The sequence below is a fragment of the Nocardia sp. NPDC050378 genome (assembly GCF_040655675.1).
GTDB classification, from domain to species: Bacteria; Actinomycetota; Actinomycetes; order Mycobacteriales; family Mycobacteriaceae; genus Nocardia; species Nocardia coubleae.
Genome location: NZ_JBFAKI010000007.1, coordinates 167,868 through 283,210, shown reverse-complemented (window position 1 = coordinate 283,210; position 115,343 = coordinate 167,868). Strand labels below are relative to the sequence as shown.

Genomic DNA, 115,343 nt, shown 5'->3' with positions numbered 1-115,343 from the left:
CGTCGGAGGCGACGGGTACCGGCTCGGCGAACGGGTCGCCCGAGAGCGAGACGAAGACCTCGCTGGTCACCCGCTCCCGTGGACGATCCGCCAGTGCTTCGGTCACCGCGGCCATGAACGGGGCAGGACCACACAGGTACGAGTGGAAATCGGGATACGGGGCGGCGAAGCCGGCCAGCGAACCGGCATCCGGCAGACCGCGTTCGGACTGCAGCCAATGGGTCACCGTGAGCCGGTCCGGGTATCGCCGCGCGAGTTCGGTGAGCGCCCGATCGAAGATCACCGAGTCCCGATCACGGTTGGCGTAGAACAACACCACCTTGCCCCGCCCACCGACCAGCGCCGAGACCAGGATCGACAGCACCGGTGTGATCCCACTGCCCCCGGCCCACAACAGCAGATCCTCGTCGAGCGAGGCAGGCGTGAACGTGCCGGTCGGCGGCAACACGTCGATACTGTCGCCGGGGGATACGTTGTCGCACAACCAGTTCGAGCCGTACCCACCCTCGGTGCGCTTGACCGTCACCTTGGGCGGTTCCCCCGTGAGCGGCGAACTCGCCAGCGAATAACACCGCGCCACCGGCCGCTCCCCGGGTATCCGCAGTGTGAGGAACTGACCGGGCCGATACCCGAACCGCTCCTTCGCATCCTCGGGAACCTCGAACACGAACGAACGCGCCTCGGCAGTCTCCTCGACCACCGCCGCGACCCGCAGCGTCACCACCCGCGCACCAAGCGCCACGCCGACACTCGCCCTCGTCACCGATGTCCTCCTACGCTCGCGAACACGTCGCCACGACGGTCCCAGTCCCGTGCCGCCCTGGCAGCCCCGGCTCCCGGTGGTCGGGAGACCGCGTCGCGGTGCCCGCTCACCGGGAGATGCGGATTCGCTCAGGAGGTGACGGGCTAGCGCGGTGGATGGTTACGAACGCTATGAACGCCGGCTCGGCTATCCCCGGCCGCCGGCGGACGACGTCGTAGCGGTCGAGCAGCGCCTCGGTCTGCGGTTACCGCCAATCCGGGATGGCCGAATGAACTCGAACCCACTCTGGGAGTCGTGGGCTGACCTGATCACCGAGACCGGCCGACTTCCTTCCCTGTCCGCCTAGCTGGACACCAACGCCACAATGTCCTCGATCCGTACGATTTCGCCGGCGGCACCCCAATTGCCTTCCGGAATCTCGTTGATGTGCACCCACGCGGTGGCGGCGTCGGCGAAACGTGCAGGGTCCTCGTCGGCCTCCGCCAGCACCCGGTTGACGCGCCGCACGATGTCGCGGCGCTTTTCGTCGTTCATCGAGCCGGCTGGAACTCCCACTCGCACCATGTATTTCGGACTGCTACCGGCCGGGAGTTGCCGACCACCCACGAACCAGGCGTCGATCTCGTTCACCACCAGCCACGAGATGGAACGAGCCGCGGCGGTGTCGGGCGCACCCTCGGCGAGCATCACCTCCGAGACCAGCTGTCCGCCGATCTTCTCCCGGCTCTCCTGGCCGAGTGAACCTTTGGGAACGAACAATTCCACGAACGGCATCAGTCAGTCCTTTCATTGAACTCTATGACTCCATCACCGTACGCGTGGTGAGTTCAATGAATCAACTCTCTACACTGAGGGCATGCACAGGACCAGCTTCGCGGAGATGCACTGCTCGATCGGGCAATCCCTGGAGCGGGTCGGGCAATGGTGGTCGCCGCTGATCGTGCGTGACCTCTACCTCGGCCTGCGCCGTTTCGACGACATCGCCGAGAACCTCGGAATTTCCCGCAATCTGCTCACTCGACGACTCGAAGCGCTGATGGCAGACGGCATCGTGGAGCGCCGGGCGTACCAGCAACGACCGCTGCGGCACGAATACCACCTCACCGAGGCGGGACGCGAACTCGTCCCTGTGCTGATGGCGCTGATGGCCTGGGGTGACAAATGGGCCACCCCGCCGGGTGGTCCGCCGGTCCGATTGGTGCACGACGCATGCGGGCACCAGTTCACGCCGCAGGTCTGCTGCTCGGAGTGTGCGAAACCGATAACCGCGCAGAGTGTGACCGCCCTACCCGGCCCGGGTGCGGCCTCGGGGCCGGGGACCACAGTGCTCGCCCGCCGCAGCGAACTGTCGGCACAGCCTGATGCCAAGTCCTGAACCGGAGAAAAGGAAACTCCGATCTCGCTCCAACCGGTCGCTGACGCGCCTCCCGAGTGCCGCACATCGGGTCGCGGTCAGCCTCGGACGCCACCATGATCATCAGCCCGAACAATCGGGTTCCGCGATGATCTGATGGACGTCCTCGTAGAGGATGCGGCCCGGGTTTCCGGAGTGCACCCGAGCCCATCCGATTCCGTGTGCGTCCAGGATCCTCGTGTAACCGTCTACACGAGAGATCATCTCAGTGGCCCACGGCTTGAACCAGGCCGCGGCGCCGGGATGCAACTGCCGGTCGTAAACAGACGGGTCCACAACGCTCGGATCGACGAGATTACTGTGGTACCAAGCGTTTTCACGCTGGCGGAAAAGCTCTTCAGCGGTAGTCAGGCGACCCGCCCGGGATAACCCGTTCACCAAAGCGAATACTCCTGGAAACCAACCAGATCGACTCTGTACTGCGGCTTGGAAGCGCACGAACAGCCACTCGCTGCCACGATCTCCTATCGGCTCGTGGAAATCGGATTCAAAACCGGTGCGGCCGTTTGCCCAGCCTCCGACCACCCGACCCGATATTTCTTCGGATGTCACAACAAACAGGTTCTCCCACTGCTTCAGATCGCGTCCGACCACCCGCTGGACGGTTTCCACACGTCACCGTCGGTCACCATGGGAGATCATTCGTTCGGATGCCGAGGCCTTCGCATCCTGGGACAACCAACTCGACTGGTGGCCGAGGTTGGAAGCCCAGGTACAGGAACCGCTCGGCAAGGGCCGTCCCGCACGGTACCAGCGGTATGACTGGACTTCGCGGGCCTTATCTGAATGGCACGAGCTGGCGAGCCCGGATGTGCTGATCCTGGAAGGGGTCTCGTCCGCGCGCGCAGCGGTCCGTGACCGCCTGTCGCTGTCGATCTGGGTGGAAACCCCGCGCGATACGCGGCTCAGACGTGGGCTGGACCGCGACGGGGCCGAAGCGCTGCCGTTGTGGCAGCGCTGGATGACTGCCGAGGATGCCCACTTCGCTGCCGTCCGGACGCCAGACCACGCGGACGTGATAGTCGACGGCTGGCACCCACAGGAATGAACGCTCATCGGCACGGACGGATGTTTCAGTGGCCGCGGGAGACGACTGTGGAGCTCACAGTGGATGGCGGGTAACACACTGTGCGCAGCGTTCCCACCAATCGGGAATAGGACGTGACCAGGAAAATCCGTGCGGTAGTACCTGCACATCTGTACCGCATCCGGGTTCACTGCTGCCTGCGACCACCGCATGAGCGATAGGTGGTCCGTCGCGCACGATCTTGACGTTCGTGTAGTCCCTGGCCCTCAAGGGGTCAGCGGCGTATGCCCGCACGTTCCCGTGGAACCAGGTTTCGATTTCCATGATCGGATCGTAGCGACGCAATAGGATTGGCTCGAGTAGCCCAAGAGAACGCTCGAGAATGCCTCGGCCCAGTTCGGTCACCGACCCGGTCGGCGGGGTTTTGCGTAGGCGGCATGAGTGTAAGAGCTGACAGCGAATCGCAGGCTCCGGGTATTGCCGGTCAGTACGCTGGGTTGTCAGTTCTCTTGTGCCGGAGCACTTCCGCGGGAACTGCTCGGACTCTTCGCGGATGCCGTGTGGAGTGGGCTCGGTGTTCGACCGAACATCGTGGCGGTAGGGTTCGGTGATCATTCCGGGGAGGGCAACCGCGTGGCACAGCTTCAGCATCGAATCGACGAGATGACCGATGACTCGGGATTCCTCGGCCTTGTCGACCCCCATGCGTACACGTCGTTCGTGGGTGAAGACTGGACCTTGGAAATGTTGTTCGAGCGCTTCGAATCCGAGATACGGCAGCGGACGATGTTGTTCTGGGGAACCGGCGGCGAGGAGCAGTGGCGGATCGACCTTTCGGATTCTCCGGTGGATCCGCGGCTGCCGGTCATCAGGCAGATCACCGGCCCCATCACCGTGACCCGTGGTGAGCTGATCGTGGTCAATCTGGAGACGGTCACCATGGCTGCCCAGTACGCGGAATCCGCCGTGGACGACGACAAGGACATATACGGGTCCGGCATCGAACTCCCCAACGGCGACTACATCTGCACCGTCAGCCAACTCACCGATCCCGAGGATGGTCGGACACACGAAGGTCCCGACTTCCATCTCCAGTTGATTGCCGGACGAGCATCTCCATGGTCCGGGGTCGCTTGGTCCGAACTGTGACGAGGCTACTTCTGCTGACGTCGGGTCGTCTGGTTCCTCGTGCGTGCCTCATCAGTTAGTTGTCATCCTGTGTCGCTGTCTCGTGTTGCACAGTGCCCTGGTGAAAGTAGAGGTTCCAGCTGCCGTCGCGAAGCAGCCAAATCGAGCTGCGAACAGCGGTGCGTTCCTGGCTACGTGTCCGGTAGGTCACGTGAATCACGGTCGGCGCCAGACGTGCGGCTGTGACGTGGTCGATCGTGGGCACCGAGGAAATGTCGTCGCTCATCATGTCGAGAATCGACTCTCGGTCCCACACCCTGCCGGATGCGCCGAACTCGCGAAAGTCCGCGTCCAGTAGCGCAGCGGAATCGGCTCTGGAGTTTCGAATCCTGCGGTCGGCCAACCGCAGCTCAGCTGAAACCACGTACTCGATCTCGGAATCGTCGTTCATGAGGGCCACGCGGACAGTTTGGGCACCCGAGCACGGAGCGGCAACAGATTTCGTGTGCGGTCCCGACGTCAACCTGGGATCCGCCTCTTCGCCGGTCGAGTGCGTTCAAGCGCATCGGCTTTCATACGGGTTTTCCGAGCTGATCGGTAGCGTCGCAGGACGGGATCAGCGAGAAGGAATTGAGCGAGACACGCTGGGCGCAGTTGGCGGATCGAATGAGTGTTCCTGTCGCCCGGCTCGTTTGAGTGATGTCAGGGTTGGAAGGTGACTCCGGCGAGTCGTTCACTGTCGGCCCACAATCGCGCGCCCAGTTCGCTGTCGGCGGCGCCTTTCGGGAGTTTCGCAGGTCTCGGAGTGCCGGAGGTCTGGTCGCGTCCGGCCGGACCGATGAATTCGCCGCTGGTGATGTCGGGACTGGTGGCGGCGTACAGCGAGGGCCACGTGGCGCCGGCGGGTGAACCCATCAGCACGCGGGCTGCAAGAGGAGTGAGAAGGCGCGTCAGCGCTCCTGTGCCGTGTCGTTGGAGACTGGTCATCGCCGAACCGGGGTGGACGACGATGGCTTCGATCGGCGTGCGGGCGGTACGGCGCGCGAGTTCGAGGGTGTAGACGATATTGGCGCGCTTGGACTTCGCGTACGCGGCCATGCCGCTGTAGCTGTTGTCGCTCATCAGGTCGTCGAGCTTGCCGAGGGGCCAGCGTGCGGCGATCGCGCTGACGGTGACGACGCGAGCCGCGGTCGAGCGGCGGACGGCGGGCCAGAGTAGGGCATCGAGGGCGAAGTGGCCGAGATGGTTTGTACCCATGGTCATCTCGAATCCGTCCCGGGTGGTCAGGCGAGTGGGCAGATTCATCACCCCGGCGTTGTTGAACAGCAGGTCGATGGTTTCGGTCGCCGCGATCCGCTGGGCCGCGCGGCGCACCGAGGCGAGGTCGGACAGATCCACGACCAGGGTGGTGGCCTCGGCCCGAGGCGCGGCGGCGTGTACGGCCTCGACCGCTTCGTCGAGCTTGTTCTGATCGCGTCCGGCCAGGATGACTCGTGCGCCGCGCGCGGCCAGTTCACGAGCAGTCTCCAATCCGATTCCGCTGTTGGCACCGGTGATCAGCGCGGTGCGGCCGGTTTGGTCGGGGATGTCTGTTGGAGTCCAGTGCGTCATGCGGATTACGCCTTCGTTGTTGAATGAATGTTCATTAGCAACTGTGCGGTGAGGTGGTCTCGTTGTCAAATGAACGTTCAATAACTATGTTGGGGAGGTGCGCACCAGGGACCCCGAAGCTAAACGGCAGTTGCTGTTCGATGCCGCGCTGGCGGAGTTCGCCGAGTTCGGCTTGGGCGGAGCGCGTATCGATCGGCTGGCCAAACGCGCGGGAGTCAGTGCGGGCCTTGTGTATTCGTTCTACAAGGGCAAAGACGAACTGTTCGACGCGGTCTTCGACATGATCGTGGACACGACCGTGGCGACGGTGCCGTTCGACGCCGACCGGCTGCCGGAATACGCGGCGCAGCTCTACGATGCCGGCCTGGCGAACCCCGAGGTGATGCGGTTCCTGATGTGGTATCACCTGCTGCGTGGCGAGTCCGCCCAGCGTGCCTCGGTGGCCGAGTCGATGCGCGCGAAGGTCGAGGCGATCGAACAGGCCCAGCGACGCGGGACGGTGACCACTACGCAGCCGGCCACGCACATTCTGGCCTTGGTACTGACTGTCGCGAACATGTGGCATCAACCGGCCGAAGACATCGTGCGCCTGGTGCCACGAACCGAACGCCGTCGTCTTGTGTTGGACGCGGTCGCAACTCTGATCTCACCCACCGATACCTGAAGTGTCCGCCCCCCCGCTCGCCCGGTATGGGCTTTGAGGGGCGGAGTTCCCGGATCAATGCTGGATCAGGCCGCCGACCGGAGTTGACGTGACGTGGCCGGTCGGCGGAAGAGTCTGTGCCAGGGCCAGACCCGAATCGACGAGCGACGATCGTCGCAGGTGTGTCACTTCGGAAATCGGAGTCCAGGTCGGCTCAACGGTCGCCCCGTTAGGTTCGGCTCTGAGACCGCCACCGATGACGCGGACGAGATAGTAGATCCCGATGTTCTGGTGCACTACGCCCGCGTGGGCGACATGTGCCGGAATCACCCTCGAATCCACCCCGAGCAGGCGTTCGACGATGCCCTCTAGTCCGGTCTCCTCCGCGAGCTCGCGGGTCACCGTATCGAAGGGGTCCTCGGCGTGCTCGACCCCGCCGCCCGGCAGCGTCCAGTTGGTTTCGCCGCTGTGCGCTACATGTCGAACAAGCAGTATCCGATCGTGTTCGAGGCAGACCCCGTATGCCGCGATTCTCGAAGTCACCGCTGAACTCTATCTCCGGCGCTCGTATCGACGTTCGGAAAGTGTTCCGTGGGTGGGCGATTCGATCCGGCATATGCGGGCGTCAGGACCGCACGCACTGCGGCACGCGGATTTTCATGCGATGGTTTCACGTTCGGTGAGGAATTGATCGAGCAGGTCGAACAACCTCTCGAGGATGCGGGTTTCCTGCACGGGAGTGAGATCTGTGCCAAGGTCCCGCTCGGGCAGTGCAATCTGTACGACCACACTCGGCCAGGCGAGACTGCTCTCGCGACGAAGGTGGTTGGTGATGAGCCACTCGCGGAAACCATCTAGCCCTCGACCTCCGGATCGGCATGCGGCGTAGTCGTAACCGTCCAGAAAGCAAGTCACACCACGAACGCTGGTGAAGCCGATGAACATGCCTGGGCGAGCTGCAAACTGCAGTAGGTACTCGCGTTCGGTGAGATGGTTCGGGTCCGACGGCTTCCACCCTTTGGAACGCCCCCACCCGGCGAAGTAGGTATCGAGGTTCATTGGTTTCTCCACTTCGCTATCTCACCATCTCGACGGCGGTACGCAGATGAAGGCAACTGCGGTCACCGAATCTGCGGCCCTCCCGCGCGCTTTCAGAGAAGCGGAATGGTGGCGGTGGCCCATTCAGGTAGTGGTTTGCAGCGCGCGAGCCAGTCGGGTGGTACGACGTCGATACCGGGGCCTGCACCGACGATCCCGCCGATGATCGCGCAGGTGGTGTCACTGTCACCTCCTGCCGAGGCGGCTGTCCAGCACGAGTCTGCGAAATCGCGGCCGTGGTTGGCCACGACCCAGAGGCAGAACGGGACGGTGTCGAGGTGTCAGGCTTGCCGAGTAGCGGGGATGCACAAGTCGGATCCGCGAAGTCGAAGAGACCGTGGCTGCGACCGAGTTCCTGTACCTCGGTTCGGTAGTCCCGAGGCCAGCTCAGCACGCGAATAACCGTCGGCGGCCCATCTCCTGCCCTCGACAGACGGCGGACGAGTTCCTCGAGGACACGGTCACGGACGGCAACAACGGCTGCCGGTATCGGATAGGGAGGGATTTGCGCCGCTTCTCGCTCGAGTCGGTAATCGGGGCGGTGAGACCTTTGACGAGCTCGTCTCGCAGGCTCGGGAGATTCCCTGACATGCCGATATCGTGCCCTGCGGCACCGACAAGTCGTCTCCCCTCATGGTCTTGCCTACCGCTGACGCACTCGCATCGGTGTAGTGCAATCCGCCCGCTCGACGCGAACCTGGCGAATACACGAAACCGGCGGAAGCGTGTGTTCGAGATCGGCGAGGGTTCGGCGTCTGTGTCGAGTGACGAGATGGATTGTGCTCGAGCCGGGCGGATTATCGGTGCTTGACCCAGTACATTCCCCGTCCAGACTCCGCAGGTGCGTGTTTCGCTCGGGGCTCTACACGATCGAGGTGATAGCCGAGTCGTCGGGCGACGGCGGCACTGCGGAGATTGGCTTCATCACAGTGGATTTCCACACTGTCGACGCCAGGCAGTTCCAGGGCGATTCGAGTCAGTTCGGCAACGCTGCGAGTCACGATCCCGCGACCGGTGTGTGCGACGTGGCACCAATAGCCGACTTCCAAGCTCGCGGGGCCGAGACTGTCGTGCAGGCTGATCGCGCCGAGCAGCGTGCCGTCCGCGTCGAAAATTCCGTAATCGAAGCTGTGGTCGGCGGTGGGCCAACTCGCGGCGCACATTCGGCTGCGTGCACGTTGCTTCTCCAATGTCGGTGGTTCGGCGAGCCAATCCATCCAAGGACCGAGGTGGTCGTAGGACGCTGTGATCGCCTGGAAGCGGGCCATCAGATCGACCGGCTGCCAGCGGCGTATCAGGAGGCCTTCCAGGGTGATTCGTTGCGGAGGGCCGACACCCGGTGCTAGAGCGCGGGAAGCTGCAACTGCCACAGGGGAGATATTGCCGGTCCACTCCGCTGCACCGCAACCCGATATCCGCCGTCGCGTGTGGTCCGCGGCGCCGGATCGCTCACCCCGATACTCGACTTGAGTGGACCGTTTGGACGCGCGATGGGACGCCGGTGCCATCGTTGCTCCGACAGGGCTCACCCGTGGTCAGCGCCGTCACCCGGCTGGTCAGGCGGTGCGAAGCAGGACCCGGTGGGACTCATCGAGATGTCGGTCGACAACGAATCGGGCACTGGTTCCAACTATGGGAGGCATGCCTGTCCACGGCAGTGCGGACCACACACCGTCGAATACGACTATGCATTCCCGGTTCGATGAAATGACATCAGTGATGTCGGCGGTTACTTCCGAACCCAGAGGATGGCGGCGCTTCACCGCAAGCCATTCTTGCTCGCTCATGGTCCAGGTCGCTGTGCTCGACCGGAAAGTGGCGTCGAGCGGCCAGAGCCTGACTTGTCGGTGCCTGTGCTGGAGGACCTCGAATTCGGTGACAGTCCCGACGGTCGGCCAGCGATCGACAGCTTCCGGAAGGTTGAGGACGTCGACGAATCCTGTTGGCGGCCTGCCCAAATCGACAAACAACCCGATGGCACCGGGGCGCGGGATCAGCGTGACAACCCCGGCCACATGATCGCCGACGGGATACAGTCTGCGGGCCTCGTCGAGGTCGGGTTCGTTCGGGTCGGGTTCGGTCATCGCGTGACCACCCGGCGACGAGCTTCCCGAACCAGCGGGCTCACGCGGAACATCTCATCGGGATCAGAGGTCTCCAGGGCCGCCCAGTACTCGAGCCTTTCGGCGATTGCTGGTGCTTGGGTGGCCTCGTACACCGCAGCCAGAGTGTCGATCAACTGCTCGGTTCGTTCCGGCGACGCTGTGGTGGCCAAATGACTCTCGGCCGAATCGAGGACCAGATCCAGCAGCCAGTAACTCAGTTCCCAGTCTGATTTGTGCGCGAGTAGCAGACGGGTGAAGTCATCGAGTCGCTCCGGATCGGACACCTCGACAGGCCAGTCCTGCATCCAGTTTTCGTGCGGGATGTTCGCCAGTCGCGCTACTCGGGTCGCCGAGTTCTCGCTTAGATAGATCACGCAGGGAAGGTAACCAACTCAGCGGAGTCGCGCGATTCCGCGAGAGCCCGGCAATTTCTACTGGCATCGGCAGGGCACGTGACCGGCGGGTCGGTGGCGGGATCGGGCTCGACCAGGGGCGCTCCCGGTGGGTGGGAAGTCTCGCCGTGTCGTCCGCTCACCGGGAGGGACGGGGGATGTGGGGGAGTTGCGACTTTAGCGTCGGCCGGGTGGACACTCGATTTGGTAGGGGCGCCCGATGAATCGCATGCAGGACAGGGTCGCGCTGGTCACCGGTGCGGCGAGGGGTATGGGTCGTGCGCACTGCGTGCGGCTCGCCGAGGAGGGCGCCGATATCATTGCGCTCGATATAGACGCCGCCGCAACGGAATTGGCTACGACGAAGCAGACCGTCGAGGCGCTGGGACGGCGGTGCGTCACCGCTACTGCCGATGTGCGTGAGGCGGACGTGCTCGATGCGGCCGTTGCGGGTGGGGTGCGTGAGCTCGGCAGGCTCGACGTGATCGTGGCCAACGCGGGCATCTACACCGACCTCGCGCCGTCGTGGGAGCTCACCGACCAGGCCTGGCAGCGCACCATCGACATCAACTTGACCGGCGCGTGGCACACGGTGCGTGCCGGTGCGCAGGCTCTGGCCGACGGTGGATCGATCGTGATCGTCAGCTCCGTCAACGGCATCGTCGGCGGCGCCATGGCGGCGCATTATTCGGCGAGCAAGCATGCCGTGGTCGGGTTGGCACGCACGCTCGCCAACGAGCTCGGCCCGCGTGGCATCCGGGTGAACACCGTGCACCCGGGGTCGGTGGCGACGCCGATGATTCTCAACGACGAGGTCTACGCGAAACTGCGTCCGGACCTGCCGAATCCGACGCGCCAGGACGCGGCCGAGGCCCTGGCCCGGCGCACCCTGCTGCCGGTTCCGTGGGTGGAACCGGTCGACGTCAGCAATGCCGTGCTCTTCCTCGCATCCGACGAGTCCCGTTATGTGACGGGAACCCAGCTCGTGGTGGATGCCGGACTGACTCAGAAGGTGTGACATGGGACGGGTTTCGGGCAAAGTAGCGGTCGTCACCGGCGCCGCGCGCGGTATCGGGCGCGCGCAGGCGATCCGGCTGGCCGAGGAGGGTGCCGACATCATCGCGGTCGACCTCTGCGGACCGGTCGACACCGTGGTGACGCCACCGGCGAGCCGTGACGATCTCGACGAGACCGTCCGTGCCGTCGAGGCGACGGGTGTGCGGATCGTCGCCACGGTCGTGGACGTGCGCGACGGGTCGGCGTTGCGGGCGGCTGTCGACGCCGGGGTCGCCGAGCTGGGCGGCATCGACATCGTGTGTGCCACAGCCGGAATCAGTTCGAGCGCGTTCGCTCTCGAGCTGACCGAGCAGCAGTGGCAGACCATGATCGACATCAATCTCACCGGTGTGTGGCAGACCTGCAAGGCGGCCACACCCCACCTCATCGCCCGGGACGGGGGAGCGATGATTCTGACCAGTTCCATCGCCGGCTTGCGCGGGCTGGTGGGCGTCGCCCACTATGTCGCGGCCAAGCACGGTGTCGTCGGCTTGATGCGTTCGCTGGCGAAGGAACTCGCGCCCCACCATGTCCGGGTGAACACCGTGCATCCGACAAACGTGGACACGCCGATGATCCAGAACGACATGGTGCGCAAGGTCTTCCGGCCGGACCGGGAGAATCCGACCCGCGAGGAATTCGCCGAGGCCGCCACGTCGATGAACATGCTGCCCATCCCGTGGGTCGACCCCGTCGACATCGCCAACGCCACCCTGTTCCTGGCCTCCGACGAGGCCCGCTACATCACCGCCGTCACCCTCCCGGTGGACGCTGGCAGCACCCAGCGGTAGTTGTCCGCGCGGGCGGCATTGCCCACCCGCGCGGGCCCCTGCTAGGCGACCCGTCCCAGGGGCAGCGCGGGCCGGGCCGGGAGTGCTCTTGGGGCCGGCGCCTGCCGTCGGACGGCGTCGATGTCGTCCGACGGTGCCGGGCGAGTACCGCTACCGCGCGCGGCCGCCGCTGCGCGCGGTGAACCGCGGGAGCGTCAGCGGGCCGGATGGGGAGTCGGCGCCTCGGCGAGCCCGGTGAGCGCCGTCGGGAGGGGGTCGTGGTGGACGACGCCGAGGCGCTGGGTGGCGCGGGTGAGTGCGACATACAGCTCCGCCGCACCGCGTGGTCCCTCGGCGAGAATCCGCCCCGGCTCGACCACGAGCACGGCATCGAACTCCAGTCCCTTGGTCTCCGACGCGGGCACCGTGCCGGGCATCCCGGCCGGTCCGATCACCACACTCGTGCCTTCCCGGTCGGCTTCGGCACGCACGAATTCCTCGATGACCGTACCGAATTCGTTCGACGGCAGCCGACGAGACCACGGCTGCACTCCGCACGCGCGCACCGAATCCGGTGGCCGCACATCCGGTGCGAACTCGGCGAGCAGAGCGGCGGCGACCGCCATGATCTCGGCGGGCGTGCGGTAATTCACGGTGAGGGAGCGATACACCCAGCGGCCAGGGACATACGGTTCGAGCACCGTCGCCCACGATGTCGCACCTGCCGGTGACCGGCGCTGCGCGAGATCGCCGACGATGGTGAACGAGCGGCTCGGGCAGCGGCGCATCAACACGCGCCAGTCCATGTCCGACAGCTCCTGCGCCTCGTCGACGACGACGTGCCCGTAGGTCCAATCCCGGTCGGCGGCAGCGCGTTCGGCGAGTTCGCGGGTGTCGCGTTCGAGGAAACGGTCGGCCAGGTCCTCACCGTAGAGCAGGTCCGTGGCGAAGAGGTGATCCTCGTCGTCCATGTGGTCCTCGCGGGCGACCAGGGTGTCTTCCAGTACGCGTGCGGCGTAGGCGGTCTCGGCTCTGCGCTCGCGTTCGGCGGTGTCGTCGGCAGGTTTGTCGCGGCCGAGCAGGTCGACCAGTTCGTCGAGCAGCGGCACATCCGACACTGTCCACACGGCACCGTCGGCCCGCCACAGCGACTCTTGGGCCTTCGCGGCGCGAAGCCGCTCCGGAGACGAATACAGTTCGCCGAGAAGACCTTCCGGGGTGAGGATCGGCCAGCACTCGTCGAGCACCGCGACGAAATCGGCGTTCTCGGCGAGTTCGGCGGTCAGGTCCGCGCGCAGCTGCTCCCACGCCTCGCTGTCCTCGCGCGTCAACCAGCCCTTCCCGATGCGGGCGATCGCCCGTTCGGTGAGCACATAGGTGACGATCTCGGCGAACACCGCCCGCGCCTCGTTGTGTGGGCGCCCGCTCGCCCGTGCCTCCTCGCGCGCCCACTCGGCGACGGCCGCGTCGACGCGCACCGACGCATCGGCCAGCTCGATCTCCCGCGGTGCCGCGGGCAACCGTTGCCGGTCGGCGATCGCGGCACCGAGTACGTCCAGAATGCGCAGCGAGCCTTTGACGCGCGCCGCTTCCGGTGTGTCCTCCGCCGTGGCGTGCAGCCCCGGCACCAGATCCGCGGTGGTGGCGAAGACGACATTCGTCTCACCGAGCGCGGGCAGCACGTGCGCGATGTGGTTCAGGAACGCCGGATTCGGGCCGACCACCAGCACACCTTGACGTTCCATCCGCTTGCGCTGGGTGTAGAGCAGATAGGCCACCCGATGCAGCGCCACGACGGTCTTGCCGGTACCGGGGCCACCCTCGATCACGGTGACGCCCGGGTGCTCGAGGCGGATGATCTCGTCCTGTTCGGCCTGGATGGTCGCCACGATGTCGCGCATGCCGTCACCACGCGGTGCGTTCACCGCGGCCAGCAGCGCCGCGTCGCCGCCCTCGCCCGGGTCGGGCCTGCCGAGGATCTCGTCGGTGAAGTCGAGCACCCGGCGATCGCGGGTATGGAACTGCCGTCGCCTGCGCATGCCCTCCGGGTTGGCGGCAGTGGCCACATAGAACGCGCGGGCGGCGGGCGCGCGCCAGTCGAGCAGCAGTGGTTCGAAGTCGTCGCCGGCATCGAACAGGCCGATGCGGCCGATATAGGACGGTTCCCCCGACACCGCGTCCAGCCTGCCGAAACACAGACCGTTGTCGGCGACGTTCAGGCGCGCGATCTCCTTCCCGAGTGCGCGCACCTCGTTGTCGCGTTCCATCGGGGAATCACCGGTGCCGCGCAGTGCGGCGCTGTAGCGGCCCTTCACCTGTGCGCGCTCGGCGTCGAGCCGCGCGTACAGGCGCGCCACGTACTCGCGTTCCGACCGCAATTCCTCGTCGTGACCGTGTTCCGGCACAAGCCCTCACTTTCGGTGTTTCCGCAGGTGAAATGCTGCGGCCGACGATTATGCGCCATAAAGGGGGCCTTGTGGCAAGGCCCCCTTTACGGTATACAGTGAAAGTGGAAGGAGACGCTGTCAGCGCGTGAGGAACGCCAGCACCGTCGATTCGAACTCTTCCTTCCGCTCGATCATCGCCCAGTGCCCGCAATTCGGGAACACGTGCAATTCGGCGCGCGGAATCGTGCGCATCGGGATCAGAGCCATGTCGAGGGGGCTCACCCGGTCGTCGCGGCCCCAGGTGACCAGCGTCGGCGCGGCCACCTTGTGCAGCATGGCCCAGGGCGGGGGAGCGTCGGAGGCTTCCATCGCCCGCACCATCGCCGTGAACGCCGCCTTGCTGTACATGCGCCGGGCGCTGTCGAGGGTCGCGGGATCGGTGGCCTGGGTCCAGCGCTCCTCGATGAGTTCCTCGGTCACCATCGCCGGATCGAACACCATCGAATGCAACCACTGCACGAGACGTTCCCGCGTGGGTTCCTCGGTGAACTCCTGCAGCAGCTTGATGCCCTCGCCGGGGCCGGGGCTGAACAGATTGCGGCCGATCCCGCCGATGGTCACCAGCTTGCCCACCCGATCCGGTTGCGCGATGGCGTAATTCAGCGCCACGCCACCGCCCATCGAGTTGCCGATGATATCGACCCGCTCCAGACCGAGTCCGTCGACGAAGCGTGCCACCGCGTCCAAGGCGGTCACCATCGGGTGTCCGCCGAAGTCGTCGCTCACCCCGAAACCGGGGAACTCGAGAACCAGGCAGCGGAACCGCTCGGCGAAGGTGGCCAGATTGCCACGGAAGTTGCGCCACCCGGTCACCCCGGGGCCGGAGCCGTGCAGTAACAGCAGGGGCGGGCCGTCGCCGGCCTCGTGGTAGCGCAGAACTCCTGCGTCGGTGGGCAATTCGCGCAACGTGCCGTCATAGGTGATGCTCATCAGGCGTGGGTTCCCCCGTCGATTCGGATCTCGGTGCCGGTGATGAACGCGCCGTCCTCGGACACCAGCATGGCGATCACGCCCGCCACCGCGTCCGGGTCGCCCATACCCGCGCCACCGGACTCCAGTTCGGTCGGCAACACGGGAGACAGCTTGGCGAACAGCGACCAGTCGGCGTCGGCGGGCACGTAACCACCGGTGGCATCGGTGATTCCGGATTTGATGCTGCCCGGTGCCACCGACACCGCACGCACACCCTTGCCGCCGTACTCGAGGGCGATGGCATGGGTGAAGGACTGGATGCCGCCCTTGCTCGCCGCGTAGGCCGCCATGTAGGGGTGCGCGAAGGCCGCCGAGGTGGAGCTGAAGTTCACGATGGTCGAGCGCGGATTGGCCAGCAGCGCGGGCAGTGCCTCGCGGACCACGAGGAACGTGCCGGTGAGATTCACCCCGATGATCTGGTTCCACAACTCGAGGGAGGTCTGCTCGGTGTGCGAGGCACGCAGGATGCCCGCCGCGTTCACCACCGAATCCAGACCGCCCAGGGTGGCGTTGGCCGATCGGACCCCCTCGACCACCGATTCCTCGCTGCCGATATCGAGGGTGAGGACGCTGAAACGCTCACCCGTGCCGCGTTCCTTCGCCTGCGTGGCGGTGGCCGCGAGGCCCTCGGCCGACACGTCGGCGCCGACCACCGTGGCGCCCTCGTCGAGCAGGCGCAGCGCCGTCGCGCGGCCGATACCGGATCCGGCGCCGGTGACCAGCGTCCGATGACCGTCGAGTCTGTGCATGATGTTCTCCTGGTTCTCCTCGCCTCAGCCGAGGCGGCCGGGGACCGGTTCGTGGCGGAGCTGATCGGTCGCCAATTCACCTGCGGCGACAGCTCGTTCGATGGAATCGCGCAGCGCCGGGCAGGTCGGGATCCAGCTGCTCGGCTCGCCGAGAGCCGCCCGGCGAGCGAACTCCGGGCAGGCGGACTCGGCGTCGTCGAGCCACTGCACGCTGGTGTGACTCGGGCTGAACTTCTCGGCGAGCACCCGGTTTCCGCAGGTGGCGCACTGAATGGGTTGCATGATCGGTCCCCGGTCAGCGCGCGGTCGCGGCGTGGTCGGCGGCGACGTAACCGAACACCATGGCCGGACCGATGGTCGCGCCCGCGCCCGCGTAGTCGTTGCCCATCACCGCGGCCGAGGTGTTGCCCGCCGCGTAGAGCCCACCGATGACGGAACCGTCGGCGCGCAGCACCTGGGCGTTCTCGTTGTAGACCAGCCCGCCTTTGGTGCCGAGATCACCGATGCGAATCCGCAGCGCGTAGTACGGGCCACGATCGAGCGGGTCGAGGGTCGGCTGGGGCAGGGTCGGGTCGCCGTAGTAGTTGTCGTACGCGCTGTCACCGCGCCCGAAGTCGTCGTCGTGGCCGTCGCGGGCGAACCCGTTGAACCGCTCGACGGTCGCGCGCAAGCCGAGTGCGGGCACACCGATGGCCGTCGCCAGCTCGTCCACCGTCGCGCCGGTGCGCAGAAGACCGCTCTCGAGCCAGGACGCCGGGAACTTCTGGCCCGGCACGATGCCGCCGATGGGGTAGCGGCTCTTGGCTTTCGCGTCGAAGATCAGCCAGGCCGGGTCGTGCGATCCGGCCAGCTGGGCGTGCACGAAGGTCACATAGGGGGCGGCCTCGTTGGTGAAGCGGGTGCCCGAGCTGTCGACGATGATCGAGCACGGGATCGACCGCTCCGACACCAGCACCTGGTTGACACCCTCCGGGCGCTGGAACGACGGCATCCACCAGGCGTCGTCCATCAGATCCACCGCGGCGCCGACCTGCTCGCCGGCCACGATGCCGTCGCCGGTGTTGTCCGCCGAGGCCGCGCTGAAATTGTCGCGGCCGCCGTCGGGCAGGTACTGCTTGCGCATGGCCTGGTTGTGCTCGAACCCGCCGGTGGCCAGCAGGACGCCGTCGCGGGCGCGGATGCGGATCTCGCGGCCGTCGCGCTCGGCGAGCACCCCGATCACCGCGCCGGTGTCGTCGGTGATCAGCGACCGCAGCGGGGTGTTCAGCCACAACGGCACCCCCGCGTCGCGCAGGGCGAGGCGCAGCCGGGCGATCAGTGCGCGGCCGAGTGTGTCCATGTGCCTGCGCAACACGATGGCCTTGATCGCGCGCAACCCGGTGAGCAGCGCGGTCCAGCGCGCCTTCCAGGTGCGGGTCACCATATTGAGCTGGACGAAGTCCTTGGAGGTGATGAACAGACCCGGTGGGGTGGCGAGGGCGGCCGGGCGCAGCAGATCCTCGTCGGGACCGAGCTGTTTGAGATCGACGGGCAGCGGTTCGATCGACCGACCCGCCGGCCTGCCACCCGGTGCCTCGGGGTGATAGTCGGAATAGCCTGTGCACCACTGGAACCGCAGGTGCGGGCTCGTCTCGAGGAACTCGAGCATGCGCGGACCCTCATCGATGAAACGGTCGAGATTGCGGGTGGGAACCCGGTCGCCGACCACCGCGTCGAGATAGGCACGCACGTCGGCGCGGTCGTCCCGCAGACCCTCGCGCAGCAGGGCCGGATTGTTCGGCACCCAGATACCGCCACCCGAGAGCGCGGTGCTTCCACCGTAGTAGGCGGCCTTCTCGATGACGAGAGTGTCGAGGCCGCGTTCGGCGGCGGCGAGTGCGCCGGTGAGCCCGCCCGCACCGCTGCCGACGACGAGGAAGCCGACCTCGTGATCCCACTGATGCTGGTTCACAGTCATTTCGGGTTCCTCAGCTCACTACCATGTCGTCCTGCGACCAGAACGCGCGCATGCTGGTGATGCGCCCGTCCTCGTCGAAGGTCATCACATCGATCGGTTCGAGCGTGAACGTCTGCTCGCCGAAGCGGGTGACCACCCGGAAGTTGAACGCGGCGCTGTTGCCCGCGACCCGGATGCCGAGCAGTTCGGTCGACCGGTCGAGGGGTTCGAGCGCCGCGTAGAACTCGGTGAGCGCGGCGTGGCCGACGCGCACCTCGCTGCCGACCGGGTCTTCCACCGTCGCGTCCTCGCGGTAGAGGGCGACCACGTCGGCGGCCGTGCCCGCGCCGACCGTCTCCACGTATTTGCGCACCGTCGCGCGGATGTCGTCTGCCGAAGCCATGGTTGTCTCCTGAGAAGTGGTGGAAGGGTTGGTCATTCGCCGAGCATGTGGCGTACGGCGAGGTGGCTGAACAGCATCGACGCACCGATCGGGTTGCCGCCGCCGGGGTACACCTCGCCGCTGACCGCGGCCATGGTGTTGCCCGCGGCGTACAGGCCGGGAATCGGTTGTCCGTCGCGGTCGAGGACGCGCGCGGCGCTGTCGGTGCGCAGGCCGCCCTTGGTGCCGAGATCGGAGATGCCGAAGACGGCGGCGTGGAACGGGCCCTTGGCGATGCGGACCAGCGGTGGTTCGCCGTTGGAGAAGGCGCGGTCGTAGGCCTCGTCGCCGCGGCCGAAGTCCGGGTCGACGCCGGTGGCGACCATGCTGTTGAACCGTTCGACGGTGGCCTCGAGCTTGTCGGCGGGCACTCCGATCTTCGCGGCCAGCTCGGCGAGCGTGTCGGCGGTGTGCCACAGGCCCGCGGCGACGTACTTCTCGGTCTCGACCATGGATACGTTGGTGGCTTTGATCGGCGGCACCTCGCCTTCGGAGTCGTCGTAGATCATCCAGAACGGCAACGTCATCTCGCCTGCCTCGAGCCGCCGGATCACCTCGCGGCCGAGCCGGTCGTAGGGGGCGGACTCGTTGACGAACCGTTCGCCGTTCCGATCGACGAAGATGCCGCCGGTGAACCACAGCGCGAACGCCGAACGCCCGTCGGGATGGGTCAGACCCGGCGACCACCAGGCCTGGTCCATCAGGTCGGTGTCGGCGCCCGCGGCGATCCCCGCCTGGTGCGCCAGTCCCTGATTTCCCCAGGGCCCCATGGTGTCCCGGGCCTGGCCGGGCACCCCGTACTGCTCGCGCAACTGCTGGTTCTGCTCGAAACCGCCCGCGGCTAGCACCACGCCCCGGCGGGCGCGGATCGCGTGGCGCTGCCCGTCGCGTTCGACGATCGCACCGGTCACCACCCCGTCCTCGACCACCAGCTCGACCAGCGGCGCGGACAGGTGCAACGTGACGTTCGGATAACCCGCCAGCGCCCGCAGGAACCGCCCGATCAGTGCCTGCCCGCCGATCAGCAGGTCGGGCAGGGGTGCCCCGAGCCGGTCGGTGTCGAGCGGACCGCGCAGGGATTCCCGCAGATCGCCCAGCTCGGCGGCGGGCAACGGTGTCGGCATGATGTGGCGCTGACCGTCGAGCCGTGCCTTGGGCGCCTTGCCGAAATAGTCGGGCCAGGGCAACATCTGGAACGCGAAACGCTCGTCGGCTTCCAGGTATTCGATGAGGTCGCGACCGCGCCGCACATACGTCTGCTGCAGGTCCTCGGGAGTGCGGTCACCGACGACGGCACGGTAGTAGGTGAGCGCGTCGTCGAGGGTGTCGTCGGTGCCCGCCCGCTCGAGGACGGGGTTGCAGGGGTACCAGACGCCGCCGCCACCGGAATACGCGGTCGTGCCGCCGAACTTGTCGGTCGCCTCGACCACCGCGACGGTGAGCCCCTCGCGGGCCGCGGTGTACGCACCCGCGAGGCCGCCGCCGGAGCCCGCGACCAGCACGTCCACCTCGTCGTTCCAGTCCACCACTGTTCCTCCTGATACCACCTCGAGTTGTCCCGACGGTATGCCCGGGCCCGGCCGGTGTGATGCGGGTCATCCCGATCACCGGGAGACGACAACGATCCGGCGAACGTGCCGGTCAGCGGGAAGGTCACCTGCTCGGAGGCCGACCGGATCCCTACCGTCGCGGCGGAGAACCGGTCTCCATCGAAAGGCAGGCACAGTGAAGACCCCATCGTCACCAGGGAAGGGTCCGGCCGAGGTCGACGTGGTCGTCGTCGGCGCGGGCATCGCCGGGCTCTACGCCCTGCACAAGTTCCGCGAGCAAGGGCTCACCGTGCGGGTGTTCGAGGCCGCCGACGGCGTGGGCGGCGTCTGGTACTGGAACCGCTATCCGGGTGCCCGCTGCGATGTCGAGAGCGTGGATTACTCGTACTCCTTCGACGAGGACCTGCAGCAGGAATGGAACTGGAGCGAGAAGTACGCCACCCAGCCCGAGATCCTGGCCTACCTCGAACACGTCGCCGACCGCTTCGACCTGCGCCGCGACATCGAATTCGGCACGCGCGTCACCGATATCGTGCTCGACGAGCCGACGCTGCGCTGGCGGGTCGGCACCGACACCGGGCGCGCGGTGTCGGCCCGCTTCGTGGTGCTGGCCACCGGTCCGCTGTCGAACGCCAACACCCCGGCCATTCCGGGCCTCGACACCTTCGCGGGTCGGGTACTGCACACCTCGCACTGGCCGCACGACGGTGTCGATCTGGTCGGGCAGCGGGTGGGCGTGATCGGCACGGGTTCGTCCGGGATCCAGACGATTCCGTGCCTGGCCGAGGAGGTCGCGCGCCTGCACGTTTTCCAGCGCACGCCCAATTACAGTGTCCCGGCCGGCAATACGCCGCTCACCGAGGAACAGCGGCAGGCGCAGAAGGCGAACTACGCCGAGCGCAGGCGGCTGTCGATGGCCAGCGGCGGCGGCTCGCCGCATCAGCCGCACCCGAAGCTCGCGGTCGAGGCGACCGACGAGGAACGCCGCGAGGCCTATCAGCGCCGGTGGGAGCTGGGTGGGGTGCTGTTCTCCAAGACCTTCCCCGATCAGCTCCTCACCCGCGAGGCCAACGACACCGCCCGGCTGTTCTGGGAGGAGAAGGTGCGCGCGGTCATCGACGACCCACGCGTGGCCGACGTTCTGATCCCGCGCGACCACCCGATCGGCACCAAGAGGATCTGCACCGATACGAACTACTACCAGACCTTCAACCGCGACAATGTCGAGCTCGTCGACCTGCGCGCCACCCCGATCACCGCCATCGATGCCGAGGGTGTGCACACGACCGAGACGCACTACCGTCTCGACACCCTCGTGCTCGCCACGGGGTTCGACGCGATGACCGGGTCGGTCTCGCGGATGAACATCGTCGGACGGGGCGGTGTCACCCTCGACGAAACCTGGGCGGAAGGCCCGAAAACCTATCTGGGCCTGGGTATCTCAGGCTTTCCGAACCTGTTCAACCTCACCGGCCCGGGCAGTCCGTCGGTGCTGGCGAACATGGTTTTGCACTCGGAACTGCACGTCGACTGGGTGGCCGAGGCGATCGGGTTCCTCGACGACCGGGGCGCGGTGGCGCTGGAAGCCCGGCCCGACGCGGTCGCGGCGTGGGTGCGCGAATGTGCCGATCGGGCAGCGGGAACCCTGATGCTCGAAGCGAATTCGTGGTACCTGGGCGCCAATATCGAGGGCAAGCCGAGGGTGTTCATGCCGTTCGTCGGCGGGTTCGGCGTCTACGGGCAGATCATCGCCGAGGTGGCGGCCGCGGGCTACAAGGGTTTCGACGTGCTCGAGGCGTGAAGCGCCGGTAACGGGGTGGTTCGTCTTCGGACGACCACCCCGTTTGCCGTGTCAGCCGGCGAACCCGCCGAAACCGCCCCGGTAGTACAGCAGCGGTCGCGCGCCCTCGGTGGCTCGCAGACCGCTGATCCGGGCCAGCACAACGGTGTGGTCGCCCGCGTCGTGCTCGAGTTCCACCGACGCCTCGATATGGGCGAGCGCCCCGTGCAGGGCGGGTGCGCCGTTGCCCGCGGGACTCCACTCCACACCGGCGAACTTGTCGCCGCCGCTCGCCGCGAACCGGCCGCACACCGCACGCTGATCCTCGGCCAGGATGTTGATGCACAGCGTCCCGGTGCCGCGCAGCAGCGGCCAGCTCGTCGAACTCTTGGCCGGACAGAACGACACATACGGCGGATCCAGCGACACCGACACCACCGACTGACAGGTGAAACCGATCGGCCGGGTCCCGTCGTGCGCGGCGATCACCGCCACCCCGGTCGCGAAATGCCCGAGCACCGCGCGCAGCTCGGCCGGGCTGGGAACACCTGCGTCGACGACGACATTGTCTGCATTCATACCCCCAGAATCGGTGGCGGACGGTGCGGCTCTCAAGATGGTCTCCCGGTGAGCGGTTGCCGACACAGCCGAGGTGACCGGGCCGGTTGCTACCATGCACCGGTGCCGAACACCGACCCCGACCCCGGCGTGCCCAACCTGCCGCCGACCAGTTGGGCGGTCCTGGCGATGCTCTCGTTCGAAGAGGAGATCTCCGGCTACGACCTGAAGAAGTGGGCCGACTGGAGTCTGCGCTACTTCTATTGGACCCCGTCCTACAGCCAGATCTACGCGGAACTGAAGAAGCTCGAACAGCACGGCTTCGCCTCCTCCCGGCTCGACAGCGACAACGCCATGCGCGGGCGCAGGCTGTACCAGATCACCGACGCGGGCCGTGCCGCCGTCACCACCTGGTGGAACGAGGCCCCCGTCGATCCTTCGGTGCTCAAACACCATGTGCTGCTGCGCGTCATGTTCGGCCACCTCGGCTCACCCGAGCGGCTCAAGCAGATCCTGCGTGACCACATCGCCGACGTCGACCAGCTCGAGCAGCGCGCCGCCGTCGACGCCGAAGCCGCCAAATCCGAACCGGGCTGGGCCTATTCGCAGATCGTGCTGCAGTGGGCACAGCGCCACTACGCCGCCGAACGCGAACTCGCCCAGCAGCTGATCGATGAGATCGACCAGGCCGCGACGATCCTGGCAGGCGCCGAACACGACGATCGCGCCGAGTACCCGCATCCCACGCCCGGACGCTGGCGTGAGATCGAGCAGCGTGTGCAGGCGGCGGGCGGGCACCCGGACGCGCCCGAGTAGGCATCGCCGGGTGGCCTGCCATCGGGTCTAGTCGAGGCCGAGAGTTGCGCGGATCATCGCCCAGATCTCGGTGCGGGCCGACCGGGTCGCGGCCAGCGAGGGAATGGTCAGGAAGCCGTGGAACAGGCCGTCGTAGCGGCGGTGGCGCACCGGCACGCCGTCGGCTTCCAGGCGTGCGGCGTAGGCATCGCCCGCCGAGCACGGCGGGTCGAGTTCGGCGGTGACCACGACGGCTGGTGCCACGCCCGCGAGGGTGTCGGCGCGGGTGGGGACCAGGCGCACGTCGTCGGTGCCGAGCGGGGCGTACTGCTGCCAATACCAGCGCATCGCCCGGGTGGTGTTGTAGTGGCCGGTGCCGAAGCGGCGGTAGGACTCGGTGTCGAAATCGTCGTCGATCACCGGGTAGAGCAGAATCTGGGCGGTCAGCGGGGGAGCGGCGACGGGAGAACGGCGCTCACCGGACCCCTCCGTGCGAGCGTCGCGCAACGCGAGGGCCACCGTGGCGGCGAGGTTGCCGCCCGCGCTGTCGCCCGCCACCGCGAGGCGCGCCGGGTCGCCACCGTGGTCGCCGATGTGTTCGGCGGCCCAGCCGACGGCGGCGAGCAGGTCGTCGTGCGCGGCCGGCCCGGGGTGTTCCGGGGCCAGGCGGTAGTCGACCGCGACGACAACGGCCCCCACACCGACGGCCATCGACCGGCAGAACTCGTCGTGGCTGTCGAGATCGCAGAAGACGAAACCGCCACCGTGTGCGAACACGATCACCGGCCGGGACACCTCGTCGTCGTGGGGCCGGTACACGCGCACCGTCAACGCACCGCCCGGTCCGTCGATGACCACGTCGCGGACCGAGGCGAGATCGGGAAGTCGCTGTGGCGCAGCACGTCTCGATCGGATCACGGCCCGCACTTCGGCGGCCGACAGCGCGGCCACATCGGGAAATCCCGCGTCGAGGGCGGAAAGCATCGCCGCCACCTCGGGGTCCGGCACCGCACCCGGCCCCGTGGTCGGGTAGTCGCGGATTGTCACTGATCCTCCTGTGGATGTGCCGACACAACTCGCTGGTCGGATGCGTCGTGGCCTCACGCTAAGGCGCCGGGCGTGCGGGCCGGACCCCGTTCTCCCGCTGGGCGGAAACAACCCGCCGACCTGCCGCGACGCCTGCCTATCGTCGGCCGATGGACACCCCGCACGTCTATGTGATCGACACCGTCGTGACGAAACCCGGCCGGGCAAGGGAATTCGTCGACATCTACCTGAACGGGTACGCGCCGGGTGCGCGAGCCCGGGGCATGACCCTGGAACGGCTCGTCGTGAGCCCGCCCGTCTGGTTCCCGGACGAATCGAACACGGTGACCGCCACCTGGGTCCTCGACGGTGCGGCCGGATGGTGGGCGATGACGTGGCAGGGCCGCCCCGACGAAGCCGTGCGGCACTGGTGGGAGGGTGTCGGCGATCTCGTCCTCGAACGCACGAGGACCACCGGCGCCGCGCCCGCCGACATCGAAAGGCTCGGCGATGTTTGACGTCATCCGCCTCGTCCACCTGACACCCACCGCCGACGCCGACCGGGTACTCACCGACCTGCGTGCGAGAGCGCTCGCATCACCGGCGCGCCGGGTGCTCGTCCAGCCCACCCTGCCCGGCGTACGCAACGGTGGGGACATCCTGGTGCACCTGCGTTTCGGCGACGTCGCCGCGTGGCGTGCGTGCGCGCCGGCGTGGGAATCAGCGGTCGACGGAGTCGGCCACGTCGACGGCGCCGAGTACGGCGCCGGTGTCGGCGGCACCGCCGAACCGCCCACCGGGTCGGTGTATCGCGTTCTGCTACTTCGTGTCGCACCGGATACGCCGTCGGAGGTGGTCGACCGGTTCGAGGCCGATCTGCTGCGCATGCCCCGCTACATCTCGACGATCCGCTCCTGGCAGCTGAGCCGGGTGACGCGGGCGAGCGGCTCGGCGCCGTGGACCCATGTCTGGGAGCAGGAGTTCACCGATCTCGCCGGACTGGACGGCGCGTATCTCATGCACCCCGTCCACTGGGCTCACGTGGACCGTTGGTTCGACCCCGAGCATCCGGAAGTCGTTGTGCGCGACCGGATCTGCCACAGCTTTTGTGTGAACGAGCCGGTGCGAGGGTAGCGCAGCTCCGGCGTCGGGGTCGGTGCGAATCGCACCGACCCCAGGCCTCGGTGGGGAGGCGACGTGTTGTCGGCGGGGGCGGCCTGTGTCTGTCTGCGTCGTGCTACCGCCTGTTCAGACGAAGTCGCGTGCTCGTCGCTCTGCGGGCGCGAGGGGCCGCGGGCCGACATTGAGCGGCCGCGAGTGCTGCTGCAAGGTCGGGCGCACCCGCACCTGCCCATCGTCGACGTGCCGCCAGATGTTGAGCGCCGTCGTGCGCACCGGGGCGCTGAGCCGGTGGTCGAACAGCATGCGGTCCAGCGGCCCGCACACCGACACGGCCGCGACGGCGGCCTGCCCGAGATCGCCGATCGGTGCGGCGATACAGCCGAAGCCGGGCAGTGATTCCTCGCGTTCCACCGCGACGCCGTGCGCGCGCACCTTGGCCAGGTCCGCGTCGAGCTGGGCCTTCGTGCTGATCGAGTAGCGGGTGCGTGAGCCGGCCTGGGCGGTGAGGACTTCGGCGAGGCGCCGTTCGTCGGCGGAGGCGAGGATCGCCTTGCCGACCGCGGTACAGTGCGCGGGCCGTCGCCCACCGACCCGGGTGGGCACGGCCGCGGCCAGATCGCCGCCGACCTTGTCCAGATACACGACGTCCGCTCCGTCGAGTACCGCCAGGTGGACGACGAACCCGGTGGCGCGGTGCAGTTCGTGCAGGAACGGCATGGCGGCGCGATGCAGCCGATCCTGGTGCACCGCGAGCGAGCCCAGCTCCATCAACCGGATGCCGAGCTCGTAGTCGCGACCTTCCCGGCGTAGCCAGCGCAACTGGACCAGTCGCTCCAGCATGCGGTGCGCCGAGGACCTGGGTAGGCCGGTGCGGCGCACGATCTGGGCGAGGGTGAGTCTGCCCGGGCCGTCGAAGGCGTCGAGCAGCAGGGACGCGCGATCGAGGATCGCGCTCGGGGTGGTGGCCTCGGCCTGGATGACCATGAGCTCTCCATTCGGATCTACGAGCTGATGCCCACTCGCATATTTCGATTAGGCATATGCCTATTTATATCATCTGCTGTGGTCGCTGTCACAAGAAATCCGTGATTACATCGTGAAACGCCGAAGCCCCCGGTTCCGAGCATGGCTCGGGCCGGGGGCTGTGTGGCGTCTGCGCTGGGTTACATCGCCGCGAGCGGCTCGCTGCCGGACCAGTCGTGGCCCCAGTAGCTGTCGGCGGTGATCTCCTCGGCGGTGTAGTACCGCTCGTCGACCCGCATGCCTTCGGTGCCGAACTCGATGTCCCACCCGCCGGGGGCGCGCACGTAGAACGAGACCATCTTGTCGTTGGTGTGCCTGCCGAGCGTCGAGGACACCGAGAAGCCGTCGCGGCTCACCCGATCGAGCGCCTGGCCGACCGCGTCGAGGCTGTCGACCTCGACCATGATGTGGATCAGACCCGGTGCGCCGCCGTGCGGCGCGGGGCACAGCGCCAGGCTGTGGTGGCGTTCGTTGACGCCGAGGAACCGGATGCGCACCGGCCCGTATTCCGGCGGCGCCGGGATGCGGAACGCGCCGCGCGGCAGGAAGCCGAGCACCTCGGTGTAGAACTCGAACGCACCGCCGAGCTCCATCGTCGGCAGCACCACGTGGCCGAGTCCCTGCGCGCCGGTGACGAACCTCGCCCCGAACGGGGTCACCACGGGGCTGTGGTCGAGCAGCGCGCCGTGGAAAACCTCGACGGTGGTGCCGGTGGGATCCTGGAAGGTGATGACCTCCTCCACCCGCCGCGCGTCGGCCTCTTCGACCGACAGTGGCTTCACCGCGACACCCGCCGCCGTCACGGCTTCCTGTACCCGGACGAGCGCCGCGTGGTCGCGCACCTCCCAGCCGACGGTCACCACGGCGTCGGACTCGCCGGGCACGATCACCATCCGGGCGGCGCGCTCGTCCATGCGCAGGTACAGCGCGTTCTCGTCGGGGCCGCTGCCCTGCGCGAAGCCGAGGACATCGAAGGCGAAGGTGCGCCAGCGGTCCATGTCGGCTGTCTGGATCTTGACGTAGCCCAGGCTCTTGATATCTGTCATTTGCGTTGTCCTTCTTCGGTATTCGCTCAGATCATCGAGCGCAGGTTCGGGGCGGGGTCGATGCCGAGCGAACTCAGCGCCGAGGCGTGGTAGACCGTGCTCGGCACATGGATGGCGTGATTGAGGCCGGCGTGCGCGTCGCGCCAGAAGCGCTGCAGTGGCTTGTCCATGCGCAGCGCGTTGCCGCCGGACCGGGCGAAGATCTGGTCCACCGCCATCACCGCCCGCCACGCCGCACGCACCTGGGTGCGTCTGCCCGCCGCGCGGTCGGCGAAGCCGACCTCCTTCCCGGCGTCGACCAGGTCCCACACGCGATCCACATTGGCCAGCAGCTCCTGGCGAGCCGCGTTGATATCGGCCGCCGCCTCGCCGATCGCGAACAGCACGTACGGGTCGTCCTTGACGGCGGTGCCCTGGGCGCCGACCCGTTCGCGCTGGTAATCCAGGTGCGCGGCGAGCGCACCCTCGGCGATGCCGACCACGGCGGCGCTGATACCGAGCGGGAACATCGTCGACCACGGCATCTTGTAGAGCGTGTCGGTGACGCCGTATTCACGCTGCGCACTCCCGTCGATCACGTGATCGCCGTTCATCACCCGGTAGGACGGCACGAAGGCGTCCTTTACGATGATGTCCTTGGAGCCGGTGCCCTTGAGCCCCACCACATTCCAGGAGTCCTCGACGATGGTGTAGTCGGCGCGCGGCAGGATCATGTGCAGCATCGTCGGTGGCATCGCCATCTTGCCCTCGGCGTCACCGAGCATGGCGCCGAGGAAGATCCAGTCGCAGTGATCGGTGCCGGAGCTGAACTGCCAGCGGCCGTTGAAGATGTAGCCGCCCTCCACCGGGCGCGCGATGCCGGTCGGCGCGTAGGGCGAGGCCATCCAGGTGTCACTGTCGGAGCCCCACACCTCCTCCTGCACCTTCGGATCGGCGAAGGCCAGCTGCCACGGGTGCACGCCGACGATGCCGCAGATCCAGCCGGTGGCCGGGTCGAGCGAGGCGGCGGCCATCACCGTCTCGGCGAACTCGCGCGGATGGGCCTCGAACCCGCCGTACTTCTTGGGCTGCAGCAACCGGATCGGGCCGGCCGCCTTCAGCATCTTCGCGGTCGCGTCGGGCAGCTGACCGAGGCGTTCGGCCTCGGGGCTCTGCTCGCGCAGGCGGTCGGCGATCGCCATGATGTTGTCGAGCACGTTGGTCATGGGTGGTGCTTTCTCTCGGGTGGGGGTGCGGATCAGGCGGTGGTGTCGACGACCCGGCCGCGGGCGATGTTGTCGGCCACCTCGGCCTCCCAGCTGGTGACGGCCCGCTCGGTGTCGATCTCGAATTCGAAGCGCTTGGTCATGTCCTCGGTGACCTCGTCGACATCGACGTAGAACTGCTTGTACCAGCGGCGCAGCTGGTAGACCGGCCCGTCCTCCTCCGAGAGCAGCGGGTTGTCGATCGGTGCCTTGTTCTTCCAGATCTCGACGTCCTGCTCGAAGCCGACCTCCACACCGCGCGCGAACTGCGCGGCCATCGCCTCGGCGTCGGCATCGGACATGCCCTGCGGCTTCTTCACCATCGCGCCGTACTGCAGCACGAAGGAGTTCTCGCTGACGGGGTAGTGGCAGTTGATGAGGACCGTCTCGATCGTCATGCCGTTGGCCTCGCTCCACAGCCAATCGATCATGTAGGAAGGGCCGAAATACGAAGCGTCCGAACGCAACGTCGAGTTCGGATCGTCGTAACTGGTGCCGACCTCGATGTCGTGGCGCGGCGTCGAGCGCATGTACTGGGTGGCGACATGGCCCTCGAAGACATTCTTGAAATAGCGCGGGAACGCGTAGTGCACGTAGAAGAAGTGCGCCATGTCGACGACGTTGTCGACGATCTCACGACAGTGTGAGCCTTCGATGAGCATCGAGTTCCACGTCCAGTCGGTCCATTCCGGACTGCCATAGCCCTCGATCTCGGGAATGGTCACCGCGTCGGTGGGCTTGCTGCCCTGCGGGTCGTGCCAGACGTAGAGCTGGCCGTTGCGTTCCAACGTCGGCCAGGAGCGGGTCTTGGCCAGCGGGGGAACCCGGCGCGCGTACGGGATCGCCGTGCACTTGCCGTTGCCGCCCCAGCGCCAATCGTGGAAGGGGCAGGCGATCGAGTCGCCCTTGATGGTGCCGTGGGCGAGGTTGCCGCCCATGTGCCTGCAGAAACCGTCGAGCACGTGCAGTGCGCCGTCGGTCTCGGACTGGAACACCACCAGGGTGGTGCCGAAAGCCTTGACCTCGTGGGGCACACCGTCGCGGAACGACGAGAGCAGACCGAGGCAGTGCCAGCCGCGGGCGAAGCGGGTGGGTGCGGCAGCGGCCTCGATCTCCCGGAATTCGGGTGTGGCGGACTGGGTTCGGCCGTTCGGCGGGTTCTCCGGCATCGAAACCTCCATGTTCGGGCGGAGTGGGGATGAGCTGCGCCGATGGTCTGCCCGCGCGGGCCTGACGGTGATGGGGTCGTCCCGGTCAGTGGACATGTTTTCCCGGCCGCGTCGCGATGTCCCGGTCAGCGGGAGAGGAACAGGTCACAACACCGTCGGCCGCCTAGCGTGGCGGCCGAGCAGGACGAGAGGAGTGATCGTGAGCGTGCATGCGGGTAGGGCGGTGGCCGTCGATCTGGACACCGAGGACATCCGGTTGTTCGCGGCCCGGGCGTTGTCGCGGGATCCGGCCTACCGGCTCGCCGAACGACCCGTGGTCCCGCCGACGTTCCTGCCCGCGGGTGGGCGCGTCACCGGTGGACGGACCGAGACCGACCACCGGTTCTTCGGGCCGCCGCCGCGCGCCGGTGATCGGCTGACCGCCGTCCGCGCGATCGACCGGCACGATCCGGACGGCTCCGAATCTCTCGTCCAGTACTTCGACCGCACCGGCGGGCTCGTCGCCGAGTCGTGGGCCTCGGTCACCGAATCCGTTGTCGCCGAGGACAGCACACCGCACTCGGCCGAACTGCTCGCCACCTACGCCACCGACTGGCTCGGCGCCGAGAACATCCGCCGCTTCCGCACCCGCGTGCTGCGCGCCCTGCCGCCCGGCGACACCGTGACCTGCTCCGGCCACATCACCCAGCACTACGTCCAGGACGGCGAGCCGCGCGTCGATGTCACCCTCACCGGTGTCGACGCCTCGGGGGAGATCGTCGTCCGGGCGTGGGCGAGCTTCGCCGACGATCCTGCCGCCGGATAGGGCCCGACGCCGGCGGGAATCCGGTTTCGTACCGCACGGCCCGTTCCGTGGTGGTGAAGTGTTCATGAAGGACGACGAGGTTCGGAGGTAGGAACGTGGCACGACGGTTCGAGGACAAGGTGGTCTTCGTGACGGGCGCGGCGCGCGGACAGGGCAGGGCCGAGGCGGTGCGCTTCGCCGAGGAAGGCGCCGATGTGATCGCCGTCGACGCCTGCGCGGAATTCGGCAGCACGGGGTACGCGGGGGCGACGGAAGACGACCTGGCCGAGACGGTGAAGCTCGTCGAGGCCGCCGGTGGCCGGATCGTCGCGAGCAAGGTCGACGTGCGCGATTTCGACGCGCTCTCGGCCGCGCTGGCCGCGGGTATCGAGCAGTTCGGCAGGCTCGACGTGGTGGTCGCCAACGCGGGCATCTGCTCGGCGGCGCTGTCGTGGGAGATCACGCCCGAACAGTGGCGCGAGACCATCGATGTGAACCTGACCGGTGTGTGGCATACCGCGAAAGCCGCTGTGCCACACCTGATCGCGCAGGGCAGCGGCGGTGCCATGGTATTCACCAGTTCGGTGGCCGGGCTCAAGGGCATGCCGTTCGTCGCCCACTACGTCGCCAGCAAACACGCCATCACCGGCCTGGCCAAGACCATGGCCAACGAGCTCGGCGGGTACGGCATCCGGGTGAACACCGTGCATCCGGCGGGCGTGGCGACCGGGATGCAGATGGGCGAGATGGGCCCGCTGCTCGAGGAGCACGCGAGCACCCTCGGGCCCATCTTCATGAACGCGCTGCCCAGCTACATCTGTCAGCCGGAGGAGATCGCGGCGGCGGTGGCGTGGCTGTGTTCGGACGAGGCGGGCCAGGTGACGGGCGCGCAGATCCCGGTCGACATGGGTAACCTCAACCGCTGAGCTTGGTATTTTTATACCGGCACGGCTAGTGTCGGTATGAAAATACCGAGTGGAGGCGTGATGGTGGAGCTGAAGACTCCCGAGGAGATCGAACGAATGCGGGTGACCGGCCGGTTCGTCGCGGACGTACTGGCCGGCGTGCGCGAACGAGCGCTGGTCGGGGTGAACCTACTCGAGCTGGAATCCTATGTGCGCGAACGGATTCGCGAGCGTGGCGCGGTGTCGTGCTACTGGGACTACTCGCCCTCGTTCGGGCGTGGACCGTTCCGCAATACGGTGTGCTTGGCCGTCAACGATGCTGTCCTGCACGGGCTTCCACATGACTACGTGCTGCGCGACGGTGATCTGCTCACCGCCGACCTGGCCGTCACCATCGACGGCTGGAGCGCGGACTCGGCGATCTCGTTCATCGTCGGCACCGGCTCGGCCGACGATCAGCGGCTGGTGCGGGCCACCGAGGAGGCGCTGGCCGCCGGGATCGCGGCCGCGCGGCCCGGCAACCGGCTGGGCGACATCTCGGCCGCGATCGCGAACGTCGCACGCGGATACGGGTATCCGATCAACACCGAATACGGCGGGCACGGCATCGGGCGGACCATGCACGAGGATCCGCACGTGGCCAACAACGGCCGGGCCGGGCGCGGTTTCCTGCTGCGGCCGGGGCTCACCATCGCCATCGAGCCCTGGTTCGCGGCGGGCACCGACAAGGTCTACACCGACGCCGACGGGTGGACCATCCGCTCGGCCGATGGATCGCGCTGCGCCCACAGTGAGCACACGATCGCCGTCACCGTCGACGGGCCGAGCGTGCTGACCTCGCGAAACTGATCGGTATCCTCTGCCGAATCGGACTTATAGCTCATAGCAATGGCGCATCATAGGTGGTGTCGAGCTGGTCCCGGGGTAGTCGGATCAGCGCATCGGAGGGACATCCCATGAAATTCACGCAGTTGCTGGCCGCCGGTCTGTTCACCGTCGCCGCGACCGGTATCACCGCCGCCACCGCCCACGGCGCTCCCGTGGCGGGTCCGTCGCTCGCCGGTGCCGACGGCGCCCTCGCCTACACCGCCGCTCTCGCCTCGGACGGGTCGGAGGCGACGGTCGAATTGACCTCGGGCACTTTCGAACTCACCCCTGACGCGGGTGTGGCGGTGCTCTCGCCGGACGGCGCGAGGGTCGGGTTCATCCCCACCGCGGTGGCCATGGTAGCTGGTCCCGCCGTGCAGGTGATTCCCGAAATCGACTCTACGGCAACGTCGCTCACGCTCACGCCCGTCAACGCACCCGCCCCGAACCCGGCGGCTCTGCAGCACATCGATCAGACCGGCAATATCGTCGCAGGCGTCGCCATCGGCTGCGTCGTCGGCGCACTCATCGGCCTGATCTTCCTGTTGGTCAGTGCCATTCCTGGTTGCATCATCGGTGCGGTGATCGGCGGAGTGATCGGCGCGAATCAGTAGAACCGGGGCGGTGGGTCAGCGGCCGCGACTCACCGCCCACCGGCCGGCGGGGCGGGCGGCTCAGGGCTGTGATCGGTGAACGCCCCGTCGGCGAGGACCGGAACGACGGTGTCCGCATTGATCTGTGCCGCGATGTCGACATCGTCCCCGAACCCGCCCGATCGAAGTTCTCGGCCCGACGCACACTCGTCCAGCTCCGTGCCGATGTTCGTCACCGAGAGGAAAGCGGCTGCGGCGCAACGTGCTTCGGGCGAGGGGCGACCACAACCTCGGTCGATCAGCGTGGCTACGAGGGCTCCGGCGCCGAGGAGGTCCTCGACAGCGGGCCGAAGTGTCGCGTCGTCCGCCCAGCGCTCACCCGCGGGAACGATCGCGATCGGCTGCTCGGGCGTGCCCCACCGCCGCTCGGCGATCCACGTGGCGACCGCATCGGCATTGCGAAAACAGGCCGCGACGACGGGCGCACCCACCACAGCCGAGGCGATGGTGGAACCGTTGGGGGAGGGCAGGACAAGGCGATCGGTGAACGGTGCGCGGCGGATCGCCGCCGGGGACAGCGACCACGGATGGGCGGCATCGACAGCACGCCGTCCGACGGCGAGCTCGGCACCCTTCCGCGCGGCGAACACCTGCGCGGAATCGTCACGCCACCGATAGGGGTAGACCGCTGTGCCCGCCGAAACGGCAACAGACACAGCGGTAGTGAACGACAACACATCGACCACCACCACACCCGCCGCACCCGCGCCGATCACTGCCGCCCCCGTCGGCCCCCAATCGAGCCGAATCCCGAACCCTTCCTGCTGGGCCCACCTCGGGCTCATGATTTCGCTCCGATCTCCGCACCGAAACGGATAGTCCGGTCAGTGTTTTCGTCTGTTCGGTGTGATACGAAACCAGCCGGAATGTAGGGCGGACAGCCTTCTGCTCACCAGGAGCGGAAGACCTGCGGTGGTGTCCGGCTAGCGGTCGAGTTGGTCGATCGGTGGGGTGAGGTCGAGGGTCGGGGGTGGGCGGAGGCGACGGAGAGTGCCGTCGATGCTGGTGACGTAGAGGGACCAGGAGGGGCCGTCCGGGGCGAGACGAGCCGAGGTGGGGCCGATCGGCGGTGGGGACGGCAGCGGGGTGGGTGGGGTGGTCCAGCCGGTGGCGATGGTGCACCAGCCGCCGGTGGTGTCGACGCGGTAGACGTTGCCCGAGTAGTCGCCGGTGACGTAGGCGGTGCCGTCGGCGGCCACGTCGATGTCGTCGAGGACGGGGAGGAAGCCGTCGGTGATGGTGGCGACGACCTCGGGTTCGTCCGGTGCGTCCAGCGGGATGCGCAGGACCTGGGACAGGGCGATGTCGTCGGTGTAGATCGAGCGGCCGTCGGGGGAGAGGGCCAGGCCGTTCGGGCGGTGCACGGGGGACCAGGCGAGGGTGAACTCGCCGGTCGACGGGCGGTAGCGGCTGATGCCGACCGGCGGCCACGGGACCGACAGTTGGGAGATCAGCAGGTCGTCGTCGGGCAGCAGGAGTAGGCCGTTGGGCTGGACCAGATCGGGGAGCAGGATGGTGACAGTGCCGGTCGGCAGGTCCAATGCGCGCAGCGTGCCGCCACCGTTCGGGGTGCTGCCGTCGCCGGTGACGAAATACAGTGTGTCGCCGGACAATCGCAGGCCCGCCGGATGGTCGAGGCCGGACAGGACGAGTGTGACGGTGCCCGCCGCGTCGACGTGCAGGATTTCACCGCGCAGGAGGCCGCTGAGGTAGAAACCGCCCGCTCCGTCGTACTCGAGATTTTCCAGAGCGCCCAGATCCGCGGCGAGCACGTCGGCCTGCCAGCCGTCGGCACAGGAGCGGGATTGCCCCTGGGCGGCGGTCACCGGAATCGCCCCGACCACGGCGACGGCCGCGAATATTGTTGCTGCGCAACGCCTGATGGATTGCCTACTGCTCCGCCCCTGCACGGTGGCAGCTTACTGTTCCGCAAGGTACGGCGCCGGTCGAAATCTACGATGCGGTGACGATCGACCTCCCGATCTGTTGCCGACCGATCCGGCCGGTAGCCGAATCCTCCGGTTTCGCGATCAACCCGATGGCGGCCCACCCGTTCGGCGAGCGACCCGGAGCGGGTCGATCAGTCGGTGGTCGCGAGCCATGCGGCCAGCTGGTCCGATGCCGCGGCGTCGGCAGACAGGGCGGCGCGCTCCTCGGCGGTGAGGGAGAGGGTGTTCAACTCGGATTTCCAGTGTGTGAGGCGCTCGGAATCACCGGCGGCGACGGCGAGTTCGGCCAGGGCGGCGTAGGCGCGGGCCAAGTCGGTCGAGGCCGCGGTGGCGCCGAAACGGCGCAGACCCGTTTCCAGGGCGCGGGTGGCGGCGCGGTCGTCGTTCTTGAAATCGCGGAGGATGCGGGCATTGTCGAGCACTCTCGGCAGGTCGTCGAGATCGCGGGAACCGCCGTATTCGAGGGACTCCGGTTCGTCGCGCTGGATCACCAACACCGTATTGCCGACCGGGTCGACCAGCGTGAATCGCGACTGCCCGGGCCGGAAACGGGTGATCCGCGGGCAACCCTGCACGGGGATCCTGCCGTATTCGGCGCGCAGCGCGGCGGTGAACTTCGCGTGCCGGTCGGCGACGTCGTCGACCAGCAGCAGCGCCGCGACATGTTCGAGGGGAAGCTCGACCCCGCCGGGGGCAGGCGAGAAATGCAACGCGGTCCCGTGACCCTCGACCACCCCGTACGCATACGGCCGTGTCTGCTCGTGGGTCACCGTCCACCCCAGCGTCCGATAGAACGCCAACGTGGCCCCGAGATCACCACTCCACAACATCGGCACTGCGGCATCGCTCATGGATCCGAGCCTACGAACCTTTTCGCTGCCCCGCCCGTATCAGTTTTCGCACCGCTAGGCTCGAAGAATGACGAACCGCCTGGGCGAGGTTGCGACCGCGAACTATGTTCTGCTCACCACTTTCCGAAAGGACGGCACGCCCGTCGGTACCCCGGTGTGGGCCGTGTCGCGCGAGGACAAGCTGTATGTCTGGACGGTGACCGACAGCTGGAAGGTCAAGCGCATCCGCCGCAACCCCGAGGTGACCGTGCAGCCGTGCGATGCGCGCGGTAAGGCGCACGGTGCGGTGGTGTCGGGTACCGCGCGCGTACTCGACGGGGCCGAGACCGAGCAGGTCCGCTCGTTGCTGCGCCGCAAGTACCGGCTCACCGGCCCGCTGGTGATCTTCTTCAGCAACCTGCGCCGGGGCAAGGACGGCACCATCGGTCTCGAGATCACGCCCGCCTGACCGAAATGGTACCCAGTACCGCTGGTATCGGATACCGTGGGGGTTCAGACGAAAGGACTCCCATGGCCGAGAACCGCCGCCGCGCCGTCGTGATCGCGGGTGCCCGCACCCCGTTCGTCCGCGCGTTCACCGACCTGACCCGGCTCGACAGCATCGCCCTGGCCGGTGCGGCGGTGCGCGGTCTGCTCGCGCGCACCGGCATCGCGCCCGCCGAGATCCAGTCCATCGTGTGGGGCGGGGTGATCCTGCCCAGCCACGCGCCGAACATCGCGCGCGAAGTGGCTCTGGACCTGAACCTGGATTTCGGGTGCGAGGGATACACGGTCACCCGGGCGTGTGCGTCGGGGCTGCAGGCCGTCACCTCGGCGGCCGCGGCGATCGAACGCGGCGAATACGACATCATGATCGCGGGCGGCAGCGACTCCACCAGCAATGCCGAGATCAAACTGCCGCAGAAAGTGGTGCACGCGGTCGCACCCGTCGCGCTCGGGAAACCGTCGGCCAAGGACTACCTCGACGTCGTGCGTCAGCTCGCACCGTTCACCGACATCCTGCCGCGTCAACCCAAGATCTCCGAGCGGACCACCGGTGAGGTGATGGGCGAGTCGGCCGAGAAGATGGCCAGGATCAACGGTATCTCCCGCGCCGACCAGGACGCTTTCGCCGCCCGCTCCCACCAGCGCGCGGCCGCCGCTATCGCCTCGGGTCGATTCGATGACGAGGTGGTGCCGATCGAGACGCCGTCCGGCAAACGGATCGAGACCGACGGGCTGGTCCGGGCGAATACGAGCGTGGCGAAGCTGGCCGCGCTGAAGCCGGTCTTCGCCGAGAACGGCACTGTCACCGCGGGTAACGCGAGTCCGCTCACCGATGGTGCGTCGGCGGTGTTGTTGATGAGCGAGGAGAAGGCTCGGGCACTGGGTCTCACGCCGCTGGCCGCATTCCGGTCGTGGAGTTATGTGAGCGTCGACCCGGCGGACCAGGTGCTCATCGGCCCGGCGATCTCGATGCCGCGTGCGCTCGACAAGGCGGGGATGTCGCTGGGTGATATCGACCTCGTCGATATCCATGAAGCCTTCGCGGCGCAGACTCTTTCGGTGCTTCGTATGTTGGAGAGCGCGGAGTGGGCCAAGAACCGGCTCGATCGCGATGAAGCGGTGGGGTCCGTCGATATCGACTCCTTGAACGTGCATGGCGGTTCCATCTCGCTCGGGCACCCGTTCGGTGCTACCGGGGCTCGGATGGTGACGACGATGGCGAACGAGCTGGCTCGGAGTGGGAAAGAGACTGCGCTGTTGGGGATTTGCGCGGCGGGCGGGATCGGGGCTTCAGCGGTGCTCGAGAGGGTGTGAGGCGGGGTTTCACGATGCGAAAGCTTCGCCTGATACCGCCGGCAAGCGGTGTGCCACACGCGAATTCCCTTCCAGAAGAAGCACTTACGCGCGGAGCTCGGCTACATAACCACGAAACACCGCCCCGGCATCGAGCATCGCAAGACCCTGCTCGGTCAGTTCGACCTGCCGAGCGGTCAGAGCGGCGGTAACGGCCTCGGTGCTCCCTGCGGCACGGATCTGGGCTATGACAATCGCGATGTGATCGAGACGGTAACCACCGCGACGGAGGATCGTCGTCAGGTGAGCGTCGCGGCGGTCGGTGGAGGTGTAGAGCCGGTAGCCGGTGGCGGAATCGCGGGCAGGGGAGAGGATGCCCGCTGCTTCCCATGCTCGCAGGGTGGCGGGGGTGAGCCGCAGGTGGTCGGCTAGTTCGCCGATGGTGTAGTCGATCTCGGGATGCGTTGTGGGGGGTGGCGATTCGTTCGCCAGGTGGTCTACCGCGCGGCGGATAGAGGTGAGGGTCTCGCGGTCGTCGAGTAGTCGGGCATGGGCACGGTCGATCTCGGTGAGTGCGGTGTCCAGGTCGTCCTCGTGCAGCGCCCGCATGATGCGACTCGCGACGGCGTGCCCGAAGGCCGGAATGAGGGTGAGGTAGGTGCGCAAGGCGACGACGTGGAGATCGGTGTAGACGCGGTATCCGGTGGGGGTGCGGTCGGCGGGCGGGAGACACCCGTCCTGCTCGTAGTTGCGCACCGCCTGGGTGGAGATGCCGTGCTCATGGGCCAGGTCCGTCGGCCGCAGGTTCCTCACGATTTGAGACTTTACCCGTCATCTATCGTGAATACTCGGGTGAGGTTTACACCGTTTCTTCAACGATACGATGTATCCACATGAGTCAGAAGATCTGTGACTTCATCCCTTCCACCTGTGAGCTCCTCGCCTTCGGCGAACCCACGCACAAGGAGCCGGGCTTCGCCGCCCTGCGCAACGAACTGTTCGGCGACCTGGTCGAGCGCGGGTTCCGCTCGATCGCCTTGGAAACCTGCCGGGCAGCCGCACTCACCATCGACGACTATGTCCGCCACGGTGTCGGCACCCTCGACGAGGTGATGCGCACCGGCTTCACCCACGGCTTCGGCGCCTTCGACGCCAACCGGGAGCTGGTGGTCCGGCTGCGCGCCCACAACGCCGAACTGGCACCCGAGGACCGCGTGCGCATCCACGGATTCGACGGCGCGATGGAAACCATGTACGCACCGAGTCCGCGCCCCTACCTCGAATATGCCTGCGACTACCTGCAACTCGACCTCGGCATCCGCGAGGTGGCAGGCGAGGACGACCGGTGGAACCGCACGGAGGCGATCATGGACCCGACGGTCTCGGTCGGCGCCGGTACCGAGGCCGCGCGCCTGCGCGTCATCGCCGACGACCTGCTCGTCCGCCTCCGTACCCGGGCACCGGAACGAATCGCCGCCACCTCGCTCGATGAATGGCGCAGGGCCGCAGTCCATCTCACCACCGGACTCGGCCTGCTGCGCTACCACGCACGAGCCGCCGACCCGCTCCCCGACGACGATCGCTGGTCGGCCCTGTCCGCCACCCGCGACGCCCTCATGGCCGAGAACCTGCTCGACATCCGCGCCGTCGAGAGCTCACGCGGCCCGACCCTGATCTGTGCCCACAACCTGCACCTGCGCCGGACCTCGAGCATCATGCGAATGGGTCCGATGAACCTCACCTGGTCGGGAGCGGGCGCGATCGTCGCGGCCCTGATGGGGGAGCGATACCAGGCGATCCTCGGCAGCCTGGGCCGCAGCACCGGCCTGGAACTCGGCGACCCCGACCCCGGTACCTACGAGGGCATCCTTCAGAAGTCCACGTCCACCTGGGGACTGGTGGACGCCGGCACCCTCGATACTGCCGAAATCCGCATCGATACAACACCTGAGCAGGGCTACTTCCCCCTGGACCCCGACACGATCGAGGGAGCGGACGTGATCCTGCACCTGCCCGAGGGAAGCGCCACCAGTCTCGCCGATTGGGGCTAGTCCCGGTCCGGTCGCGGTGACGAGTCCCGGGGCGGCGGTGCAGACGTGCACCGCCGCACCCGCGAACTCAAGTCGCCTGGCTCACCGACGACATGTGGAAGTCCGGAATCCGCAACGGCGGCATAGCCGTTCGACTGAACCAGTCCTTCCACTCGCGAGGAAGGGTGATCTCGGTCGCGCCTGCCTCCGAGACGCGCCGCAACAGGTCGAGGGGGCTCTCGTTGAAGCGGAAATTGTTCACCGCGCCGGTGACTTTCCCATCTTCGACGAGGTACACCCCGTCGCGGGTGAGGCCGGTGAGCAGCAGGGTCGCCGGATCGACCTCGCGGATGTACCACAGGCAGGTCAGCAGCAGACCGCGTTCGGTGCGGGCGATCATGTCGTCCAGGGTGGCGTCGCTGCCTCCGGTGAGCAGCAGATTCTCGCCGGGAACCGTTGCGGTGGTATCGAATTCGGCGGCGGTGGCGCGCGGGTAGATCAGTGATTCGACGGCGCCGCCGGAGATCCAGTCGACACGCCGCGCGGACAGACCGTTGTCGAACACCGACAGCGACTCCGACGACGAGGGCGTCGCGACGAACGGCCGGTACTCCAGGCCGCTCGCCTTCGGGTCGGAGTACAGGGTGAGCGGGAGGTCGGTGAGCCGCTCACCGACCCGCGTGCCGCCCGCACGGGCGAACGCGTTGTGCCCTTCCTCGGCGCCGCGACCCTCCATGCTCCACGCCATGTAGATCATCAGATCCGCGACCGCCGAGGGCGGCAACAAGGTTTCGTAGCGGCCCGCGGGCAGGTCGACCCGGCGGGCGGCCCAGTCGAGCCGCCGCGCGAGCTCCGACAGCAGCCCGGGTGTGTCCACATCGACGAAATCGGGTGTTCCGACGCCGACCCAGGCGCTGGCGAGATCGCTGCCCTCCCCGCGCTTTCCATTGATCTCGACCGACCCCGTCGGCTGGGTGAACCGACGGCGGATACCCGTGGAGGTGCCGAGCCAGGTGGTGTGTACCTGGTGGTGGGCGAAACCGTAGAGCCGGTCGGTACCGTCGAACCCGGCCGACAGATCGCGGGCGAGCCCGGCGAACACCTCGATCCCGGTGCTACCGGGCGCCTGCTCCCAGGTGGCCGAATCGTCCTCGGTCGGCTCGAGCAGCGGCATGGCGTCCTGTGCCGGTTCGGCCGTGCGCGCGGCCTCCTCACTGGCCCGCACCACGGCCCCGATGTCGGCCGGATCGACGCTGGTCGACGAGATCGAGCCCACGCGAGCCGAGTTCGGTCCGTCGCGGAAGATCGAGATCACCGCCCACGACCGTGACACCGACGAACCGTTGGTGGTCATCGAATTACCGGCCCACCGCAGCGACGCCTCGTGCGCGTCGGTGACGAGCACGATCGCCTCGTCGGCCGTCGACGCGGCAAGCGCCCGCTCGACCACCGCGCCCGCCGGGAACACACTCGCGCTCACTGGCCGCCCTCCGTCCGGGTGTTGAGAATATTGACCCCGCGCACCAGCACCGACGGGCAACCGTGACTCACCGCCGCCACCTGACCCGGCTGGGCCTTACCGCAATTGAACGCCCCACCCAGTTGCCATGTGCTCGGCCCGCCGACCGCCTCCATCGATCCCCAGAAATCGGTTGTCGTGGCCTGGTAGGCGACATCACGCACCTGACCGGCCAGCTCCCCGTTGCGGATCCGGAAGAACCGCTGTCCGGTGAACTGGAAGTTGTAGCGCTGCATATCGATCGACCAGGATTTGTCGCCTACGACGTAGAGACCGTCCTCGACCCGCGAGATCAGCTCGGCAGTGCTCGTGTCGCTGTCGGGATCCGGTTGCAGCGACACATTGGCCATCCGCTGGATCGGCACATGGTGCGGCGAATCGGCATAGGAGCAGCCGTTGGAGCGGTCCAGGCCGAGGCGCGGGGCGAACACGCGGTCGAGTTGATAGCCGACGAGGACACCGTCACGCACCAGATCCCACCGCTGGCCCGCCACACCCTCGTCGTCGTAGCCCACGGTGGCCAGCCCGTTCACCTGTGTGCGGTCACCGGTGACGTGCATGATCGGCGTGCCGTAGCGCAAGGTGCCCAGCTTGTCGGGAGTGGCGAACGATGTACCCGCATAAGCGGATTCGTAGCCGATCGCGCGGTCGTACTCGGTGGCGTGCCCGATGGATTCGTGGATGGTGAGCCACAGGTTGGTCGGGTCGATCACCAGATCGGTCGGCCCGGCCACGACCGAAGGCGCCTTCACCTTCTCGGCCAGCCAGCCGGGGATCCGCGCGAGTTCATCTGCCCAGTCCCAGGTTCCGTCGGCGCCGGTGACGTACTCCCACCCGCGACCCGCGGGCGCGGCCAGGGTGCGCATGGTCTCGAACACCCCGGACGCGGCATCGACGGTCACCGCCTCGAGCTGTGGGTGCAACCGCACCCGCTGCTGGGTGATCGACGATCCCGCGGTGTCGGCATAGAAGCTCTGTTCCTTGACCTGCAGCACCGAGGCGGTGACGTGGTCGACACCGTCGGCCGAGGACAACCGCTCCGAATAGTCCTGCAGCAGCGCCACTTTGTCGGCCGTCGGCACCGCGAACGGATCGAGATCGTAGGCCGACACCCAGGACACATCGTCGTAGACCGGTTCGTCGGCCAGTTCCACCCGTTCCCGGTTCAACGAACGCAGCGCTCGCGCGACGATCACCGCGCGACGCCCCACCTCCGCGGCGGTGTCGGGGGTGAGGGCGGCGTGGGACGCGAAACCCCAGGTGCCCTCGACGATCACACGCACGGCCAATCCGAGTTCGGTGGCATCGGTGACCGCCTCGACCCGGCCGTCGCGCAACCGGATCGACTGGGTCACCAACCGTTGCACCCGTAGATCGGCATGTTCGGCGCCCGCCGCGTGGGCCGCCGACAACGCGGCCTCGGCCAGCGCGGCGAGCCCGAGCGCACGGAACTCTTCGTCCACCTCGTGTGAAGTCGTGGTACTCACCGCGCCTACGCTAGCGGCTCCCACCGACACATGCCGAGGCCTGCGTGAAAACCGGGCCGTGGCAGCGACAACCGTGACGCGCGGGCCCCGATCCTCCCGCCGGGTAACCCGCGGATGCCGTAGGGTGCCCGCCGTGCCGCCATCTGCCCTCCGCGATCGAAAAAGGGAACGAACCCGTCGTGCGATTCTGCTGGCCGCCGTCGAAATGTTCGAGGCAACAGGCTATGAGGAGACCACCGTCGCCGAAATCGCGGCCGCGGCCGAGGTCGGCACCCGGACCTTCTTCAACTACTTCGCCAGCAAGGAAGAACTGCTCTTCCCCGAACCCGACGACCGCGTGCGCGCGGCGGTCGCGGCCATCGCCACCCGCAGGCCGGGGGAACGACCCGTCGAGGTGTTGCTGCGTGCTCTGCGCGCCGCGGGCGACAACCCCGGCGAACATCTCGTCGACGACCTGGGCGCCCGCATCGCCGCCCTGCGCGCCCGCGTGTCACGCACCGTTCCGTCGGTGAGCGGTCGAGCCGCGCATGCCCAGCTCGTCGCCCAGCGCGAGATCGCCAGGCAACTGCACCTGGCGTTTCCCCACGAACTAGACGAGGTCGGCGCCGCCGCCCTGGTCGGTGCCGTGGTCGGCGCGGTCTCGGGCGCGTTGACGGTGCTGTTCCAGCAACCGCAGCACAGCATCGACGACGGCGAACGCCTGCACCGCAAGATCCACGAAACCACCTCGCGGGTACTGCAACCGTGGCTGGCCGCCCAGCCCGACGCGGTGCGCTAGGCGAACTGCTGCCAGCCCAGCCGCACCACCATCACCACGACGACGACCAGCAGCACCACCCGGACGAAGCCCGCGCCCTTGGCCAGCGCCATCCGCGAACCCACAACGGCACCGGCGATATTCGCCACCGCCATGCCCGCGCCGAGCCCCCACAGCACGTGCCCGGTGGCGCCGAGATACAGCAGCGCGCCCACGTTCGACCCGCAATTGACGACCTTCGCCATCGCCGCGGCACGCACGAACTCGGTGCCGAGCAGGGTGGCGAAGGTGATGATCAGGAAGGTTCCGGTGCCGGGACCGAGCAAGCCGTCGTAGAGGCCGATCAGACCCGAGGCGAGCGCGACGACCAGGATCACCTTGCGCCGCGTCGGCGGGTGCGTCGCCATCGTCAACCCGACCTTCGGGCGCAATGTCACGAAGATCGCCACGCCGACGAGCACGACCATCACCATCGGGATGAACAGCTCCCGGTCGATGAGCGAGACGGCCGCCGCACCGCACGCGGCGGTGATCGCGGCGATCACGCCACCGGGCACCAGCACCTTCCACTGCATCGGCACCTTGCGCGCGAAGGTCAGTACCGCCGTTGCCGTTCCCGCCAACGCGGCCATCTTGTTCGTGCCGAGCGCCGTCTGCGGTGCGATGCCGGGGGCGACCAGCAACAGGGTGGGCAGGATGATCAGCCCGCCGCCGCCGACCACCGCGTCGACCCAGCCCGCCGCCGCCGCGGCCACCAGTAGCACCGCCCAGTCTCCGAGTAGCACGCGTCAAGGCAATCAAGATCACGGCCGGAAAGCCAGCGGGCGCCTAGGCTTGGCCGGTGCGCCGGTTCAGTCTGTGGCTTCGTGGCCGACCCATCGTCGCCGACTCCCTCCTCGCGGCGATGCTGCTGTGCTTCGATGTCCTCGGCGTGGGCGAGTCCAGGAACAAGGTCGTCTACCTCGTGCTGTCGGTGCTGCTGCCGATGCCGGTGGCCCTGCGGCGGCTGTACCCACGCGCCATGGCCGCGGCCCTGCTCGTGCTGTCGCTGCTGTGCACGTTCACCGCCTACCTGCTGGACGAGAGCACCGCACCGCACGTGGCGCTGATCGGGCTCGGGGTGATGCTCTACACGCTGGTGGCTTATGTCGGACGCCGTGACGGACTGATCTACGTGGGCTTCCTCGCCCTCGACCTGGGTCTGTCGGTGCTGCTGGTGCGGGAGCCGAAGGGCGGCGACCTGATCCTCGTCGGCGCCATCTACGCGCTGTGCTGGACGCTGGCGGAGTTCAACGGCGCCCGGCACGCCTACGACGCCGAGGTCGCCGCGCGACTGGCCGTCGCCGACTACGACAAGGAACGCCGCGCCCACGAGGCCGTCGCCGCCGAACGCACCCGCATCGCCCGCGAACTCCACGACGTGGTCGCGCATGCGGTGAGCGTCGTCATCGTGCAGGCCGACGGCGCGAAATACGCCCTGCGCACCGATCCGGACGCCGCCGAACGCGCGCTGTCGACGATCGCGGGTACCGGCCGCGAGGCCCTGCGCGAACTGCGCCGCACCGTCGCCCTGTTGCGCACCGAGCACGCACCCGAACTCCTGCCCCAGCACGGCAGCGCGGGCATCGCGCAACTGGCGCAGATGATGCGCGAGGCGGGCCTGGCCGTCGACCTCGAGCTCACCGGCGAGCTCGACGACATCGCACCCGAGGTGAGCCTCGGCGTGCACCGCATCGTGCAGGAGTCGCTCACCAACACCCTCCGGCACGCCGGTGTGAGCGCCAAGGCCGTGGTGCGGGTGCAGCGCGGCGCCGAGGAGATCCTGGTGGAGATCACCGACAGCGGCGGAGTCCCCGTGCGGGAGAGCGCGATTCACGGTGGCGGTATGGGCCTGGTCGGCATGCGCGAACGGGTCGCGGTGCTCGGCGGCACTCTGCACGCGGGCAGGCTGTCCGACGGGCGCTGGCAGGTGAGCGCCCGCCTCCCGCTGCGCGCCGAAACCGACTGAATCGGCCGCTAGGGTGAGGGAATGCCGATCAGTGTGCTCGTGGTGGACGATCAGGAACTCATGCGGATGGGCCTGAAAATGGTCCTCGGCGCCCACCCCGACATCGAGGTCGTCGGCGAAGCGGCCAACGGCGAGGAGGCCGTGCGCCGCGCCGGGGAGCTGCGCCCCGACGTCGTGCTGATGGACGTGCGCATGCCGGTGGTCGACGGCGTCACCGCCACCGGCCGCATCGTCGCCGCCGGTGACGGCGTGCGCGTGCTCGTGATGACCACCTTCGACCTCGACGAACACGCCCTCGGCGCGCTGCGCGCGGGGGCGAGCGGCTTCCTGCTCAAGGACACCCCGCCGGAAGATCTCGTCTCGGCGATCCGCAGCGTCGCCGCCGGTGACGCCGTGGTGTCACCCAAAGTGACCAAACGCCTGCTGGACCGCCTCGTCGCCGACGACCCGGCCGGGCTGCGCGACCCCTCGGTGCTCGACGTGCTCACCGTCCGCGAACGCGAGGTGCTCGAGCAGATCGCCGCCGGGCAGAGCAACGCCGAGATCGCCGCCGCACTGTTCCTGTCCGAAGCCACCGTGAAGACCCACGTGGGCCGGGTGCTCACCAAACTCGGGCTGCGCGACCGGGTGCAGGCGGTGGTGCTGGCGTACGAGACCGGGCTGGTGCGGCCCGGTGGATGAGTGATCCGCCACGGGCCGGGAGAAAAAACGCGTGCTCGTGCGTTGAACGGGTAGATCGTCCGAAAGGATCACCATGACCGCCCTGCTGTTCGTGCTCTACCTCGTCGTCGAGATCGCCGCCCTCGTCGGCCTCGCCCAGGTGATCGGCGTCGGCTGGGCGCTGCTGGTGCTCGTCGCGGTCTCCGGCGTAGGACTCGCCTTGCTCGCCAAGCAGGGGCGGCGGGTGTTCGATCGGTTCCGCCGGGCTTCGCGCGGTGAGGTGAGCGCGGAGAGCGCCGTCGCCGACGGACTGCTCGTCGCGACGGGATCGGTGCTGCTGTTCGTGCCGGGCCTGGTCACCGGGGTGTTCGGATTGCTCGCCCTGTTCCCGCCCACCCGCGCGCTGCTGCGGCCGGCGCTCGAGAAGCTCGGTACCAGGCGCTTCGGCCCGCTGCCCTCGTTCGCGCCCGCGCCCTACCGCGGCGTGGTCGTCGATGCCGGTGGCGACGTGGTCGACGGTGACGTCGTCGGCCAGTGGTATGACGACGGACACACTCGTGGTCCGCGCGCGCTCGGTTCTGCCTGAACCGCTGACATTCTCACCGGCCGACGGTCTACAGTGACCCGCATGGCCACCGAGCAGATCACCGTCACGGTGAGCGAGGAACTGGCCGACGCGGTACGCCGAGCGAGTACCGCTGCCGGACAGTCGATGTCGGACTTCACCACCGCCGCGTGGCGGTTGGAACTGATCGCCGCCCGAGCGGGCGGGCACACACCGGCGGGACTCGGCGACGCCGACGTGTGCGCCGTGCTGTCCCTGCCGACCTGACGATCCGCCGATACGGCAGACTGGGGCACCGTGAGTACCCAGTTGCTGATCGGCGGTCGTTTCTACAGTTCCAGCTCCCCGGACGCGACCGCGATGGCGGTCACCGACGGCACCGTGGTGTGGCTCGGGGCCGAGGCGCCCGGGCGTGCCATGCATCCCGACGCGGAGATCATCGACCTCGACGGCGCGTTCGTCGCGCCGGCCTTCGTCGACCCGCACGTCCACGTCACCGCCCTCGGCCTGCGGCTCACCGGGCTGGATCTGCGCGGCGCGCGCTCGCTGGCCGACCTGCTCGACGCGGTCCGCGCACACGCCGCGCGACAGCCCGACGGGGTGATCATCGGAGACGGCTGGGACGACACCACCTGGCCCGAGCAGCGGCCGCCGACGGTCGCCGAACTCGACGAGGCCGCCGGGCCGGGCAGGCCGGTCTACCTCGCGCGCATCGACGCGCACTCGGCGGTCGCGTCGTCGGCGCTGCTCGACGCCGCCGGTGAGTCCGGCGACCGTGGCGAACCGCTGCGCGCCGACGCCCACCACCGGGTGCGTGCCGTCGCCCTCGCCGGACTGTCTCGTGCCCAACGGGATTCGGCCCGCACCGCCGCCCTCGACAGCGCCGCCGCGCACGGCATCGTGGCCGTGCACGAATGCGCCGGACCCGACATCTCCAGCCACGACGACGTGCGCGAACTGCTCGCCTTCGACCACGGCGTGCAGGTGCGCGCCTACTGGGGCCAGGCCGTGCGCGGCGCGGACGAGGCGCGCGTGCTGCTCGCCGAACTCGGCGTGCACGGGCTCGGCGGCGACCTGTTCGTCGACGGGTCGCTCGGCTCACACACCGCGCTGCTGCGCGAACCGTACGCCGACGCCGCCGGCTGCGGGAAGAACTTCCTCGACGCCGATGCCGTCACCGACCACCTGCGCGCCTGCACCGAAGCCGGGATCCAGGCCGGGTTCCACGCCATCGGCAACGCTGCCATGGACCTCGTGGTCGACGGATTCGCCCGGGTCGCGAACGAACTCGGCGGGCCCGCCGTCGCCGCGCGTGGGCACCGGGTCGAGCACGCCGAGATGACCGACGCCGCCGCGATCGAACAGCTCGCCCGGCTCGGAGTGATCCTGTCGGTGCAACCGGGCTTCGACGCCGCCTGGGGCGGACCCGACGGCATGTACGCCACCCGCCTCGGCGCCGAGCGCGCCGCCGGGCTCAACCCGTTCGCCGCGATGGCGGCCGCCGGGATCTCACTGGCCCTCGGCTCCGACGCCCCCGTGACGACGCTGAATCCCTGGGAGCAGATCCGTGCCGCGGTGCACCACCGCACCGCCGGCCACGGCCTGTCACCGCGCGCCGCCTTCGCCGCCGCCACCCGGGGCGCCTGGCGCGCGGGCGGTGTCCGCGACGGGATGGCGGGCACCCTCGTCCCTGGTGCCCCCGCGTCGTACGCGATCTGGGACGCGGGCGATCTCGTCGTCGCCGCCGCTGCCGATACCGTCCAGCGCTGGTCGACCGACCCGCGCTCGCGCGTCCCCGGCCTGCCCGCCCTCGACCCGGACGCACCCCTGCCGACCTGCCTGCGCACCGTGCACAACGGCACGACCATCTACGCGGCCTGAGCCGACCCGCCACGAATCACGGAGCGCGACACCATGATCGACCCCGCCACCGGCGACCGGCCTCTACCCACCGAGCCATCGGGACAGGCCGAGGGACCTGCGTATCCCGGCGACAAGGAGCGCGACAGTCCTTCCGCGCCGGCGGCGGGCACTGTCGACAGCCGCTTCGCTGAGCCGGGAAGGTCGACGGACCGGCCCGCATCCGAAACGAGCGACACTCACGGCCCGGACGGCCCGTCGGCGTGGAGCGCGGGGCGGGAAGGCGATGCCGGTTCCGATCGCGCGGTGGGGAGGTCGACGGCTGGAGCCGTGCTCTGGCGGGTGACCGTGGCGGTGCTCGGCGGGGTGCTGCTGTTCGCCAGTTTTCCGCCGCGGCCGCTGTGGTTTCTCGCGCCCTTCGCCGTCGCGCTGCTGACGCTCGCGGTCTACGGGACGAGCAGGGTGCGGGCCGCGTTCGGGTACGGGATGCTCGGCGGGCTGGCGTTCTTCCTGCCGCTGCTGCCGTGGACCGGGATCTACGTGGGGCCCGCGCCGTGGCTGGCGTTGTCGACGGCGTGCGCGGTGTTCTTCGGGCTCTGGGGCGTGCTCGCGCGGTGGCTCGGTGGACTCCGCGGATGGCCGGTGTGGCTGGCGCTGGCGTGGACGGCGACCGAATGGGCGCGCTCGAACGTGCCGTTCGGCGGGTTTCCCTGGGGGAGAATCGCTTTCGGGCAGGCCGACGGCTGGTACCTGCCCCTGGCGGCCTACGGTGGCGCCCCGCTGATCGGCTTCGCGGTGGCCCTGACCGGCACCGCGCTCGCCGCCCTGGTGCTGCGCGTGCGCGCCGGACAGCGCGCTGTCGACAAGGGCATCGCGCTGACCGGTCTCGCCGTGATCGTCGCGCCGCTGGCCGGGCTCGCGCTCCGCCCCACCCTGCCCGCCCCCGACGACGGCCTGCGCACGGTCACGGTCGCCGCCATCCAGGGCAGTGTGCCCCGGCTCGGCCTCGACTTCAACGCTCAGCGCCGCGCCGTCCTCGACAACCACGTCCGGCGCACCGAGGAACTGGCCGACAGCGTCGCACGCGGTCTGGAGCGCAAACCAGACATCGTTATCTGGCCGGAGAACTCCTCCGATATCGACCCGCTGCGCAATGCCGACGCCGCCGCCGTCATCACCCGCGCCTCGGAGCGCATCGGCGCCCCCATCCTCGTCGGCGCGGTTCTGGTGAACGGCGACCGGACCACCACGAACTCGGTGATCGTCTGGAACGGTGCCGCCGGGCCGGGGGAGCGCCACGACAAGAAAATCATCCAGCCGTTCGGCGAATACCTGCCGATGCGAAGTTTTTTCCGTTTGTTCTCTTCCTATGCCGATCGCGCGGGCTATTTCGTACCCGGCCACGGCGACGGCACCGTCACTGCCGCGAATGTCCGGATCGGCGTCGCGACCTGTTATGAGGTCGCCTTCGACCGGGCATTCCGGGAATCCCTCGCCGCGGGCGCGCAATTGCTGACTGTCCCGACCAACAACGCCACCTTCGGCGAGAGTGAGATGACGTATCAGCAATTGGCGATGTCGCGGGTGCGCGCGGTCGAACACGGACGGGCGCTCGTGGTCGCGGCAACCACCGGGGTCAGTGGAATCATCACCGCCGACGGCACTCTCACGCAGCACTCCGACCAAGTCGTCCCCGCGGCGCTGGTCGCCCAGTTACCATTGCGCGACACGGCGACGATCGCGACCAGGATCGGTGCGACGCCCGAACTGGCGTCCGTTATCCTGACCGCGATCGGCGCGGGCCTGCTCTTGGCCCGCCGCCACCGAGCGAACCAGGCGCAAGTTATGCGCAGCTCAGGAAATTCTGAATAAGCGGTTTGTTTCAGCCCGGGGGAAGCGGCATCGAGTTGCTGCTACAGGGGTGTAATTCGTTGAGCGCGAAATAAATCCAGATCGGTAGCCATCCGGCCGCCGGAGTACTCCGAATCATGGGCGTGGATAGCCACGCCCTGGGCCGTCGTGTGCCCGGGCGCTGCTCGGGGAGTCGTGACACACCAGAACGGAGTGCTTGATGAGTTCATTGGCCACCGACCGCGTCAGCTCATGCGTCACCGACGAGGACTCGAGCCAGCCGTTCGCTTTGTCGCCCGGTCAGACGGCGCTGTGGTACGCGCAACGGATCAGGCCCGACATTCCGTTCACGATCGCCCACTATGTGGAACTGCACGGCGATCTCGACCCGGGCAGGCTGCTCTACGCCATCGAGCGATTCGGCGCCGAATCCCAGGTGGGACACGTGCGCCTACTCGAGATCGACGGCGTACCCCATCAGCGGGTGGATCCGAGCTGGCGACCCGGCTGGGCCCGCATCGACCTGCGCGGCGAGCCCGATCCGCGCGCGGCAGCGCTGCGGTGGATGAACGAGCACGCCAGCACGCCCATCGACATGGAGAACGAGCCGCTCACCATCAATGTGGTGCTGCGCATCGGCGAGCGCGATTGGTTCTGGTACGAGCGCGGTCACCACATCGTGATCGACGGATACGGGGCGATGAACGCGCTCGCCCGCACCGCCGAGATCTACACCGCGGTCGGCGAGCAGCGCGAACCCTCCGTCTCACGCGCCGCCGCCCTGGTCGACCTCTACGCCGACGAGTCGCGCTACCGCGAGTCCAGCCGTTTCCACGCCGACCGGGAGTACTGGACGCAGCAGCTCGCCGGGGTCGGCGAGCCGATGACACTGTCGTCGGTGACCGCGACCGGCGACACCCACGACCCCGGCCGTCACCGCGCGACCGCCGTGCTCGATGCCGACCTCGACACCCTGCTCACACAGGCGATCGCCACGCACAACTCGGCCAATTCCGCGCTCATCGTCGCCGCCCTCGCCGCCTACGTCCGCTCGGTCACCGGGAATCCCGACGTGGTGCTGAGCCTGCCCGTCTCGGCGCGCACCACCGTGGCGTTGCGCCGCTCGGCGGGTGTGGTGTCCAACGTCGTTCCGCTGCGCGTGCGGTTCGACGAGAACACCACCGTCGCCGACGTGGTGCGCCAGACCGAACTGCAGATCACCGGCGCCCTGCGGCACCAGCGCTACCGCTCCGACGACATCCGCCGCGATTGCGGCTACTCGCGCGACGCACGTGGGTTCTTCGGGCCGATGGTCAACATCATGCTGTTCCACGACGAGCTGAAATTCGGTGACATCACCGGTCAGCTGCACGTGCTGGCGACCGGCCCCGTCGAAGACCTCTCCATCAATATCTACAACGGCGACGGCGGCCGCATCCAGCTCGACTTCGAGGCCAACCCCCGCCTCTACGGCGAGGCCGAGAACTCGGCGCATCACGCCCGCTACCTGGACTTCCTCGCCCGGTTCCTGGCCGCCGCCCCCGACAGCCCGGCCCATGCGCTCAACGCCATCACCACGACCGAACGCGAACGCGTGCTGCGGGAATGGAATGCCACCGAGATCCCGGTGCCCACCGGCACGCTCGTCTCGCTGTTCACCGATCAGGTGCGACGCAGCCCGCACGCCGTCGCGCTCGAGTACGGCGACCGTGCCATCGGCTACACCGAACTGTCCGAACGGGTGAACCAGCTGGCCCGCGAACTCATCGCGCGCGATGCGGGCCCGGAGACCACCGTCGGATTGTGCCTGCACCGCAGCATCGAGATGGTGATCGGCATGTACGCCGTGCTCGCCACCGGTGCCGCCTACCTGCCGATCGATCCGGAACACCCGGTCGACCGCATCGATGCTGTTGTGGCACAGGCGAAACCGGTGTGCGTGCTGACCGCCGCTCGCGACGATGTGCGGCTGCCCGCGGGTGCCGTGCGTGTCGATCTGGACACGCTCGACGTCACCGGGCACGACATCGCCCCCGTCACCGATGCCGATCGCCGTGCGCCGCTGCGACCTGAACACCCCGCCTACGTCATCTTCACCTCGGGCTCCACCGGCAAGCCGAAGGGGGTGGCGGTCACGCACGCCGCCATCGTCAACCGGCTGCGGTGGATGCAGGCCGAATACCCGCTCGACCACAGCGACGCCGTGCTGCAGAAGACCCCGGCCACCTTCGACGTGTCGGTCTGGGAGTTCTTCTGGCCGTTGCAGGTCGGGGCGCGGCTGGTCGTCGCCGCACCCGGCGGACACCGCGATCCGGCGTACCTGGCCCGGATCATCACCGAGAAGTCCGTCACCACAGCACATTTCGTGCCGTCCATGTTGTCGTTGTTCGTCACCGATCCCCGCGTGCGCGGCGGCGCGAACCTGCGGCGGGTGTTCTGCAGCGGTGAGGCGCTGCCCGGCGCCACCGTCGCCCACTTCCATGCCGCTCTGCGTGGGCCGGAACTGCACAACCTGTACGGTCCGACCGAGGCCGCGGTCGACGTCACCTACTGGCCGTGCCCGGTCGGGGCGACCACCGTGCCGATCGGGTCCCCGGTGTGGAACACCAAGACTTACGTGCTCGATCCGCAACTGCGCCCGGTCCCACCCGGTGTGGTCGGTGAGCTGTACCTCGCGGGGACGCAACTGGCGCGCGGGTATCTCGGCAGGCCCGATCTGACGGCCGACCGGTTCGTCGCCAACCCGTTCACCCCCGGGCAACGCATGTACCGCACGGGCGACCTGGCCCGCTGGCAGCTCGACGGCGGCGTCCTGGAATACCTGGGGCGCACCGACTTCCAGGTCAAGATCCGTGGTCTGCGCATCGAACTCGGCGAGGTCGAGTCCGCGCTGCTCGCCCAGGACGGTATCGCCCGTGCCGTCTGCGTGGCGCGGACCAGCCGCACCGGAGACGACGAACTCGTCGCCTACGTGGTCGCCGCGCCGGGCGCCGCCGCACCGGAGGTGGCGGCCTTGATGGCGGCGCTGCGCCGGGCGCTGCCGTCCTACATGGTGCCCTCGGCGCTGGTCGTGCTCGACGAACTGCCGCTGAGCGCCAACGGCAAGGTCGACCGCAAGGCACTGCCCGCCCCCGAGGTCGGTGTCCGGGTGACCACCGGCGCGGACGCACCGCAGACCGAGCTGGAATGCGCGCTCGCCGAGATCTTCACCGAGGTGCTCGCCCTCGACGGCACCGGAATCGGCGTGCAGGACAGCTTCTTCGACCTCGGTGGCAACTCGCTCGTCGCCGCGCGCGCCGTCGCCAGGATCAACACCACCCTCGACGCGAGCATCAGTATCCGGCACCTGTTCGAGTACTCGACCATCGCGTCGCTGGCCGAGTACATCAGTACCCACCGGCCCGAGTCCTCCACGCCCGAGCTGGTTCCCGCGACCCGGCCGGAACGGGTGCCGCTGTCGCTGGCCCAGCAGCGGCTCTGGATCCTCAACCGGTTCGCCGAACACGCCGCCGCCTACAACATGCCGCTGGCGCTGCGGCTGACCGGTCGGCTCGACCTCACCGCCCTGCGGGCCGGCCTGCGTGACGTGCTCGACCGCCACGAAAGCCTGCGCACCAGCTTCCCCGACGGCCCGGACGGTCCGTACCAGCTGATTCATCCCGCCGCCGCCGTCGCACCCGATCTCGTCGCGCACGACGGGGACGGCCGGATCGACGACCTCGTCGCCGAGGTCGCCGGTCGCGGCTTCGACCTGCGCGGCGAGACTCCGCTGCGGGTGGTGCTGTACCGCCTGGCCCCGGACGAGCATCTGCTGGTCGTGGTGCTGCACCACATCTGCGGTGACGGCTGGTCGGTCGCGCCGCTGGCCAGGGATCTGATGACCGCAGTCGCGGCCCGCGCCGAGGGCAACGTTCCTCGGTGGACGCCACTGCCCGTGCAGTACGCCGATTTCGCACTGTGGCAACGGGAACTGCTCGGTGACGAGACCGACCCGGAGGCACCGTTGGGGCGTCAGCTCGGGCACTGGCGCCGGGCCCTTGCCGGACTGCCCGATCAGCTCGACCTGCCGCTCGACCGCCCGCGCCCGCTGCGACGGGCCACCGGCGGTGACACGGTCGCCTTCACCATCGATGCCGAAACACGCCGAGCGGCGAGCCAGCTGGCCAGCAGCCGCGGGGTGAGCATGTTCATGGTGCTGCACGCCGCGTTGGCCACCGTGCTCGCTCGCGTGTGCGGCAGCACCGACATCGCCATCGGCACCCCGATCGCGGGACGCTCCGACCCGGCGCTCGACGAACTCGTCGGCATGTTCGTCAACACCCTCGTGCTGCGCACCGAGGTCGACCTCGACGCCGGCTTCGACCGGGTGCTCGACCAGGTTCGCGAAACCGACCTCGACGCCTTCGCCAACCCCGACGTGCCCTTCGAACGGCTCGTCGAACTGGTGAACCCGGATCGGTCGACCAACCGGCATCCGCTGTTCCAGGTGATGCTGTCCTACGACCGCACCCCCGAGTTGCGCGTCGAACTGCCCGGTGTGGCCGCCGAACTCGTGCCGGTGCAGACCGGTGTCGCCAAGTTCGATCTGCAGCTCGAGGTACGCGACAACCACGGCGACGGCCCGCTGCACGCCGAATTCGGTTACGCCACCGATGTTTTCGACCGCTCGACCATCGAGGCCATCGCCCGCCGGTTCACCACCATGCTGCGGTCCGCGCTGGCCGCGCCGCAGGAACCGATCGGTGACCTGCCCCTGCTCGACCGTCGCGAGATCGCGCGGCTCGTGCCCGTGGCGGGCGCACCGGCCGAACCGGCCGACACCCTCGCCCGCCTGCTCGCCGATACCGCCCAGCGCCTGCCCGATTCGGTCGCGGTGCGTTATCTCGGGCTCGACACGACCTACCGGGAGCTCGACGAGCGCTCGAACAGGTTGGCGCGCAGCCTGATCGCACACGGCGCGGGCCCCGAGTCGGTGGTGGCGGTGGCGTTGCCGCGTGGGCTGGAATCGATCGTCGCCATCTGGGCGGTCGCCAAGACCGGTGCCGCGTACGTGCCGGTCGACCCGGCGTACCCCACCGAGCGCATCGCGCACATGATCGGCGACTCCGGTGCGGTGCTCGGGCTCACCCTGCCCGAACACCTCGCCGCGCTGCCGACCACCGTCGGCAAGCACCGCCGGGCGCCGGAATGGCTGGTGTTCGGGACCGCCGCCTTCGAAGCCGACTGCGCACACCGCTCGGCCGCGCCTGTGCGCGACATCGAGCGCACGCACCCGATGCGGCCGACCCAGCCCGCGTACCTGATCTACACCTCGGGCTCCACCGGCCTGCCCAAGGCGGTTGTCGTCACCCATGCGGGCATCTCCTCGCTGGCCAGCGAGCAGACCCAACTGTTCCGGGTGACCGATACCGCCCGTACCCTGCACTTCTCCTCACCGAGTTTCGACGCCTCGGTGCTGGAGCTGCTGCTCGGCTTCGCCGCGGGCGCGACCGTCGTCGTCGCCCCGGCCGACCTGTACGGCGGCGCCGAACTGGCGGGATTCCTTCGCTCGGAACGGATCACGCACGCGTTCATCACCCCGGCCGCCCTGGCGACCGTGCCCGCCGGTGAGTTCCCCGAACTCAATACCGTCATCGTCGGCGGCGAGGCCTGCTCCGACGAACTGGTCGACACCTGGGCCGGTCGCTACCGGATGCACAACATGTACGGCCCGTCGGAGGCGACCGTCGCGGTCACCGCGAGCGCCGCCATGGTGCCCGGCGAGCCGGTGCCGCTCGGTGCGCCCGTGCGCGGGATGCGCTTGTTCGTCCTCGATTCCCGGCTGCACCCGGTGCCGCCGGGGACTGCGGGCGAACTGTATGTGTCCGGTCCCGGTGTGGCACGCGGGTACCTGGGCAAACTCGGGCTCACCGCGCAGCGATTCGTCGCGAATCCGCACGGCCGGGTGGGCGAAAGGATGTACCGCACGGGCGATCTCGTGGTCGCCGACGCCACCGGACGCCTGCGTTTCCTCGGGCGCGCCGACGACCAGATCAAGATCCGTGGCTTCCGTATCGAGCTGCGCGAGATCGACCATGTGCTGCGCGAACACCCGGGGGTGCGCTCGGCGACGACCGTGGTGCACGTCGACGAACACGGTCAGCAACGGCTCGCGTCCTACGTCACCGCCGACGGGCCGATCGAACCGGCGGCCGTGCTCGACACCGCTCGCGGCAGGCTGCCCGGTTACATGGTGCCTGCCGCGCTGGCGGTGCTCGACCGGATGCCGGTGACCCCGGCGGGCAAATTGGACCGAAAGGCCCTGCCCGCGCCGGAATTCGCGGCGGCAGGCGGATCGCGCGCACCCCGTACCCACCTCGAGATGCGGGTGGCCGCGGTGTTCACCGAGATCCTCGGCAGGCCGGTGCCCGGCGCGGAGGACAGCTTCTTCGACATCGGCGGCAACTCGCTGCTCGCGACCCGGCTGGCCGCGGCGCTGCACGCCGACTTCGAGGTCGACTTGCCGGTGCGCCAGATCTTCGAGGCGCCGACGGTGGCGGGCATCGCCGGTTTGATCGCGGAAGCGCCCCGGACGCAGCGGGTGGCGCTGGCGGTACACACCCCGCGCCCGGGACGCATACCACTGTCGCTGCCGCAGCAACGACTGTGGTTCCTCAACCGATTGTCACCCGAATCCAGCGCCTACAACATCGCTTTCGTCTTGCGAATCGGCGGCGATCTGGATATCGACGCCCTGCGCGGCGCGGTCACCGACCTGGTGCAGCGGCACGAGGTGCTGCGCACGGTCTTCCCCGAGGACCTCTCCGGTGCCCAGCAGGTGGTCTTGCCGACGGCCGGGTCGGTCCCGGCGATCGAGCCCGTCGACACCGAACCCGCACGGGCGGAGGAGGTGCTCGCCGAGTTCGCCAGGCAGGGCTTCGATCTGACCCACGAGACGCCGTTACGAGTCTCGTTGCTGCGCACCGGGACTCAGGAGTACCTGCTCGGCGTGGTCGTGCACCACATCGCCGCGGACGGGTGGTCGCTCGGCCCGTTGACCAAGGATCTCGCGGTGTCGTACGTGGCGCGCGCCGGGGGCAGTGTCCCGGTGCGTGAACCGCTGCCGGTGCAGTACGCCGACTTCAGCCTGTGGCAGCGGGCCGTGCTCGGCGCCGAGGACGACCCGGACAGCATCGCCGCCACCCAGCTCGCGTTCTGGCGCGAGACGCTGGCCGAACTGCCCGACGAACTGCCGTTGCCGTTCGACCGGCCGCGTCCGGCCGAGCCGGTGGGCACGGCGGCCACCGTGGTGTGCCCGGTGTCGGCACCGTTGCGCGAGGCGATGGAGGAATTGGCGGCCGACACCGGTGTCAGCCTGTTCATGGTCGTCCGTTCGGCGCTCGCGGTGCTGCTGCGCGGGATCACCGGCGGTCGCGACATCCCGATCGGCACCCCGGTCGCCGGACGCACCGACATCCAGCTCGACGAGTTGGTCGGCATGTTCGTCAACACCCTCGTGCTGCGCTCCGACGTCGACCCCGGCGCCAGCTTCACCGAACTGCTGCACGCCGACCGCGATTCGGAGCTGGCCGCGCTGGCGCACGCCGACCTGCCGTTCGAACGGGTCGTCGACGCGCTCGGCCGCGACAGCCGGGCCAACAACCGGCACCCGTTGTTCCAGGTGGCGCTGAGCATGCAGGACGACAGCGCACCGGAACTGGAACTGCCCGGCCTGCGGTTGCGCGCCGAGGAGCTCGACATCGCCCGCGCCAAGTTCGACCTGGAACTGCGGGTGGCCCCCGACGCCGACGGGCAGCGTTTCGAATTCGTCTACTCCACCGAGCTTTTCGACCGGGAGACGATCGAGACGCTGGCCACCCGGTTCGCGGCGATCCTCACCCAGGTGACCGCCGACCCGCGCAGCCTGGTGTGCGATATCGACCAGCTCACCGTCGCCGAACATCGCGCGCTCGTCCCGGCGCAGGGCCCGGCGCTGGTCACCCCGGTGGTGCTGTCCGACATCATCGACCGGGCTGCCGACTGGTATCCGAGCAGGCCCGCGTTGCGGTGGTTCGCCGGCGGCAGCGTGGCGGGCGAGGTCGGTGAACTCGACTACGACGAGGTGGCTCGCCGTGCCCACCGGCTCGGTCGCGCCCTCATCGCACGGGGGATCGGCACCGGCGATCGGGTCGCCGTCGGCCTCACCCGGTCGCTGGACTGCGCGCTCGCCATCTTCGGTGTCGCCGCGAGCGGTGCCGCGTTCGTGCCCGTCGACCCGCGCTACCCCGCCGACCGGGTGCGGCACATGCTCACCGACTCCGGTGCGCGCGCCGTGCTCACCACCAGCGCCGACGCCCCCGCCCTGCGCGAGGCCGCCGGGCCGCTCGACACCCGGTGGCTGCTGGTCGACGACCCCGACCTGCACACGGAACTGGCCGGATACGACGACGCCCCGATCCGCGACGCCGAACGCATCCGCCCCATCCACACCGCCGACTTGGCGTACCAGATCTACACCTCCGGTTCCACCGGTCTGCCCAAGGGCGTCACCGTCACCCACGGCGGTCTGGTCAGCCTCGCGCTCGACCTGCGCGAGCGGATGGGCCTCGACCGGTTCGCCAGGACGTTCTTCTTCTCCACCCCCAGCTTCGACGTGTCCGTGCTCGACATGCTGCTCGCGGTGTACTCCGGCGCGGAGATGGTGATCGGCCCGATCGACGTGTACGGCGGCGACGAACTCGGCGCCCTGCTGGAACGGGAGGAGATCACCCACACCTTCCTCACCCCCGCCGTGCTCGCCTCGATCGACGCGAGCCGCTGGCCGCTGCCGCGACTGCGCGGGCTGATGGCCGGTGGCGAGGCCGTGCCGCCGGACCTGGTGGAGAACTGGGCGCCCGGGCGCCGATTCGTCAACGCCTACGGCCCCACGGAGTTCACCGTCATCGCGGCCATGTCGGAACTGCGGGTCGGGGTGCCGGTGACCATCGGTACGCCGGTGCGCGGATCGCGGGCTCTGGTGCTCGACGAACGGTTGAAACCGGTCGTGACCGGCGTCCCCGGTGAGCTCTACATCGGTGGTGCGGGTATCGCTCAGGGTTACCACCAGCGGTTCGGGCTCACCGCCTCGCGCTTCGTCGCCGACCCCTGCGGGCCCGCAGGCAGCCGCATGTACCGCACCGGCGACGTGGTGCGCTGGACCGCCACCGGTGAACTGGACTACCTGGGCCGCAGCGACCACCAGGTGAAGGTGCGCGGTTTCCGCATCGAGCTCGGTGAGATCAGCGCCGTGCTCGGCAGCCACCCCGATGTCCGTTTCGCCCACACCGAAGTGCGCACCATCGCGGGTGACGACCGGATCGTCGCCTGGGTGCAGCTGGGCGACGGTGCGGTCCCGGCCGATCTGGCCGACGTACGCAATCACGCCGTCAAACACCTGGCCGGGCACATGGTTCCGGCCTCGCTGAACCTGATCGACGCCGTGCCGCTCACACCCGTCGGCAAGCTCGACCGGACGGCACTGCCCGAACCGGAGTTCACCGTCGCGGCGGGCCGCGCCCCGCGCACCGAGTCCGAACGCCTGGTGGCCAGGGTGTTCGCCGATCTGCTCGGCGTCGAGGACGTGTCGGCCACCGACAGCTTCTTCGACATCGGCGGCAACTCGCTGCTGGCCACCCAGCTGGTCGCCCGGCTGGCGGCCGCGAGCAATGTGCGACTCGAGGTGCGTACCGTGTTCGCCGCACCGACCGTCGCCGAGCTCGCGGCGCTGGTGGAGACCGGGCCGTCCGGCGACGAAGGCCGCCCGGACCTGGTGAAACAGGATCGCCCGGAACGGATCCCGCTGTCGGCGGCCCAGCGCAGGCTGTGGTTCCTCAACCGGTTCAACGCCGGTGCGCAGGATCAGTCCGCCGGCGCGTACAACATTCCGGTGGTGCTGCGGTTGCACGGTCCGATCGACCTCGACGCACTCATCGCCGCCCTGCACACAGTGCAACGCAGGCACGAGACGCTGCGCACGGTGTTCCCGGAAACCGCGGGCGAGCCCGAACAGTTGGTGCTCGACCCGCAGCTCGCGGCGGTCACCCTCTTCCACGCGAGTGCGACTCCGCACGAGGTCGACGCCGCCGTCGCGCGCTTCGCCGCGCCGGGCTTCGACCTGTCGGTCTCGGTGCCGTTGCGGGCCGCGCTCATCACCGTCGACCGCACCGGGCTGCCGGTGCCCGCCCAGGCGAAACAGGCCGTCGCCGGATCCCAGGAGCACGTGCTCGTGCTGGTGGTGCACCACATCGCGATGGACGGGTGGTCGCTGGAACCGCTCGCCGCCGAGGTGGCCGCCGCCTACCGTGGCATCCGCACCGGTGAACCGTTCGGCGAACAGATTCCCGAGATCCAGTACGCCGACTACACGCTGTGGCAGCAGCAGCTCCTCGGTACCGAGGACGACGAGAACTCGCTGATCCGCAAGCAGCTCGATCACTGGCGCGACACCCTCGACGGGCTGCCCGAGCTGCTCACCGTGCCTGCGGATCGGTCGCGTCCGCCGGTGCCCTCCTACCGGGGCGGCACCGTCGACTGCACGGTCGACGCCGCGACTCACCGGGCGCTGCGCGGGATCGCCGCCGCCAACAACGTCAGCATGTTCATGGTGCTGCACGCCGCGCTCGCGGTGCTGCTGCACCGGGTGACGGGCACCGACGACATCGTCGTCGGGACCGCCAGCGCGGGACGTGGTCATCCGGCGCTCGACGCGCTGATCGGCATGTTCGTCAACACCCTTGTGCTGCGCACCGAGGTGTCCGACGACCGCGCCTTCGTCGACCTGCTGCGCACCGTGCGCGACCGCGACCTCGACGCCTTCGCCCATGCCGACCTGCCGTTCGAGCGGCTGGTCGAGGTGCTCAATCCCGCGCGCTCGCAGGCGCATCACCCGCTGTTCCAGGTGATGCTCTCGGTGCGCAACAACCCCGTGCGGATGCTGGAACTGCCCGGCCTGCGCATCGAGGCGGTCGACGCCGACGCCGGCATCGCCAAGTTCGATCTGCAGTTCACCTTCACCGAGACCCACACCGGCGATCGCGTCGGTGACGGCATCACCTTGTCGGTGAACTACGCCGCCGACCTGTTCGAGGAGGTCACCGCGCGCCGCCTCGGCGACCGCCTGGTGCGGCTGCTCACCGCTGTCGCCGCCGACCCGAACACCGCCGTGGGCGACCTGGCCCTGCTCGACGCGGTCGAGTGGACCGCGCTGGCACCCGTCCACGGCGCCCGGCCCGACACCCCGGTCACCCTGGCCGAGGTGTTCGAAGCCGCGGCGGCGCGGGCCCGCGACGGTGTGGCGCTCAGCGCGGGCGACACCGTGGTCACCTACGACGCCCTCGACCGCTGGACCAACCGACTCGCCCGGCTGCTCATCGGCCAGGGCATCGGCCCCGAAAGCCTTGTCGCGCTCGGCATTCCGCGCTCGGTGGAGTCGGTGGCGACCATGCTGGCCGTCGCCAAGGCCGGTGCCGCGTTCGTACCGGTCGACCCGAACTACCCGCCGCAGCGGATCAGCCATATGCTCACCGACTCCGGCGCCGCGATCGGGCTGACCCTGCTCGCGCACCGCGACCAGCTGCCCGGTGACTGCCGATGGCTGGTACTCGACGACCCGCACACCCGCGCCACCGTGCTCGGCACCGACGACGCGCCGATCACCGACGCCGACCGGGTCCGGCCGCTGCGCCTGGCCAACCCGGCCTACGTGGTGTACACCTCCGGGTCGACCGGCACCCCGAAGGGTGTGGTGGTCACCCACGGCGGCATCTCGAACTTCGCCGCCGAATGCGCCGACCGCTACGACGTGCGCCCGGGCAGCCGGGTGCTGCACTTCGCCACCCCGAGCTTCGACGGGTCGATGCTCGACATCCTGTTCGCGCTCGGTGGGGCGGGCACCCTCGTCATCACGCCCGCGGGCATCGTCGGCGGTGAGGAGCTGCGTCAGTTGTTCATCCGGGAGCGGATCACACACGCGTTCATCACCACCGCCGCGCTGGGCACCGTCGATCCGGCGGGTGTGCATTCGCTCGCGCACATCCTGACCGGTGGTGAGGCGCTGCCGCCGGACCTGCTCGCCCGCTGGGCGCCGGGACGCAATTTCTACAACGTCTACGGACCCACCGAGACGACCATCGTCACCCTGATGCCGCAACCGATGAGCCCGCAGGGCCCGATCACCATCGGCGGTCCCATCCGCGGTGTCTCGGCCACGGTGCTCGACCGGCGGTTGCACCCCACCCCGATCGGTGTCACGGGCGAACTGCAGCTGGCCGGTGCGGCACTGGCCCGCGGCTACCACAATCGGCCGGGGCTCACCGCGCAACGTTTCGTCGCCAATCCGTACGGTGCGCCCGGTGAACGCATGTACCGCACCGGTGACCTGGTGCGCTGGCGTGACGGCAGGAAGTCGGCGCTCGACGTGGAATACGTCGGCCGCACCGACCACCAGGTGAAGGTGCGTGGGTTCCGGATCGAACTCGGCGAGATCGACGTGGCCTTCGCCCGGCACCCCGACGTGGAGCTCGCGCTCACCGTCGGGCACACCACTCAGGCCGGAGTCACCGCGCTGGTGTCGTATGTGAAGGCCCGCGCGGGTGCGTCGCCGACGGTGCCCGAACTGCTCGAGCACATTGGTGCGCACGTGCCCAATTACATGGTGCCGCAGGCGATCATGCTCCTCGACGAGGTGCCGCTCAGTCCGGTCGGCAAGCTCGACCGCGCCCGGCTGCCCGAACCGGTGTTCACCGCCTCGGGCGGGTACCGCGCGCCGGTGACGCCCGCCGAGGTGGCGCTGTGTGCCGCCTTCGCCGAGGTGCTCGGGGTCGAACGGGTCGGCGCCGACGACGGGTTCTTCGAACTGGGTGGCAACTCGCTGCTGGCCACCAAAGTCGTCGCGGCACTGCGGGAGCAGGGCTACGAGATGCCGGTGCAGATGATGTTCGGCGATGCCACACCGGCCGCCATCGCCGCCCGGCTCGACGGCGCGGACCCGGCGGACGTGATGGCCGCCGCCCTGGAACCGGTGCTGCCGATCCGCCCGTCGACCGGGCCGCACGACACCCCGCTGTTCTGTGTGCACCCGGCCATCGGTCTGGCCTGGTGCTACTCGGGGCTGCTCGCGCACCTGGCTCCCGATCGTCCCGTGTACGGCCTGCAGGCCCCGCACGTGTCCGGTCAGGACAGCTTCACCTCCATCCCGGAGGCCGCGGGGCACTACGTGGCCAATATCCGGGCGATCCAGCCGCACGGGCCGTATCACCTGCTCGGCTGGTCGCTCGGCGGGCTCATCGCCCAGGAGATCGCGGTGCAGCTGCAGGAACTGGGCGAGGACGTGGCGCTGCTGGCGATGATGGACAGCTACCAGCTCGGCGACCGCTGGCTCGACACCGCGATGCCGAGCGTCGCCGACATCCTCGGCGAGTTCGGTGCCGACCTCGTCGACGGCGCACCACTGCCCGCCGACCTCGACCTGCACGAAGCGGCGGATCTGCTGCGGGCACAGCCGGGGCCGTTCGCGGCGCTGTCGGTGGACAATCTGCAACGCCTCTACACCGGGTACGCCGACGGGACGGTGATGGCCAACGCGTTCCGGCCGCGCACCTTCGACGGCGACCTGCTGTTCTTCACCGCGGCGGCGGACGAGATCAACGCCGCCGATCCCGCCAGGCGGGCCGGTTCCTGGCAACAGTTCGTCACCGGCACCATCCACAACCACGACCTGCCCTGCAGGCACGCGGCGATGACCACACCGGAGGCGCTGGCGGCGATCGGCCCCGTGCTGCACCGCCACCTCGACGGGGTGCCCGGGATCACCGTGTGCGGCGGCGCCGAGAAGGAGATGCGTCCGTGAGTCTGGCGGTAGAAGTGCGCGGCCTCGCCAAGAGTTTCGGCAAGGTACGCGTACTCAAGGAGATCGACCTCGAGATACCGGCGGGCACGGTGCTCGGCCTGCTCGGGCCCAACGGCGCGGGCAAGACGACCACCGTGCGGATCGTCACCACCCTGCTTCGCCCCGACGCGGGCACGGTGCGCGTGGCCGGGGTCGACGTGCTGGCCGACCCGGCCGCGGCCCGCACCCGCCTCGGGTTGTCCGGCCAGTACGCGGCGGTCGACGCGAACCTGACCGGATACGAGAACCTGCGCATGGTGGCGCGCCTCTACGGCATGTCGAAGAAGCAGGCCACCGAACGTGCCGACGAATTGCTCACCGCGCTCGGTCTCGACCACGCGGCGAGCCGGCGCGCGGGCACCTACTCCGGCGGTATGGCCCGGCGCCTCGACCTGGCCGGTTCCCTCGTCGCACGGCCACCGGTGGTCGTGCTCGACGAACCGACCACGGGCTTGGACCCGCGCGGACGCCTGGACATGTGGAAGGTGATCGGCGACCTCGTCGACGACGGCACCACGGTGCTGCTCACCACCCAGTACCTGGAGGAAGCCGACCTGCTCGCCGACCGGATCACCGTGATCGACAAGGGCACCGTCATCGCCCGTGGGTCCGCCGACGAACTCAAGACCTCCATCGGCGGCGACCGGCTCACGGTCACCCTGGCCGCCGGGCAGAGTCCCGACCTCGCGGTCTCGGTCCTCGATCAGGTGGGTGTCGGCACGCCGATCCACGAGCCGGGCAGCGACGAAGTATCGGTGGTGGTCGGCAACGGCTCCCGCACGATGGTCGAGGCCCTGCGCCGGCTCGACGACGCGGGGGTGTGCGTACTCGACGCCGTCGTGGTCCGCCCGACCCTCGACGACGTGTTCCTGTCACTCACCGGAACCCCGGCCGAACCGGCCACCGAACCCGAAACCGACGACGTGCCAGAGGAGATCCTGTCGTGAGCGTGGCCCCCGACGTCGAGGCGGACAACGACACCCGCGAAACGCCCAGCACCCCGGGCAGCCCGCGACCCGCTGCCGCCGACCAGACCCCGCCGCGTGCCCGGTTCCTGCGCGACAGCGCGATCGTGGCCTACCGCAACCTGCTCACCATCCTGCGGGTGCCGACGCTGCTGGTGACCGCGACCATCCAGCCGCTGATGTTCGTGTTCCTCTTCGCCTACATCTTCGGCGCGTCCCTCGGCGGCGACCAATACCGCGAGTTCCTGCTCGCGGGCATCTTCACCCAGACCGTGGCGTTCAATGCCGCGTTCACCACGGTCGGGCTGGCCGGTGACCTGCAGAAGGGGATCATCGACCGGATGCGAACGCTGCCGATGTCGCGGCTCGCGGTGCTGATGGGCCGCACACTGTCCGACCTGGTGGTCAATGTCGCGAGCCTCGGGGTGATGGTGATCTGCGGGTACATCGTGGGCTGGCGGATCAACGGCGGCATCTCCGACGCCGCACTGGCCTTCGCCATCATCCTGCTGTTCGCCTTCGCCATGTCCTGGGTCGGCGCGCTGACCGGGCTCATCTCGCCGACCGTCGAGGTGGCGCAGAGCGCGGGCCTGATCTGGATGTTCCCGCTGTCGTTCATCTCCTCGGCGTTCATCTCCGCCGAAACCCTGCCCGGTCCGCTGCGCACCATCGCCGAATGGAATCCGATCACCGCCGTCTCGGCCGCCGGGCGCAAACTGTTCGACAACTCCGCACCGCCGTCGTTCGCCCCGGCCACCGGCTGGGCCGCCGACAACTGCATCCTCTACGCGGTGATCTGCTCGCTGGTCATCCTCGCCGTCGCCATGCCCGCGGCGTTGCTCCAGTACCGAAAAGTGGCCAGTCACTGACGAGCCGAGACGGCGAAGGCCGCCTTCCCGAGCGGGAGGCGGCCTTCGCCGTTGTCACCTGTGCTATCCGCGGCGGCGGGACTTGAGCAGGTCGAGGCGCTCCTTGAGCAGCTCCTCGAGCTCCTCCTTGCTGCGACGCTCCAACAGCATGTCCCAGTGGGTGCGCGGCGGCTTCACCTTCTTGGTTTCGACCGAGGTGCCCTCCATGAGCTGCCCCTCCTGGCCGTTACGGCACAACCAGGTGGGCGGGATCTCCGCGTCGTCGGCGAACGGGACGTCGAATTCCTCACCGTTGTCGGTGCGGTAGCGGGCGATCCGGCGCGGGGCCAGGTCATGGTCGCGATCGGTCTCGTAGCTCACCGCTCCGAGCCGACTGCCCCGGAGTACGCGATCTGCCATGTGTGCTCCTGTGTCTATGGCGGCTGGCGCCGCGGGTTCCCGGCCTGTTCCCCGCACCCTCTGGTCAGTCCAGATCGAGGCGGCCGAGAACCGGTACGTGGTACTACCGTTCAACGCGCGGGAAGACTGAACTGTTCCATTGTAGTCGCTACGGCCTGGGTGGCCGTCGGACCCACTGGGTGAGTGCCCGCTCAGCGAGACCTGAACCGCGGGATCGGCCGTCGGGCCGCTAGGGTTTCGCAGCATGTCGCGCAGTCGCCTGCTGTCCTGCTCGTGGTGCGGGCGGGAGATCGTCGATTCCGAATCGGGTCGGCGTCGCCGCTATTGCCGTCAGTCGTGTCGGCAACGTGCCTACGAACACCGCACGAGTCTCAAGGGGACGGGGATTCCCGAGGACGCGGTGGTGCTCACCGCCCAGGAAGCCGCCGATCTGGCCGACCGGTGGTTCGCGGCGCGGTGCGCGGCCGAGGACGTGGCCACGGCCGTGGCCGAGGGCGCGGATCAGGCCGAGCTGGCACAGTTGTGCGCGACGCTCGTGCAGCTGACCAAGGAAGCCGAACGCCTGCGCTGAGAAGTGGCTAGGCCGGGTCGGCCGGTTTCTCGCGGGAACGCAGGTAGATCGCCGTGACACCGGCGGCGACGAACCCGATCAGCCCGAGCGTCGCGCCGACCGTGGCCGGATCCGGACCGGTCAGCGGCTGACCGCGTAGTGCCTGCCAGAACACGAGAGTGAGCAGTCCGGCGTAACCCATGGCGGCGACGCCGATCAACGCGGCACGAGTGCGCTCGGTCCGCAGCCACCGATAGCGGGCGGCGAGCGCGGTCAGCGCGACGGCAAGGACCAGCAGTACCTGGATGCCGTGCAGTCCGACGAAATGCGGGATCCGCAGATCGCCACCGGTGGTACTCCAGTGGGTGATCGGCATCGCGCCGAGCCCGTCTCGGGCGGCGTCGGCGGGGGAGCCCGGCACGACCGTGTGCCCCGCCATCAACCCGATCACGGTGCCGTCGGCCTGACGCACCAGCTGCGCGCCGGTGAAGCCCATCAGATACCCGAGCATCATGCCCGCCACCGCCAGCCACAACCCGGCCTTCAAAGCGATCGCGGTCGGACGATCGGTGAGCTTCTGCCACGAGATGATCACCACCAGAACGAGATTCGCCAGAAACAGGCCGGGGACACCGGAGGCGAAGACCTGCTGGCCGATCTGATTGACCGGGTCGGTGGCGGTGTTGAAATGGCTGAAGGTCCCGCGCGCCGCCTGCAGCGCGATGAACCCGACGTCGAGCACCCCGGTGACCGCGAAGACGGTGCCGAGCCACCAGGTGGCCCGCCGACCCCGATGCGGTAACCGCAATATCCAGGCCAGCGTCATGCCGTAGACGGCGAACGCGACACCGAACTTCGCCGGTTTGAGCCACACCGATTCACCGAGCAGCAACCGGTCGTCGACGACCATGCCGATCATCGACACCACGACCAGTGCGGACATCAGGGCCGAATTGACCAACAGCGGGCCGTGCCAGGGTGCCTGCTCGTTCCGTGCCCTGGTCTGGAGCCGGAAGCGGGAAAGGGTCTGGGTGAGGTCGATCGTCGCCATGTCCCGACGGTAGAAATGCCATGCGCCCCAGCACCTCCCGCTGCGGAACGGTCCGGGTACCCCTACCGCCGTACTATGCCGACCGCACCCCTGGCTCACCCGTGGGACCACCCCTAGAACTCGGTGCGTGCCTCTCCTTCGAGCGCGCATCGGGCGCGGTGACCATTCCAGGGCCCGCGGCCGCCGGAGCGTCAGCTGCTGCTGGACACGTCATCCAGCGGAATCTGTTGGGCGACAAGGGAAATCGCCGTGGCCAACGGAATGCCCGCCGAATTCGCCGCCGGGGTTTCCGGTAGGAGCTCGGCGAGCACCGGCGCCCACTCGTGGCGTCGCGCGGGAAAACAGCGTTCGAGAAGATCGCGCATGATGTCGGGGGCGATGGAGGCACCGGGGGAGGCGCCGAGCAGACCGGCGATGGTGCCGTCGGCCCCGGTGACGAGTTCGGTACCGAACTGGAGTTCCCCGCCGAAGCGACCGTCGGGTTTCACCAGCTGCGCGCGCTGACCGGCCTGGATCAGCTCCCAGTCGGCGGCGTCGGCGGTGGGACAGAACCGCTGCAGCTCGGCGAACTTGTCCCGACGCGAAGCCAGGAGCTGACCGAGCAGATAGCGCCCGAGGTGCAGATTCCGCAAGCACGCGGACACCAGTGGCACCACATTGTGCGGGCGCACGGTGGTGAACAGGTCGGCGAGGGAGCCGTGGCGCAGCAGCCGGGTGCTGAAAGTGGCGTACGGGCCGAACATCAACGCGGCCGACCCGTCGACCTCCCGCCGATCCAGATGTGGCACCGACATCGGCGGTGCGCCGAGCGAGGCCTGGCTGTACACCTTCGCGGCATGCTCGGCCACCACTTCGGGCTCGCGGGTCCGCAGGAACTGTGCGCCCATCGGCAGTACCGCGTACCCGCGCACCTCGGGCAGCCGGGCCCGCTGCAGCAGCCGCAGTGCGTACCCGCCCGCGCCGACGAACACGAACCTGGTGCGAACCAGGAACGTCCGCCCGGAATCCAGGTCGCGCCCGCGCACGGTCCACAACCCGTCGGCGCCGCGCCGCAAGCCGGTGATCTCGCGATGCAGCCGCACCGGATTGCCCGCCTCGGTCATCGTCGCCAGCAACGCCCTGGTGAGGGCGCCGAAGTCGATATCGGTGCCACCGGTGTGCCGGGTCGCCGCCATCGGTTCGTCGTCGGCCCGTCCACGCACCAGCAGCGGCGCCCACGCGCCGATCACCGCGCGATCCTCGGTGTACTCCATTTCGGCGAAGGCGGGCAGCTCGCGCAGGGTGGCCCAGCGGCGCCGCAGGTAGGCGATATCGCGGTCGCCGAAGACCACGGTCACGTGCGGTGTCGAGGTCAGGAAGGCCCCGAGTGGACTGCGCTCGGCCGCCGGGTGGGCCGCGTCCGGCTCGGGAAACGCGCCGCGTGCGGCCAGCGCCGACCAGAACCGCCGGGACAGGGCGAACTGGTCTGCGATCCGCGCGGCCGTGCTCGCGTCTTCCGGGTCGGGCATGTAGTTGAGTTCGCACAGCCCGGAGTGCCCGGTGCCCGCGTTGTTCCACGCACCGGAACTCTCACCCGCCGGTTCCCCGAGTCGCTCGAACAGCGCGATCGACCAGTCCGGAGCAAGGGTGCTCAGCAGCGCGCCGAGGGTAGCCGACATGATGCCGCCACCGATCAGCACCGCGTCGAGAATGTCGTCCCCGCAACCGGATTCGTGTGTCCTGGCATCCATGTCGAACCTCCCGATAGCCGTGTACCGCCATCGTTGGGCCGACACTACCGATCCGTCCAATACGGAATTGCTGGGTATATGATCCGGATATGGATGAATGCGGCGCGCAGGCCGTCGCGCCCCTGCTCGCGGCCTTCGACGCGGCCGCCGAAGAGGGCAACTTCACCCGGGCGGCGCAGCGTCTCGGGGTGCCCCAGTCGTCGCTGAGCCGCCGGATCAAAACGCTCGAACAGCATCTCGGGGTCTCCCTGTTCCAGCCGTCGGGGCGCGGCGTGACGCTCACGCCTCAGGGCCGTGACCTGCACGAACGAACGCGCGGCGTGCTGCGTGCAATCGACGACGCCGTGCGCCGTGTGCAAGCGGACGCCGATCCCGAGACCGGTCTGGTTCGGTTCGGATTCCCGCTCACCCTCGGACCGATCAGCGTCCCCGCGTTGCTCGCCCAGTTCCACACCCGCGCGCCCGGCATCCGCCTGCACCTGGTGCAGGCCAACGGTGAGGCGTTGGCCGAGCAGGTTCGCGACGGCAGGCTCGATCTGGCGGTGATGATCCCGCCGCCTGACGACCTGCCGACGGTCGTCCTCGGACGCCAGCGCATCGATCTGCACGTGGCCCGGACCCACCCGCTGGCGAGGCGCTCGCGGGTGGCGCTGACCGAGCTCGCCGATGCGGCGTTCATCGCCAACCCGCCGAGCTATCAGCTGCGAGCCCTACTCGATTCGTGGTGCGCCGCAGCGGGTTTCACTCCACGCGTGCTGTTCGAGATCACCGAGTTCGAGACGCTGCGCGCGCTGGTCGCGCTGGGGCTCGGCGTGGCGCTGCTCCCACCCGCCGAGACACCACACCCCGACCTGGCCGTGGTGCGCATCGATGGCGAACGCGACCGCGAGATCGGCCTGGTCTCGGGAGACCATGGGTCGACGCTCGCGGTCGCGCGGCTGCGGGATTTCCTGATCGCCGGTCGGGCGGCGATCAGTGGGTGGTGAGGATCAGTCCTGTGGGACGCCGACGTCGATACCGCGCGCGGCGAGCCACGGGTGCGGATCGATGGGGGCGCCGTAGAGCGAGCCGTCCGGCACGTGCACTTCGTAGTGCAGGTGGGGGCCGGTGGACTGGCCACGGTTACCGACGGTGGCGATGACGTCGCCGGCGTTCACGTGCTGACCCGGCTGGACCAGGATCTCGTTGACGTGACCGAACACGCCGATGGTGCCGTCGTCCTGCTGGACGCGGACCCACAGGCCGAACCCGGAAGCCGGGCCGGTCTCGATGACGGTACCGTCGGTGACGGCGAAGACCGGCGCGCCGATCGGGTCACCGAAGTCGATGCCGTTGTGCGCGGCACCCCAGCGGGGGCCGTAGTAGGAGGTCAGGCGGCCGTTGACCGGTCGAACGGTCTGCGGGCGCGGCGGCGGGGGCGGCGCGATGAAGGGCAGCGGAGCGGGCAGCGGCGGCAGCGCGGCCTGGACGGCCTCGCGGTGCTCTTCCCAGGCCACCGGCGCGGCGGCGGGGGTCTCGGCCTGCACCTCGGGCGCGGTTGCGGAGGTGAAGCGGGCCTGCGAAACGCCGAGGGCGTCTGCCGAAGACGCCGCGACGGCGGTGGTGGTCGGGGTCTCGGGGCCGCTGAACGCGGCGGCGGATGTTCCCACGAGTGCGGACAGGGCCACCGCACCCGCGACAACGCCTCCCAGACGACCTGCGAAGGCGTCGGAGATTCGGGCGGATAACGGGTTGGTCACGAACATGTCTCGAAGGTAGCTAATTCGTAACCGACGCGGCGAATCCTGTGGCTGCCGTCACGAGCGGCCATAACGCCAGTTGATCTATAACAATCGCATCTCGAAAGCACGCATTCCGGGGAGCGACCGGGTGAAATACCGTGACCACAAGATCGTTGCCGACCAGGCGTTATCCGCGCACACTTGTTCAGTGGACGCTAACGGAGTTCGGGCAATCACCGCGTTATCCGACGCGACCCGGCGCGCGATCTTCGAGTCGCTGCCGCAGGGCCCACGCTCGGTCGCCGAGCTGGCCGAGGCCACCGGTATCACCAGCTCGGCCGCCTCCCAGCACCTGCGCATCCTGCGCGAGGCGCACCTGGTGAGCATGCGCCGCGACGGCAACCGCCACCTGTACTCACTGGATCCGCGCGGCCTCAACGACGCGCGCGACTACCTCGAACAGTTCTGGCCGAGCGCACTGGCCGCGCATGCCGCCGCGCTGCGTGCCGCCGGGCGGCCGACCACTGCGGTACCGCCCGCCGCCGGTCAGCCCACCCGGCGATAACGCGAGCGACTCGACTCCGCCCAATCCTGCTTGTCCAGTTGCGCGTCGACCGCGGCGATCACCTCGGGCACTCCGATGCGCAACAGGCCGGGATCGGGGGTGCGGGCATCGGGGTCGCCGACCTGCCCCGCCCACAGCACCGCGTGCCTGCCGAGCAGATGCGCGGGCGGACCGCCACGACGCGGCGGAGTCGGCCCGAACAGCAGCACGGTCCGGGTGCCGAAAGCGGTGGCCAGATGGGCGACGCCGGTATCGCCGCAGATCACGAGGGCGGCGCCGGCCACGGTGGCCGCGAGATCGGTGAGGTTCTGTCGGCCCGCGAGTACCCGGTCGTCGGGCAGGCCCGCCTGCACGGCCACCTGCACAGCGATGTCGCGTTCGAATGGATCGCCGGTGAGCACCACATCGCGGCCGAGGACCATCAGGTGCCGCACCACGGCGGCGAACCGTTCCGGCGGCCAGCGGCGCGCGGGCGCACCGGCGCCGATATGCACCACGACGCAGTCGCGACGGCTGATGGAGGCGACCGGCGGGACCAGCCCGAGATTGCGCCGATCGGCGGGGATGCCCTCGCTCTCGAGCAGCTGACACCACCGATCCGCGACATGGGCCTCGGGATCCCAGCGCGGCCCGGTGAGCCGGGGCAGGCCCGGCGTCCGGTGCCCGATGATCCGCTTGGCACCGGTATCGGCCAGCGCTCGCGCGCTCGCACCGTCCGGGCCGTGCAGATTCACCGCCAGCTCGGGCGCGGGACCGTCCCAGATCAGGGCCGCCGGATCGGCGGTGGCGACGAGTTCGTCGACCGAGGAGATCAGGTCGACGATCTGTTCGAGGCGATGGGGCGCGGCCAGCACGATCCGGCTGCCTGGTTCGGCCCGGCGCAGGGCACGCAGAGCCGGGACCGCGGCGAGCAGATCACCGAGTCCACGAGCTTGCAGCACGAGTACAACCGACACTCCCATCACCTACCCGAGACCGGAACGCGCCAAACGTTCGCAGTGGCAATGAGGTGTCGCTCGTCACCGCGCGCCGCGGCCCGCCCCGTTCGGCGGCGGGTTGTGTGCCGCGACACGATCACAGCTTCAGCAACCTTTCCAGGGAATGAGAGCTGCCGGGCATAACATCTCGTCATGACGACAAATACCGTGTTGGAGAGCCCTTTTACCGCGCTTGCCAAGAAAACCTGGCAAACAATTCTGGTCACCGGTCTTCTCGCGGTGGTCCTCGGCATCATCGTGCTCGTATGGCCCGGTCCGTCATTGCTCGTCGCGGGCGTTCTCTTCGGTATTTATATGGTTGCCAGCGGTATTTTCCAGCTGGTCGCCGCATTCACTCATCTGCCGAGTACGAGCCTGCGGGTGCTCTCGTTCATCAGCGGTGTGCTGTCGCTGATCATCGGCGTGTTCTGCTTCCGCGACGACCTCACCTCGATCGTGTTGCTCGGCTTGTGGATCGGCATCGGCTGGTTGTTCCGCGGCATCACCGTGCTTTTCGCGGCGATCTCGGAACCGAGCACCCCGGGCCGCGGCTGGCAGATCTTCTACGGTGTGCTGAGCGCGATCGCCGGTGTGATCCTGATCGTCTGGCCGATCAGCTCGATCGCCACGCTGGTTCTCGTCGTCGGTATCTTCCTGATCGTCATCGGCATCATGGAGGTCATCACGGCGTTCGGGATGCGCAAGGACGCGCACCTGCTCGACCAGGCCACCCGCTAGCCGCATTCGTCGACAATGGCCGGCGCCATCGGGTGCCGGCCATTGTCGTGTGAACTACGCTCGGCAGTCATGAATTTCGTTTACGACCTGGTGGTCGTCACTCATCTGCTCGGCATGGCCGCGGTGGTCGGTGGGTATGTCGCGTCGCGCCCGGTGGTCTCGGAGCTGATGGTGTGGGGCGCCCGGGCTCAGCTCGTCACCGGCGTGATCCTCGCGGGCCTCGCCTCCGGCGTCGAATCGCTGGACAAGGAACCCGACACGACGAAACTGGCCGTGAAACTCGTCATCTCGATCGCGGTGGCCGGGTTCGCCGAAGTCGGCCGGGCCGATGCCAAGCGCGGCAAGCAGGTCGGCTGGATGACCGATGCCGCGGGCGGACTCGCCATCGTCAACGTGCTGGTCGCCGTGCTCTGGAACTGACCGGTTACGAGACCTGACCGGCCATCGCCCGCGCCCGGCGCGTCAACTCCACTGTCGCGGCTCGCAACTGACCGATCTCGGTGAGCGGTTCGGCATAGCCGACGCGGGTGCGGGCCACTCCGCGCGGTGTCTCGACCCGCAGTTCGAGGCCGTAGCGGTCGGCCCGTTCGCAGCTCGCGGCCGTGGCATCGGGGAAGCCGCCGAGCTGGGTGGCCATGGCGAGCAAGGCGTCGGCGTGGTCGGCGTTGAGGTGGGCGATGCCGGGCGCTGCCTGCGGCATGATCGGGTCCGGTCGCGCGGCCAGGTACTGCGCGGCGGTGGCGGAATCCATCCGGCCGTAGCCGCCGACCCAGCGCACCCGTTCGACCCGCAGCACCCACAGCGTGAAATCGCTGTAGTCGATGTAGTACTTGGCCGCGGGTACCGCGGCCAAGTGCGCGGCGCGGGCCGCCTCGGCCTCGGCGCCACTCGGCCGCTCCATCACACCGGCCAGGGTGATGCGCGTGCCCGCCAGGGGATCGGCGGGCATGTCCGGCGTCACGATCGCGATGCTGGCGCGTGGGTCGGCGGCCAGATTACGCCCGTGCTCGGCCAGGTGCGACACGCTCAGCACGGGAGCGCCGTCGAGCAGCCCGTAGGTGATGAACGATGCCCACGGCGCCCCGTCGGCGGTCAGGCTGGCCAGAGTGCCCGTATTGGACGCGGCCGCAATCGTTCTGGCCTCTTCGGCGGCGGACGGTCGCGCGTCGTTGGCCAGGGGAGCGGTGGGCAGCGGAATGGCCGGTGCGTCGCCGGGATCGCCGTGGTCGAGAGTCATGACCCCAGCGTATCGAGCTGGACCGGGTGGTGGGGCGTCCCCGACAACCATCCGTGCAGCGCGGTGTAGACGGCGTCGTGATTGAGCAGGCTGAAATGGTTGGCGCCCGGTACGTGTAACCCGTTGCCGCTGTCGAAACCGATGCGCCTGCTCCGCCCGATCCCGGAACCGCTGCCACGCAACACCATCCCGTCGCCGACCACCATCCCGAGCGGATGCTTCGGACTGTGGGTGACGGTCGCGGTGACGAAGTAGTGGTCGGCACCGGCCAGCAGCGGCACCTCGCGCACCGCCTCGGCCCGCAGCGCGTCGACGTCCCGGTCGCGCCAGTCCTCGTCGACGAGGGAGCCCTGGCGCAGATCGCGGATGCCCGCACTTCGCCTGCGCAGCAGGGTACTCAGCGGGCGCGTCTCGGGCAGCCGGTCGAGCACCGCGGCCGCGTAGTGCACGAACTGTTCGAGCGGGGCGCCCAGATGCGGCGAGCCCAGACACACCACCTGTCGCACCGAACGAGCCCAGACGGCGTCGCTCTGCTCGGCCCGGTGGCAGGCGCTGCGCGCGACGAGCCCGCCCATGGAATGCCCGATCAGGCAGATCTCGTGGACCGGGAGCGGCCACTGCTCGACCAGCCGGGTCAGCAGGGCGTCGAGTTGCGCGGCGTTCTCGGAGATGTGCAGGCCGGTGTTGTAGCGCACGAAGACCGGGGTGTAACCGAGGTCGTCTTCGAGTCGTTCGCCGTAGGTCGGCCTGCCGCCCAGACGCCAAGCGTGCTCGGTCTCGACCAGCCCGTGCAGCAGGACGACGAGCTTCGTGGTCGGCACGGGAACGTGCGCGGCCAGCTGTTCGGCCGGCACCGGGGCGCCGTCGACACGAATGGTCATGGGGGAGGCCAGGATCGGTGCGTCGTCCTCGAGCGCGTCACCGATCAGTCCCTGGACGGCCGCGAGGAAGCCCGCGCCCCAGACGGTGCGCGAGGGCGCCGGCAGACCGGGCACCTGCACCGCGCTCGCCATCTCGCCGACGACAGAGCCGGTGCCGCCGACGACCGCGTACACGCTCTCGGTGATGGCGTCGTGCACGACCTTCACCGGATCCGCGGCCGACCCGACACCCGCGCGCACGGCGGTGAACACCCGATCGCTGATGGCGCGGTGGATGGCCGCGATCCCGTCGACCGCACCGACGAACTCGTCGCCTGCCAGGCGGGCGAGCGCCTGGACTTCGGCCTGGGACTGGGGGAGTTGCTCGGTCACGCTTTTGAGAGTACAACTGTGCACTGAAACATGGCGGATTCGGGAACGCTTCGGGAGATCTGACCGGACTCGCCGGTCGGGTTCTGTACTTCAGTACAAGGCATTAGATCAGCGCGATATGCGCATCTAAATATATAAACCTTCCTGACACACCGAAGAAGAGAACGGGCGAGGACGGCGGGGTGAGGGGTTCCGCCGTCCTCGCGCGGTCAGCCCTGCTGGGTGATCGCGTACCAGAGCGCGCCCATCGTGCCGAGCACGAACAGGGGTGAGATGACCCAGGTCTCCACCCGATTGCCGGTGCGGTCGATCAGCGGTACCCGGGTACGCAGCGGGAACGGCCACAGCAGCCGGCAGCCGCGCTCGGTGAGGCAGTCGCCGAGCAGGTGCGCGAGGCAGCCGAGGCCGACACAGATCGGCAACCAGGCGGGCCGGTCGACGATCCAGTGGTCGACCGCGAACGTGCCCGCGCTGGCCAGCACGATCACCGTGCCGTATGTGCGCACACTTTTGCCCGGTGGACACAGGTGCAACGAACGCACCGCCAGCGCGAGCAGGAAGAACACCAGGCTCAGCGTGAACGGCCTGCCGAGCCAGTGCTCACCGGCCCACGTGGCGCCCACCGCGCCCGCGACGAACAGCAGCGAATGCGTGCCGTGCCGGTGCCCGCCCGACACCCAGGAGATGAAGCGGCACAGGTGATGTGACACCGGCCCGAGCACGTGCGAGATGGTCCCGCTCGGGTGATCCGCGTCCGGCAGCAGGGCCGCGCCCGCGGTGAGGAAGGTACCCATGATCAACTCGGCGACGCCGAATCGTGTTGTCTCGCTGTCGAACAGGGGGAAGGCGGCGACGGTGAGCGGCAGTGCCGCGGCGGTCCCCGCCCAGGCCAGCGCCCCGCTGGTCGCGTGTGAATGTCCTAGCACCCCGCAACGTTAGAGGACGTAAGGACCTGCTCGCATATGCCCAGGAGCGAACCGGCAACGCCGACAGACGATCTGACAATTCCGGCATTTCGCGCAATACTGTCCGCCGACACCGGTATCGAATTCCGGTCCTGAGTACGGGGGAAGAATGCTTCACCGCCGCCTGTTCGCCGTGATCGCCATTGCGACCGCGCTCGCCACGAGCGCCTGCCTGGACGACACGAAGTCCGCACCGACCGGTCAAGGGTCCACCTCGACCTCGAGCACTGTCGCCGCCCCGCTGCAGAACCGCCGGGCCGACAACGGCGCCGTCGTCCAGCAGAACGGCCTCAACGGGTCGGGCGAGCTGAAGATCGTCAACGGCAATTCCTCCGACTGCGCGATCGTCGTCACCAGCAGCGACCCGAAATCCCCGCAGGCGACGATCTACGTGCAGGGCAACTCCAACGCCACGCTGAGCGGCATCGCCGGCTCCTACTTCGTCTACATGAAGTACGGAACCGACTGGGACCAGGCCGCACTCGGCTTCACCCGGGATCAGGAGTTCTCGAAGTTCGACGACGTGTTCGACGCCGACACCGAGTGGGAGATCACCCTGCAGCCCTCGATCGGTGGCAACGCCTCCACGAGCGACGTCCCCTCGTTCTGATCGAGCCCATCGCACAGCTCGCGTGATTGTGAACTGTGCCATGGTGCGCCCGGCGGACGGGCTCGTCGGCTACCCTGCCGGGAGTCCGTCCCCCGAACGAAGGTGATCCATAGTGACTTCCGTGGCCGAAGCCCCCGATATCGCGTCGAAGGTAGGGCACTACTACCGGGTGGACGACGTCTACGAGGTCGGCCGTGAGAAGGTGCGCGAATACGCCCGCGCGGTGCAGGATTTCCATCCCGCGCACTGGGAGGACGAGGCGGCCGCCGCGCTCGGGTACCAGGGTCTGGTCGCCCCGTTGACGTTCGTCTCCATTCCCGCGATGGCGGCCAACCGGCACCTGTTCGAATCGGTGGTCGTCGGCTACGACATGTTCGTGCAGACCGAGCAGGTCTTCGAGCAGCACAAGCCGATCGTCGCCGGTGACCGCCTGACCGTGGACGTGGAGCTGTCCTCGGTGCGCCGCATCGCGGGCAAGGACCTCATCACCGTCACCAACACCTTCGCCGACGAATCCGGCGAGACCGTGCACATCATGCACACCACGGTCGTCGGCATCACCGGTGACGACGGGGTGGACCCCGAGATCACTCGTGCGGTGGAGAACGTGATGGTGCACGGGGTGAAGGTCTTCAGCCAGGACAAGGACGCCGCCGCGTCCGACGTCGAGACCCCGCGCCGCCCCGAGGGCGACATCCACCTGTCCGCCGCCGGGGCCGCCCGGGTGCCGAGCACCACGCTCGCCTTCGAGGACCTCAGCGTCGGCGACGAACTGCCACTGCGCGACGCGCGTTTGTCGCGTGGCGATCTGGTGAACTACGCCGGTGTGTCCGGCGACAGCAACCCCATCCACTGGGACGAGCGCATCGCCCAGCTGGCGGGGCTGCCCGACATCATCGCCCACGGCATGGTGACCATGGGCCTCGGTGCGGGCTTCCTGTCCGCCTGGTCGGGCGATCCGGGCGCGGTGACCCGCTACGGTGTGCGCCTGTCGAACTACACGATCGTCGGCCGCGAGGGTGGGCAGGTCGAGTACAGCGGCCGGGTGAAGTCCCTCGACCCGGTCACCCGCACCGCGGTGATCGCGGTCGTCGCCAAGTCAGCCGGTCGCAAGATCTTCGGTCTGGCCACCGCCGACCTGCGTTTCCGCTGACCGTCCCGCCGCGGTGACCTCACCGCGGCGCCACGGCCACCTCGGATCCGGTTGCGCTGCCTGCCTTCTCGACCCCGCTGACCCGCACCCAGGTGTTGTTCACAGCCGACGCGCCCGAGAGCGGGTCGGTGCGGGCCGGGTCGTGCAGCAGGTTGACATTGGCGCCAGGCAGGGCAGCGGCCACCTGCCAGCCGACGCCGGGTTCGCGGTGGCCGTATCCGTGTGGCACGGCCACCACACCGGCCCGGATGTCGGTGCTGATCTCCACCGGAACCTCGATGGCACCGACCGGGGACTCGACGGTGGCCTGGTCGCCGTCGGCGAGGCCGCGGGCGGTGGCGTCGTCGGGGTGCATCAGGACCGTGCAGCGGTCGCGTCCCTTGACCATCGACTCGATGTTGTGCAGCCAGGAGTTGTTGCTGCGCAGGTGCCGTCGGCCGATCAGTTGGAGGTCGTAACCGGTAGTGGGGGAGTCTGTTTCGTCGAGGACCGTGCGGACCGCCGCGAGGAAATCGGCGGGCGCCAGGTGGACCGCCCGGTCGCGGGTGCCGATCAGTTCGGGTAGGCGCGGGCGCAACGGACCGAGGTCGATGCCGCTCGGTGTGTCGCGAATCTTGCCGAGCGTCAATCCTTTCCGGCCGCGCCGCAAGACCCCGTACGGGCCTGCCGCCACCGCGGCCGCGGTCAAACGCAGGGGGCTGAGCTGTTCGAAGACCGCGTCGAGGACCCGGCCGGTGAGCCGGCGGGCGGGCAGCGGGGTCACTTCGGTGACGAGGCGGGCCAGGATCTGCCAGTCGTCCTTGCCGTCGGCGGGCGGATCGAACACCTTCGCGTCGTAGCGGGCGTTGTTGCGCACGCTGTAGATGGGGAACAGCAGGTTGAGCTCCTCGCGTTCCAGCGCGGAGACGGGCGGCAGGATGTAATCGGCGTGCCGGGTGGTCTCGGTGATGTACATGTCGACGGCGACGAAGAAGTCGAGGGCGGCGAGGGCTTCGTCGAGCTTGCCCGCCTGTGGTGTCGAGAGCACCGGGTTGCCCGCGTAGGTGATCATCGCCCGGATCCGGTCGTTGCCCGGCTCGAGGATGTCGTGCGCGAGCGCGGCGACGGGCAATTCGCCGCGGAAGGACCGGTAGGCGCCGGTGCGGTCGGTCCACGCGCCGTGGCCCATTCGCAGGTACTTGGCGTATCGCGCGCCGTCGACGACGGGCGTGGCGAACATCTGACCGCCGGGCCGGTCGAGGTTGCCGGTGACGGCATTGATCGTGTTCACCAGCCAGTGGGTCAGGGTGCCGGTGACCTGCTGGCACACCCCGATGCGCGCGTACAGCACCGCGGACGGCGCGGCGGCGTGGTCGCGGGCGAGTCTGCGGATGGTGTCGGCGTCGACCCCGGCGGGCCCGGCCATCCGCTCCGGCGTGGTGTCGGCGACCAGGGCGCTCAGCTCGTCCGAGCCGACGCATTGCGCGCGCACCCGGCGTTCGTCGCACAGCCCCTCGCCGAAGAGCACGTGCAGCATGCCGAGTAGCAGATAGACGTCACCACCCGGCCGCACGGCGATGTGTTCGTCGGCCAGACGGGCGGTTTCGGTACGGCGCGGGTCGATCACGACCACCGTGCCACCCCGTTTGCGGACGTCTTTGATGCGCTGTTTGGCGCCGGGCATGGTGGTGATCGAGCCGTTCGACACCGCCGGATTGGCCCCGAGGACCACCAGTCGGTGCGTGCGATCGATATCGGCCACCGGCATCAGCACATTCGATCCGAACATCCGCCAGGCGGTGAATTCCTGCGGGAACTGGTCGATCGAGGACGCGGTGAAGAAGTTCCGGGTGGACAGGGCCGCCCGCAACAATCCGCCGTAGAGCACCGACGAACTGTGCGCTGCCGGGTTACCCATGTACATGGCGATCGCGCTCGAGCCGTGCGCGGCGCGCACGGCTCGCAGTCTGATGCCGATCTCGCGGAACGCCTCGTCCCAGGTGACCGGGACGAATCCGGCGGCGGTGCGCCGCATCGGGGTGCGCAATCGGTCGGGGTCGTGATGCAGGCCGCCCATGGCGGTGGCCTTGGGGCAGATATAGCCCCGGGAGAGAACGTCGTCGGGATTGCCTTCGATCCGGGTGACGCGGTCCTCCCGTACCGTCACCAGAATTCCGCAGTGTGCCTCGCACAGTGTGCATTGGCGCGCGATCGTCTTGCTGTCCACAGCTTTTCCCGCCTTCCGCAGAGCCGCCTGGTCCCACGCTAACCGGTTCGGGCGGTCCGCAGATCCGACTACGGTCGGAAATCCGCGACCTCACGTGCACGATCCGTGCGGTGTGAGATCGAAAGGTGGATCGGCGAGCGCCTGGCGCTCTGGAAGGCGCAAAGAGACGAGACGTTGCGTCTTGACAGAGCGGCTAGCGGTTGGCATGGTATTACTCGTGAGTCGAGACGGACCGTCTCGATTGGATAGGAGAGTGACATGACCACCGCCGTATCTCCCCGCACCTGGTTCATCACCGGCGCCAGCCGTGGTCTCGGCCGCGCCTTCGCCGAGGCCGCGCTCGCCGCGGGGGACCGGGTGGTCGCCGCCGCCCGCACCCGCACCGCTCTCGACGAACTCGCCGCCGCCCACCCGGGCCGGGTACTGCCCCTGACCCTCGACGTCACCGACCGGGCCGCCGTGATCAGTGCCGTCGAGGAAGCCGTCGCGCACTTCGGCCGCCTCGACATCGTGGTGAACAACGCGGGCACCCTGTCGATGGGCATGATCGAGGAATTCACCGAGGACGAGGCCCGCGCCCAGTTCGAGGTGAACTTCTTCGGCGCCCTGTGGGTGAGCCAGGCCGTTCTTCCACACCTGCGGGCGCAGCGCTCGGGCCACATCGTCCAGGTCTCGAGCATCGGGGGTCTGGCCGGATTCCCGCTGTCGGGGATGTACGCCGCGAGCAAGTTCGCGCTCGAGGGCATGAGTGAGGCACTCGCGCTCGAGGCGGCCGATTTCGGTGTGCGGGTGAGCATTCTGCAGCCCGGTGGCTACTGGACCGAGCTCTACACCGCGATGCACAACACCGAACCGATCGAGGCCTACGCCGCACTGCGCGCCCAGCTGGAGGCCCAATGGGCGGAGGGTTCCATCGACAGCGAACCGGCGCTGGCCGCCGAGGCACTGCTGGAACTGGTCGATTCAGACAACCCGCCGCGGCGCCTGCTGCTCGGAAACATGGTGTACGACTTGGCCTTCGACCTGACTCGCGCCAAGCTCGACACCTGGGCGGCGTGGGAGGCGACCAGCCGGGCGGCCGAACGAGCGGTAGCCGCACCGGGCGGTCACTGAAACCGGCGGCGCCCACCAGGGGTGCTGGTGGGCGTCGCCGTGGGGGCTAGGTGGTGACCGGCGTGCGGGTGGCGCGGTCGATGAGGTACTCCACCAGGTGGGTGAGCACCGCCTTGGCCGACGGACGGTCGCGGGCATCACACAGGATCACCGGGGTGTTCGGGTCCAGGTCCAGCGCGTCGCGGACCTCGTCCACGGTGTAGCGGGGAGCACCGTCGAAGCAGTTCACCGCGATCAGGAACGGCAGCCCACGACGTTCGAAGAAGTCCACGGCGGCAAAGGAATTGCTCAGTCTGCGGGTATCGGCTAGCACGATCGCGCCGAGGGCGCCACGGCACAGCTCGTCCCACAGGAACCAGAAGCGGTCCTGGCCGGGCGTGCCGAACAGGTACAGCACCAGGTCGCGGTCGATGGTGATGCGGCCGAAGTCGAGTGCGACCGTGGTCGTCGACTTCTGCTCCACCCCCGACAGATCGTCGACACCGGTGCTCACCTCGGTGATCAGCTCCTCGGTGCGCAGCGGGGCGATCTCGCTGATCGAGGAGACCATCGTGGTCTTGCCGACGCCGAAGCCGCCGGCGATGAGGATCTTGACCGAGGCGGCGAGGTGCCTGCTCATGGTCGGGTCAAAGTTTTCGGATGCCATCCAGAACCGCTCGCAATACGTTGAGGTCGCCGGCGCCTGCCTCGGCCGCTACCGGAGCCCGGAAGATGAGGTGGCCGTCGCCGATGAGATCACCGACGAGGATCTTGGTCACCGCAAGAGGAAGTTTCAGCACGGCCGACACCTCGGCCACCGACTGCGGACGTTTGCACAGCTGTGCGATCGTGCCGTACTCGGGTTCGGGCCTGCGCAGGGTCGGCGCGGGATGCACCGCGACAACCACTGTCAGCATGTCCAGGTCGTGCGCCGCACCCATGGTGCGGCCGCGGGTCACCGCGTACGGCCGGACCAAAGGTCCGGCCGCGTCGTCGAACCACGGATCGCCGAGTCGAGTCATGGTGCCGCGTCCTATATTTCGGCCAGCCCGTGCCGCGGTTCCGCCGACAGGAAACTGCCGACCCGCTGCACGGTGAGGTTCATCTCGTAGGCGACCATCCCGAGATTGGCCGACTCGGTGGCCTGTAACGCCAGGCAGGCGTTGTCACCGGCGGAGGTTACGAACAGGACGGCCCGATCGAGTTCGATCACAGCCTGGCGTACGCCGCCGCCGTCGAACCGGTTGCCCGCGCTGCGCGCCAGCCCGTAGAGCGTGGACGACATCGCCGCGAAATGCTCGGCGTCCTCCCGCTTCATCTGGGTGGAGCGCCCGAGCAGCAGCCCATCGGTGGACAACACGACCGCGTAGCGGACCCCTGCCAGCCGGTCGACGAGATCGTCGAGCAGCCAGTTGAGATCACCTGGTTGGGGAGAGTTCACCTCAGCCTTCCTGTTCGTCCTGGTGAGAGTTCGACAGGGGCTTGCGGCCCTGTCGAGTGCCGATCTCGATCGCGGACATCAGGTCGCGGGCCTGCTCGGCGGAGCGGGGACGCGGCGCGGGCGCGGTCGTTTCGGCGGTGGTCGGTTCCTCGGCGAGTTCGGGTCGCAGGTTCGTCTGCCGCTGACGGCGGGGCAGCAGGGGCCTGCCGTCGGGGCCGGTCTCCGGCTGCGGCGGGGCTTCGACCTCGACGACGCGGGTGTCCGCGATCGGCTCGGCGGTGCGCGGTGCGGGCGGCTCGGCGACCAGGGTGGCCACCGGTGCCTGCTCGAGCGCGGCGGCGGGCGCCTGCTCGTGCGGGCGGGGCAGCCCACGGCGCAGCGGTCCGGTGGTCGCGGGCGAGCTCGGCATCGCCGCGGTCCCGGCGAGCAGGTTCTGCGGGATGAGTACGATGGCGCGGATGCCGCCGTAGTCGGATTCGCTGAGCCGCACCGAAACACCGTGCGCGGTGGACAGTCTCGCGACGACGAACAGGCCGAGACGCGAATCCGAGGACAGCGTGCCGACGCCGAAGTCCGGCGGATCGGCGAGCATGTCGTTGTAGCGGGCCAGATCCTCGGGGCTCATGCCCATGCCCTGGTCGGTGATCTCGACGACCACGCCCTTGCCGACGATGTTGCCGCCCGCCTCGACCCGCGACTGCGGCGGGGAGAAGGCGGTGGCGTTGTCGACGAGTTCGGCGAGCAGGTGCACGAGGTCGGCGACCACGGTGCCGACGACGTCGACCTCGGGCAGCTTGGTGACCCGCACGCGCGCGTAGTCGAGGGTTTCACCGATGGCGCTGCGCACGATGTCCATCAGCGGAATCGGGTTGCGCCACTGGCGACCCGGGCGGCCACCGCCGAGGATGATGAGGTTCTCGGCGTTGCGGCGTTCGCGGGTGGCCAGATGGTCGAGCCGGAACAGGGTCTCCAGCAGCGCCGGATCCTCTTGGCTGCGTTCGGCTTCGTCGAGGATCTCGAGCTGACGATGCACCACGATCTGGCTGCGGTGGGCGATGTTGAGGAACACCGCGCGCACACCCTCACGGGTGCGTGCCTCGTCGACGGCCGCGCGCAGCGCTGCCGCGGCGGCGTGCTCGAAGGCGTCGGCGACCTGGCCGATCTCGTCGCGACCGAAGTCGAGCTTCGGGGCGATGTCGGCGGGATCGACCTCACCGCCCTCGCGCAGGGTGCGCATGGTGGCGGGCAGCTGTTCGTCGGCGAGGGCGAGGGTTTCGGTGCGCAGCCTGCGCAGGCGGCGGATGATCCGGTTGGCCAGGATCACCGCGACCAGGAACGCCAGCAGGCTGACCACGACGACGCCGCCGCCGGCCATCGCCGCGTTCACCTCGGCGCGCTGCGCGGTCTTCTCGGCCAGCTTCTGGATATGGCTGTTGTGAGCACCGTAGGCCTCGATCATGGCCCGGTTGACTTCGCCTGCGGCGGTGTGCCATTCGGGGATCGACATGGGCAGTGCGGTGACGGCCTGCGTCCGGCTCGACGAGCCGGTGGGCTGCTGCGGCGCGGCGAAGCGGCTCACGATGGCCGACTCCATCGCGGCGAGCTGGGCGAAGTGCGGCGTGGACATCATCGCGGCGATCGGGGCGCGCTCGTCCTCGTCGAGCTCGGTGACGATGCCGGCCAATTCGGTGTGGTAGTAACCGATCTGGTTGATGAGCTCCTCGATCGGGATGCCGGTCGGGCCGTCGGCGGTGACCAGCGACAGGGAGATCGCGTTGCTGCGCGACATCGCCTCGGCCGCGTGCAGCAGACGCACACCCTCGGCCACACCGGAGGCCACCTCCGCGTCGGGGGCGGCGCGCTCGGCCACCTTGGTGCCCTGGGTCAGTACGTCGAGCAGCCGGCTGAAGAAGGTGTAGGCGTCGTTGGCGGGCAGCATCCGCGCGTCGGCGCCCTGGCGCACACCGGTCAGATGCGTCTTGAGAGTGTTGAATCCGCCCTTGTCGTCACCGATTTCGGAATCGTCGACCGCGCGGATATCGGTGGAGATATCGATCAGGCCCTGCACGGCCGCGTCGAGGCGTGTCCTGGCCGGGCCGAGGGCATCGGCGGCGGTGTCGTCACCGGCCAGATAGGCCAGGGTGAGCTGTCGTTCCGACTGCACGGCTTCGATCAGTGCGCGGGTGTAGGGGACGGCCGCCTGCATCTCCGTCGCCCAGGTCTTGGCCTTGTTGCTCTCCTCGACCAGGTAGCCCGCCGTGCCGACGCCGACCACCACCAGGGTCAGACTGGGGATGAGAGCGATCGCCAGAATCCGGGTGCGAACACCGAGTCTCGCTAAGAACATCGCCATAACGTAACGGAATTGTTGCAGTGTTGCCGCACGGGTCTCGCTGAGCGAGACGCGATTTGGCATTCGGGGCGATCTCGAGCTCGCCCCGCCGGCTAAGCCGCGATGGCCCAGTCGGCGGGGGCTCGCCGTGCCCTGGCGTACCCGGAGGGGTGGGCCAGGTCAGGTCTTCTCCCACGCCTACAGCGTGCGGTCGGCGCCGGTGCGCGGTGGCGGTGCGGCCGCGAGCGCCGCGTTCTCCGCCGCGGTCAACTGCCGCGCGCGCAGGACGAATCGCAGGCCGTGCGAGGCTTCCAGGGACTGCTCGGAGGCGGGTCCACGGGTCACATCGATGGTGAGGTGGGTGTCTTTCCAGCACTCGAATTGTTCCGGGCTGATCCAGAATTCGGTGTGCCAGCTCAACCGGCCGAGCAGGATGTCGCTCTTGTCGATCGGGAACTGCCTGGTGGGTAAGCACATCGGCGCGGAGTTGTCCCCGCAGCAGTCGCCCGCCTGCCGGAACAGCACCGGACCGTTGTCCTCGATGACGCGGCGCAGCAGGTCCTGGGCGCGTTCGGTGATATCCACGCGGTGGATCGTGTTCTGCATCAGAACATCCCTGGTGTCGTCGTCGAATGGCGCACCAGCAGGTTCTTGGACCGCTGGTAGCGCCCGAGCATCATGGCGGTGTTCTCCCCCGCGGCGTGCGCGGGGTAGGGGTGGTAGCAGTTGGCCCACACCCGGCGGGTGCCGACCGCGCCCGCGAACCGGTGCGCCGTGCCGAGATCGCGAGTCCATACGCCCGCACCGAGGCGGTGGAAGGTGTCGTCGGTGACCCGCACCGCTTCGTCGAGCGTGTGGAAGCGGGTCACCCCGAGCACCGGGCCGAAGATCTCCTCCTGGAAGATCCGCATCGAGTTGTCGCCTTCGAAGACGGTGGGTTCGATGTAGTACCCACCCGGCAGGCCGTCGACCTTGCGTGCTTCCCCTCCAGTCAGCACGCGGGCGCCTTCGGCTCTGCCGATATCGAAGTAGGACAGGATCCTCTCGTACTGATCGTTGTCGGCCTGCGCGCCGATCATCGTCTCGGTGTCGAGCGGATGACCGGACACGACGGCCTCGGTGCGGGCGATACAGCGGGCGAGGAACTCGTCGTAGATCGACGAGTGGATCAGCGCACGCGACGGGCACGTGCCGACCTCACCCTGGTTCAGGACGAACATCACGAATCCCTCGACGGCGCTGTCGAGGAACGTGTCGTCGGCGGCGAGTACATCGGCGGTGAACACGTTGGCGCACTTGCCACCCAGCCGCAGTGACACCGGGACGATGTTCTCGGCGGCGTAGCGCAGGATCAGCCGCGCCGTCGCGGTATCACCGGTGAAGGTGAGCTTGTCCAGATGCGGGCTGCGCGCCAGCGGAACGCCCGCCTCCGCCCCGAATCCGTTGACCACGTTGAGCACACCGTCCGGCAGCAGGTCGGCGATCAATTCGACGACGAGCAGCAGCGAGGCCGGGGTCTGCTCGGCCGGTTTGAGTACCACGCAGTTGCCCGCCGCGAGGGCGGGCGCGAGTTCCCATGCGGCGGTGAGGATCGGGTAGTTCCACGGCAGGATGTGCCCGACGACGCCGAGCGGACCGGACAGGTGGTAGGCCGTGGTCTCGCTGTCGACCGTGGAGATCGTTCCCTCCTGTCCGCGCAGGACGCCGGCGAAATACCGGAAGTGGTCGACGGTCAGGGGCAGATCGGTGTGCAGGGTCTCGCGGACGGGTTTGCCGTTGTCCCAGGTCTCGGCCACCGCGAGCGGTTCGATGCTGTTCTCGATGCGGTCGGCGATGGCCAGCAGGATGCCCGCGCGGTCGGCCGGGGAGGTGGCGGCCCAGCCGGGAGCGGCGCGGCGGGCGGCGGTGAGCGCCAAGTCGATGTCGGCGGCGCCGGAACGGGCCACGGCGCAGAACGCCTCGCCGTCGACCGGGGAGGTGTTGTCGAAATAGCGGCCTTCGACGGGGGCGACCCATTCGCCTCCGATGAAGTTGTCGTATCGGGCGGCATAGCTGACTATGCCGGTATCCGATCCGGGCTTGCCGTAGATCATGCGTCTCGCTCCTCGCGACCTCGTGCGTGGTGGGACACACTATGGTCGGCGAAGGTTGGTACGAGGTTGGTCGTGCCGTTTGCACAGGTCAGCCCTGGCGCGCGGTGTACAGGCGAGCGGTGACGACGGCCCGGCGGACGTCGTCGCGCGGCAGCAGCCGCAGCGCGTGCTCGTGCACGGCGACATCGCCGGGACAGCGCTGTCCGAAGGCCACCGCGTGCTCGGGGCGATCGCTGGCCAGCACCGCGTCGCGCAGGCCGACATCGAGATGGTCGCGCCACTGGTGCACGCCGGGCAGGTCCGAGCCGGGTAGCAGCGGTCCGCGGTACAGCCACAGCGCCGAGGTGAGGTCGCCGCCCTCGATCGCCGCGAGCAGTTCCACCGCGTCGCACGACACCGCACCGGTGAGCATGTACCGGCGGTTGGTGATCTCGCCCCTGGTCGCCCGCCGCAGATGGGAGACATCGGCTTTGAGCGTGTTCAGCGATACCGCGCGGTCGCCGTAGACGGCGGCGTGCAGCTGTTCCGGGGTGTACCCGTCGGGTTCGAGGGCGAGCAGGGCGAGGATCTCGAGCTGGCGCGGCGGCAGTGGGACAGGTCGGCCGTCGCGCAGCAGCCTTGCCGCGCCGAGACATTCGAGACGGACACCGGGGACGGGAGTCGGTGCCTCGGCCCGCAGCATGGTCTCCACGGCCGTCACGAGGGCGCGCACCGAGGTCATCACCATCGGGTGCGAGCGTTCCCAGGTCGAGGACAGATCGAGGACACCGACGGTGCGACCGTCGGGTCCGTGGATGGGCGCGGAATAGCAGACCCACCCGTGCAGGGCGGCCACCAGGTGTTCGGCGGAGAACACGGTGCAGGCCCGGTCGTCGTGCAGGGCGAGCGACAGGCCGTTGGTGCCCATATGGCTTTCGTCCCACACCCCGCCGGGTGCGAAGTTCACCTGCTCACCCTGGCGTCGCAGGGTGCGGTCGCCCGCGGTCCACAGGATGGTGCCCGATTCGTCACTGACGACGGCGAGGTAGCCGGAATCCTCGGCGATACCACGCAATTGGCCCGCGAGTTCGGTGACCGGCCTGCGCAACGGTGATTCCCGCCAGCGGCCGCTGATGTCGTCGAGCCCGGGGGCGACGGTCTGGGCCGGGTCGACGGTGTGCAGGGAACGCTGCCAGGACCTGGCCACCTCCCGGCGCACGGGGCCGGTGTCGCGGGGCAGTTGCAGCGGACGCGACGGGGCGGCGAGGCGGTTCCATTGCTTCTCGATCGCGCCGCGATAGTCCGCGAGCCCGTCGGGCCTGGGCGATCCGGGAATCGGATCGTCGGATGCGCCCACGTTCACTCCTGCTCGTCGGTGGCTGTTCCTGTCTATCAGGTGTGCCACCGGCGTGGGCCGGGATTACGGGCGGACTACCGGGTCACCGGGGTGTGCCCTGTCGCGTCGGCTTGACGCGCGGTCGGTTATTTGTTCAGGAACAGGCCCGCGATATCGGCGTTCTTGATGGGGGTGTCGATATTGCGCTGGCCCGCGCACAGCAGATCGACCTGCACGATCATCGCGTCGACCACGGTGCCCGCCGGTTCGTTGTCGTTGCCCGTCTGTTCTTTGATCGCCTTGGTGATGGTGATCCGCTTGGTGTCCGGCTCCTGGTTGACGTAATCGCGGCAGGGGGTGTCGCCGCCCTGGTTGAGCAGGCGCTCGACATCGGAACAGCCGGTCACCAGTGCCGCCAGCACCGCGAGTCCGACCGCGACGGCGCCGCTGCGGGTGGCGTGCATGATTCCTCCTGAAAGATCGCGCCCGGTGCGACTCGCCCGGGTCCGCTTCAGACTAGATGCCGATCGCGGCGGGCCCGGCGGCGGTAGCGCGGCGTGTCCACGCAGGGCTCTCGGGGTTCGGCACCATCGAACACAGCGGTCAGCTGCGGTGGATTCGCAACGGCACGAGCAGTTCGTCGGCGGTCAGCGACCCGTGATGGCCGGGCATCTGCGATTGCAGGGGTTCGGCGCCGCTGCGGATCACCCCGCTCGTCCCGGTGGCGACCACCACGAGATCACCGATCCGCGCCGCCACCTCCGGATTCACCCGCGGGCCGAACCACCCGGCCTCGATGACCTGGGCCTTGGTGTGCACCACGAACTCGTCACCGAGCGTGCCCGTCCAGGTGTCGGCGACCTGCTCGGTGGCTCCCGCTTCGGTGTAGACGTGGCGGGCGCGCGGTTCGCCGCCGAGCGCGCGCACGCCCTCGGACAGGTGCGGGTGGGTGTCGAAGTCGATGCGGTGCACCAGCGGCACCATGCCGTGATCGGCGGTGACGATCAACGCCGAGCGCGGCGGTAGCTTACCTGCCAGCTCGGCCGCGATCCGGTCGACGTTGGCCAGTTCGAACCGCCACGCCCTCGTCTGCGGGCCACGCGCGTGCCCGGTGGTGTCGAGATCCGAATGGTAGGTGTAGACAAGGCTTTTCGGTGCGGCACCGAGCGCGGTGAGCACACCGTCGACCAGGTCGCCCACCGAGAAGGCCGTCCGGAAACCGCCACCGCGCCAGCCGGCGCGGGTGAGACCCGAGCCGTCCTGGTAGCTCGGTGCCACCTGGACGGCGGCGATGCCCGCGGCGCTCGCGCGTTCGAAGGTGGTGCGGTGGGGCTGGATTCGCTCCGGTGGGAACTCGGCGATCGCGTCGACCTTCGGCCCGTCGCCGGTGAGCTGCCAGCGCAGGCCGTTGAACAGGCGGTCCTGCCCGGGCAGCTGGAAGGTGTAGCCGACGGTGCCGTGTTCGCCCGGCGGCAGCCCGGTGCCGAGGGTGGTCAGGCTCGTTGCCGTCGTACTCGGGAAACCGGCATCGAGGGTGGCCGCGGGCAAGCCCGAAAGAAACGGCGCCGCAGCACTTTCGGCGTCCAGCGCGGTGGCACCGAGGCCGTCGACGAGCAGCACGCACACATGGTCGACATCCAGTGCGAGACCGAGGCGGTCGTGCTCACCGGGCACGCCGAGGCAGGCCAGGATCGAGGGGAGCAGGTCGGCCAGAGACGCGTGGCCGTAACGCGGGAGGAGAAGTTCGTTCACGCCTGTCCGGTCTCGAAGCGGCTGATGAGGCCGTTGCGCACATCGAATCGCCAGGTGGTGCGCATGGAACCCCACCGGCTGTTGGTGTAGTCGGCGGTGAACTCGAGTCCGTCGGCTTCCACCGTGTCGATCTCCAGATGCCCGTTGGCGCTGAAGATCTCGGCCTCGGTCCACTGCGTGAGGTTGCGTTCCACGCCGTCGTCGGACATGGTGGCGTCTTCGGCGAGCACGCCGTAGAAGCGGTCGGTGTCCTGGGCGTTGAGCGCGTCGACGAACGCCTCGACCGCGGGATCGAGTTTCACAGTCTCAGCCATCGGGCCTCCTGCTCGTGTTCGGGCGCACTGGGTAGAACAGCCTTACCCACTCTAGGGCCGCTCGCACACCCCGCACCGCAAAATTTTCAGGTGCGTGTGGCGACGAGCGCGGTGAAGGCGCGCATGATCTCGTCGACGAGGTCGGGCGCGTTGGTTCCCAGCTGTTCACTGCGCTTTTCGAGGTGGCCGTCGAGCCACAGCGAGGCCAGTCCGTGGCCGAGACTCCACCACGCCACGGCCAGCGTGTCGGCCTGGTTCGCGGGAAGCTGTCCGGCGGCGACACATTCGGTGACGGTGTCGGCGAGCACGCCGAAGGCGGTGTCACCGGCGTGCGCGGCGTCGGGATGCTTGTCCGGTTGGGACAATTCGGGCCGGAACATCAGCCGGAACAGGGCCGGGTTCTCGCGGGAGAACCGCACATAGGTGGCGGCGAGTTCGGTGAGCGCGGCCAGTGGGCTGCTCGCCTGCGCCCGCGTGGCGATCAATTCCTCGGCCAGGCGCTGGAAACCGTCGACCGACAGCGCCGACAGCAGCGCGGCCCGATCGGCGAAGTGGTGATACGGCGCGCCGCTGCTCACCCCGGCCTCGCGCGCGACCCGGCGCAGGCTCACCGCCGCGAGCCCCTCGCTCTCGATCAGGCGCAGGCAGGCCGCCATCAGGGTGGCTCGCAGGTCGCCGTGGTGGTAACTGGTGCGCTTCACCCCTCCGAGCCTAGGCGACCCGACCGGGAAAATAGGCACTGGACAGCAGATCTATGCGGTGCTTAGATTATCTGAGCACCGCTCAGATGGGTGGGCTCCTCCGAGGGAACGGATGAACACCATGACCGCAAGGGTTCTCGTCACCGGCGCCACCGGCTTCGTCGCCGGCCACTGCATCGCCGAACTGCTCGAGCACGGATACGCCGTGCGCGGCACCGTGCGCGATCTGGGCGCCACCGCCAAGCGCGCCCACCTGACCGAGCTGGCCCGCCGCACCGGTGGCGACCTGGAATTCGCCGCCGCGACGCTCGACGACGACGCCGGGTGGGCCGAGGCGGTGGCCGGCTGCGACACCGTGCTGCACGTCGCCTCCCCGTTCCCCGACAGCCCGCCGGAGAACGAGCGCGACCTCATCGAGCCCGCCGTGCAGGGCACACTTCGGGTGCTGCGGGCGGCGGCCGCGGGCGGGGTGCGGCGGGTCGTGCTCACTTCCTCGGTGGCGGCCCTCGCCTACGGCCACGGCGACGACGACGTGCGGACCGAGAACGACTGGTCGGTCGTCGACCGGATTCCGGCCTACCAGAAGAGCAAGACCCTCGCCGAACGCGCCGCCTGGGAGTACGTCGAATCCCTCGGCGACACCAGCGATCTCGAACTGGTGGTGCTGAACCCGGGCATGATCCTCGGGCCACTGCTCGAACCGCGAACCAGCACCTCGCACGCACCGATCCAGCGCCTGCTGGCCCGCGACGTGCCGGGCTCGGTGCGCACCGGCTGGTCTCCGGTCGACGTGCGCGACCTCGCCGTCGCCCACCGCCTCGCCATGGAAGTCCCCGCGGCAGCGGGCAACCGGTACATCTGCGGCGGTGAGCCGCTGTGGATGGCGGAGCTGGCCGGCCTGCTCGCCCGCGACTTCGGCCCCCAGGGCTTCCGCGTGCCGACGCGGGTACTGCCCAACGCCCTGGTCCGCCTCGTCGCACTCTTCGACAAGACCGTCCGCCTCACCGTGCCGGTCCTCGGTCGCGCCGAACGGGTGAGCGCTGATAAGGCTCGCCGCGAACTCGGCTGGACCATGCGTCCGGTCGAGCAGACGGTCCGCGACACCGCCGACAGCCTGATCGCCTTCGGCGTCGTCACCGCGCCGGGCAAGCGTCGCTCAGCACCAGCCGTTCCGGTCGGAACACGCTGAGCGGAAAGGGAAGACGATGCTCATCACCGCTGTGATCCTGACCGTCGTCGGTGCGTTCCGGCGGACTCGGCGCCGCCGCGCGGATGGCGAACAAGGCGCGGGATCTGCGTCGCGGCGAGTGGACGCCGCGTCAGTATTCCGGGGCCGCCTGCGGTCCGTCGCGCTGGTCGAGGTGTACCGCCGGGCGCGACGCGGGCTGGCGTCGGCCGCGCTGAGTGTCGGTGCGGCGGTGCGCGCCGTGGTGACGGGCGCGGGTGCCCGGCTCGACCGTCTCGGACGGCGTATGCGGCAACAGGGACGGGCACTGTCGGCTTCGGTGACGGTGCTGGCCTTGGCCATCACGGGAACCCAATTGGCCTGCGGTTGAACCGGACCCGACGCCATGAACCGCGCTGCGCGTCCAGGATCACCGAGTGGATCAGGAGTGCGACCTCGGTCGGTTCTGGGGACCAGGACCTCGGTGTCGATGCTGGGAACCCGGCCTGCGGCGGGGCCGGGTTCAACGCCATTCCTGGCGCTGGAGGTCCAGGATCACCGGGTGCATGAGGGTGGAGACCTGGGGGTCTTTCGGGCGGCGGTCCGGCGGGAAGACGGTGGCGGCGGTGAGCGTCGTCTCGTCCAGGGAGCGTAGGGGAGTGGGCGAGCGCAGGGTGGGGGTCGGGGGCTCGTTCATCGCCGCGAGGACGAAGCCCCAGTCGCCGAAACTGGGGACATCCACGTGGAACGGGGTGGTGTGCAGTCCGGCGGAGCGCAGGGTGGCATCGATGGTCCAGAAGGAGCGTGGTGCGAAGAACGGGGAACCGGACTGGACGACCAGGCGCGCGCCGGGAGCCAGGACGTTCGCGGTCATCGCGTAGAACTCCTGCGAGTACAGCTTGGCGACCGAGGTCTGGTCGGGGTCGGGCAGGTCGACGATCACCGCGTCGAAAAGCCCTGGCGCACCGCGCAACCAGTTGAAGGCGTCGGCGTTGACCACTCGCACGCGCGGATCGTCGAAGGCGTGCCGGTTCAATTCGGTGAGCCGGTCGTCGGTGCGGGCCAGCTCGACCATCGCCGGATCGAGTTCGACCAGCGTCACCCGCTCCACGTCGGGGTAGCGCAGGATCTCACGCAGCGCGAGCCCGTCGCCACCGCCGAGCACGAGCACCGAGCGGCGTGACCCGGCGAGCACCGGGTGCACCAGTGCCTCGTGGTAGCGGTACTCGTCGACGGAGGAGAACTGCAGGCCGCCGTTGAGGAACAGCCGGGTGTCGGTGGTGGCGAACGGCGAGAACGACTCGGTGAGCACGATCTGCTGATACGGCGTGCGGGTCTGCCACACGATCGGATGCGCGAACAGCGCCTGCTGGGCGGTGGCCTCGAAACGGTCGGCGTACAGGTAGGCGCTCGACAGGCCGCAGGCCACGACGGCGGTCGTGGCGATCAAGGTGTGCCGAGCGGCGCGGGTCATCCGGTCGCGAAAGAAGAAGAACGCCAACGCCAGACCGGCGATCGCGTTCACCACACCCACCACGAGGCTGCCGCGGATCTGCCCGAACACCGGCAGCAGCAGGAACGGGAACGCCAGACCACCCAGCAGCGCGCCCACGTAGTCGGCGGCGAACAGGTCGGCCACCGCACTGCTGGCCTCCTGCTTGCGCACCTGCTGCAACAGCTCCATCAGCAGCGGGATCTCGGCGCCGACGAGCATCCCGATCACCGCCGCCGCCACGACGAGCGCGGCGGTGTACACGTTGAGCCAGGCGTAGCTGGCGTAGAGCGCCGCCACCGACAACCCGCCGATCACCGCGAGCGCCAGCTCCACCGCCACGAACGCGGCGGCGGCATGCGGGCGCAACGGTTTGGCCAGGAGCGCACCGACTCCCATCGCGCACACCATCACGCTCAGGGTGATCGAGGCCTGCGCGGCGGTGTCGCCGATCAGATAGCTGCCCAGGGTCACCAGCGACAGCTCGTACACCAGACCGCAGGCGGCGCAGACGAATACCGTCGCCAGCAGCGCCGCCCGCGCCAGGCGGTGGGTGGGCATCAGGTGAGGCCCGCGGCCACCACCAGCGCGACGGCGACATGGGCCGATGCCGTCACCCAGACCGCCGGGTGCGGTTCGGGATCGGCGACAACGGTCCGGAAATCACCGGGGGTGAGCGCGTCGAGCAGCACGAACGCCAACGCCATCGCGGCCAGCCCGATCACGCCGTACACCGCGCTCGCCAGCAGTGCCTTCACGATCTCCCCGTCGGAGGTCCAGATGGCGGTGGCGACGATGATGCCGGTGCCGAACAGGTTCGAGGCGAGCAGGGTCGCGGCGTTGCGGTTGCGTTCGATCCAGATCTGGGCGCGCAGATCACCGGGGGTGAGCAGGTCGACGAGCCCGAATCCGACGGTCATCAACACGATTCCCACCGTGGAATAGGCGAGCGCGGCGCCCGCGTCCGCCCCCAGTTCGGCGAGCATGAGTGTCCTCCTGTGCTTGTGAGGCGAGATGCCCCGAATGAACTACTTGCCGCCGCTGTCGCTGCCGCCACCGCGGTAGTCACCCGCCGCGGAACCGCTGGTCCAGCCGTAGCTGCTGGTGTGCGAGTGGTGGCGGCGGGTGCCGTTGGCCCAGCTGTCGACCAGCACGAGCGAGCCGCCCGCGTGCGGCGACACCGCGACGAGGTCCTTGTCGAACCGCAGATAGTGGTTGTCGCCGGTATTGCGCCGGTCGCGCGGCTCGGTGGCCTTGGCGATGGCGGCCGCGACCGCGGCGGGCGCGGCGGCCGTGGTGAAGGCCAGGCCGTCGTTGGCCTGGTCGAGCTGGCGGGCACGCTGGTACTTCTCGGCGACGAACTCGCGCGGATCCTGCGGCCCGGTCACCGCGACGACCGTGACCACCGCGACGATCACCGCGACCACGGAGGCCAGGATGCCGACCACGATCCATCTTGTCCGGGTCACCGCGGCACCCCGAAACCGGTGCGCCACAGAACTGTCGGCGTTGTGCTGATGAGAATCCCTCCCCGTCGAAAAACTGGCCGGACTGTATCACCGGCTTCGCGCCACCGACCGCGGGGAGTTGAGCAACTGCGATTCAGATCACAGACGGCTACCGGGCGACGTGCGACACGCGGGATCGGCATGGAACACCTGCCGGTTGCGACCTGTGAGCGCTGCCGGTCTGTCGGCTCCTGTGCCAGTTGTGGCTCGGGGCGAAGATCAGCGGGGTCGTTGCCACAGCAGCGTGTATCGCCACATCAGGCGGCGGCGGATCTGCGCGCCCGGCAGGAAATCCTCGGCGGCCCGCCGGATTTCGCCGAGCGTTTCCTCCGGATCCCGGATCGTCGCGTTCGGTCCGCCCGCTTCGCGGCGGTGGCGACGGTCGGTGGCCCAGACGACCGGTAGCAGCGGGAGGTAGCCGATATCGGTGAGCGGGTGCATCTTCCAGAGCCCGACCACCGCGAGCGTGCCGCCGGGTGCCACGAGGTCGCGCAGCGCCGCCATGCCCTCGCGGACGGGGACGTGGTGCAGGGCGGCGACGGCGGTCACCATGTCGAAGGTGTCGTCGAGGTCGCGGAAGTCGGCCTTGTCCAGGTGCACGTGGGGTGTCGACGGTGCGTTCGCGATGACCTCGGGGTCGATGTCGATGCCGAGCACCGCATCACAGCGGGTGGCGAGTTTGCGGGCGAGCAGGCCGTCGCCGCAACCGATATCGAGGGCGGTGCGCGCGTGCGCGGGCACCTGTTCGAGCAGCCAGGGGTGGTAGTGCGTGTTGTGGTTCCAGTAGGGGTCCGTCGACATGATCGGTCAACGTCCGTGCGACCCACCGGGTTCCGAAAGGATCACCGCACAGGCGTTTTCGCGGATCAGGCGGCGGTGTGACCGGCCAGCCAGTCGGCGAACCCGGTGAGATCGTCGAGCACCACATCGGCACCGGCCGCACGGAGCCCGTCGGCGTCATAGGGGCCGGTGGTGACGCCGACCGCGAACGCACCGGCCGCTTTCGCGCCGCGCATGTCGCCGGCGTGATCGCCGACGAAGACGGTCGCCGATTCCGCGCGCAGCACCGCCGCCTTCCCGGTGGACCACAGATCACCGGCCACCCGGTCCACCGCCCACCCCAGATGTTCCACATGCAGACGGGCGTGCGGTTCGTATTTGCCGGTGACGACGAGAGCCCGCCCGCCGCCCGCCCGAACGACCTCGAGCGCGTCACCCGCGCCGGGCAGGGCCGGGATGCTCGCGATGACATCCGGATACAGCTCACGGTATCGGGTGACCAGGTGGGGGACGAGGTCGTCCGGTGCGCCCGCGGCACCGAGCAGGGTGGCCAGCGGCGGGCCGAGGTGCTCGGCGAAACGCGCGCCGACCATCGGCAGGTCGAACTCCTGCGCGAGCGTGTCGATCGCCACGGCCACGCCCGGCCGCGAGTCGATGAGCGTCATGTCCAGGTCGAAGCCGACGGTGATGGTCACGTCGCCGAGCCTATCGCCGCCGGGCTGGACGACCGATCAGGCAGCGGTGCGAAACCGCCGGTAGAGCCCTGATTCACGTGGAACCGCCGCTGCACTCGGTGCCGAAATCGCTTGGGGGAGAGGGGGTGCGCGGTGCACTGCGTGCGGACGAGCAGTGACAGCCGAATAACCTCGAGTGCGGCGGGTGTCGTGATCGTGCAGGTCGGGGCGAATTCGGCCGCGCTGTGCGCGCGGAATCCTCAGTTACTCACATCAAGTGCGCCGATGCATCGAGTGCAAAATTCCGGCCGTGATCGTGCCTACCACCGCGTGATCGGGGTGCCCGATCGGTCTCGGTTCAGCGCACATCGCGCGACGGAAGGTGCTCGGACAAAAACAATGGCAAGGAGGTCGAACCACTCCCTGCCACTCTCAACATATAGCGCACCCCGGGTCTTGCCACAAGCCCCCGGTCGTGCTGCACAATCGCCTGCCTGAGCGTGTGACCAGCGGAAACAGAGGTGGATTGATGATCGACGTCATTGTCGTGGGTGCGGGTCCGACCGGGATGATGCTGGCCGGGGAACTCCGGTTGCAAGGCGTGCGGGTGGTCGTTCTCGAACGGGATCCGGCACCGACCCCCGTCGTGCGTGCTCTGGGCCTGCACGCCCGCAGCCTCGAGGTACTCGCCCAGCGTGGTCTGGTCGACCGGTTCCTCGCGCTCGGTTCGCGCCACCCGCTCGGCGGCTACTTCGCCGGCATCGCCAAACCTCAGCCCACCGGCCTCGACACCACCTACCCGTTCGTGCTCGGTCTCCCACAGCCCGTCACCGACCGCCTGCTCACCGAGCACGCCGTGGCGCTGGGCGCCGAGCTCCGGCGCGGCACCGAGCTGGTCGGCCTCACCCAGGACGAGCACGCGGTGACCGCCGAACTGGCCGACGGCTCCAGTCTCCTCGCGCGCTATCTGGTCGGCTGCGACGGTGGCCGCAGCACGGTGCGCTCGCTGCTCGGCATCGGCTTTCCGGGCGAACCGAGCCGGGCCGACACCCTACTCGGCGAGATGCGGTTGACCGCGACGTCCGACACGGTGTCCGCGGTAAACACCGAGGTGCGCCGGACGCAGCTGCGCTTCGGTGCCGGACCGATCGGCGACGGGTTCCATCGCGTGGTCGTGCCCGCCGACGGAGTAGCCGAGGACCGCACGGTCCCGCCGACGTTCGACGAATTCCGCAGTCGGCTGATCGCCACGGCAGGCACCGACCTCGGCGCGCACGCACCCCGCTGGCTCTCGCGCTTCGGCGATGCCACCCGCTTGGCCGACGACTACCGCCGCGGTCGCGTCCTGCTCGCAGGCGATGCCGCCCACATCCACCCGCCGCTGGGCGGCCAGGGCTTGAACCTGGGTATCCAGGACGCGGTAAATCTCGGCTGGAAACTCGCCGCCGAGGTCAACGGCTGGGCGCCACCAGGGCTGCTCGACAGCTACGCCGCCGAACGCCGCCCGGTGGCCGCCGACGTCCTGGACAACACCCGCGCGCAGATGACTCTGGTCTCGCTCGATCCCGGCGCCCAGGCGGTGCGCCGCGTCCTGACCGAACTGATGGACTTCGAGGGCGTCACCCGGCACCTGATCGAGAAGATCATCGCCACCGCCATCCGCTACGACCTGGGCGACGGCCACGACCTGCTCGGCAGGCGCCTGCCCGATATCGAACTCGCGCATGGCGGTCTCTACGACCGCCTGCACGCCGGTCGTGCCCTGCTCCTCGACCCGGCCGGTGCGTTGTCGGTGACCGGCTGGGCCGACCGGGTCGATCACCTCGTGGACGGAATGGTCGATCTTCCCGCCGTCCTGCTCCGTCCCGACGGCCACGTCGCCTGGGTCGACGACGGCCGCCACGACCTCGCCCCAGCTCTGACTCGATGGTTCGGCGAGCCGCGCGCCTGATACCGGCGGACTCACTGGGCCGCTGCGGTGAACGGCGTGACGACCCGCGGGGCGACGGACCGGGACGGATGCCGCCACACCCCCTGCCGCTCCAGGATCGGCAGTACACCTTCACCGAACCAGTACGCCTCCTCCAGATGCGGATATCCGGAGAGGATGAAGTGGTCGATGCCGAGCGCGGCGTACTCGAGCAGCCGCTCGGCCACCTCGGCGTGTGATCCCACCAGGGCCGTGCCAGCCCCACCGCGCACCAGACCCACACCGGCCCACAGGTTCCGGGCGATCTCGAGATTGTCGGTTCGCCCGTTGTGCAAGCGCGCCATCCGCCGCTGTCCCTCGGACTCGCTGCGGGCCAGGCTCGCCTGCACCCGTTCGATCTCGCCGGGCGCGATTCCCGAGAGCAACCGGTCGGCCTCGGCCCATGCCTCGGCGGCCGTGTCGCGCGTGATCACGTGCACGCGCAACCCGAAGTCGACCGACCGGCCCTCGAGCGCGGCGAGACCACGGATCCAGTCCAGCTTCTTCGCGACCGCGTCGAGTGGTTCACCCCAGGTCAGATAGGTGTCGGCGTATCGCGCCGCGACCGGCCCCGCCGGACCGGACGACCCACCGAAGAACACCGGCGGGACCGGATCCGGTCGCGCGCTGAGCAGCGCCTCGTTCACCCGCAGGTGCTCGCCGGTGAACGTCACCGGCTCGGTGGAATGCCATAGTTCACGCACGATGTGCAGGAACTCCCCGGTCCGCGCGTACCGCTGCTCCTTGTCGAGGAAATCGCCGTAGGCCTGCTGCTCCTTCGGTTCACCGCCGGTGACCACGTTGAGCAGCAGCCGGCCGCCGGAATGGCGCTGGAACGTCGCGGCCATCTGCGCGGCCAGGGTGGGGCTGACGAGCCCGGGACGCAGGGCGACCAGGAATTTGAGCGTCTCGCTGGTCTGCACGAGCATCGCGGTGGTGAGCCAGGCGTCTTCACACCAGGCCCCGGTGGGGGTCAGCACGCCAGTGAACCCGTTGTCCTCGGCGGCGGCGGTGAGCTGATTGAGATAGCGCAGGGTGGCCGGCCGGTCACCGGACATGAAACTGCCGTGCCCACCCGCGACCAACCCCCGCGAATCGCCGTAGGTGGGCAGGAACCAGTGGAACGACAGTGCTTGCTTACTCATGGCAACGATGCTGATCGCCGCATCCGATGAGGTCACGCATTGTGCTCACCGTGCGCACAACTCCCACCCGCCGCACGGAACTAGACGTAACCATGCGAAACACGTAACCTCGTGGCAGGCTCGGGCGACGGTGCCCGGGCGGCGACGACCCTACGAAACGAGTTTCCTCAATGACGCGGCATGTCGACGTACTGATCATCGGCGCTGGCCTGTCCGGAATCGGCACGGCCTGTCACCTCATTCGCGAGCAGACCGGGCGCAGCTACGCGATCCTCGAGCGCCGCGAGAACATCGGTGGCACCTGGGACCTGTTCAAGTACCCCGGCATCCGCTCCGACTCCGACATGCTCACCTTCGGCTTCGGTTTCCGTCCCTGGATCGGCACCAAGGTGCTGGCCGACGGCGCGAGCATCCGTCAGTACGTCGAGGACACCGCCAAGGAATACGGCGTCACCGACCACATCAGCTTCGGGCGCAAGGTCGTGCACCTGGACTTCGACCGCGACGCCGCGCAGTGGACCGTCACGGCCCTGATCGAGGCCACCGGGGAGACCGAGACCTGGACCGCGAACTTCGTCGTCGGCGCCATGGGCTACTACAACTACGACAAGGGCTACCAGCCCGAGTTCCCCGGTCAGGACGACTTCAAGGGTCAGATCGTGCACCCGCAGCACTGGCCCGAGGACCTCGACTACACCGGTAAGAAGGTCGTGGTCATCGGTTCCGGCGCCACCGCCATCACGCTGATCCCGTCGATGGCCGACAAAGCCGCCCACGTCACCATGCTGCAGCGCTCGCCCACCTGGATCCAGGCGCTGCCGTCGGACGACCCGGTCGCCATCGGGTTCAAGAAGACCCGGGTGCCCGATTCGATCGCCTACAAGATCGGCCGTGCCCGCAATATCGCCCTGCAGCGCGCCAGCTTCCAGCTCTCGCGGACCAACCCGGAGCTGGCCAAGAAGCTGATGCTGGCCCAGGTGCGCCTGCAACTCGGCAACAAGGTCGACCTGCGGCACTTCACCCCGTCCTACAACCCGTGGGACCAGCGGCTGTGCGTGGTCCCCAACGGTGACCTGTTCAAGGTGCTCAAGAGCGGTAAGGCCGACATCGTCACCGACCGCATCGCCACCTTCACCGAGAAGGGCATCCGCACCGAATCGGGCCAAGAGCTCGAGGCCGACATCATCGTCACCGCCACCGGCCTCAACGTCCAGATCATGGGCGGCGCGACGATGTCCATCGACGGCAACCCGGTGAAGATGAACGAGACCGTCGCTTACAAGAGCGTGCTGTACTCCGACATCCCGAACTTCCTGATGATCATCGGCTACACCAACGCCTCCTGGACGCTGAAGGCCGACCTGGCCGCCGCCTACCTGTGCCGGGTGCTCAACATCATGCGCGACCGGGGCTACAGCACCTTCGAGGTGCACGCCGATCCGGAGGACTACGCCGACGAGTCGCTGATGGGTGGCGCCCTCACCTCGGGCTACATCCAGCGCGGCAACGGTGAGATGCCGCGCCAGGGTAAGCGTGGTGCCTGGAAGCTGGTGAACAACTACTACCGCGACCGCACGCTCATGCACAAGGCGCCCATCGAGGACGGCGTGCTGCGGTTCAGCAAGACCCGCACGACCGCACGACCCGACGAGCAGGTCGCCAGCGCCTGACCGGCCGACCACACGGGCCCGTCGCACCCAACGGTGCGGCGGGCCCGTCGCTTTTCCCTGGTGAATCGGGTTGCGCGAGCGCCTTTCCCGCGCGCGGGCGAATTATTCGCGGCTCCCGTAGGATCGCGATCGAAGACACCGCCCGGGGAGAAGTGAGGAGGACGGTGTGGGATCTCGCCTACCGGCGACCATCCGTGACGCGGGGACGTGGTCGCGGCGGTTCGCCGCGACGACACCGGGGGTGATCGGGGTCGTCCTCGTCCTCACCACCCTGGCTTGTCTGATCGCGGGATCGACTGCGGGACAACAGCTCGACGCCAAGATCGTCCGCTCCGAGCAGGTGCTCGATCGCACCGAACCACTGGCCTTCGCCGCGCAGAGTCTCTACGTGTCGCTCTCGGCCGCCGACGCGGGCGCCGCCACCGCGTTCCTGTCCGGCGGCATCGAATCACCGCAGGTACGCGACACCTACGAGCAGGCGCTCGCCGAGGCCGCCGCGGCCCTCGCCGAGGCGACGGCAGGCGCCACCGACGCCAAGACCAGGACGATCGTGGCCCGCATCGCCGCCGATCTGCCCACCTACACCGGGCTGGTGGAAACCGCGCGCGCCAACAACCGCCAGGGCTTCCCGGTCGGCTCGGCCTATCTGCGTCAGGCCTCCGACCTCATGCAGAACTCCCTGCTGCCGCACGCCGAGCAGCTCAACGAGGCCCGCTTCGCCGCCGTCCGTGACGATCAGCGGCGCATCGGTGCCCTGCCGCTGACCTCGATCCTGTTGCTACTGCTGGTGTTGCTCGCCTGCGCGGTGGCCTCGGTGATCCTGCTGCGCCGCACCAACCGCCTGGTGAACCCCGGTGTGGCGCTGGCCGCCGCCGCGACCGCGCTCGCCCTGGTGTGGACCGTCGGCTCGACCCTCACCGCCGCCCAGCTGCTCGACACCGGCGACTCCGGTGCGGGCGCGCGGGTGGAGAACCTGGCGGGCGCGCGCATTCTCGCCCAGCAGGCCCGCACCGACGAGACCCTCGCCCTCATCACCCGAGGCGACATCACCGCACCCGAGGCCGCCTTCCGCACCCACACCGCCGACCTGGAACAGCGCCTGGCCGCCGCCGGTGCCGCCGACTCCGATGCCGCACGCGCGCTGACGAATTGGAACGCCGGGCACAACGCGCAGCGCACCGCCTACGAGAAAGCCGACTTCACGGGCGCGGTCACTCAGGCCATCGGTACCGGCCCCGAGAGCTCGGCCACGAGCTTCACCCGCCTCGACAACGAACTGCGCGACGCCCTCGCCCAGGCGCGCACCGATCTGCGTGACGGTGTCGACGACGCGCGAACGGCCTTGACGCTGAGCCCCTTCGGCACCCTGCTCCTGTTGCTCGCCGCGGCCGGTGCGGTGGTCACGGGCCTGTGGCCACGGTTGAAGGAGTTCCTGTGAGCATTCGTCGTTCCCGGTTCGCGCTGGTTCTGGCCGCGACCGCCGTCCTGCTCGCGGGCTGCGGTGACGCGCCCGCGCCGTCGTCGATCGAGGCCACGGCCGTCGCGCCACCGCTGCCCGGGGCCGAGGCGATCACCTCGGCACCGACCGCCGAGGGCACCGGATCCTGCGATACCGAGGCCACCTTGGCGCCGCGCGCACAGCCGCGACCGGGGGCGATGCCCGCCGGATCGGCGATGGCCGCGATCGTCGCCAACGGCAGGTTGCGGGTGGGCGTCGACCAGAACACCTACATGTTCGGGTTCCGCAACCCGTCCACCGGGCGGCTCGAGGGTTTCGACATCGACCTGGCCCGCGAGATCGCCCGCGATCTGTTCGGCGACCCCGACCGCATCGAGTTGCGTTCGGTGACCGCCGCCGACCGCATCCAGCTGCTGCAGGAGCGCAAGGTCGACATGATCGTGCGCACCTTCTCCGCCACCTGTGAACGGCGCCGCGACGTCGACTTCTCCAGCGTGTACTACCGTGCGGCCCAACGCTTCGCGGCGCCGCGCGGCGCCGGTATCGCCTCCGGCGCCGACCTGGCGGGCAAACGGGTGTGCGTCACCAAGGGCACCACCGCGGCCGCGCCGCTGTTCACCCTGCCGACCCCGCCGACGGTGCTCGGCGTGACCAACTGGACCGACTGCCTCGTCGCGCTGCAGCAGGGCACCGTCGACGCGATCAGCGGTGACGAACCGATCCTGTCCGGTCTGGTCGCCCAGGACCGCAACCTCGAACTCGTCGGTGCGCCGATCGGTTCGGGGGCCTACGCGGTCGGTGTGCCCAAGGGCAGCGACGAATTGGTGCGCTTCGTCAACGGCGTGCTCGAACGGATCAGCGCCGACGGCACCTGGGAACGGATCTACACCCAGCATCTGTCTGCCCTCGGCCCGTCGCCCGGTGCGCCCGCGCCCAGGTACGCCGGATGAGTTCGCCGATACTCGGCACCGCCGAGATCGATCGTGAACTGGCCGGGCGCACCGCGGAATTGGCGACGGTGAGCAGCACCCTGCTCGAACTGGACCGGCACCCCGGCATCGCCCTGGTGCGCCGTTACCCGCCGGAGGGGGAGACCGCGCGCCGATGGGCGCCGGTGGAGCAGGCGCTCGGCGAACTCTTCGACGACCTCGCCCGCGTGCGCGCCATCCTCACCGAGGCCGAGACGGTGCGTGGGCGCGGCCGGATCGATGATCGCGCCCGCGCCCGGCTCACCGATCTGCTGCGGGGGCGTCCGCACGAAATCGCCCGGGTACCGGTGCCGTTGGCGCAGCGCGGGCTCACCGGGCCGAGCGAAACCGTGGTGACGGTGGGGATCGCCGACTGCCTCGACCGCATGCGCGCCGCCTTCGCGTTCGTCGCACCGTTCGCCGAGGAGGTCGAAGCCGTCGACCGGCAGGTACTCGGCGCCCTCGCGCCCTTGCAGCAGCGGGTGGAGCGGGCCAACGGCGCCTTGGCCGCGGTCACCGAACCCCTGGCCGCCCTGCTGCGCCGCGCGGGCACCGACCCGCTCGGCTTCGCACCCGGTGAGATCGCCGCGGCACTGGCCTCGCTCACCGAGCTGATCGAGACCGAAACCGCCCGCAATGCCGAATTCCTTTCGGTGGCGACCGATCTCCCCGCCGCCGTCGCGGCGCTGCGGGCCCGGCTCATCGACCTCGCCGACGCGCAGCGTCGCGCCGACGACACCGCCGCCCGTGCCGAACGCAAGGTCCACACCGGACCGCTGCCGCCCGGCGGCGCGTCGGCCGCGTCCTTGCTCGCCGAGCTGTCGACCCTCGGCGCGGAACCGACCCGCTCGACCGTCGAACACCTGCTCGCCCTGCGCGTACGTGCCGACGACGCGGCCGAAGAGACCGCGCGCCGAACGGAATTGGCGCAGGGCCTGCTCGATCGGCGGGCCGAGCTGCAGGGCAGGCTCGCCGCCTACCGTGCCAAGGCCTCGCGCCTGGGTGTGGCCGAAGAGCGCGATGTGCTCGCCGCCGACCGCATCGCCGCCGGCCTGCTCACGCGCACACCGTGCGATCTGGCCGCCGTCACCCGGGCGGTCGCCGACTATCGTTCGATCATCGGGGAGAAAGCGGGGCGGACAGCATGATCTGTAGTGAACCGGGTTGCGGCGGTGTGATCGAGGACGGTTACTGCGCCGTCTGCGGCACCGCGCCCGTGGCGGTCGCCGTCCACGGCGCCGCGCCGGCCTCGCCCCGGCGCTCGGGCCACACCACGGCCGTCCGGCGAACACCTGCCCCGACGGTCGGCACCTCGACCGGTGCCGCCCCGAAGGTGACCGCGCCGGGACTCTGCGCCGAAACAGGTTGCGGCGGAACGATCGTCGACGGTTACTGCGATACCTGCGGCACCGCGCCCGCCCCGCTCAGCGCCCCCGTGCACAGCCCGTCGGCGGCGACCATCAGCGCCAATCGCACCTCGAGCCGTTCGGTGCGCACCCGTTCGGGCTCGGCCCGATCGGCGGCGCGCGGCCGGCTCGGCGCCGGACTGGTCGAGGTGCCGCCGGTACCGCGCGTCGATCCCGCGTCGGCGGTGCTCACCGACCCCGAGGTCCCCGAATCCGACCGCTACTGCGGCCGGTGCGACAAGCCGGTCGGCCGGACCAACGACGGAATCCCGGGCCGCACCAGCGGTTTCTGCCCGCACTGCGGTACCCGCTACTCGTTCGTGCCGCGCCTGCAACCCGGCGACCTGGTCGGCGGGCAGTACAAGGTCGAAGGCGCCCTGGCGCACGGCGGGCTCGGCTGGATCTACCTGGCCACCGACATCCGCGTCAACGACCGCTGGGTGGTGCTCAAGGGCCTCATCGACACCGGTGACAGCGATGCCCAGGCCGCCGCCCTGGCCGAACGGCGTTTCCTCGCCGAGGTCGATCACCCCAATATCGTCAAGATCCACAACTTCACCGAGCACGCCGACGCCGACGGCGAACCGGTGGGCTACATCGTGATGGCCTATGTGGGCGGCACCTCGCTCAAACAGATCCTGCGCGACTACCGCGCCGCGCACAACGCCTACCTGCCGCCGGCCAGGGCCATCGCCTATGTGCTGGAAATGCTGCCCGCCCTGGGCTATCTGCACGCGCGCGGCTGGGCCTACTGCGATTTCAAACCCGACAACGTGATGCAGACCGAGGAACGCCTCGAACTCATCGACCTCGGCGCCGTGATCGCCATGGACGACACCACGTCCCCGATCTACGGCACCCTCGGCTACCAGGCACCCGAGATCGCCGAAACGGGCCCGACCGTGGCCACCGAGATCTACACGGCGGGCCGCACCCTCGCGGTGCTGATGATGCGGGTGCCCTCGGTGGACGGCCGCCTCGGGCCGCTGCCCACGCCCGACACCGAACCGCTGCTGGCCCGCCACGATTCGCTGTACCGGTTCCTGCTGCGTGCCACCGACCCCGATCCGCTGGCCCGGTTCGCCTCGACGGGCGAGATGGCCGACCAGCTCACCGGTGTGCTGCGCGAGGTCCTCGCCGCCGAGGACGGTGTACCGCGCCCCGGCATGTCGGCCGTCTTCGGTCCCGCCCGCGCTGTCTTCGGAATCGAAAGCGCCACACCGGAACCAGCCGCGGTCGTCGCCGCCCTGCCCGCGCCGCTCGTCGACCCGGGCGACAGCGGCGCCGCGTTGCTGGCCACCACCGACGCCGCGACCCCCGCCGAACTCGAGCAGGCACTCACCGCGGGCCTGCGCGCGGTGGTGACCGGCGCCGGGGAGTCGGTGGAGATCCCGTTGCGCCTCGTGCGCGCCGAACTCGAGGCGGGCGACTCCGACGCCGCCCTCGCCCGGCTCGCCGGGCTGGATCTCGATTTCGACTGGCGCACGGTGTGGTACCGCGCTCAGGCCGCCCTGCTGGCGGGCGACTACGGCAGTGCCGCAGTGGATTTCGAGGCCGTCTACGCGGCGCTGCCCGGCGAACCCGCGCCCAAGCTCGCCCTGGCCGTGGCGCTGGAGCACGGCGACCGGCCACGCGAGGCGCTCGCCTACTACGACCTGGTCTGGTGCACGGACCACACCTATCTGTCGGCGGCCTTCGGCGCCGCCCGGTTGCGCCGCGCCGACGGCGACCGCGCCGGTGCGGTGCGGGTGCTCGACCAGGTCGAGCGCACCTCGTCGATGTACATCGAGGCCCGCGTGCGTGCGGTGGAGACGCTGCTGGCCGATCGCGCTCCGGCCGAACTGGACGAAGCCGCGTTGCGCGAGGCGGGGGAGCGGGTCGAGCACCTGCGCCTCGACTCGCGTGCGCGCACCGCCCGGGTGCGCATGCACGTGCTCGAGGCGGCACTGAACTGGATCCGGTCGGGACAGCGGCCGAGTGCACCAGGCAAGCTGTTGGATGTGGAATTCACCGAAGTGGGAGTGCGGACGGGGTTGGAACGATGCTTGCGGACATTGGCGCGCGAAGCCGACGACATGTGGACCCGCTTCGTGCTGGTGGATCAGGCCAACAACGTGCGCCCCAGGACCACGCTGTGACCGCCGCGGGTTGCCCGGACTGCGCGGGCGCGGCCAGGGCGGGATACCGGTACTGCGAGAGTTGCGGTCGCGAACTCGGTGTGCGCAAGGCGGCCCTGCCGGTGCACGATCCGGTCACGGTGCCGCAATGCCCCACCTGTGGGGAACGGCGCTACGAGGCCGGGCTGTGCGTGGTGTGCCGCACCCCGAAACCGGTTCCGGACCGTTTCGAGGAAGACCTCGGCCCGGTGTACATCCTCACCGATCGCGGAATCAGCCATTCCCGCAACGAGGACGCGGTCGCCGCCGCCGTGCGCGACGGTGACGGTGTCCGGGTGATCGTCGTCAGCGACGGTGTCTCGACCTCACAGGATCCTCAGGCCGCCTCCGGCACCGCCGCCCGCACCGGCGTCGACGCGGTGCTGGCCGCCCTTGCCGACGGTCGCCCCGCCCCCGACGCCGTGATGGCCGGACTGGCCACCGCCGTCGCGGCGGTGCGCGGCATGTCACGCACCCCCGAGTACGCGCCCTCGTGCACCTACGTGTCGGCGATCCTGCGCGACACCCCCGAGGGCACCGAGATCACCGTCGCCAATGTCGGTGACAGCCGGGCGTTCTGGCTCGCCGCGGGCGATCCGACGGCCTCGCGCCGGCTCAGCGTCGACGACTCGTGGGCCCAGGCCCTCGTCGACGCGGGCGCTATGGACGAGGAAGCCGCCATGCGCGACCCACGCGCGCACACCCTGCTGCGCTGGCTCGGCGCCGACGGCGGCGAGGCACCGTGGTCGGCGAACTGCCTGCAGAGCATGCTCGTCACCGAACCCGGCACCCTGCTGTTGTGCACCGACGGGCTGTGGAACTACCTGCCCGATCCGGTCGCGCTGGCCGGGTTCACCGTCGAGACCACCCCGCAGGCCGCGGCCCGCGCCCTGGCCGACTTCGCGCTCGACAGCGGCGGCAGCGACAACATCACGGTCGCGCTCGCCCCCGTGCCCGCGCGTGCCGCTGTACCCGATCCAGGAGTGTCATGAGTTCCCCTGATATCGCAGGCATTTCGGTCGCCGTCGACCAGAACGAATTCCTCGCCGAGGGCGCGGGCGTTGTCGACGCGGTGCTCACCGTCACCACCGGCCCCGAACTGGCCGCCGTCGCCACCCCGCCGCCCCGGCTCGAGATCCTCATCATCGACTGCTCCGGGTCGATGGGGCACAAGCGCAAGTTCGACAACGCGCGCACCGCTACTCGCGCCGCACTCGACGAGATCCCGGACGGCACCGCCTTCGCCATCATCGAGGGCACCGAGTCCGCGCGGATGATCTACCCCACCGGCGCGCTGTCGGCGCCCGCCGACCACACGCACCGCACCGCCGCCAAGCGGGCCCTCGATCGTTTGCGGCCCGACGGCGGCACCGCCATGGGGTCCTGGCTCGCCCTCGCCCGCCAGGTCGCCGCCGGGCATCCGGGTGCCCAGGCGCACGCCATCCTGCTCACCGACGGCAAGAACGAACACGAGACCCCCGAGCAGCTGGCCACCGAACTCGACCGCGCCGAAGGGCTTTTCGTCTGCGACTGCCGTGGGGTCGGGGCCGACTGGGCGGCGGCCGATCTGCACAAGATCTCCTCGAAGCTGTCCGGTGGCGCCGATATCGTCGCCGATCCCAAGGACCTGGCGGCCGATTTCGCCGCGATGATGCGCTCGTCGGCGGCCCGGGTGATCCCGGAACTCACCCTGCGCGTGTGGACTCCGGCCGGCGCGCGGGTGCGCATGGTCAAGCAGGTCGCACCCGTGCTGGAGGATCTCACCGGGCGCCGTACCGATTCCGGCGCGCAGGTGGGGGACTACCCGCTGTCGTCGTGGGCGGCCGAGGAACGCGAATACCACCTGCAGATCGAACTGGAACCGGCCGCGCCCGGGCGGGAGAAGCTCGCGGCCCGCCTCAGCGTGCTCGCGGGCGAGGACGTGCTCGGTCAGGGCCTGGTCCGCGCGGTGTGGACCACCGACTCCACCCTGTCGACCAGGATCAGCACCCGCGTCGCCCACTACACCGGCCAGGTCGAACTCGCCCAGGCCGTCCAGGAGGGTCTTGCCGCCCGTCGCGAGGGCGACTTGTCCACGGCCACCGCGAAATTGCGCCGCGCGGTGGAACTGGCCGCCGCCTCGGGACACGAGTCGACCGCCAAACTGCTTCGCACCGTTGTCGAGGTCGACGAGAAGGACGGAACGGTGAAGCTGCGCGGTCAGGTCGCGGCCGCGGACGAACTCGCGCTCGACATCCGCTCCACCAAGACCACCCGATTGCGGTCGGAGGGTTCCTGACATGGCGGTGTGCGCCGACGGTCACCAGACGCAGGCCACCGACTACTGCGATGTGTGCGGGTCGGCACTCACCGGTGCTCCGGCAGCCGATCCGGCCGATCTGCGCCTGTGCCCCGCGTGTTCGGTGCCGACCAGCGGACGCTTCTGCGAGAACTGCGGATACGACTCGGCCCTGCCCGCGCCGCCGCCGCACACGGACTCGCCCGTCGCCGATCTGCGCGGTACCTCCGATGCGCGCGAAATCGTCTGGGTGGCCAGAGTCTTCGCCGACCGCGAGTTCTACGGCCGGGTGCAGGCCCGCAAAGGTCCCGACGCCGACCGGGTGGCGTTCCCCGGTTTCTACCCCGAACGCCGGATCGAGTTGCGCGGCAGCGAGTTCCTGATCGGCAAACGCTCGGCCTCGCAAGGCATCGTGCCCGAGATCGACCTCGGTATCGCCCCGGCCGACCCGGGTGTATCGCGTGCGCACGCCCTGCTGCGCGTCGGGACCGACGGTTCACTCACCGTCACCGATCTCGGTTCGACCAACGGGACCAGCCTCGACGGCACCGAGACACCACTGTCGCCACAGGTTCCGGTGCCGTTGCGGGCAGGTAGCCGCCTCCACGTCGGCGGCTGGACGACCATAACCATCGATACCCTGTCGTAGACGGGAACATCGAGCGAACCGTAGGGTCGGGGCCATGACGAAGTTCGACGGGAAGACCTGTTTGATCACCGGCGCCGCCAGCGGTCTCGGCCGGGCAACCGCCTTCGCGGCCGCCGCCAAGGGCGCGTCGCTGGTGCTCACCGACATCACCGCCGACACGCTGGCCACCACCGCCGAGGAACTGCGCGCCGCCGGTGCCACCGTGCACTTGGCCCATCCCGCCGATGTGAGCGACCATTCGGCCGTCGTCGGGCTGGCCGCGCACACCTTCGAGGCCGTCGGGCACGTCGACATCGTGATGAACGTGGCGGGCATCGCCACCTGGGGCACCGTCGACAAACTCACCCATCAGCAGTGGCGGCGCACCATCGACATCAACCTCATGGGCCCCATCCACGTCATCGAGGAGTTCCTGCCACCGATGATCGCCGCGCGGCGTGGCGGCCATCTGGTGAACGTGTCCTCGGCGGCCGGACTGTTCGGGTTGCCGTGGCACGCGCCCTACAGCGCGACGAAGTTCGGGCTACGCGGTGTGTCGGAGGTGCTGCGGTTCGACCTACGCAGGCACAAGATCGGCGTCAGCCTGGTACTTCCCGGGGCGATGGCCACCCCGATGGTCGACAGCGTCGACATCGCGGGCGTCGACCGCGACAACGCCGCGCTGCGCAAGGCCATCGGCCTGTTCCTGCGCCATGCCGTCACGCCGGAACAGGCCGCCGACGCGGTGATCCGCGGTGTGGAACGCAACCGCTACTGGGTCTACACCTCCCGCGACATCCACCTCGCCCACTGGGGCCAGCGCTACGTCCCGTACGGCTACACGCTGGCCATGCGCGGCCTCAACGCCGCGATGACCAACTACGCCACCAAGAACGAACTGGTGCGCTGAGCACGCTCACACCAGGTCCGACGGGTCGGTGTTGGCGCCGCACAGGACGACGCAGACCCGCTCGCCCTCGGCGGGCCGGTAGGCCGCACCGGAACCGGTGTCGCGCAGCGCCGCCAGCGCGGTCGCGGCACCGTTCTCCACGGCGATCCGGTGCTCGTCCCAGAGCTGTCGGCGCGCCGCGCGAATCGTCTCGTCCTCGACCAGCACCGACACCACATCGGGGTGCTGGGCGGCGGCCAGCGCCATCTCCGACACGTTCGGCGCGCCGAGCGAATCGGCGGCGATCGAGTCGACGCTCACCTGCACCGGACGGCCCGCCTCGAGTGCGGCGTTGAGCGAGCGACAGCCCACCGGTTCCACCGCGACGGTGCGGATGCCGAAACGCTGTGCGGCGACCGCGGTTCCGGTGAACAGTCCGCCGCCGCCCACCGCGACGACCACGGTGTCCAGATCGGGCACGCGCTGCTGGATCTCGCGCATCAGCGTGCCCGCGCCCGCCGCGATGAGCGGGTGATCGTAGGCGTGTGAGAACAGCGCCCCGGTGTCTGCCGCGAACTCCTGGCACGCGGCCAGCGCCTGCTTGTACTCGGGACCGATCAGTCGTACATCGGCGCCCAAGTCACGAAGTCGACGGATTTTGACCGGCGGCGCCGATTCGGGCAGAAACACGGTCGCGGGCACGCCCGCTTCCCGTGCCGACCACGCGCACGCGAGTCCCGCGTTGCCGCCTGAGGCGATCGTCACACCGGCGGCGGGCAACTCCCCGGCGGCGCGCAGGAAGTTCTGCGCGCCACGCGCCTTGAAAGTCCCGGTGAACTGCAAGAACTCCAGCGCGAACCAGAGCGGGGAATCCCCAGGTCCAGCGGGTGCAACCGTCACCGGGCGAACCCGGCCCTCGATCCGCGCGGCGGCGGCCTCGATGTCGTCGAAAGTGGGCATCACCCCGTCGACTATGCCACCGCGCGCAGCACCCCGACCGACCTTTGAAACCGTGCAAATCGGGCACGAATTGTTACGGCGGGTTTACGCGACGAGCGCTCTGGGTAAGTAACGGATTGGTAACAAGCTCGAAAGCGGGATGTCGTGTCGGACTGGGGACGCGAATTCCCCAGGTGTACCGGCCGCACGCACGAGCGTGTCAGCAAAGGAAGTGCACATGAGCGAGCATTGGCAGAACACAGCCGCATCGGCGGTCACGGTCGCGCCGGGCGGCAGCGAGGTGCGAGGATGACCGCCAACTTGATGATCGTCGACGACGATGTGCAGATGCGGGGCGATCTGCGCCGCGCGATGGAAGACGAGGGCTACGCCGTGGCCGAGGCGGGTGTCCCCGAAGACGCCCTCGACCGGCTTCGCAACGACGGCCCGCCCGACCTGATGATCGTCGACCTGATGCGTGGGGCCACCGACGGCTTCGACTGCATCCGCGAGATCCGCCGCGACCACGACGTGCCGATCATCGTGATCAGCACCAGATACGACACCCACGACGTGGTCGCGGCCCTGGAGGCGGGCGCCGACGACTTCGTCAGCAAACCGTTCGAGATCAAGGAGATCACCGCCCGGATGCGCGCTCTGCGCCGCCGTGCCAGGATCACCGCCGAGCGCGATGCCACTCCCGAAGTCGTCCTCGACGACGACCCGGTACGTCCCCTGGTTCTCGCGGCCGACGCGGGCGCGGTGCGCCGTGGCAGCGAGGAACTGCACCTCACGGTCACCGAGTTCCGGTTGCTGTGCGAACTCGCCGAGACCCCCGGCCGCGTGCTCAGCCGCGCGGTGCTGCTCGAAAGAGTGTGGGATCAAGGCTTTTTCGGTGACGAACGCATCGTCGACGTCCACGTGCGCCGGTTGCGCACCAAGATCGAGCGCGACGCCTCGGATCCGCGCATCGTGGTGACCGTGCGTGGGCTGGGTTACCGGCTGGATATCCAGCCGCAGTAAACGATTCGTCATACAACCGCAAAGAGCTCGACACAAAGACCGTAAAGTCTCTTAGTCAAGGTGGAATGTATGCCGAGTCCGACTATGTCCATCGAGCCGTCCGCCACTGCGGCGGCAGCGCCAGGTTCGGAAATAATTCTTCGACATCCGCGACTGGGCGACGGTGCCCAATTGTGGCGCATCGCTCGCGATTCCCGGGTGCTCGACGTGAATTCGAGCTACGCCTATCTGCTGTGGTGTCGCGATTTCGAAGCGACCTCGATGGTCGCCGAAAGTGCCGGGCAGGCAGTGGGATTCGTGATCGGCTATGTGCGTCCCGACGCACCGGACACGCTGCTGGTATGGCAGATCGCCGTCGACGCCGAATTCCGGGGACGTGGCTTGGCCGCGAAACTCCTGCACGCCCTGCTCGACTCCGTGGCACCCGCCGGGATCAACACCCTGGAAACGACTATCTCGCCGGATAATTCCGCTTCCCAGGCGTTGTTCTCCGCGGTGGCCCGCGAACGCGGCGCGCAATTGCGCACCGAATCACTCTTCGAACCACATCATTTTCCAGATTCCCACGAAGCCGAGCACCTCTACATTATTTCGCCCGCTCAGCGCCAGGAGGCATGATCATGATCACGACCACCGACACCAGCATTTTCGAAGCGATGGAATCGAATGTGCGTGGCTACTGCCGCGACTGGCCCGCCGTGTTCACCACCGCCGAAGGTGCCTGGATCCGCGATGAGCAGGGCCGCGACTATCTCGACTTCTTCGCGGGCGCAGGCGCGCTGAACTACGGCCACAACAACCCGGTGCTCAAGAAGGCGCTGCTGGAATACATCGGCAGCAACGGCATCACCCACGGTCTCGACATGTCGAC

General features: G+C 68.9%; 107 protein-coding genes and 1 pseudogene (2 of these 108 cut by a window edge). 50 read left to right on the top strand and 58 right to left on the bottom strand.

The genetic code is table 11. The annotated features are described in order from the left end of the window. Together AB0I35_RS18615 and AB0I35_RS18610 are read right to left on the bottom strand one after the other, a co-directional pair. A protein-coding gene (locus tag AB0I35_RS18615; RefSeq protein ID WP_357397313.1) for a ferredoxin--NADP reductase crosses the window boundary here: on the bottom strand, positions 1-763 show its 5' portion. Its footprint begins 275 nt before the window's first position; only the first 763 of its 1,038 coding nucleotides appear in the window; its start codon is at positions 761-763; its stop codon lies off the left edge, out of view. Positions 764-1,105: 342 nt separating this feature from the next. Then, on the bottom strand, positions 1,106-1,537 hold the full coding sequence (locus AB0I35_RS18610; RefSeq protein ID WP_357397311.1) for a hypothetical protein: 432 nt from the start codon (positions 1,535-1,537) through the stop codon (positions 1,106-1,108). Positions 1,538-1,619: 82 nt separating this feature from the next. Here AB0I35_RS18610 and AB0I35_RS18605 point away from each other — a divergent pair, with 82 nt between their 5' ends. Beyond that, the gene (locus AB0I35_RS18605) at positions 1,620-2,138 is read left to right on the top strand and encodes a helix-turn-helix domain-containing protein (RefSeq protein ID WP_357397310.1); all 519 of its coding nucleotides are present in this window, start codon (positions 1,620-1,622) and stop codon (positions 2,136-2,138) included. A 102-nt stretch (positions 2,139-2,240) separates the two neighbouring features. Here AB0I35_RS18605 and AB0I35_RS18600 read toward each other — a convergent pair whose 3' ends face one another. Then, positions 2,241-2,789: a hypothetical protein gene (locus AB0I35_RS18600; RefSeq protein ID WP_357397309.1), complete on the bottom strand. Its 549-nt coding sequence runs from the start codon at positions 2,787-2,789 to the stop codon at positions 2,241-2,243. Positions 2,790-2,877: 88 nt separating this feature from the next. Between AB0I35_RS18600 and AB0I35_RS18595 the strand changes: the two genes are divergently transcribed. Next, positions 2,878-3,225, top strand: coding sequence for a hypothetical protein (locus AB0I35_RS18595; protein ID WP_357397307.1), 348 nt, complete (start codon positions 2,878-2,880; stop codon positions 3,223-3,225). A 612-nt stretch (positions 3,226-3,837) separates the two neighbouring features. Next, positions 3,838-4,353, top strand: coding sequence for a hypothetical protein (locus AB0I35_RS18590; protein WP_357397305.1), 516 nt, complete (start codon positions 3,838-3,840; stop codon positions 4,351-4,353). 55 nt (positions 4,354-4,408) lie between these two features. Here the strand turns inward: AB0I35_RS18590 and AB0I35_RS18585 are convergent, their stop codons facing one another. Both AB0I35_RS18585 and AB0I35_RS18580 read right to left on the bottom strand, forming a co-directional pair. After that, positions 4,409-4,783 (bottom strand): DUF4440 domain-containing protein, encoded by a 375-nt coding sequence (locus tag AB0I35_RS18585; RefSeq protein ID WP_357397377.1) that lies wholly within the window; start codon positions 4,781-4,783, stop codon positions 4,409-4,411. A gap of 251 nt (positions 4,784-5,034) precedes the next feature. Next, positions 5,035-5,943 carry an oxidoreductase gene (locus tag AB0I35_RS18580; protein ID WP_357397304.1) on the bottom strand — a complete coding sequence of 303 codons (909 nt, stop codon included), beginning with the start codon at positions 5,941-5,943 and terminating at the stop codon, positions 5,035-5,037. Positions 5,944-6,040: 97 nt separating this feature from the next. On the opposite strand from AB0I35_RS18580, the gene AB0I35_RS18575 reads away from it, so the two are divergent. Further along, positions 6,041-6,607: a TetR family transcriptional regulator gene (locus AB0I35_RS18575; RefSeq protein ID WP_357397302.1), complete on the top strand. Its 567-nt coding sequence runs from the start codon at positions 6,041-6,043 to the stop codon at positions 6,605-6,607. Positions 6,608-6,661: 54 nt separating this feature from the next. Here AB0I35_RS18575 and AB0I35_RS18570 read toward each other — a convergent pair whose 3' ends face one another. The 6 genes and pseudogenes from AB0I35_RS18570 to AB0I35_RS18545 form a co-directional block, all read right to left on the bottom strand. Continuing rightward, positions 6,662-7,129: an NUDIX domain-containing protein gene (locus AB0I35_RS18570; protein WP_357397300.1), complete on the bottom strand. Its 468-nt coding sequence runs from the start codon at positions 7,127-7,129 to the stop codon at positions 6,662-6,664. A gap of 114 nt (positions 7,130-7,243) precedes the next feature. Beyond that, positions 7,244-7,645, bottom strand: coding sequence for a hypothetical protein (locus tag AB0I35_RS18565; RefSeq protein ID WP_357397299.1), 402 nt, complete (start codon positions 7,643-7,645; stop codon positions 7,244-7,246). 92 nt (positions 7,646-7,737) lie between these two features. Then, positions 7,738-7,947 (bottom strand): annotated as a pseudogene (locus AB0I35_RS18560) (ADP-ribosylglycohydrolase family protein); the annotation flags it as partial. Between the two features lie 534 nt (positions 7,948-8,481). Continuing rightward, positions 8,482-9,054 (bottom strand): GNAT family N-acetyltransferase, encoded by a 573-nt coding sequence (locus tag AB0I35_RS18555; protein ID WP_357397376.1) that lies wholly within the window; start codon positions 9,052-9,054, stop codon positions 8,482-8,484. Between the two features lie 186 nt (positions 9,055-9,240). After that, positions 9,241-9,768, bottom strand: a complete 528-nt coding sequence (locus AB0I35_RS18550; protein WP_357397297.1) for a hypothetical protein — start codon at positions 9,766-9,768, stop codon at positions 9,241-9,243. After that, positions 9,765-10,163, bottom strand: coding sequence for a hypothetical protein (locus AB0I35_RS18545; RefSeq protein ID WP_357397295.1), 399 nt, complete (start codon positions 10,161-10,163; stop codon positions 9,765-9,767). The genes AB0I35_RS18550 and AB0I35_RS18545 overlap by 4 nt, the downstream gene beginning before the upstream one ends. A gap of 238 nt (positions 10,164-10,401) precedes the next feature. Between AB0I35_RS18545 and AB0I35_RS18540 the strand changes: the two genes are divergently transcribed. Both AB0I35_RS18540 and AB0I35_RS18535 read left to right on the top strand, forming a co-directional pair. Continuing rightward, on the top strand, positions 10,402-11,199 hold the full coding sequence (locus AB0I35_RS18540; protein ID WP_357397294.1) for a mycofactocin-coupled SDR family oxidoreductase: 798 nt from the start codon (positions 10,402-10,404) through the stop codon (positions 11,197-11,199). Position 11,200: 1 nt separating this feature from the next. Next, complete coding sequence (locus tag AB0I35_RS18535) at positions 11,201-12,028, top strand: mycofactocin-coupled SDR family oxidoreductase (protein WP_357397293.1); 828 nt, start codon at positions 11,201-11,203, stop codon at positions 12,026-12,028. A 194-nt stretch (positions 12,029-12,222) separates the two neighbouring features. Here AB0I35_RS18535 and helR read toward each other — a convergent pair whose 3' ends face one another. From helR to AB0I35_RS18500, 7 genes are all read right to left on the bottom strand, one after another. Then, positions 12,223-14,412 (bottom strand): RNA polymerase recycling motor ATPase HelR, encoded by a 2,190-nt coding sequence (gene helR / locus AB0I35_RS18530; protein WP_357397291.1) that lies wholly within the window; start codon positions 14,410-14,412, stop codon positions 12,223-12,225. 120 nt (positions 14,413-14,532) lie between these two features. Continuing rightward, positions 14,533-15,384: an alpha/beta fold hydrolase gene (locus tag AB0I35_RS18525; RefSeq protein ID WP_357397290.1), complete on the bottom strand. Its 852-nt coding sequence runs from the start codon at positions 15,382-15,384 to the stop codon at positions 14,533-14,535. Then, positions 15,384-16,175, bottom strand: a complete 792-nt coding sequence (locus AB0I35_RS18520; RefSeq protein WP_357397288.1) for an SDR family NAD(P)-dependent oxidoreductase — start codon at positions 16,173-16,175, stop codon at positions 15,384-15,386. Before AB0I35_RS18520 ends, AB0I35_RS18525 begins: the two co-directional genes overlap by 1 nt. Before the next feature lie 24 nt (positions 16,176-16,199). Next, complete coding sequence (locus AB0I35_RS18515; RefSeq protein WP_357397287.1) at positions 16,200-16,457, bottom strand: hypothetical protein; 258 nt, start codon at positions 16,455-16,457, stop codon at positions 16,200-16,202. Positions 16,458-16,470: 13 nt separating this feature from the next. Then, positions 16,471-18,132 (bottom strand): FAD-binding protein, encoded by a 1,662-nt coding sequence (locus AB0I35_RS18510; RefSeq protein ID WP_357397286.1) that lies wholly within the window; start codon positions 18,130-18,132, stop codon positions 16,471-16,473. A 10-nt stretch (positions 18,133-18,142) separates the two neighbouring features. Next, the gene (locus AB0I35_RS18505; protein WP_357397284.1) at positions 18,143-18,514 is read right to left on the bottom strand and encodes a nuclear transport factor 2 family protein; all 372 of its coding nucleotides are present in this window, start codon (positions 18,512-18,514) and stop codon (positions 18,143-18,145) included. Positions 18,515-18,546: 32 nt separating this feature from the next. Next, a complete protein-coding gene (locus AB0I35_RS18500; protein ID WP_357397283.1) occupies positions 18,547-20,082 on the bottom strand; it encodes an FAD-binding protein in 1,536 nt (511 codons plus the stop codon). A gap of 196 nt (positions 20,083-20,278) precedes the next feature. Here AB0I35_RS18500 and AB0I35_RS18495 point away from each other — a divergent pair, with 196 nt between their 5' ends. Beyond that, positions 20,279-21,904, top strand: coding sequence for an NAD(P)/FAD-dependent oxidoreductase (locus tag AB0I35_RS18495; protein ID WP_357397281.1), 1,626 nt, complete (start codon positions 20,279-20,281; stop codon positions 21,902-21,904). Between the two features lie 51 nt (positions 21,905-21,955). Here AB0I35_RS18495 and AB0I35_RS18490 read toward each other — a convergent pair whose 3' ends face one another. Next, positions 21,956-22,462 carry a flavin reductase family protein gene (locus tag AB0I35_RS18490; protein WP_357397280.1) on the bottom strand — a complete coding sequence of 169 codons (507 nt, stop codon included), beginning with the start codon at positions 22,460-22,462 and terminating at the stop codon, positions 21,956-21,958. A gap of 168 nt (positions 22,463-22,630) precedes the next feature. Here AB0I35_RS18490 and AB0I35_RS18485 point away from each other — a divergent pair, with 168 nt between their 5' ends. Further along, positions 22,631-23,257: a PadR family transcriptional regulator gene (locus AB0I35_RS18485; RefSeq protein ID WP_243749795.1), complete on the top strand. Its 627-nt coding sequence runs from the start codon at positions 22,631-22,633 to the stop codon at positions 23,255-23,257. A gap of 27 nt (positions 23,258-23,284) precedes the next feature. On the opposite strand, the gene AB0I35_RS18480 is transcribed toward AB0I35_RS18485, so the two are convergent. Beyond that, a complete protein-coding gene (locus tag AB0I35_RS18480; protein ID WP_357397278.1) occupies positions 23,285-24,283 on the bottom strand; it encodes an alpha/beta hydrolase in 999 nt (332 codons plus the stop codon). Between the two features lie 149 nt (positions 24,284-24,432). On the opposite strand from AB0I35_RS18480, the gene AB0I35_RS18475 reads away from it, so the two are divergent. Together AB0I35_RS18475 and AB0I35_RS18470 are read left to right on the top strand one after the other, a co-directional pair. Further along, positions 24,433-24,780, top strand: a complete 348-nt coding sequence (locus AB0I35_RS18475) for a hypothetical protein (protein WP_357397276.1) — start codon at positions 24,433-24,435, stop codon at positions 24,778-24,780. Further along, positions 24,773-25,396: a Dabb family protein gene (locus AB0I35_RS18470; protein ID WP_357397275.1), complete on the top strand. Its 624-nt coding sequence runs from the start codon at positions 24,773-24,775 to the stop codon at positions 25,394-25,396. The genes AB0I35_RS18475 and AB0I35_RS18470 overlap by 8 nt, the downstream gene beginning before the upstream one ends. Positions 25,397-25,510: 114 nt before the next feature. On the opposite strand, the gene AB0I35_RS18465 is transcribed toward AB0I35_RS18470, so the two are convergent. From AB0I35_RS18465 to AB0I35_RS18450, 4 genes are all read right to left on the bottom strand, one after another. Then, complete coding sequence (locus tag AB0I35_RS18465) at positions 25,511-26,368, bottom strand: IclR family transcriptional regulator (RefSeq protein ID WP_357397274.1); 858 nt, start codon at positions 26,366-26,368, stop codon at positions 25,511-25,513. Positions 26,369-26,547: 179 nt separating this feature from the next. Further along, positions 26,548-27,453: a biphenyl-2,3-diol 1,2-dioxygenase gene (bphC, locus tag AB0I35_RS18460; RefSeq protein WP_357397273.1), complete on the bottom strand. Its 906-nt coding sequence runs from the start codon at positions 27,451-27,453 to the stop codon at positions 26,548-26,550. A 26-nt stretch (positions 27,454-27,479) separates the two neighbouring features. Then, the gene (locus tag AB0I35_RS18455; protein ID WP_357397272.1) at positions 27,480-28,658 is read right to left on the bottom strand and encodes an acyl-CoA dehydrogenase family protein; all 1,179 of its coding nucleotides are present in this window, start codon (positions 28,656-28,658) and stop codon (positions 27,480-27,482) included. A 32-nt stretch (positions 28,659-28,690) separates the two neighbouring features. Continuing rightward, complete coding sequence (locus AB0I35_RS18450) at positions 28,691-29,878, bottom strand: Rieske 2Fe-2S domain-containing protein (RefSeq protein WP_357397271.1); 1,188 nt, start codon at positions 29,876-29,878, stop codon at positions 28,691-28,693. Positions 29,879-30,065: 187 nt separating this feature from the next. Here AB0I35_RS18450 and AB0I35_RS18445 point away from each other — a divergent pair, with 187 nt between their 5' ends. From AB0I35_RS18445 to AB0I35_RS18430, 4 genes are all read left to right on the top strand, one after another. Then, a complete protein-coding gene (locus AB0I35_RS18445) occupies positions 30,066-30,671 on the top strand; it encodes a hypothetical protein (protein WP_357397269.1) in 606 nt (201 codons plus the stop codon). A 95-nt stretch (positions 30,672-30,766) separates the two neighbouring features. Beyond that, positions 30,767-31,576, top strand: coding sequence for a mycofactocin-coupled SDR family oxidoreductase (locus AB0I35_RS18440; RefSeq protein WP_357397268.1), 810 nt, complete (start codon positions 30,767-30,769; stop codon positions 31,574-31,576). A 60-nt stretch (positions 31,577-31,636) separates the two neighbouring features. Next, on the top strand, positions 31,637-32,404 hold the full coding sequence (map, locus tag AB0I35_RS18435) for a type I methionyl aminopeptidase (RefSeq protein WP_357397266.1): 768 nt from the start codon (positions 31,637-31,639) through the stop codon (positions 32,402-32,404). Positions 32,405-32,511: 107 nt separating this feature from the next. Next, a complete protein-coding gene (locus tag AB0I35_RS18430) occupies positions 32,512-33,036 on the top strand; it encodes a hypothetical protein (RefSeq protein ID WP_357397265.1) in 525 nt (174 codons plus the stop codon). Between the two features lie 29 nt (positions 33,037-33,065). Here AB0I35_RS18430 and AB0I35_RS18425 read toward each other — a convergent pair whose 3' ends face one another. The 3 genes from AB0I35_RS18425 to AB0I35_RS18415 form a co-directional block, all read right to left on the bottom strand. Continuing rightward, positions 33,066-33,860 (bottom strand): 2-phosphosulfolactate phosphatase, encoded by a 795-nt coding sequence (locus tag AB0I35_RS18425; protein WP_357397264.1) that lies wholly within the window; start codon positions 33,858-33,860, stop codon positions 33,066-33,068. A 138-nt stretch (positions 33,861-33,998) separates the two neighbouring features. After that, a complete protein-coding gene (locus AB0I35_RS18420; RefSeq protein ID WP_357397263.1) occupies positions 33,999-34,901 on the bottom strand; it encodes a hypothetical protein in 903 nt (300 codons plus the stop codon). Between the two features lie 254 nt (positions 34,902-35,155). Beyond that, positions 35,156-35,875, bottom strand: coding sequence for a glyoxalase (locus AB0I35_RS18415; RefSeq protein ID WP_357397262.1), 720 nt, complete (start codon positions 35,873-35,875; stop codon positions 35,156-35,158). A gap of 67 nt (positions 35,876-35,942) precedes the next feature. Here AB0I35_RS18415 and AB0I35_RS18410 point away from each other — a divergent pair, with 67 nt between their 5' ends. Both AB0I35_RS18410 and AB0I35_RS18405 read left to right on the top strand, forming a co-directional pair. Then, entirely contained in the window at positions 35,943-36,323 is a 381-nt protein-coding gene (locus AB0I35_RS18410; RefSeq protein WP_357397261.1) for a PPOX class F420-dependent oxidoreductase, read from the top strand. Between the two features lie 62 nt (positions 36,324-36,385). Beyond that, complete coding sequence (locus AB0I35_RS18405; RefSeq protein WP_357397260.1) at positions 36,386-37,675, top strand: acetyl-CoA C-acyltransferase; 1,290 nt, start codon at positions 36,386-36,388, stop codon at positions 37,673-37,675. An 84-nt stretch (positions 37,676-37,759) separates the two neighbouring features. On the opposite strand, the gene AB0I35_RS18400 is transcribed toward AB0I35_RS18405, so the two are convergent. Beyond that, positions 37,760-38,467 (bottom strand): MerR family transcriptional regulator, encoded by a 708-nt coding sequence (locus AB0I35_RS18400; RefSeq protein ID WP_357397259.1) that lies wholly within the window; start codon positions 38,465-38,467, stop codon positions 37,760-37,762. 80 nt (positions 38,468-38,547) lie between these two features. Here AB0I35_RS18400 and AB0I35_RS18395 point away from each other — a divergent pair, with 80 nt between their 5' ends. Next, a complete protein-coding gene (locus AB0I35_RS18395; RefSeq protein WP_357397258.1) occupies positions 38,548-39,705 on the top strand; it encodes an erythromycin esterase family protein in 1,158 nt (385 codons plus the stop codon). A 67-nt stretch (positions 39,706-39,772) separates the two neighbouring features. Here the strand turns inward: AB0I35_RS18395 and AB0I35_RS18390 are convergent, their stop codons facing one another. Next, positions 39,773-41,152, bottom strand: coding sequence for a metallopeptidase TldD-related protein (locus tag AB0I35_RS18390; RefSeq protein WP_357397375.1), 1,380 nt, complete (start codon positions 41,150-41,152; stop codon positions 39,773-39,775). An 8-nt stretch (positions 41,153-41,160) separates the two neighbouring features. Beyond that, entirely contained in the window at positions 41,161-42,690 is a 1,530-nt protein-coding gene (locus tag AB0I35_RS18385) for a TldD/PmbA family protein (RefSeq protein ID WP_357397257.1), read from the bottom strand. A 124-nt stretch (positions 42,691-42,814) separates the two neighbouring features. Here AB0I35_RS18385 and AB0I35_RS18380 point away from each other — a divergent pair, with 124 nt between their 5' ends. Beyond that, the gene (locus AB0I35_RS18380) at positions 42,815-43,468 is read left to right on the top strand and encodes a TetR family transcriptional regulator (RefSeq protein WP_357397256.1); all 654 of its coding nucleotides are present in this window, start codon (positions 42,815-42,817) and stop codon (positions 43,466-43,468) included. On the opposite strand, the gene AB0I35_RS18375 is transcribed toward AB0I35_RS18380, so the two are convergent. Next, on the bottom strand, positions 43,465-44,232 hold the full coding sequence (locus AB0I35_RS18375) for a TSUP family transporter (protein WP_357397255.1): 768 nt from the start codon (positions 44,230-44,232) through the stop codon (positions 43,465-43,467). The two genes, AB0I35_RS18380 and AB0I35_RS18375, sit on opposite strands and share 4 nt — an antisense overlap. A gap of 56 nt (positions 44,233-44,288) precedes the next feature. Between AB0I35_RS18375 and AB0I35_RS18370 the strand changes: the two genes are divergently transcribed. From AB0I35_RS18370 to AB0I35_RS18330, 9 genes are all read left to right on the top strand, one after another. Continuing rightward, positions 44,289-45,455 (top strand): histidine kinase, encoded by a 1,167-nt coding sequence (locus tag AB0I35_RS18370; RefSeq protein WP_357397254.1) that lies wholly within the window; start codon positions 44,289-44,291, stop codon positions 45,453-45,455. Positions 45,456-45,476: 21 nt separating this feature from the next. Beyond that, a complete protein-coding gene (locus tag AB0I35_RS18365; protein WP_225280296.1) occupies positions 45,477-46,136 on the top strand; it encodes a response regulator transcription factor in 660 nt (219 codons plus the stop codon). A gap of 73 nt (positions 46,137-46,209) precedes the next feature. After that, a complete protein-coding gene (locus AB0I35_RS18360) occupies positions 46,210-46,701 on the top strand; it encodes an FxsA family protein (protein ID WP_357397253.1) in 492 nt (163 codons plus the stop codon). Positions 46,702-46,743: 42 nt separating this feature from the next. After that, entirely contained in the window at positions 46,744-46,947 is a 204-nt protein-coding gene (locus AB0I35_RS18355) for a hypothetical protein (protein WP_067492208.1), read from the top strand. A gap of 30 nt (positions 46,948-46,977) precedes the next feature. Further along, positions 46,978-48,561, top strand: a complete 1,584-nt coding sequence (locus AB0I35_RS18350) for an amidohydrolase (RefSeq protein ID WP_357397252.1) — start codon at positions 46,978-46,980, stop codon at positions 48,559-48,561. A 285-nt stretch (positions 48,562-48,846) separates the two neighbouring features. Further along, positions 48,847-50,412 carry an apolipoprotein N-acyltransferase gene (lnt, locus tag AB0I35_RS18345; RefSeq protein WP_357397251.1) on the top strand — a complete coding sequence of 522 codons (1,566 nt, stop codon included), beginning with the start codon at positions 48,847-48,849 and terminating at the stop codon, positions 50,410-50,412. Between the two features lie 199 nt (positions 50,413-50,611). After that, on the top strand, positions 50,612-64,255 hold the full coding sequence (locus AB0I35_RS18340) for an amino acid adenylation domain-containing protein (protein WP_357397249.1): 13,644 nt from the start codon (positions 50,612-50,614) through the stop codon (positions 64,253-64,255). Next, positions 64,252-65,241 carry an ATP-binding cassette domain-containing protein gene (locus AB0I35_RS18335; RefSeq protein WP_067492211.1) on the top strand — a complete coding sequence of 330 codons (990 nt, stop codon included), beginning with the start codon at positions 64,252-64,254 and terminating at the stop codon, positions 65,239-65,241. The genes AB0I35_RS18340 and AB0I35_RS18335 overlap by 4 nt, the downstream gene beginning before the upstream one ends. Before the next feature lie 107 nt (positions 65,242-65,348). Then, entirely contained in the window at positions 65,349-66,128 is a 780-nt protein-coding gene (locus tag AB0I35_RS18330; RefSeq protein ID WP_357397374.1) for an ABC transporter permease, read from the top strand. 63 nt (positions 66,129-66,191) lie between these two features. Here AB0I35_RS18330 and AB0I35_RS18325 read toward each other — a convergent pair whose 3' ends face one another. Then, the gene (locus tag AB0I35_RS18325; RefSeq protein WP_067492212.1) at positions 66,192-66,527 is read right to left on the bottom strand and encodes an RNA polymerase-binding protein RbpA; all 336 of its coding nucleotides are present in this window, start codon (positions 66,525-66,527) and stop codon (positions 66,192-66,194) included. 244 nt (positions 66,528-66,771) lie between these two features. Here AB0I35_RS18325 and AB0I35_RS18320 point away from each other — a divergent pair, with 244 nt between their 5' ends. Further along, complete coding sequence (locus tag AB0I35_RS18320) at positions 66,772-67,098, top strand: hypothetical protein (RefSeq protein ID WP_357397248.1); 327 nt, start codon at positions 66,772-66,774, stop codon at positions 67,096-67,098. 7 nt (positions 67,099-67,105) lie between these two features. Here the strand turns inward: AB0I35_RS18320 and AB0I35_RS18315 are convergent, their stop codons facing one another. Together AB0I35_RS18315 and mqo are read right to left on the bottom strand one after the other, a co-directional pair. Next, the gene (locus tag AB0I35_RS18315; RefSeq protein ID WP_357397247.1) at positions 67,106-68,128 is read right to left on the bottom strand and encodes a hypothetical protein; all 1,023 of its coding nucleotides are present in this window, start codon (positions 68,126-68,128) and stop codon (positions 67,106-67,108) included. A gap of 191 nt (positions 68,129-68,319) precedes the next feature. After that, the gene (mqo, locus tag AB0I35_RS18310) at positions 68,320-69,858 is read right to left on the bottom strand and encodes a malate dehydrogenase (quinone) (RefSeq protein WP_357397246.1); all 1,539 of its coding nucleotides are present in this window, start codon (positions 69,856-69,858) and stop codon (positions 68,320-68,322) included. An 89-nt stretch (positions 69,859-69,947) separates the two neighbouring features. Here mqo and AB0I35_RS18305 point away from each other — a divergent pair, with 89 nt between their 5' ends. Next, positions 69,948-70,844 carry a LysR family transcriptional regulator gene (locus AB0I35_RS18305; protein WP_357397244.1) on the top strand — a complete coding sequence of 299 codons (897 nt, stop codon included), beginning with the start codon at positions 69,948-69,950 and terminating at the stop codon, positions 70,842-70,844. Positions 70,845-70,847: 3 nt separating this feature from the next. Here the strand turns inward: AB0I35_RS18305 and AB0I35_RS18300 are convergent, their stop codons facing one another. Beyond that, positions 70,848-71,603 (bottom strand): M23 family metallopeptidase, encoded by a 756-nt coding sequence (locus tag AB0I35_RS18300; RefSeq protein ID WP_357397242.1) that lies wholly within the window; start codon positions 71,601-71,603, stop codon positions 70,848-70,850. Between the two features lie 184 nt (positions 71,604-71,787). On the opposite strand from AB0I35_RS18300, the gene AB0I35_RS18295 reads away from it, so the two are divergent. After that, a complete protein-coding gene (locus AB0I35_RS18295; protein WP_357397241.1) occupies positions 71,788-72,144 on the top strand; it encodes a metalloregulator ArsR/SmtB family transcription factor in 357 nt (118 codons plus the stop codon). Here AB0I35_RS18295 and AB0I35_RS18290 read toward each other — a convergent pair. Further along, entirely contained in the window at positions 72,126-73,100 is a 975-nt protein-coding gene (locus AB0I35_RS18290) for a glycosyltransferase family 9 protein (protein WP_357397240.1), read from the bottom strand. The genes AB0I35_RS18295 and AB0I35_RS18290 overlap by 19 nt on opposite strands. 174 nt (positions 73,101-73,274) lie before the next feature. On the opposite strand from AB0I35_RS18290, the gene AB0I35_RS18285 reads away from it, so the two are divergent. Both AB0I35_RS18285 and AB0I35_RS18280 read left to right on the top strand, forming a co-directional pair. After that, positions 73,275-73,859, top strand: coding sequence for an HdeD family acid-resistance protein (locus AB0I35_RS18285; RefSeq protein ID WP_357397238.1), 585 nt, complete (start codon positions 73,275-73,277; stop codon positions 73,857-73,859). A gap of 69 nt (positions 73,860-73,928) precedes the next feature. After that, positions 73,929-74,279: a hypothetical protein gene (locus AB0I35_RS18280; RefSeq protein WP_357397237.1), complete on the top strand. Its 351-nt coding sequence runs from the start codon at positions 73,929-73,931 to the stop codon at positions 74,277-74,279. A gap of 4 nt (positions 74,280-74,283) precedes the next feature. On the opposite strand, the gene AB0I35_RS18275 is transcribed toward AB0I35_RS18280, so the two are convergent. From AB0I35_RS18275 to AB0I35_RS18265, 3 genes are all read right to left on the bottom strand, one after another. Continuing rightward, positions 74,284-75,096 (bottom strand): DUF2470 domain-containing protein, encoded by an 813-nt coding sequence (locus AB0I35_RS18275; protein WP_357397236.1) that lies wholly within the window; start codon positions 75,094-75,096, stop codon positions 74,284-74,286. Continuing rightward, positions 75,093-76,349 (bottom strand): alpha/beta hydrolase, encoded by a 1,257-nt coding sequence (locus tag AB0I35_RS18270; RefSeq protein WP_357397234.1) that lies wholly within the window; start codon positions 76,347-76,349, stop codon positions 75,093-75,095. The genes AB0I35_RS18275 and AB0I35_RS18270 overlap by 4 nt, the downstream gene beginning before the upstream one ends. A 209-nt stretch (positions 76,350-76,558) precedes the next feature. Continuing rightward, positions 76,559-77,275, bottom strand: a complete 717-nt coding sequence (locus AB0I35_RS18265) for a metal-dependent hydrolase (RefSeq protein WP_067492224.1) — start codon at positions 77,273-77,275, stop codon at positions 76,559-76,561. A 148-nt stretch (positions 77,276-77,423) separates the two neighbouring features. Here AB0I35_RS18265 and AB0I35_RS18260 point away from each other — a divergent pair, with 148 nt between their 5' ends. After that, a complete protein-coding gene (locus AB0I35_RS18260; protein ID WP_067492225.1) occupies positions 77,424-77,924 on the top strand; it encodes a hypothetical protein in 501 nt (166 codons plus the stop codon). 112 nt (positions 77,925-78,036) lie between these two features. Further along, a complete protein-coding gene (locus tag AB0I35_RS18255; RefSeq protein ID WP_357397233.1) occupies positions 78,037-79,077 on the top strand; it encodes a fused (3R)-hydroxyacyl-ACP dehydratase subunits HadA/HadB in 1,041 nt (346 codons plus the stop codon). A 19-nt stretch (positions 79,078-79,096) separates the two neighbouring features. On the opposite strand, the gene AB0I35_RS18250 is transcribed toward AB0I35_RS18255, so the two are convergent. Further along, entirely contained in the window at positions 79,097-81,283 is a 2,187-nt protein-coding gene (locus AB0I35_RS18250; RefSeq protein WP_357397232.1) for a molybdopterin-dependent oxidoreductase, read from the bottom strand. A gap of 258 nt (positions 81,284-81,541) precedes the next feature. On the opposite strand from AB0I35_RS18250, the gene AB0I35_RS18245 reads away from it, so the two are divergent. After that, entirely contained in the window at positions 81,542-82,396 is an 855-nt protein-coding gene (locus tag AB0I35_RS18245; protein WP_357397231.1) for an SDR family NAD(P)-dependent oxidoreductase, read from the top strand. A gap of 46 nt (positions 82,397-82,442) precedes the next feature. On the opposite strand, the gene AB0I35_RS18240 is transcribed toward AB0I35_RS18245, so the two are convergent. From AB0I35_RS18240 to AB0I35_RS18190, 11 genes are all read right to left on the bottom strand, one after another. Continuing rightward, positions 82,443-83,042, bottom strand: a complete 600-nt coding sequence (locus tag AB0I35_RS18240; RefSeq protein ID WP_067492229.1) for an ATP/GTP-binding protein — start codon at positions 83,040-83,042, stop codon at positions 82,443-82,445. Further along, the gene (locus tag AB0I35_RS18235; protein ID WP_067492230.1) at positions 83,023-83,397 is read right to left on the bottom strand and encodes a DUF742 domain-containing protein; all 375 of its coding nucleotides are present in this window, start codon (positions 83,395-83,397) and stop codon (positions 83,023-83,025) included. The genes AB0I35_RS18240 and AB0I35_RS18235 overlap by 20 nt, the downstream gene beginning before the upstream one ends. A gap of 11 nt (positions 83,398-83,408) precedes the next feature. Further along, the gene (locus AB0I35_RS18230) at positions 83,409-83,816 is read right to left on the bottom strand and encodes a roadblock/LC7 domain-containing protein (protein ID WP_067492231.1); all 408 of its coding nucleotides are present in this window, start codon (positions 83,814-83,816) and stop codon (positions 83,409-83,411) included. Between the two features lies 1 nt (position 83,817). After that, positions 83,818-86,163, bottom strand: a complete 2,346-nt coding sequence (locus AB0I35_RS18225; RefSeq protein WP_357397229.1) for a nitrate- and nitrite sensing domain-containing protein — start codon at positions 86,161-86,163, stop codon at positions 83,818-83,820. A gap of 183 nt (positions 86,164-86,346) precedes the next feature. Further along, entirely contained in the window at positions 86,347-86,754 is a 408-nt protein-coding gene (locus tag AB0I35_RS18220) for a DUF779 domain-containing protein (RefSeq protein ID WP_357397228.1), read from the bottom strand. Then, on the bottom strand, positions 86,754-88,241 hold the full coding sequence (locus AB0I35_RS18215) for an aldehyde dehydrogenase family protein (RefSeq protein WP_357397227.1): 1,488 nt from the start codon (positions 88,239-88,241) through the stop codon (positions 86,754-86,756). Before AB0I35_RS18215 ends, AB0I35_RS18220 begins: the two co-directional genes overlap by 1 nt. A gap of 88 nt (positions 88,242-88,329) precedes the next feature. Next, positions 88,330-89,577 carry a transcriptional regulator gene (locus AB0I35_RS18210; protein ID WP_357144955.1) on the bottom strand — a complete coding sequence of 416 codons (1,248 nt, stop codon included), beginning with the start codon at positions 89,575-89,577 and terminating at the stop codon, positions 88,330-88,332. 125 nt (positions 89,578-89,702) lie between these two features. After that, positions 89,703-90,020 (bottom strand): hypothetical protein, encoded by a 318-nt coding sequence (locus tag AB0I35_RS18205; protein ID WP_357397225.1) that lies wholly within the window; start codon positions 90,018-90,020, stop codon positions 89,703-89,705. A gap of 139 nt (positions 90,021-90,159) precedes the next feature. Continuing rightward, positions 90,160-91,308 carry an alkaline phosphatase family protein gene (locus tag AB0I35_RS18200; RefSeq protein WP_357397223.1) on the bottom strand — a complete coding sequence of 383 codons (1,149 nt, stop codon included), beginning with the start codon at positions 91,306-91,308 and terminating at the stop codon, positions 90,160-90,162. Further along, positions 91,305-91,622: a nuclear transport factor 2 family protein gene (locus tag AB0I35_RS18195; RefSeq protein WP_357397222.1), complete on the bottom strand. Its 318-nt coding sequence runs from the start codon at positions 91,620-91,622 to the stop codon at positions 91,305-91,307. Before AB0I35_RS18195 ends, AB0I35_RS18200 begins: the two co-directional genes overlap by 4 nt. An 86-nt stretch (positions 91,623-91,708) precedes the next feature. Beyond that, complete coding sequence (locus tag AB0I35_RS18190; protein WP_067635471.1) at positions 91,709-92,323, bottom strand: TetR/AcrR family transcriptional regulator; 615 nt, start codon at positions 92,321-92,323, stop codon at positions 91,709-91,711. 121 nt (positions 92,324-92,444) lie between these two features. Between AB0I35_RS18190 and AB0I35_RS18185 the strand changes: the two genes are divergently transcribed. Further along, the gene (locus AB0I35_RS18185; protein ID WP_357397221.1) at positions 92,445-93,512 is read left to right on the top strand and encodes an aldehyde reductase; all 1,068 of its coding nucleotides are present in this window, start codon (positions 92,445-92,447) and stop codon (positions 93,510-93,512) included. A gap of 16 nt (positions 93,513-93,528) precedes the next feature. After that, complete coding sequence (locus AB0I35_RS18180) at positions 93,529-93,879, top strand: hypothetical protein (RefSeq protein WP_357397220.1); 351 nt, start codon at positions 93,529-93,531, stop codon at positions 93,877-93,879. A 132-nt stretch (positions 93,880-94,011) separates the two neighbouring features. On the opposite strand, the gene AB0I35_RS18175 is transcribed toward AB0I35_RS18180, so the two are convergent. The 5 genes from AB0I35_RS18175 to AB0I35_RS18155 all read right to left on the bottom strand — a co-directional run bounded on the left by AB0I35_RS18175 (position 94,012) and on the right by AB0I35_RS18155 (position 97,963). After that, on the bottom strand, positions 94,012-95,541 hold the full coding sequence (locus tag AB0I35_RS18175; protein ID WP_357397219.1) for a polyamine aminopropyltransferase: 1,530 nt from the start codon (positions 95,539-95,541) through the stop codon (positions 94,012-94,014). Continuing rightward, the gene (locus AB0I35_RS18170) at positions 95,541-95,966 is read right to left on the bottom strand and encodes a DUF350 domain-containing protein (RefSeq protein ID WP_357397217.1); all 426 of its coding nucleotides are present in this window, start codon (positions 95,964-95,966) and stop codon (positions 95,541-95,543) included. The genes AB0I35_RS18175 and AB0I35_RS18170 overlap by 1 nt, the downstream gene beginning before the upstream one ends. Positions 95,967-96,008: 42 nt before the next feature. Next, positions 96,009-96,449, bottom strand: coding sequence for a DUF4247 domain-containing protein (locus AB0I35_RS18165; protein WP_357397216.1), 441 nt, complete (start codon positions 96,447-96,449; stop codon positions 96,009-96,011). Positions 96,450-96,707: 258 nt separating this feature from the next. Next, complete coding sequence (locus tag AB0I35_RS18160) at positions 96,708-97,289, bottom strand: class I SAM-dependent methyltransferase (protein ID WP_357397215.1); 582 nt, start codon at positions 97,287-97,289, stop codon at positions 96,708-96,710. A 65-nt stretch (positions 97,290-97,354) separates the two neighbouring features. After that, positions 97,355-97,963: an HAD hydrolase-like protein gene (locus AB0I35_RS18155; RefSeq protein WP_357397214.1), complete on the bottom strand. Its 609-nt coding sequence runs from the start codon at positions 97,961-97,963 to the stop codon at positions 97,355-97,357. Between the two features lie 508 nt (positions 97,964-98,471). Between AB0I35_RS18155 and rox the strand changes: the two genes are divergently transcribed. Continuing rightward, on the top strand, positions 98,472-99,893 hold the full coding sequence (gene rox / locus AB0I35_RS18150) for a rifampin monooxygenase (protein WP_357397212.1): 1,422 nt from the start codon (positions 98,472-98,474) through the stop codon (positions 99,891-99,893). A gap of 11 nt (positions 99,894-99,904) precedes the next feature. Here rox and AB0I35_RS18145 read toward each other — a convergent pair whose 3' ends face one another. After that, the gene (locus tag AB0I35_RS18145; protein ID WP_357397211.1) at positions 99,905-101,056 is read right to left on the bottom strand and encodes an LLM class flavin-dependent oxidoreductase; all 1,152 of its coding nucleotides are present in this window, start codon (positions 101,054-101,056) and stop codon (positions 99,905-99,907) included. Positions 101,057-101,226: 170 nt separating this feature from the next. On the opposite strand from AB0I35_RS18145, the gene AB0I35_RS18140 reads away from it, so the two are divergent. The 9 genes from AB0I35_RS18140 to AB0I35_RS18100 all read left to right on the top strand — a co-directional run bounded on the left by AB0I35_RS18140 (position 101,227) and on the right by AB0I35_RS18100 (position 112,531). Then, a complete protein-coding gene (locus tag AB0I35_RS18140; protein WP_357397209.1) occupies positions 101,227-102,726 on the top strand; it encodes an NAD(P)/FAD-dependent oxidoreductase in 1,500 nt (499 codons plus the stop codon). A 166-nt stretch (positions 102,727-102,892) separates the two neighbouring features. Beyond that, positions 102,893-104,164 carry a hypothetical protein gene (locus AB0I35_RS18135; protein ID WP_357397207.1) on the top strand — a complete coding sequence of 424 codons (1,272 nt, stop codon included), beginning with the start codon at positions 102,893-102,895 and terminating at the stop codon, positions 104,162-104,164. After that, positions 104,161-105,135, top strand: a complete 975-nt coding sequence (locus AB0I35_RS18130) for a glutamate ABC transporter substrate-binding protein (protein WP_357397206.1) — start codon at positions 104,161-104,163, stop codon at positions 105,133-105,135. Before AB0I35_RS18135 ends, AB0I35_RS18130 begins: the two co-directional genes overlap by 4 nt. Further along, entirely contained in the window at positions 105,132-106,301 is a 1,170-nt protein-coding gene (locus AB0I35_RS18125; protein WP_357397205.1) for a hypothetical protein, read from the top strand. Before AB0I35_RS18130 ends, AB0I35_RS18125 begins: the two co-directional genes overlap by 4 nt. After that, positions 106,298-108,697, top strand: coding sequence for a tetratricopeptide repeat protein (locus AB0I35_RS18120; protein ID WP_357397204.1), 2,400 nt, complete (start codon positions 106,298-106,300; stop codon positions 108,695-108,697). Before AB0I35_RS18125 ends, AB0I35_RS18120 begins: the two co-directional genes overlap by 4 nt. Continuing rightward, entirely contained in the window at positions 108,694-109,707 is a 1,014-nt protein-coding gene (locus tag AB0I35_RS18115) for a protein phosphatase 2C domain-containing protein (RefSeq protein WP_225280264.1), read from the top strand. Before AB0I35_RS18120 ends, AB0I35_RS18115 begins: the two co-directional genes overlap by 4 nt. Further along, positions 109,704-110,993: a VWA domain-containing protein gene (locus AB0I35_RS18110; RefSeq protein WP_357397203.1), complete on the top strand. Its 1,290-nt coding sequence runs from the start codon at positions 109,704-109,706 to the stop codon at positions 110,991-110,993. The genes AB0I35_RS18115 and AB0I35_RS18110 overlap by 4 nt, the downstream gene beginning before the upstream one ends. Position 110,994: 1 nt before the next feature. After that, positions 110,995-111,642 carry an FHA domain-containing protein gene (locus AB0I35_RS18105; RefSeq protein ID WP_357397202.1) on the top strand — a complete coding sequence of 216 codons (648 nt, stop codon included), beginning with the start codon at positions 110,995-110,997 and terminating at the stop codon, positions 111,640-111,642. Between the two features lie 34 nt (positions 111,643-111,676). Beyond that, a complete protein-coding gene (locus AB0I35_RS18100; protein WP_067492253.1) occupies positions 111,677-112,531 on the top strand; it encodes an SDR family oxidoreductase in 855 nt (284 codons plus the stop codon). 6 nt (positions 112,532-112,537) lie between these two features. Here the strand turns inward: AB0I35_RS18100 and AB0I35_RS18095 are convergent, their stop codons facing one another. Further along, complete coding sequence (locus tag AB0I35_RS18095) at positions 112,538-113,470, bottom strand: threonine/serine dehydratase (protein WP_357397201.1); 933 nt, start codon at positions 113,468-113,470, stop codon at positions 112,538-112,540. A gap of 288 nt (positions 113,471-113,758) precedes the next feature. On the opposite strand from AB0I35_RS18095, the gene AB0I35_RS18090 reads away from it, so the two are divergent. From AB0I35_RS18090 to ectB, 3 genes are all read left to right on the top strand, one after another. Further along, complete coding sequence (locus tag AB0I35_RS18090; protein ID WP_067487451.1) at positions 113,759-114,472, top strand: response regulator transcription factor; 714 nt, start codon at positions 113,759-113,761, stop codon at positions 114,470-114,472. Between the two features lie 69 nt (positions 114,473-114,541). Continuing rightward, positions 114,542-115,090: a diaminobutyrate acetyltransferase gene (gene ectA, locus AB0I35_RS18085; RefSeq protein ID WP_357397200.1), complete on the top strand. Its 549-nt coding sequence runs from the start codon at positions 114,542-114,544 to the stop codon at positions 115,088-115,090. A 5-nt stretch (positions 115,091-115,095) separates the two neighbouring features. Beyond that, positions 115,096-115,343, top strand: partial view of a diaminobutyrate--2-oxoglutarate transaminase gene (gene ectB / locus AB0I35_RS18080; protein ID WP_357397373.1) — the 5' end (the start) only. It continues 1,021 nt past the right edge of the window; the window shows 248 of its 1,269 coding nt (coding positions 1-248); its start codon is at positions 115,096-115,098; its stop codon lies beyond the right edge, outside the window.

Bases quoted from the DNA above. Each gene is read 5' to 3' on its own strand.
- rox (WP_357397212.1), top strand. From the start codon at position 98,472: ATGATCGACGTCATTGTCGTGGGTGCGGGTCCGACCGGGATGATGCTG.
- AB0I35_RS18535 (WP_357397293.1), top strand. From the start codon at position 11,201: ATGGGACGGGTTTCGGGCAAAGTAGCGGTCGTCACCGGCGCCGCGCGC.
- AB0I35_RS18395 (WP_357397258.1), top strand. From the start codon at position 38,548: ATGAGTCAGAAGATCTGTGACTTCATCCCTTCCACCTGTGAGCTCCTC.
- AB0I35_RS18450 (WP_357397271.1), bottom strand. From the start codon at position 29,878: ATGGAGGTTTCGATGCCGGAGAACCCGCCGAACGGCCGAACCCAGTCC.
- AB0I35_RS18120 (WP_357397204.1), top strand. From the start codon at position 106,298: ATGATCTGTAGTGAACCGGGTTGCGGCGGTGTGATCGAGGACGGTTAC.
- ectA (WP_357397200.1), top strand. From the start codon at position 114,542: ATGCCGAGTCCGACTATGTCCATCGAGCCGTCCGCCACTGCGGCGGCA.
- AB0I35_RS18455 (WP_357397272.1), bottom strand. From the start codon at position 28,658: ATGACCAACGTGCTCGACAACATCATGGCGATCGCCGACCGCCTGCGC.
- AB0I35_RS18505 (WP_357397284.1), bottom strand. From the start codon at position 18,514: ATGGCTTCGGCAGACGACATCCGCGCGACGGTGCGCAAATACGTGGAG.
- AB0I35_RS18340 (WP_357397249.1), top strand. From the start codon at position 50,612: ATGAGTTCATTGGCCACCGACCGCGTCAGCTCATGCGTCACCGACGAG.
- AB0I35_RS18170 (WP_357397217.1), bottom strand. From the start codon at position 95,966: ATGCTCGCCGAACTGGGGGCGGACGCGGGCGCCGCGCTCGCCTATTCC.
- AB0I35_RS18215 (WP_357397227.1), bottom strand. From the start codon at position 88,241: ATGATCTACGGCAAGCCCGGATCGGATACCGGCATAGTCAGCTATGCC.
- AB0I35_RS18415 (WP_357397262.1), bottom strand. From the start codon at position 35,875: ATGAGCGATGCCGCAGTGCCGATGTTGTGGAGTGGTGATCTCGGGGCC.
- AB0I35_RS18550 (WP_357397297.1), bottom strand. From the start codon at position 9,768: ATGACCGAACCCGACCCGAACGAACCCGACCTCGACGAGGCCCGCAGA.
- AB0I35_RS18470 (WP_357397275.1), top strand. From the start codon at position 24,773: ATGTTTGACGTCATCCGCCTCGTCCACCTGACACCCACCGCCGACGCC.
- AB0I35_RS18305 (WP_357397244.1), top strand. From the start codon at position 69,948: ATGGATGAATGCGGCGCGCAGGCCGTCGCGCCCCTGCTCGCGGCCTTC.
- AB0I35_RS18175 (WP_357397219.1), bottom strand. From the start codon at position 95,541: ATGCCCACCCACCGCCTGGCGCGGGCGGCGCTGCTGGCGACGGTATTC.
- AB0I35_RS18360 (WP_357397253.1), top strand. From the start codon at position 46,210: ATGACCGCCCTGCTGTTCGTGCTCTACCTCGTCGTCGAGATCGCCGCC.
- AB0I35_RS18520 (WP_357397288.1), bottom strand. From the start codon at position 16,175: ATGCACAGACTCGACGGTCATCGGACGCTGGTCACCGGCGCCGGATCC.
- AB0I35_RS18465 (WP_357397274.1), bottom strand. From the start codon at position 26,368: ATGGTCATCCAGGCCGAGGCCACCACCCCGAGCGCGATCCTCGATCGC.
- AB0I35_RS18280 (WP_357397237.1), top strand. From the start codon at position 73,929: ATGAATTTCGTTTACGACCTGGTGGTCGTCACTCATCTGCTCGGCATG.
- AB0I35_RS18095 (WP_357397201.1), bottom strand. From the start codon at position 113,470: ATGCCCACTTTCGACGACATCGAGGCCGCCGCCGCGCGGATCGAGGGC.
- AB0I35_RS18195 (WP_357397222.1), bottom strand. From the start codon at position 91,622: ATGGCTGAGACTGTGAAACTCGATCCCGCGGTCGAGGCGTTCGTCGAC.
- AB0I35_RS18355 (WP_067492208.1), top strand. From the start codon at position 46,744: ATGGCCACCGAGCAGATCACCGTCACGGTGAGCGAGGAACTGGCCGAC.
- AB0I35_RS18405 (WP_357397260.1), top strand. From the start codon at position 36,386: ATGGCCGAGAACCGCCGCCGCGCCGTCGTGATCGCGGGTGCCCGCACC.
- AB0I35_RS18510 (WP_357397286.1), bottom strand. From the start codon at position 18,132: ATGACTGTGAACCAGCATCAGTGGGATCACGAGGTCGGCTTCCTCGTC.
- AB0I35_RS18240 (WP_067492229.1), bottom strand. From the start codon at position 83,042: ATGGCATCCGAAAACTTTGACCCGACCATGAGCAGGCACCTCGCCGCC.
- AB0I35_RS18320 (WP_357397248.1), top strand. From the start codon at position 66,772: ATGTCGCGCAGTCGCCTGCTGTCCTGCTCGTGGTGCGGGCGGGAGATC.
- AB0I35_RS18610 (WP_357397311.1), bottom strand. From the start codon at position 1,537: ATGCCGTTCGTGGAATTGTTCGTTCCCAAAGGTTCACTCGGCCAGGAG.
- AB0I35_RS18145 (WP_357397211.1), bottom strand. From the start codon at position 101,056: ATGAGTAAGCAAGCACTGTCGTTCCACTGGTTCCTGCCCACCTACGGC.
- AB0I35_RS18235 (WP_067492230.1), bottom strand. From the start codon at position 83,397: ATGACTCGACTCGGCGATCCGTGGTTCGACGACGCGGCCGGACCTTTG.
- AB0I35_RS18160 (WP_357397215.1), bottom strand. From the start codon at position 97,289: ATGTCGACGGACCCCTACTGGAACCACAACACGCACTACCACCCCTGG.
- AB0I35_RS18565 (WP_357397299.1), bottom strand. From the start codon at position 7,645: ATGAACCTCGATACCTACTTCGCCGGGTGGGGGCGTTCCAAAGGGTGG.
- AB0I35_RS18585 (WP_357397377.1), bottom strand. From the start codon at position 4,783: ATGAACGACGATTCCGAGATCGAGTACGTGGTTTCAGCTGAGCTGCGG.
- AB0I35_RS18525 (WP_357397290.1), bottom strand. From the start codon at position 15,384: ATGAGCATCACCTATGACGGCACGTTGCGCGAATTGCCCACCGACGCA.
- AB0I35_RS18485 (WP_243749795.1), top strand. From the start codon at position 22,631: ATGCTCTCGTTCGAAGAGGAGATCTCCGGCTACGACCTGAAGAAGTGG.
- bphC (WP_357397273.1), bottom strand. From the start codon at position 27,453: ATGACAGATATCAAGAGCCTGGGCTACGTCAAGATCCAGACAGCCGAC.
- AB0I35_RS18365 (WP_225280296.1), top strand. From the start codon at position 45,477: ATGCCGATCAGTGTGCTCGTGGTGGACGATCAGGAACTCATGCGGATG.
- AB0I35_RS18260 (WP_067492225.1), top strand. From the start codon at position 77,424: ATGCTTCACCGCCGCCTGTTCGCCGTGATCGCCATTGCGACCGCGCTC.
- AB0I35_RS18425 (WP_357397264.1), bottom strand. From the start codon at position 33,860: ATGAGCCCGAGGTGGGCCCAGCAGGAAGGGTTCGGGATTCGGCTCGAT.
- AB0I35_RS18105 (WP_357397202.1), top strand. From the start codon at position 110,995: ATGGCGGTGTGCGCCGACGGTCACCAGACGCAGGCCACCGACTACTGC.
- AB0I35_RS18275 (WP_357397236.1), bottom strand. From the start codon at position 75,096: ATGACTCTCGACCACGGCGATCCCGGCGACGCACCGGCCATTCCGCTG.
- AB0I35_RS18490 (WP_357397280.1), bottom strand. From the start codon at position 22,462: ATGAATGCAGACAATGTCGTCGTCGACGCAGGTGTTCCCAGCCCGGCC.
- AB0I35_RS18090 (WP_067487451.1), top strand. From the start codon at position 113,759: ATGACCGCCAACTTGATGATCGTCGACGACGATGTGCAGATGCGGGGC.
- map (WP_357397266.1), top strand. From the start codon at position 31,637: ATGGTGGAGCTGAAGACTCCCGAGGAGATCGAACGAATGCGGGTGACC.
- AB0I35_RS18245 (WP_357397231.1), top strand. From the start codon at position 81,542: ATGACCACCGCCGTATCTCCCCGCACCTGGTTCATCACCGGCGCCAGC.
- AB0I35_RS18285 (WP_357397238.1), top strand. From the start codon at position 73,275: ATGACGACAAATACCGTGTTGGAGAGCCCTTTTACCGCGCTTGCCAAG.
- AB0I35_RS18220 (WP_357397228.1), bottom strand. From the start codon at position 86,754: ATGCAGAACACGATCCACCGCGTGGATATCACCGAACGCGCCCAGGAC.
- AB0I35_RS18300 (WP_357397242.1), bottom strand. From the start codon at position 71,603: ATGTTCGTGACCAACCCGTTATCCGCCCGAATCTCCGACGCCTTCGCA.
- AB0I35_RS18540 (WP_357397294.1), top strand. From the start codon at position 10,402: ATGAATCGCATGCAGGACAGGGTCGCGCTGGTCACCGGTGCGGCGAGG.
- AB0I35_RS18475 (WP_357397276.1), top strand. From the start codon at position 24,433: ATGGACACCCCGCACGTCTATGTGATCGACACCGTCGTGACGAAACCC.
- AB0I35_RS18125 (WP_357397205.1), top strand. From the start codon at position 105,132: ATGAGTTCGCCGATACTCGGCACCGCCGAGATCGATCGTGAACTGGCC.
- AB0I35_RS18100 (WP_067492253.1), top strand. From the start codon at position 111,677: ATGACGAAGTTCGACGGGAAGACCTGTTTGATCACCGGCGCCGCCAGC.
- AB0I35_RS18410 (WP_357397261.1), top strand. From the start codon at position 35,943: ATGACGAACCGCCTGGGCGAGGTTGCGACCGCGAACTATGTTCTGCTC.
- AB0I35_RS18205 (WP_357397225.1), bottom strand. From the start codon at position 90,020: ATGCACGCCACCCGCAGCGGCGCCGTCGCGGTCGGACTCGCGGTGCTG.
- AB0I35_RS18140 (WP_357397209.1), top strand. From the start codon at position 101,227: ATGACGCGGCATGTCGACGTACTGATCATCGGCGCTGGCCTGTCCGGA.
- AB0I35_RS18180 (WP_357397220.1), top strand. From the start codon at position 93,529: ATGCTCATCACCGCTGTGATCCTGACCGTCGTCGGTGCGTTCCGGCGG.
- AB0I35_RS18430 (WP_357397265.1), top strand. From the start codon at position 32,512: ATGAAATTCACGCAGTTGCTGGCCGCCGGTCTGTTCACCGTCGCCGCG.
- AB0I35_RS18325 (WP_067492212.1), bottom strand. From the start codon at position 66,527: ATGGCAGATCGCGTACTCCGGGGCAGTCGGCTCGGAGCGGTGAGCTAC.
- AB0I35_RS18315 (WP_357397247.1), bottom strand. From the start codon at position 68,128: ATGGCGACGATCGACCTCACCCAGACCCTTTCCCGCTTCCGGCTCCAG.
- AB0I35_RS18185 (WP_357397221.1), top strand. From the start codon at position 92,445: ATGACCGCAAGGGTTCTCGTCACCGGCGCCACCGGCTTCGTCGCCGGC.
- AB0I35_RS18605 (WP_357397310.1), top strand. From the start codon at position 1,620: ATGCACAGGACCAGCTTCGCGGAGATGCACTGCTCGATCGGGCAATCC.
- AB0I35_RS18580 (WP_357397304.1), bottom strand. From the start codon at position 5,943: ATGACGCACTGGACTCCAACAGACATCCCCGACCAAACCGGCCGCACC.
- AB0I35_RS18110 (WP_357397203.1), top strand. From the start codon at position 109,704: ATGAGTTCCCCTGATATCGCAGGCATTTCGGTCGCCGTCGACCAGAAC.
- AB0I35_RS18515 (WP_357397287.1), bottom strand. From the start codon at position 16,457: ATGCAACCCATTCAGTGCGCCACCTGCGGAAACCGGGTGCTCGCCGAG.
- AB0I35_RS18225 (WP_357397229.1), bottom strand. From the start codon at position 86,163: ATGTTCTTAGCGAGACTCGGTGTTCGCACCCGGATTCTGGCGATCGCT.
- mqo (WP_357397246.1), bottom strand. From the start codon at position 69,858: ATGGATGCCAGGACACACGAATCCGGTTGCGGGGACGACATTCTCGAC.